At 36.9% G+C, this 115,343-nt stretch carries 93 protein-coding genes and 1 tRNA gene (2 of these 94 only partly in view); 46 read left to right on the top strand and 48 right to left on the bottom strand.

The annotated features are described in order from the left end of the window. The 8 genes from rsmA to ACN5J7_RS09645 all read right to left on the bottom strand — a co-directional run. Positions 1-643 carry the 5' portion of a 16S rRNA (adenine(1518)-N(6)/adenine(1519)-N(6))-dimethyltransferase RsmA gene (gene rsmA, locus ACN5J7_RS09680; RefSeq protein WP_418603752.1) on the bottom strand. Its footprint begins 155 nt before the window's first position, so only the first 643 of its 798 coding nucleotides appear in the window; the start codon lies at positions 641-643; its stop codon lies off the left edge, out of view. A gap of 131 nt (positions 644-774) precedes the next feature. Continuing rightward, positions 775-1,098 carry a DUF4286 family protein gene (locus ACN5J7_RS09675; protein WP_418603751.1) on the bottom strand — a complete coding sequence of 108 codons (324 nt, stop codon included), beginning with the start codon at positions 1,096-1,098 and terminating at the stop codon, positions 775-777. 49 nt (positions 1,099-1,147) lie between these two features. Continuing rightward, positions 1,148-1,732, bottom strand: coding sequence for a GNAT family N-acetyltransferase (locus ACN5J7_RS09670; protein WP_418603750.1), 585 nt, complete (start codon positions 1,730-1,732; stop codon positions 1,148-1,150). Further along, entirely contained in the window at positions 1,729-3,498 is a 1,770-nt protein-coding gene (locus ACN5J7_RS09665; RefSeq protein WP_418603749.1) for a tetratricopeptide repeat protein, read from the bottom strand. Before ACN5J7_RS09665 ends, ACN5J7_RS09670 begins: the two co-directional genes overlap by 4 nt. Positions 3,499-3,836: 338 nt before the next feature. Continuing rightward, entirely contained in the window at positions 3,837-3,962 is a 126-nt protein-coding gene (locus ACN5J7_RS09660) for a hypothetical protein (RefSeq protein WP_311935847.1), read from the bottom strand. 254 nt (positions 3,963-4,216) lie between these two features. Continuing rightward, positions 4,217-5,488, bottom strand: coding sequence for a serine--tRNA ligase (serS, locus tag ACN5J7_RS09655; protein WP_418603748.1), 1,272 nt, complete (start codon positions 5,486-5,488; stop codon positions 4,217-4,219). 413 nt (positions 5,489-5,901) lie between these two features. After that, positions 5,902-7,212: an HTTM domain-containing protein gene (locus tag ACN5J7_RS09650; RefSeq protein ID WP_418603747.1), complete on the bottom strand. Its 1,311-nt coding sequence runs from the start codon at positions 7,210-7,212 to the stop codon at positions 5,902-5,904. Further along, entirely contained in the window at positions 7,202-8,140 is a 939-nt protein-coding gene (locus ACN5J7_RS09645; protein WP_418603746.1) for a bifunctional riboflavin kinase/FAD synthetase, read from the bottom strand. The genes ACN5J7_RS09650 and ACN5J7_RS09645 overlap by 11 nt, the downstream gene beginning before the upstream one ends. A gap of 83 nt (positions 8,141-8,223) precedes the next feature. Between ACN5J7_RS09645 and ACN5J7_RS09640 the strand changes: the two genes are divergently transcribed. Further along, positions 8,224-11,289 carry a reprolysin-like metallopeptidase gene (locus tag ACN5J7_RS09640; RefSeq protein WP_418603745.1) on the top strand — a complete coding sequence of 1,022 codons (3,066 nt, stop codon included), beginning with the start codon at positions 8,224-8,226 and terminating at the stop codon, positions 11,287-11,289. Between the two features lie 180 nt (positions 11,290-11,469). Here ACN5J7_RS09640 and pth read toward each other — a convergent pair whose 3' ends face one another. From pth to ACN5J7_RS09625, 3 genes are all read right to left on the bottom strand, one after another. Next, positions 11,470-12,036, bottom strand: coding sequence for an aminoacyl-tRNA hydrolase (gene pth, locus ACN5J7_RS09635; RefSeq protein WP_418603744.1), 567 nt, complete (start codon positions 12,034-12,036; stop codon positions 11,470-11,472). A 365-nt stretch (positions 12,037-12,401) separates the two neighbouring features. Next, positions 12,402-13,049 (bottom strand): 50S ribosomal protein L25/general stress protein Ctc, encoded by a 648-nt coding sequence (locus tag ACN5J7_RS09630; RefSeq protein ID WP_418603743.1) that lies wholly within the window; start codon positions 13,047-13,049, stop codon positions 12,402-12,404. Positions 13,050-13,076: 27 nt separating this feature from the next. Continuing rightward, the gene (locus ACN5J7_RS09625; RefSeq protein WP_418603742.1) at positions 13,077-14,018 is read right to left on the bottom strand and encodes a ribose-phosphate pyrophosphokinase; all 942 of its coding nucleotides are present in this window, start codon (positions 14,016-14,018) and stop codon (positions 13,077-13,079) included. A 144-nt stretch (positions 14,019-14,162) separates the two neighbouring features. Between ACN5J7_RS09625 and ACN5J7_RS09620 the strand changes: the two genes are divergently transcribed. Further along, positions 14,163-14,247: transfer RNA gene (locus ACN5J7_RS09620), tRNA-Leu, on the top strand. A 169-nt stretch (positions 14,248-14,416) separates the two neighbouring features. Here ACN5J7_RS09620 and ACN5J7_RS09615 read toward each other — a convergent pair. Both ACN5J7_RS09615 and ACN5J7_RS09610 read right to left on the bottom strand, forming a co-directional pair. After that, positions 14,417-15,328 (bottom strand): ABC transporter ATP-binding protein, encoded by a 912-nt coding sequence (locus ACN5J7_RS09615; RefSeq protein ID WP_311935777.1) that lies wholly within the window; start codon positions 15,326-15,328, stop codon positions 14,417-14,419. Positions 15,329-15,427: 99 nt separating this feature from the next. After that, the gene (locus tag ACN5J7_RS09610; protein ID WP_418603741.1) at positions 15,428-17,584 is read right to left on the bottom strand and encodes a prolyl oligopeptidase family serine peptidase; all 2,157 of its coding nucleotides are present in this window, start codon (positions 17,582-17,584) and stop codon (positions 15,428-15,430) included. Between the two features lie 93 nt (positions 17,585-17,677). Here ACN5J7_RS09610 and ACN5J7_RS09605 point away from each other — a divergent pair, with 93 nt between their 5' ends. Further along, the gene (locus tag ACN5J7_RS09605; RefSeq protein WP_311935769.1) at positions 17,678-18,634 is read left to right on the top strand and encodes a M28 family metallopeptidase; all 957 of its coding nucleotides are present in this window, start codon (positions 17,678-17,680) and stop codon (positions 18,632-18,634) included. Positions 18,635-18,645: 11 nt separating this feature from the next. On the opposite strand, the gene ACN5J7_RS09600 is transcribed toward ACN5J7_RS09605, so the two are convergent. The 5 genes from ACN5J7_RS09600 to ACN5J7_RS09580 all read right to left on the bottom strand — a co-directional run bounded on the left by ACN5J7_RS09600 (position 18,646) and on the right by ACN5J7_RS09580 (position 24,624). Then, on the bottom strand, positions 18,646-21,099 hold the full coding sequence (locus tag ACN5J7_RS09600) for an MG2 domain-containing protein (protein ID WP_418603740.1): 2,454 nt from the start codon (positions 21,097-21,099) through the stop codon (positions 18,646-18,648). Between the two features lie 181 nt (positions 21,100-21,280). Further along, positions 21,281-22,270, bottom strand: coding sequence for an aspartate-semialdehyde dehydrogenase (locus ACN5J7_RS09595; protein WP_418603739.1), 990 nt, complete (start codon positions 22,268-22,270; stop codon positions 21,281-21,283). A gap of 135 nt (positions 22,271-22,405) precedes the next feature. Continuing rightward, the gene (gene mscL / locus ACN5J7_RS09590; protein WP_418603738.1) at positions 22,406-22,807 is read right to left on the bottom strand and encodes a large-conductance mechanosensitive channel protein MscL; all 402 of its coding nucleotides are present in this window, start codon (positions 22,805-22,807) and stop codon (positions 22,406-22,408) included. Between the two features lie 70 nt (positions 22,808-22,877). Next, complete coding sequence (gene alr / locus ACN5J7_RS09585) at positions 22,878-23,984, bottom strand: alanine racemase (RefSeq protein WP_418603737.1); 1,107 nt, start codon at positions 23,982-23,984, stop codon at positions 22,878-22,880. Then, on the bottom strand, positions 23,977-24,624 hold the full coding sequence (locus ACN5J7_RS09580; RefSeq protein ID WP_418603736.1) for a thymidine kinase: 648 nt from the start codon (positions 24,622-24,624) through the stop codon (positions 23,977-23,979). The genes alr and ACN5J7_RS09580 overlap by 8 nt, the downstream gene beginning before the upstream one ends. Before the next feature lie 105 nt (positions 24,625-24,729). On the opposite strand from ACN5J7_RS09580, the gene ACN5J7_RS09575 reads away from it, so the two are divergent. The 4 genes from ACN5J7_RS09575 (at position 24,730) to ACN5J7_RS09560 (ending at position 28,042) form a co-directional block, all read left to right on the top strand. Then, the gene (locus tag ACN5J7_RS09575) at positions 24,730-25,488 is read left to right on the top strand and encodes a hypothetical protein (protein WP_418603735.1); all 759 of its coding nucleotides are present in this window, start codon (positions 24,730-24,732) and stop codon (positions 25,486-25,488) included. 134 nt (positions 25,489-25,622) lie between these two features. After that, the gene (rsmI, locus tag ACN5J7_RS09570; RefSeq protein WP_418603734.1) at positions 25,623-26,294 is read left to right on the top strand and encodes a 16S rRNA (cytidine(1402)-2'-O)-methyltransferase; all 672 of its coding nucleotides are present in this window, start codon (positions 25,623-25,625) and stop codon (positions 26,292-26,294) included. Between the two features lie 45 nt (positions 26,295-26,339). Then, the gene (locus tag ACN5J7_RS09565) at positions 26,340-27,440 is read left to right on the top strand and encodes an alkaline phosphatase (RefSeq protein WP_418603733.1); all 1,101 of its coding nucleotides are present in this window, start codon (positions 26,340-26,342) and stop codon (positions 27,438-27,440) included. A 26-nt stretch (positions 27,441-27,466) separates the two neighbouring features. After that, positions 27,467-28,042 carry a uracil-DNA glycosylase family protein gene (locus ACN5J7_RS09560; RefSeq protein WP_311937471.1) on the top strand — a complete coding sequence of 192 codons (576 nt, stop codon included), beginning with the start codon at positions 27,467-27,469 and terminating at the stop codon, positions 28,040-28,042. A gap of 96 nt (positions 28,043-28,138) precedes the next feature. Here the strand turns inward: ACN5J7_RS09560 and kbl are convergent, their stop codons facing one another. Both kbl and ACN5J7_RS09550 read right to left on the bottom strand, forming a co-directional pair. Further along, positions 28,139-29,335 (bottom strand): glycine C-acetyltransferase, encoded by a 1,197-nt coding sequence (gene kbl / locus ACN5J7_RS09555; RefSeq protein WP_311935743.1) that lies wholly within the window; start codon positions 29,333-29,335, stop codon positions 28,139-28,141. A gap of 6 nt (positions 29,336-29,341) precedes the next feature. Beyond that, complete coding sequence (locus tag ACN5J7_RS09550; protein WP_311935740.1) at positions 29,342-30,301, bottom strand: NAD-dependent epimerase/dehydratase family protein; 960 nt, start codon at positions 30,299-30,301, stop codon at positions 29,342-29,344. 167 nt (positions 30,302-30,468) lie between these two features. Here ACN5J7_RS09550 and ACN5J7_RS09545 point away from each other — a divergent pair, with 167 nt between their 5' ends. The 6 genes from ACN5J7_RS09545 (at position 30,469) to ACN5J7_RS09520 (ending at position 38,007) form a co-directional block, all read left to right on the top strand. After that, the gene (locus tag ACN5J7_RS09545) at positions 30,469-30,930 is read left to right on the top strand and encodes an Lrp/AsnC family transcriptional regulator (protein ID WP_311935736.1); all 462 of its coding nucleotides are present in this window, start codon (positions 30,469-30,471) and stop codon (positions 30,928-30,930) included. 203 nt (positions 30,931-31,133) lie between these two features. Continuing rightward, complete coding sequence (locus ACN5J7_RS09540; RefSeq protein WP_418603732.1) at positions 31,134-32,837, top strand: GMC oxidoreductase; 1,704 nt, start codon at positions 31,134-31,136, stop codon at positions 32,835-32,837. A gap of 4 nt (positions 32,838-32,841) precedes the next feature. Continuing rightward, the gene (locus tag ACN5J7_RS09535; RefSeq protein ID WP_311935731.1) at positions 32,842-33,399 is read left to right on the top strand and encodes a gluconate 2-dehydrogenase subunit 3 family protein; all 558 of its coding nucleotides are present in this window, start codon (positions 32,842-32,844) and stop codon (positions 33,397-33,399) included. Positions 33,400-33,409: 10 nt separating this feature from the next. Further along, on the top strand, positions 33,410-34,984 hold the full coding sequence (locus tag ACN5J7_RS09530) for a discoidin domain-containing protein (RefSeq protein WP_311935728.1): 1,575 nt from the start codon (positions 33,410-33,412) through the stop codon (positions 34,982-34,984). A 314-nt stretch (positions 34,985-35,298) separates the two neighbouring features. After that, positions 35,299-37,248: a sensor histidine kinase gene (locus ACN5J7_RS09525; protein ID WP_418603731.1), complete on the top strand. Its 1,950-nt coding sequence runs from the start codon at positions 35,299-35,301 to the stop codon at positions 37,246-37,248. 3 nt (positions 37,249-37,251) lie between these two features. Then, a complete protein-coding gene (locus tag ACN5J7_RS09520) occupies positions 37,252-38,007 on the top strand; it encodes a LytTR family DNA-binding domain-containing protein (RefSeq protein WP_311935722.1) in 756 nt (251 codons plus the stop codon). Between the two features lie 288 nt (positions 38,008-38,295). Here ACN5J7_RS09520 and ACN5J7_RS09515 read toward each other — a convergent pair whose 3' ends face one another. Further along, positions 38,296-39,186, bottom strand: a complete 891-nt coding sequence (locus ACN5J7_RS09515) for a DUF6607 family protein (protein ID WP_311935720.1) — start codon at positions 39,184-39,186, stop codon at positions 38,296-38,298. Between the two features lie 104 nt (positions 39,187-39,290). Here ACN5J7_RS09515 and ACN5J7_RS09510 point away from each other — a divergent pair, with 104 nt between their 5' ends. Genes ACN5J7_RS09510 through ACN5J7_RS09500 form a run of 3 tightly spaced genes read left to right on the top strand, consistent with a single transcriptional unit; the run spans position 39,291 to position 42,473 of the window. Then, on the top strand, positions 39,291-41,375 hold the full coding sequence (locus ACN5J7_RS09510; RefSeq protein ID WP_418603730.1) for a TonB-dependent receptor plug domain-containing protein: 2,085 nt from the start codon (positions 39,291-39,293) through the stop codon (positions 41,373-41,375). Positions 41,376-41,388: 13 nt separating this feature from the next. Beyond that, positions 41,389-42,021 carry an HmuY family protein gene (locus ACN5J7_RS09505; protein WP_418603729.1) on the top strand — a complete coding sequence of 211 codons (633 nt, stop codon included), beginning with the start codon at positions 41,389-41,391 and terminating at the stop codon, positions 42,019-42,021. A gap of 2 nt (positions 42,022-42,023) precedes the next feature. Beyond that, on the top strand, positions 42,024-42,473 hold the full coding sequence (locus ACN5J7_RS09500; protein WP_418603728.1) for a DoxX family membrane protein: 450 nt from the start codon (positions 42,024-42,026) through the stop codon (positions 42,471-42,473). Positions 42,474-42,623: 150 nt separating this feature from the next. Here ACN5J7_RS09500 and ACN5J7_RS09495 read toward each other — a convergent pair whose 3' ends face one another. The 11 genes from ACN5J7_RS09495 to ACN5J7_RS09445 form a co-directional block, all read right to left on the bottom strand. Further along, positions 42,624-43,250, bottom strand: a complete 627-nt coding sequence (locus ACN5J7_RS09495; protein WP_311935708.1) for a carbonic anhydrase — start codon at positions 43,248-43,250, stop codon at positions 42,624-42,626. A 2-nt stretch (positions 43,251-43,252) separates the two neighbouring features. Next, positions 43,253-45,118, bottom strand: coding sequence for a SulP family inorganic anion transporter (locus tag ACN5J7_RS09490; RefSeq protein ID WP_418603727.1), 1,866 nt, complete (start codon positions 45,116-45,118; stop codon positions 43,253-43,255). A gap of 123 nt (positions 45,119-45,241) precedes the next feature. Next, a complete protein-coding gene (locus ACN5J7_RS09485; protein WP_311935703.1) occupies positions 45,242-45,523 on the bottom strand; it encodes a hypothetical protein in 282 nt (93 codons plus the stop codon). Positions 45,524-45,585: 62 nt separating this feature from the next. Beyond that, the gene (locus ACN5J7_RS09480) at positions 45,586-46,344 is read right to left on the bottom strand and encodes a tetratricopeptide repeat protein (protein WP_418603726.1); all 759 of its coding nucleotides are present in this window, start codon (positions 46,342-46,344) and stop codon (positions 45,586-45,588) included. Positions 46,345-46,396: 52 nt separating this feature from the next. Continuing rightward, the gene (locus ACN5J7_RS09475) at positions 46,397-48,169 is read right to left on the bottom strand and encodes a BatD family protein (RefSeq protein WP_418603725.1); all 1,773 of its coding nucleotides are present in this window, start codon (positions 48,167-48,169) and stop codon (positions 46,397-46,399) included. A 183-nt stretch (positions 48,170-48,352) separates the two neighbouring features. Next, positions 48,353-49,186 (bottom strand): tetratricopeptide repeat protein, encoded by an 834-nt coding sequence (locus ACN5J7_RS09470; protein WP_418603724.1) that lies wholly within the window; start codon positions 49,184-49,186, stop codon positions 48,353-48,355. A 180-nt stretch (positions 49,187-49,366) separates the two neighbouring features. Beyond that, the gene (locus tag ACN5J7_RS09465; RefSeq protein WP_418603723.1) at positions 49,367-50,401 is read right to left on the bottom strand and encodes a vWA domain-containing protein; all 1,035 of its coding nucleotides are present in this window, start codon (positions 50,399-50,401) and stop codon (positions 49,367-49,369) included. A gap of 73 nt (positions 50,402-50,474) precedes the next feature. After that, positions 50,475-51,479 carry a vWA domain-containing protein gene (locus ACN5J7_RS09460; RefSeq protein ID WP_418603722.1) on the bottom strand — a complete coding sequence of 335 codons (1,005 nt, stop codon included), beginning with the start codon at positions 51,477-51,479 and terminating at the stop codon, positions 50,475-50,477. After that, on the bottom strand, positions 51,479-53,113 hold the full coding sequence (locus ACN5J7_RS09455) for a BatD family protein (protein WP_418603785.1): 1,635 nt from the start codon (positions 53,111-53,113) through the stop codon (positions 51,479-51,481). Before ACN5J7_RS09455 ends, ACN5J7_RS09460 begins: the two co-directional genes overlap by 1 nt. 74 nt (positions 53,114-53,187) lie before the next feature. Continuing rightward, a complete protein-coding gene (locus ACN5J7_RS09450; protein WP_311935681.1) occupies positions 53,188-54,054 on the bottom strand; it encodes a DUF58 domain-containing protein in 867 nt (288 codons plus the stop codon). A gap of 78 nt (positions 54,055-54,132) precedes the next feature. Then, positions 54,133-55,134: a MoxR family ATPase gene (locus tag ACN5J7_RS09445; protein WP_311935677.1), complete on the bottom strand. Its 1,002-nt coding sequence runs from the start codon at positions 55,132-55,134 to the stop codon at positions 54,133-54,135. Between the two features lie 233 nt (positions 55,135-55,367). Here ACN5J7_RS09445 and ACN5J7_RS09440 point away from each other — a divergent pair, with 233 nt between their 5' ends. Genes ACN5J7_RS09440 through ACN5J7_RS09430 form a run of 3 tightly spaced genes read left to right on the top strand, consistent with a single transcriptional unit; the run spans position 55,368 to position 57,725 of the window. Beyond that, complete coding sequence (locus ACN5J7_RS09440) at positions 55,368-56,120, top strand: SDR family NAD(P)-dependent oxidoreductase (protein WP_418603721.1); 753 nt, start codon at positions 55,368-55,370, stop codon at positions 56,118-56,120. Between the two features lie 38 nt (positions 56,121-56,158). Continuing rightward, positions 56,159-56,548, top strand: a complete 390-nt coding sequence (locus ACN5J7_RS09435; RefSeq protein WP_418603720.1) for a four helix bundle protein — start codon at positions 56,159-56,161, stop codon at positions 56,546-56,548. Between the two features lie 43 nt (positions 56,549-56,591). Then, positions 56,592-57,725 carry an ATP-binding protein gene (locus ACN5J7_RS09430; RefSeq protein ID WP_418603719.1) on the top strand — a complete coding sequence of 378 codons (1,134 nt, stop codon included), beginning with the start codon at positions 56,592-56,594 and terminating at the stop codon, positions 57,723-57,725. Positions 57,726-57,931: 206 nt separating this feature from the next. On the opposite strand, the gene ACN5J7_RS09425 is transcribed toward ACN5J7_RS09430, so the two are convergent. Further along, positions 57,932-59,485 (bottom strand): aldehyde dehydrogenase family protein, encoded by a 1,554-nt coding sequence (locus tag ACN5J7_RS09425; RefSeq protein ID WP_311935667.1) that lies wholly within the window; start codon positions 59,483-59,485, stop codon positions 57,932-57,934. Between the two features lie 121 nt (positions 59,486-59,606). Between ACN5J7_RS09425 and ACN5J7_RS09420 the strand changes: the two genes are divergently transcribed. The 3 genes from ACN5J7_RS09420 (at position 59,607) to ACN5J7_RS09410 (ending at position 67,702) form a co-directional block, all read left to right on the top strand. After that, the gene (locus ACN5J7_RS09420) at positions 59,607-60,662 is read left to right on the top strand and encodes an isoaspartyl peptidase/L-asparaginase family protein (protein WP_418603718.1); all 1,056 of its coding nucleotides are present in this window, start codon (positions 59,607-59,609) and stop codon (positions 60,660-60,662) included. A 275-nt stretch (positions 60,663-60,937) separates the two neighbouring features. Beyond that, on the top strand, positions 60,938-66,508 hold the full coding sequence (locus ACN5J7_RS09415) for an alpha-2-macroglobulin family protein (protein ID WP_418603717.1): 5,571 nt from the start codon (positions 60,938-60,940) through the stop codon (positions 66,506-66,508). 138 nt (positions 66,509-66,646) lie between these two features. After that, complete coding sequence (locus ACN5J7_RS09410; protein ID WP_418603716.1) at positions 66,647-67,702, top strand: glycosyltransferase; 1,056 nt, start codon at positions 66,647-66,649, stop codon at positions 67,700-67,702. Here the strand turns inward: ACN5J7_RS09410 and ACN5J7_RS09405 are convergent. Both ACN5J7_RS09405 and ACN5J7_RS09400 read right to left on the bottom strand, forming a co-directional pair. Further along, positions 67,676-68,713, bottom strand: a complete 1,038-nt coding sequence (locus ACN5J7_RS09405) for a sensor histidine kinase (protein WP_418603715.1) — start codon at positions 68,711-68,713, stop codon at positions 67,676-67,678. The genes ACN5J7_RS09410 and ACN5J7_RS09405 overlap by 27 nt on opposite strands. A 12-nt stretch (positions 68,714-68,725) precedes the next feature. Further along, positions 68,726-69,406 (bottom strand): response regulator transcription factor, encoded by a 681-nt coding sequence (locus ACN5J7_RS09400; protein ID WP_311935644.1) that lies wholly within the window; start codon positions 69,404-69,406, stop codon positions 68,726-68,728. A 205-nt stretch (positions 69,407-69,611) separates the two neighbouring features. Between ACN5J7_RS09400 and ACN5J7_RS09395 the strand changes: the two genes are divergently transcribed. The 4 genes from ACN5J7_RS09395 (at position 69,612) to ACN5J7_RS09380 (ending at position 72,754) form a co-directional block, all read left to right on the top strand. Next, a complete protein-coding gene (locus ACN5J7_RS09395) occupies positions 69,612-69,953 on the top strand; it encodes a T9SS type A sorting domain-containing protein (RefSeq protein ID WP_311935641.1) in 342 nt (113 codons plus the stop codon). Positions 69,954-70,059: 106 nt separating this feature from the next. Next, complete coding sequence (locus tag ACN5J7_RS09390; protein WP_418603714.1) at positions 70,060-70,974, top strand: T9SS type A sorting domain-containing protein; 915 nt, start codon at positions 70,060-70,062, stop codon at positions 70,972-70,974. 121 nt (positions 70,975-71,095) lie between these two features. Beyond that, positions 71,096-72,076: an acyl transferase gene (locus ACN5J7_RS09385; protein ID WP_418603713.1), complete on the top strand. Its 981-nt coding sequence runs from the start codon at positions 71,096-71,098 to the stop codon at positions 72,074-72,076. A 39-nt stretch (positions 72,077-72,115) separates the two neighbouring features. Further along, the gene (locus tag ACN5J7_RS09380) at positions 72,116-72,754 is read left to right on the top strand and encodes a hypothetical protein (RefSeq protein ID WP_418603712.1); all 639 of its coding nucleotides are present in this window, start codon (positions 72,116-72,118) and stop codon (positions 72,752-72,754) included. Positions 72,755-72,873: 119 nt separating this feature from the next. On the opposite strand, the gene tyrS is transcribed toward ACN5J7_RS09380, so the two are convergent. Continuing rightward, a complete protein-coding gene (gene tyrS, locus ACN5J7_RS09375; protein WP_418603711.1) occupies positions 72,874-74,169 on the bottom strand; it encodes a tyrosine--tRNA ligase in 1,296 nt (431 codons plus the stop codon). Positions 74,170-74,324: 155 nt separating this feature from the next. On the opposite strand from tyrS, the gene ACN5J7_RS09370 reads away from it, so the two are divergent. Then, complete coding sequence (locus tag ACN5J7_RS09370; protein WP_418603710.1) at positions 74,325-75,332, top strand: NAD-dependent epimerase/dehydratase family protein; 1,008 nt, start codon at positions 74,325-74,327, stop codon at positions 75,330-75,332. Here the strand turns inward: ACN5J7_RS09370 and ACN5J7_RS09365 are convergent. The 3 genes from ACN5J7_RS09365 to ACN5J7_RS09355 are packed head-to-tail and all read right to left on the bottom strand — an operon-like array spanning position 75,301 to position 77,998. Continuing rightward, complete coding sequence (locus ACN5J7_RS09365) at positions 75,301-75,921, bottom strand: DUF4296 domain-containing protein (protein ID WP_418603709.1); 621 nt, start codon at positions 75,919-75,921, stop codon at positions 75,301-75,303. The two genes, ACN5J7_RS09370 and ACN5J7_RS09365, sit on opposite strands and share 32 nt — an antisense overlap. Further along, positions 75,918-77,264 carry a dihydroorotase gene (locus ACN5J7_RS09360; protein ID WP_418603708.1) on the bottom strand — a complete coding sequence of 449 codons (1,347 nt, stop codon included), beginning with the start codon at positions 77,262-77,264 and terminating at the stop codon, positions 75,918-75,920. The genes ACN5J7_RS09365 and ACN5J7_RS09360 overlap by 4 nt, the downstream gene beginning before the upstream one ends. Positions 77,265-77,275: 11 nt before the next feature. Continuing rightward, positions 77,276-77,998 carry a polyprenol monophosphomannose synthase gene (locus ACN5J7_RS09355; protein ID WP_418603707.1) on the bottom strand — a complete coding sequence of 241 codons (723 nt, stop codon included), beginning with the start codon at positions 77,996-77,998 and terminating at the stop codon, positions 77,276-77,278. Positions 77,999-78,117: 119 nt separating this feature from the next. On the opposite strand from ACN5J7_RS09355, the gene ACN5J7_RS09350 reads away from it, so the two are divergent. The 3 genes from ACN5J7_RS09350 (at position 78,118) to ACN5J7_RS09340 (ending at position 79,948) form a co-directional block, all read left to right on the top strand. Continuing rightward, positions 78,118-78,762 (top strand): DUF4271 domain-containing protein, encoded by a 645-nt coding sequence (locus tag ACN5J7_RS09350; RefSeq protein WP_418603706.1) that lies wholly within the window; start codon positions 78,118-78,120, stop codon positions 78,760-78,762. A 26-nt stretch (positions 78,763-78,788) separates the two neighbouring features. Further along, a complete protein-coding gene (locus ACN5J7_RS09345) occupies positions 78,789-79,538 on the top strand; it encodes a uroporphyrinogen-III synthase (RefSeq protein ID WP_311935614.1) in 750 nt (249 codons plus the stop codon). 95 nt (positions 79,539-79,633) lie between these two features. After that, positions 79,634-79,948 (top strand): hypothetical protein, encoded by a 315-nt coding sequence (locus ACN5J7_RS09340; RefSeq protein WP_418603705.1) that lies wholly within the window; start codon positions 79,634-79,636, stop codon positions 79,946-79,948. A gap of 71 nt (positions 79,949-80,019) precedes the next feature. Here ACN5J7_RS09340 and pckA read toward each other — a convergent pair whose 3' ends face one another. Continuing rightward, the gene (gene pckA / locus ACN5J7_RS09335; protein ID WP_311935611.1) at positions 80,020-81,636 is read right to left on the bottom strand and encodes a phosphoenolpyruvate carboxykinase (ATP); all 1,617 of its coding nucleotides are present in this window, start codon (positions 81,634-81,636) and stop codon (positions 80,020-80,022) included. 60 nt (positions 81,637-81,696) lie between these two features. Continuing rightward, positions 81,697-82,095, bottom strand: coding sequence for a DUF423 domain-containing protein (locus ACN5J7_RS09330; RefSeq protein ID WP_418603704.1), 399 nt, complete (start codon positions 82,093-82,095; stop codon positions 81,697-81,699). Between the two features lie 180 nt (positions 82,096-82,275). Here ACN5J7_RS09330 and ACN5J7_RS09325 point away from each other — a divergent pair, with 180 nt between their 5' ends. Beyond that, positions 82,276-83,640 (top strand): saccharopine dehydrogenase family protein, encoded by a 1,365-nt coding sequence (locus tag ACN5J7_RS09325; protein ID WP_418603703.1) that lies wholly within the window; start codon positions 82,276-82,278, stop codon positions 83,638-83,640. A 13-nt stretch (positions 83,641-83,653) separates the two neighbouring features. Here ACN5J7_RS09325 and dinB read toward each other — a convergent pair whose 3' ends face one another. Next, positions 83,654-84,751 carry a DNA polymerase IV gene (gene dinB, locus ACN5J7_RS09320; protein ID WP_418603702.1) on the bottom strand — a complete coding sequence of 366 codons (1,098 nt, stop codon included), beginning with the start codon at positions 84,749-84,751 and terminating at the stop codon, positions 83,654-83,656. Positions 84,752-84,826: 75 nt separating this feature from the next. Here dinB and ACN5J7_RS09315 point away from each other — a divergent pair, with 75 nt between their 5' ends. The 3 genes from ACN5J7_RS09315 to ACN5J7_RS09305 are packed head-to-tail and all read left to right on the top strand — an operon-like array spanning position 84,827 to position 86,746. Next, positions 84,827-85,297, top strand: a complete 471-nt coding sequence (locus tag ACN5J7_RS09315) for a CYTH domain-containing protein (RefSeq protein ID WP_418603701.1) — start codon at positions 84,827-84,829, stop codon at positions 85,295-85,297. 19 nt (positions 85,298-85,316) lie between these two features. Further along, complete coding sequence (locus ACN5J7_RS09310; protein WP_418603700.1) at positions 85,317-85,871, top strand: YciI family protein; 555 nt, start codon at positions 85,317-85,319, stop codon at positions 85,869-85,871. Further along, on the top strand, positions 85,871-86,746 hold the full coding sequence (locus ACN5J7_RS09305; RefSeq protein ID WP_418603699.1) for an endonuclease/exonuclease/phosphatase family protein: 876 nt from the start codon (positions 85,871-85,873) through the stop codon (positions 86,744-86,746). Before ACN5J7_RS09310 ends, ACN5J7_RS09305 begins: the two co-directional genes overlap by 1 nt. Before the next feature lie 58 nt (positions 86,747-86,804). Here the strand turns inward: ACN5J7_RS09305 and pbpC are convergent, their stop codons facing one another. The 3 genes from pbpC to ACN5J7_RS09290 form a co-directional block, all read right to left on the bottom strand. Beyond that, positions 86,805-89,156 (bottom strand): penicillin-binding protein 1C, encoded by a 2,352-nt coding sequence (pbpC, locus tag ACN5J7_RS09300; protein WP_418603698.1) that lies wholly within the window; start codon positions 89,154-89,156, stop codon positions 86,805-86,807. A 70-nt stretch (positions 89,157-89,226) separates the two neighbouring features. Further along, positions 89,227-89,541, bottom strand: coding sequence for an antibiotic biosynthesis monooxygenase family protein (locus ACN5J7_RS09295; protein WP_418603697.1), 315 nt, complete (start codon positions 89,539-89,541; stop codon positions 89,227-89,229). A gap of 15 nt (positions 89,542-89,556) precedes the next feature. After that, positions 89,557-90,282: a YqjF family protein gene (locus tag ACN5J7_RS09290; RefSeq protein WP_418603696.1), complete on the bottom strand. Its 726-nt coding sequence runs from the start codon at positions 90,280-90,282 to the stop codon at positions 89,557-89,559. A gap of 268 nt (positions 90,283-90,550) precedes the next feature. Between ACN5J7_RS09290 and ACN5J7_RS09285 the strand changes: the two genes are divergently transcribed. Both ACN5J7_RS09285 and ACN5J7_RS09280 read left to right on the top strand, forming a co-directional pair. Further along, the gene (locus ACN5J7_RS09285) at positions 90,551-92,353 is read left to right on the top strand and encodes a T9SS type B sorting domain-containing protein (RefSeq protein ID WP_418603695.1); all 1,803 of its coding nucleotides are present in this window, start codon (positions 90,551-90,553) and stop codon (positions 92,351-92,353) included. Between the two features lie 277 nt (positions 92,354-92,630). After that, positions 92,631-93,992 carry a carboxypeptidase-like regulatory domain-containing protein gene (locus tag ACN5J7_RS09280; RefSeq protein ID WP_418603694.1) on the top strand — a complete coding sequence of 454 codons (1,362 nt, stop codon included), beginning with the start codon at positions 92,631-92,633 and terminating at the stop codon, positions 93,990-93,992. Here the strand turns inward: ACN5J7_RS09280 and ACN5J7_RS09275 are convergent. The 3 genes from ACN5J7_RS09275 to ACN5J7_RS09265 form a co-directional block, all read right to left on the bottom strand. Then, a complete protein-coding gene (locus tag ACN5J7_RS09275) occupies positions 93,981-94,376 on the bottom strand; it encodes a hypothetical protein (RefSeq protein WP_311935580.1) in 396 nt (131 codons plus the stop codon). The genes ACN5J7_RS09280 and ACN5J7_RS09275 overlap by 12 nt on opposite strands. A gap of 52 nt (positions 94,377-94,428) precedes the next feature. Beyond that, positions 94,429-95,448, bottom strand: coding sequence for a phenylalanine--tRNA ligase subunit alpha (gene pheS, locus ACN5J7_RS09270; RefSeq protein WP_311935578.1), 1,020 nt, complete (start codon positions 95,446-95,448; stop codon positions 94,429-94,431). Positions 95,449-95,589: 141 nt separating this feature from the next. Beyond that, positions 95,590-95,946, bottom strand: a complete 357-nt coding sequence (locus ACN5J7_RS09265) for a hypothetical protein (RefSeq protein WP_311935576.1) — start codon at positions 95,944-95,946, stop codon at positions 95,590-95,592. 65 nt (positions 95,947-96,011) lie between these two features. Here ACN5J7_RS09265 and ACN5J7_RS09260 point away from each other — a divergent pair, with 65 nt between their 5' ends. The 10 genes from ACN5J7_RS09260 to bglX all read left to right on the top strand — a co-directional run. Further along, complete coding sequence (locus tag ACN5J7_RS09260) at positions 96,012-96,527, top strand: CvpA family protein (RefSeq protein WP_311935574.1); 516 nt, start codon at positions 96,012-96,014, stop codon at positions 96,525-96,527. 313 nt (positions 96,528-96,840) lie between these two features. After that, a complete protein-coding gene (locus ACN5J7_RS09255) occupies positions 96,841-99,672 on the top strand; it encodes a GEVED domain-containing protein (RefSeq protein ID WP_418603693.1) in 2,832 nt (943 codons plus the stop codon). A 341-nt stretch (positions 99,673-100,013) separates the two neighbouring features. Continuing rightward, entirely contained in the window at positions 100,014-102,803 is a 2,790-nt protein-coding gene (locus ACN5J7_RS09250) for a LuxR C-terminal-related transcriptional regulator (RefSeq protein ID WP_418603692.1), read from the top strand. 215 nt (positions 102,804-103,018) lie between these two features. Beyond that, entirely contained in the window at positions 103,019-106,036 is a 3,018-nt protein-coding gene (locus tag ACN5J7_RS09245; protein WP_418603691.1) for a SusC/RagA family TonB-linked outer membrane protein, read from the top strand. A 5-nt stretch (positions 106,037-106,041) separates the two neighbouring features. Next, a complete protein-coding gene (locus ACN5J7_RS09240) occupies positions 106,042-107,598 on the top strand; it encodes a RagB/SusD family nutrient uptake outer membrane protein (protein WP_418603690.1) in 1,557 nt (518 codons plus the stop codon). 23 nt (positions 107,599-107,621) lie between these two features. After that, positions 107,622-109,406: a LamG domain-containing protein gene (locus tag ACN5J7_RS09235; RefSeq protein WP_418603689.1), complete on the top strand. Its 1,785-nt coding sequence runs from the start codon at positions 107,622-107,624 to the stop codon at positions 109,404-109,406. A gap of 159 nt (positions 109,407-109,565) precedes the next feature. Next, positions 109,566-110,942: a glucoamylase family protein gene (locus ACN5J7_RS09230; protein ID WP_418603688.1), complete on the top strand. Its 1,377-nt coding sequence runs from the start codon at positions 109,566-109,568 to the stop codon at positions 110,940-110,942. Then, positions 110,939-112,306, top strand: coding sequence for a glucoamylase family protein (locus tag ACN5J7_RS09225; RefSeq protein WP_418603687.1), 1,368 nt, complete (start codon positions 110,939-110,941; stop codon positions 112,304-112,306). The genes ACN5J7_RS09230 and ACN5J7_RS09225 overlap by 4 nt, the downstream gene beginning before the upstream one ends. Before the next feature lie 54 nt (positions 112,307-112,360). Further along, complete coding sequence (locus tag ACN5J7_RS09220; protein ID WP_418603686.1) at positions 112,361-113,113, top strand: alpha/beta hydrolase-fold protein; 753 nt, start codon at positions 112,361-112,363, stop codon at positions 113,111-113,113. 6 nt (positions 113,114-113,119) lie between these two features. Further along, positions 113,120-115,343: the 5' portion of a beta-glucosidase BglX gene (bglX, locus tag ACN5J7_RS09215; RefSeq protein WP_418603685.1), read on the top strand. The gene runs 35 nt beyond the window's last position; only the first 2,224 of its 2,259 coding nucleotides appear in the window; the start codon lies at positions 113,120-113,122; the stop codon falls past the right edge of the window.

Genomic DNA, 115,343 nt, shown 5'->3' with positions numbered 1-115,343 from the left:
AGGCTGTTTTTACTGTTTTAAACAGCAATTGTTCGTTACAGGGCAGTGCGTAGTTTTCTTTTCTTGTGAGCCTTAAAACCCCGGATTCTACTTTTGGTGGCGGATTAAAAACCGATGGCGGCACGGTAAACAAATACTCGGCATTATAAAAGGCTTGCGTTAAAACCGAAAGAATGCCATAAACTTTACTGCCTTCTTTTGAGCAGATGCGTTGCGCGACTTCTTTTTGAAACATGCCTGAAAACTCTGGAATTTGGTCGCGCATTTCCAACGTTTTAAAAACGATTTGCGTTGAAATATTATAGGGAAAGTTACCAATAATAGCAAAGGGCTGGTTTTTAAAAACGGCGTTTAAATCGAATTTTAAAAAATCTTCTTCTATGATTCTTGGCGCTAGATTCAGGTAATTGGCTTGTAAATATTCAACCGATTCGGTATCGATTTCTATCACATAGGTTTCAATCTCTTTTTTAAGCAAATACTTGGTTAAGACGCCCATTCCCGGACCAATTTCAAGAACTTTTTTATAGTCTTTCAACGATAAAGTATCCGCAATTTTTTGTGCCACAGATTCGTCTTTTAGAAAATGTTGCCCTAAATGTTTTTTTGCTTTTACTTGATGTTGGTTTGGTTTGTATGCCACGAATTTGCGAATGTTTTTATGTTGTTTACGAAGATAGAAAACTATGTCTCGAAAAGTTTAATGTGCATGAGTTTTTTTCTCGCAAAGGTGCAAGGTGGGTTTCCAATAGCTTTATGCCTTGTTTGAGATTTCTATTTGAAATCCACCGTATATTCATCTACAATTTGAAGCTCGGTTCTAAAAGCCAGCATTTTATCTCCGAATTTCTTTAGGCCCTCAATCCTAAGTTTTTCAGCATCGTCTCTATAATAGGCATCTAAAGCTTCGCGCGAATACGAGCGGTATTGAATGGAATAGGTTTGTCCGCCCATCTCTTCTTCAACCAAAACCTTGGTTAAGGTAGCTTTTTCAAATTTCCCAGTGCCCAATACTTGCGGAATGTGTGCTTTAATCCACAGCAACCATTCGTCGTGAATGCTTTCGTCTATATTTACGGTTACGTTGTATATATACATTTTTATTCGATTTTGGATTCCTCCGTCTGCAGGAATGACAGTGTTCTGTTTATATTGTTTTTGCAAATAACAGGAGTTCTTCGTCATCATCAAAAGGATTTACCCTTTTTTCGAAAAGCAGCCCTAGTTTTTCTAATAATTTAATGGAATTCCGGTTATCGGGATTTGTTATGGCTACAATTTTTTTAAGATTGAATTTAAACTTGGCAAGTTTTATAATTTCAACCGATGCCTCAAAACCCAAACCTTGGCCTTCGTAGTCTTCCAAAAATGCAAATCCAATATCAACATCATCTAATTTTTCACGTTTCGCCAAGCCACAAGTGCCAATGGGCTTGTTGTTTTTCTTCAGGGTTAGTTTATAAAAACCAAAGCCGAAATCTGCATAACTTTTTATGGTTTTATCTTGTAAATACAATTCGGTATCGGCAATATTTTTAAGGTTTTTATCCCCAATATATTTTAGGCAGTTGGGTGAATTTGCCAATTGCAAAAAGAAAGGCGCGTCAAAAAGTGTGAATTTTGAAATCAATAAGCGTTCTGTTTCGGCTATAATCATCATTAATTTAAAATTCCAAAGTTGGCTGTTTTTTAGTTTTTTGGATTTGGAATTTGATTGTTGGGTTTTATTCAATTTATGGCATCGCCCCGTAATGCGCGGTATTTTTTTCGAGCTTCAACAAAATAAATACTATCGGCATGATTAAAAATAATTTGCTCGTATAAGGCTTTTGCTTTTTCCGGTTCGTTCAAATACCGCTCATAAATATGTGCTAGTTTATAATAGGCATCGTCCACCAAAATACCGCCTCTGTAATTGGCAATTATTAATTCGTAATTGGCCTTTGCATTTTCAAATTCTGCCTTTTTTTCAAATAATTGAGCTTGTTTGAAAAGCGCCTGAGCGATGATAGGCTCGGTTTTATGGTTTTCCAAAATGGTATTTAAAGTAGAAATGGCTGTATCGTTTTTGTTTTGAAATTCCAGTAAATCGGCTTTCGCATATAGTCTTAATGCCGTTTGTAGGGAGTCTTCGTATTTATTATCTGTAATCAATAATTTTAAATCGAGCGCATCGTTGGCAATAAGTTGCGAGGTTGAGGCTTTTAAAATTTTAAGCTGTGATTCGGCCCATTTAAAATCACCTTTATAATAACTGGTTTTGGCAACTTTATAGCGGGCTTCCTGCGAAAGCGTGCTGTTTTTTAGGTTGCGCTGTATTTGGGTGTAATAAATCAATGCTTTGTTAAATTTTTCCTGAAGCACTAAAACATCGCCCAGTTCCAGTTTTACTTCGCCCTTTTCAAATTCGGTAAGTGGAAGTTCTAGCGTGTTTTCTAAAAACTCGATGGCCGTTTGGGCTTCGTCTTTATAAAAGGCTAAAAAATGCGCATAGGAAATCTGTAGTTTTAAGGTTTGCGGAAACATGCCAAATTCCTTAAACAATGCTAAATATGTATGGTTTATAGCCTCGTAATCATCAGGGGTACTTGCTTTGGTTTCAAGCTGCAACAGGCTGTAATGGGCATGTAGTTGGGTTTCTAAATCTTGGGCGGTTTCAATTAAAAACGTATAGATTTCTTTAGCAATTTCGTCGGCGTTTTCATTGGCGGCAATACTTGCCAATTCTTCAATTCTGCTTAAGCTTTCCGGTTGTCGGTTAAAAATGGCTTTCTCTTGGATAAATGCTTTTTTAAAATCTTTTTGCTGAATAAATAACCAACTCAACATTTCGTTCCAAAGTAAATTGGGCTGTTGTTGGGATTTTTTAAGTAGAATTTTTTTGAATAAAATATTGTTTTCATTCGCACTGTTTTCACTTATAAAATCGTTGATAAAGCGTTTGATGTTATTTAAAGCCACAGGATTTTTTTCGGCAAATTCAATATAGCTGACAAACATTTTTTCAACATTTCCTTGTTCGCCGTATATTTTGGCAAGCTGAAATTTAAAATTTAATTCCGGCTTTAAAACCATGGCCTTTTCGTACACGGTAATGGTTTCGTTTAACAACGTATGGTTTTGAAAACTGCGCGCCACCGAAAATGCATTATTTACGTTGTTATCTAAACTATTGATGGCCTTTTGATAGAATAAATTTGCGTTTTCCAAATCGTTTTTAAGTTGGTAATTATAACCCAACTCGACAAAAAAAGCAGGGTAATTTATGCGATTTATTACGCTTAAAAGAAACTCTTCGGCTTCGTTGTATTGCTCTAATTGCTGATGCGTACTTACAAGTTGATTGATGTAATTTATGTTTAAGGGCGATTGTGCATATAATCGTTTATACTCGTAAAGCGCTTTTTCAAAATCCCCTTTATTAAAATAGTCTTTTGCCAAAACATCTTCTTGCGAAAACAGACTGGTGCAAAAAAGTAAACATAAAATAAAAAGCATCCTCATGACGTAAATATAGCGAATGTGATGGTTAGTAATTGTTGAAGTTTTCTTAAATTTTATATTTGGTTAAAAAGAGTAAGAACTTTTAAGAGATCCCGATTCTCATCGGGATTAATTCAACTAACTGATTTTTGGTCGTTAAATAACCTCTATAAACTAGAATTTCATTAAAAAAATGCCCGAATAAAAATTCGGGCATAAACCAATCAACAATACCTTTGCTATTAACAACCGTTAATTTGAAAGTAATATTACTCAAGATTGGGGACTGTCTTTAATTCTCGAAAAAACGAGAACGACTACTAAAAAGAAAATTTAGTTTTTTAAGCAAATATTTACTTGCTTACCACTGCCGCAGTAGCCTTATTTTCAGTTTTAATTATTTCGAAATCTGAAAATAATACTTTACCGGCAACCAAAACTAATGCAATTAAAAGCAATAAGCGTTTAATATTTTTCATGGTAGGTTAAGTTTAATTTTTTGGTTGAAGCTAACTTCTATAATATATTTCGATTTACAAAGGAAATCCATGTAAATTCGTTAAACAACATGAAATATTTGCATTTCGTCGAGTTATTTTAAAAAACAAGCTTCAATTTGTAGGTTTTTATTTATATTTTTAGATTAACGTTTATAATATAGTTCTCGATACAATTCCAATTAAAAAATTGGAATCACTCGAACTAACAACTGACTATAAAATCAAAACTGGTTTTAATCAATAATCGAAAATCCGGTGTACGATTGCAACACTTCAGGAATTACAATACCGTCTTTGGTTTGGTAGTTTTCTAAAATGCCGGCAAGTACTCTTGGTAACGCTAAAGCACTTCCGTTTAGTGTGTGCGCCAATTCGTTTTTTCCATCACTGTTTTTAAAACGCAATTTTAAACGGTTGGCTTGAAAGGTCTCAAAGTTAGAAATAGAAGAAATTTCCAACCATCGGTCTTGCGCTGTTGAGAATACTTCAAAATCGTAAGTCAATGCCGCTGTAAACCCTAAATCGCCACCGCAAAGCCTTAAAATCCGGTACGGTAATTTTAACTCTTGCAAAATACTCTTTACGTGGTTTACCATACCATCTAAAGCTTCGTAAGATTTTGTTGGATGCTCAACCCGTAAAATTTCAACTTTATCAAACTGGTGCAATCTGTTTAAACCTCTAACATGTGCGCCATAACTTCCTGCTTCACGACGAAAACACGGCGTGTAACCCGTAATGCCTATTGGCAATTCGCTTTCGTTTAAAACCACATCTCTAAATATATTGGTCCCCGGTACTTCGGCCGTTGGTATCAAATACAAATTATCCTCGGTAACGTGGTACATCTGCCCTTCTTTATCGGGGAGTTGCCCCGTACCAAAACCAGAAGCTTCGTTAACCAAATGTGGCAATTGATATTCCGTGTATCCAGCCTCGGTATTTTTATCTAAAAAATAGGCGATTAAAGCGCGTTGTAATCGGGCACCTTTTCCTTTATAAACCGGAAAACCTGCGCCCGTAATTTTATTTCCAAGTTCAAAATCTATAATGTCGTATTTTTTGGCTAACTCCCAATGCGGCAAGGCACCATCGTGTAAAACCGGTATATCGCCTGCTTTAAAAACCTCTTCGTTATCTTCATCTGTATTTCCAGATGGGACAATCTCATTTGGTACATTCGGGATTTTATATAACAACTCATTTAATGCTTCAACTTTGTTGTTAAGTGAATCATTAAGTGTTTTGGATTTATCTTTTAACGCACTCGTTTTTTCTTTTAGGGCATTTGCCTTTTGCGCTTCGCCAGATTTGTATAAGTTCCCAATTTCTTTTGATAGCGCGTTCGATTCCGCCAAAGTATTGTCCAATTCGGTTTGAATACGTTTTCTGTCTTCATCAAAAGCAATAACCTCATCAATCATTTTTGAAGCATCAATGTTTCGTTTTGCTAATCGTGCAATTACCAAATCTTTGTTTTCTCTAATAAAAGGGACTTGTAACATGGGTGAAAAATTTAAGGGACAAAAGTACATGATTTTTTTCATTTTTTAGTTTCTTAAAACCAAATGAAATAAAATTATGTACTAATAAAATGGTTACTAAAGTAAAGCTGAATTTTGTACTTTTTTAAGACAAAAATTTAGCATTTTACTGAAGAAATTTAATGAATTACAAATAGAGTAAAGCGATGTTTTTCAGATGATTTTTTTGGGCGTTACCCCGAAAAAGGGGTCGGGCTTTCGGCAGTCGCTTCCTCCTGCGTCGGCGAGCTCCAACAAATGCCTCAATCCCTAACGCGAGACAGTCTACATTGGGCAATTATCAGTAAGCAGTCAGGCATAAAATCTCAAATGTTATAGCTTTTTTCTTTTTCCATGAGTAGCTATCCCTCCCCTCTGGGAGGCTAGGAGAGACTTTACTTATAAGGTAAAATCCAATCGTTGTGTTTAAAATAATTCCAAGGCACATGGGCCAAATCAACATTTGGGTTTATGAGTTGTTTATATGGTTTTCCGTTAACGCTCACTTTGCAATTTACGTAAACAGCAACCTCTTGTCCGTCTTTTTTAAACAGGGCCTTTAGTTTTTGCGAAAACTGCCAAATAGCATCTGGTTTTGTGCTTGCCAACCGTTTTTGTTTTGGGCTTAAATAATCGTCTAAATTAACGGTGTAGCTTTTGCCGGTATTCTTGTTTTCAACCCGGTATGTTGTGCTTCCGCTTTTGGCCCTAAGCATCATGCGCCACGACAGGCGGTGTCCTTCTTCGGTCCAAAGTACATCGTCTTTTATAAAATGATGCCGCAGCGGCAATCCTATTTGAATCAAAAAATATATGGCAAACAACGTGATAAGTTGGGTTTTGTATTTAGGAATGATAACCTCGTTCAATTCATAAAATACCTTCTTTTTAAAAAATAACTTTTGAATGGTTTTAGGGTCGAAAAAAAACACGGTAAAAGCCAATGCCAAATACGGAAAAATGCCAATTTGAAACACAAACGAGTTAAACAGGTGAAAAAATATAGCTGTTATAAAAGCCCATTTTCTGGTGTCTTTAAATAATAGCAACGGAATAATTAAACCATCGAACACAATACCGCCGTAAGCCAACACAAAATGCATCCATTTTTGTTGGAGCAGTTCGCCCACTAAAACATAATTCTGTTTGCTTTTCATGAGCAATTCCATAACCGAAGCATCCAGCCAATCGGGGTATAATTTGGCTGTCGACGCATAGGTATAAACAATAATAAGTTGAACCACAAACACCCATTTGCACCATTGGGGCATGGCATAACTTTTAAGTTTTGGGTTTTGTTTGACATCGATTGAAGCATACCTATTTGCGGGCATAAAAACCATAATGCTACTTATAAGCATCAATAAATAATAATGGTTATTGTAAGACGATTTTTGCATGAAATACGTTGCAGACCACATAATTGTAAAACCTAAAATGCTTAGGCGGTATTTGTAACCCAGCATGATGCCTAAAGCAAATATGCCCATTATGGCATAATACCAATACATGCCGCTACCCGGTAGGGGTTGCAACCACTCGAAACCGATAAACGAAAACGTGAATTTGGGGTCGATAAAAACCCGTTTTACCCAACCTGTATAAATGGCGCCAATAGATTCTATAAAGCAAAGCAGCCCAAAAAAGATTCTAAAAATGATTAAAGCCGAATTATCAATATGTTTAAATAGCCATTTATCTAGCATTATGTTTAGCAATATACACCAAGGCGGTTTCCCTATCTTTTGCCAGTTGGTTTTTTAAGGCCTCAACCGATTCGAATTTTTGTTCGTCGCGAATGCGTTCGTACAGATCTATTTGGATGGTTTTGTTATAAATATCTTTATTGAAATTGAAAAAATGCACTTCAATGCTTTCGGTATTTCCAGCCACAGTTGGATTCATGCCTATATTCAGCATACCGAATACTTTTTTGTTGTTGATGATTGAACTCACAATATAAGACCCGTATTTTGGTATGAGTTTATAATTTTCTTCAACTTTAATATTTGCGGTGGGGAAACCTAATTGCCTGCCTAAACCTTTGCCTTTAACAACGGTACCGGTAATCATAAAATTATAGCCTAAAAACATATTGGCTTTTGCCATTTGGCCTTCGTTTAAAGCTTTTCTGATTTTGGTTGAACTTACGGCCACATCGTTAATGTCTTGTGCTGAAATTTCCTCAACTTCAAAATCATATACTTTTCCAAAGCGTTTTAAATCGTCGATATTGGCATTTCTGTTTCGGCCGAATCTGTGGTCGTAACCAATTATTACTTTTTTGGCGTGCAGCTTATCGACCAGAATTTGCTTAACAAAATCCTCGGCGGAGAGTCTTGAAAACTCTTTGGTAAACTTTTTAATAAGCAAGTAATCCAATCCTAAGGCGTCTAATATGGCATGCCGCTCATCAATGGTGTTAATTAATTTAATAGAAGAATCTTTTTGCAAGACCATACGCGGATGCGGAAAAAAAGTAAGGATTACAGATTTTAAGCCTTCTAATTTTGCAGCATTAATTAAGCGCTTAACAATTTTTTGATGCCCAATATGTACGCCATCAAAAGTACCAATGGTAACAACTGTAGGTGCCTGTACCTTATATGATTCAATATTATTTACACTGTTCATTTAACAAATAAAATTGCAAATCCCATCTTAAAAAATTAGATTTGTTAGCAATCCGATAAAAAAATTGCTCGAAAAAAATGTTTATGAAAACAAAACTACATTATGTTTTATCAATAGCAATACTTTTGTTTATATTTTCGGCTACGGCCCAAAATACGACATGGAAAAAAATTGAGCATATTGAAAACTCAGAAAAGTTAACAATACTTAATCTAAATAATGATACCGTTCATTTATTCGAACTGAATGCCTCGCTATTGCACCAAGAGGTATTATCTACGCCGTTACGAAACGCCCAAAAAAAGGCATCGGCTAAAACAATTAGTATTCCTGGTTTAAACGGGGAACTTGAAAGTTTTAGCCTTTTTGAAGCTCCTGTTTTTTCACCAGAGCTTACCGCAAAATACCCTAACATTAAATCGTATTTAGGGGTGAGCACTAAAGACCCTAAAACGCGATTGCGTATGAGCGTTTCCCCTCAGGGTGTTCAAACCATGATATCTTATGTTGATAAACCAACGGTGTTTATGCAACCCGTTAAAAAGGGAAGTAATGAATATGTTTTGTATGAAAAACATTCTAAAAACAAATCGACCGACCGTTTTGAATGTAATACCATTGATGAGTTAAATGAGACATTTAATAAATCGAGTAAATCCAAAGTCAACGAAGGTGGAGCGAATAACCAAACGCTGCAAAAATTTAGAATAGCCGTGTCAACCACTGCTGAATATACAAACTACCATGATGATGGAATCCCAGGAAATGGAAATGCCGTTGCCGATGCGCTTGCTGCCATTAACGCTACTTTAACACGGGTAAATCAGGTTTTTGAAACTGATATGGCGGTAACTTTTGAGCTTATTCCAAATAACAACTTAGTTGTTTATACAGATACCGCTACAGACCCCTATTCTGAAGCGAGTGTAGGTGCAGACTCAGATAATTCAAACAACTTAAACGGATGGAGCCTTCAAGTTCAAAACACATTAACCACGGTACTTGGAAATTCAGCTTACGATATTGGCCACTTATTTGGCGCTTCTGGTGGCGGTGGTAATGCGGGTTGTATTGGTTGTGTTTGTAGAGACGATACGGCCAGCACAACAGACAAAAACAAAGGCAGTGCTTTTACTTCTCCATCTAACGGCATACCGGAAGGCGATACTTTTGATATTGACTATGTAGCCCACGAAATAGGCCATCAAATGGGGGCCAACCACACATGGGCTTTTTCTACAGAGAGAACTGGAGTAAATTCAGAACCCGGCAGCGGCACAACTATAATGGGTTATGCCGGAATTACAGGTGCTGATGATGTTGCCTTAAACAGCGACGATTATTTCCACTACCATAGCATTAAGCAAATACTGGATAATTTAGCCACAAAAAGCTGCCAAACTACCGAACCTATTACTAACAACCCACCAATTGCAGATGCTGGGAACGATTACAATATTCCCAAAGGTACAGCCTATGTTTTAAAAGGCGCTGCAACCGATGCTGATGGGAGTGATAACCTTACCTATTGCTGGGAACAAATTGATAGCGGGGTAACAAATTATCAGAATTTTGGCCCAACATTACCTGGTGGTTCTATGAATAGGTCCTTACCGCCAACTGGATTTGCCGACAGATATATTCCTAAATTTTCGAGTGTAGTTAGCGGTAACACAACCCAAACAGACCCTGTTTTAGGGAGCGATTGGGAAACCGTTTCAACAGTAGCAAGAACTTTAAACTGGGCACTAACAGTAAGAGATAGATCGCCCTCATCTGCTGTTGGCGGACAATCGAGCTTCGATACAATGCAAATAAATGTTGAAGATGTGACCCCTTTTACGGTAAACAACCCCGTTGCATGGACACAAGGAACCAGCCAGACGGTAGAATGGGAAGAAGGGCAAACAACAAACGGCACTATAAATTGCCAAATGGTGAATATTAAATTATCCACTGATGGTGGCCAAAAATTTTTAACAACTATAGCTACAAATGTGCCCAATAACGGATCGTACACTTTTACGGTTCCGGCAGTTGCCAATACCGATGAAGCAAGAGTATTAGTAGAGGCTGCCGATAATATTTTCTATGATGTTTCTGATTTTGATTTTTTAATTTCAACAGATCCTGATTTTTTAATGGTAAATGAAACGCTAAGCCCTATTGCTTGTGGCGATAACACAGCTACTTTTACTTTTGATTTTGTTGCTACCAATGGTTTTTCGGAAAACACGGTGTTTAGCGCTTCAGGAAACCCCGGGGCTTCAACCGTTTCCTTTTCGCCAACGACCAGGAGTTCTTCTGGGCTTGTAACCATGACCGTTTCCAATTTAGATGTACCGCAGAATGATTATACCATAGCCATAACGGGAACACCTAGTGTATCTTCTCCTAAAAACAAAAATGTTGCGCTTCCGTTTTATAATGGCAATTGTACATCTGTAGCGAATACAGATTTTGATACGAGTACTACTTTAGTAGAGTTTAATGCCATTAATAACGCTTCTACAAAACCTTCGGGTTATTCTGATTACACTTCTATATCCACAAATGTAAATAGAAATAGTAGTTACAATTTAACCGTAAACGTTAACACTGCAGGAAGTTATACGACGAATACTACGGTTTGGGTGGATTGGAATCGCGATTGTGAATTTGATGATATTACTGAAGGCTATGACTTAGGAACGGCCAATAACGTAACTGATGGAGTCACATCAAATTCAGCATTAAGCATAACAATCCCCAATGATGCTGTTTTGGGTAATACCCTAATGCGCATATCTACAAAATGGGATGGCGAAGGGATTCCTGTGGCATGCGAAAATGGTTTTGATGGCGAAGTGGAGGATTATATACTTAACGTGCAAGCATCGTTAGCTGTTGAAGAATTTGGGTTTGAAAATTTCATGGTTTTCCCCAACCCAAACATAGGCGAGTTTACCATAAAACTGAACAGCTCGCTATCTCGTAATGTTGATATTGAGGTTTATGATTTAAGAGGACGAACAATTTATAAAAGCACCTACAAAGATGCTGGCGATTTTAATAAAAAAGTGAATTTGAACAAGGTTCAATCTGGAATGTATATTTTGAATGTAAGCGATGGGTTACGAACATCTACTAAAAAGATAATTGTTGAGTAAATAAAAGTCAATTCATAAAAAAGGACAGACACTGAAAAGTCTATTTCTTGGTTATACTGAGTACTTCGACTGCACTCAGCACAAACTTTGTCCAAATATTTTAACTTATTGACAATCAAGATCGGTTTCGACAAGCTCAACCTGACCAATTAAATTAAAAAGACATTTTAGACAGCTTTTTTATTTTCCATTAAATGAATTCATGGTATGGTTAACACCTGCCAACACAAAAGATTTTATAAGCTCAACGGATTTCTCTAAACGCTCATTGAGGTTTTTGTTTTCATCGTCGGTCCATTCGCCCAAAACATAATCTACTTGCCGGCCTTTGCTAAAAACATCGCTTATGCCAAACCTAAACCGGTTGTATTTTACGGTGTTTAATTTGTCTTGAATATCTTTTAGTCCATTATGTCCGCCATCGCTTCCCTTGGTTTTTAAACGGATGCTTCCGAAGGGTAAATTTAAATCGTCGGTTATAACCAATAGGTTTTCAATAGGGATTTTCTCATTTGTTAACCAATACAAAACGGCTTTTCCACTTAAATTCATATAGGTATTGGGTTTTAAGAAAATAAATGTTCTGCCTTTTAATTTGTATGTCGCCATGTCTCCCAGTTTATTGGTTTCGAAAACCAAGTTTTCTTTATCGGCAAAATAATCCAAAACCTTAAAACCAATGTTGTGCCTGGTATTTTGATATTTTTCGCCAATATTTCCTAAACCTACTATTAAGAATTTTTTCATGGGATCTTGTTGTGCTGTTTTGCTTTTCTTTTTAAATATGTTTGATAAAAACTGCCACATGCTATTTTTATTTTTTAGCTAAAATACATAAACATGCTAAAATATGGGTGGTTACTTTGTTTTGGGCTGATTTGCCCGCGTTAGGGACTGATGCGGCATCCTTTTTTGTGCTCAACCAACCATAAAGTTTGTTTTAAAACGTTTTTTACAATGTGGGAAACAAACTTGATGAGATACTGAAACAAGTTCAGCACAAGAAAGATATAGCGGAAAGCCCGACCCGATAGGGTAACGCCCAAGTTTTAAATATAAAAAAAGCATCCTGAACGAAACAGGATGCTTGTAAAGATTATGTTTAAAGGAATTTATTCTTTTGCTGCAGCAGCATCGTCGGTTTCAGTTGCCGGAACATCTCCTGCTTCTTCGCCTTCTGCTAATTCTTCATCATCTTCTTCGTCTTCGATAGCTACTCTGGATGTGCTTACTCGACAAACAACCGTGTTGTCGTTATGTAAAAAAGTGTACCCGTCGCTTGGTAAATCGCCAACTGCAATTTTATCGCCAATTTTTAGAGGTGTGATATCTATTTCTATAAAATCGGGCAAGTTTGCTGGAAGTGCTTTAATACGTAGCTTTCTGTTGGTTCTTCTTAAAACACCACCGTTTTTAACACCTTTTGAGTTACCCACAAGTTGTACGGGGATATTAAGGGCAATTTCTTTATCTTCGAATAACTGATAGAAATCTACGTGTAAGATTCTGTCTGTTACCGGGTGAAATTGAATGTCTTGGAGTACTGCGTTTAAAGTTTCTCCGTTGTCCAACTCAATCACAACTGTATGCGCATTTGGCGTGTATACAAGTTTAGAGAAGGCTAATTCTTGTGCAGAGAAATGCACTGGTTTGTCTCCTCCGTATAATACGCAAGGAACCTGACCAGCATTACGTAAGGCTTTTGTTGCTTTTTTGCCCACGCTTTCTCTTTGAGATCCGTTGATTGTAATTGATTTCATTTTTCTATTTATATATTAATTATTAATTTACATTACAAATTGAGAACTAATGGATTTATTATGATGCACTTTATGCATAACGTTTGCAAATAAATCGGCACAGGTTAATACCCTTACTTTATCACTTTTTTGTGTTAAGGGAATTGAATCTGTTACTATTAATTCTTCTAATTTTGAATTTTCTATTTTATTATAAGCGTCACCAGATAAAATAGGATGTGTACAAATGGCTCTTACACTTAAGGCACCACGCTCCATCATTAAATCTGCTGCCTTGGTTAGCGTTCCTGCTGTATCTACCATATCGTCAACCAGAACCACGTTTTTGCCTTCCACGTTACCAATGAGTTCCATATGGGAAATTACATTAGCCTTTGCGCGTTGTTTGTAACAAATAACCACATCGCTTTCTAAAGCCTTGGAATAGGCATACGCTCTTTTTGAGCCACCCATATCTGGCGAAGCGATGGTTAAATTAGGCAGATTTAAGCTCTTTAAATAAGGTAGGAAAATGGTAGATGCAAATAAATGATCTACGGGTTTTTCAAAAAAGCCTTGAATTTGATCGGCGTGCAAATCCATTGTTATAATTCTGGTAGCGCCTGCAGCTTCAAGCATTTTAGCTATTAATTTTGCTGCAATTGGCACTCTGGGTTTATCTTTTCTATCTTGTCTTGCCCAGCCAAAATATGGCATTACTGCTGTAATGTGTCTCGCCGATGCGCGTTTTGCAGCGTCGATCATTAACAGTAATTCCATTAAATTTTCAGAACTCGGATTGGTAGATCCTATAATGAAAATTCGTGTCCCTCTAATCGATTCTTCATAAGAGGGTTGAAATTCGCCATCGCTGTAAGTTGAGGTAATTACATTTCCTAAACTTGTGCCATAGGCTGCAGCAATATTTTTAGCTAGTCCTATACTTTGTGAACAGGTAAAAATTTTAGCTTCGGTAATAGCGTCGGGCATGGTTAACTTATTGTTTTATAGCGCAAAAACGGCACTTTATTTTTAACGAGGTGCAAATTTATGCATTTATTTTAACCTAAAAAGTATATTGTCGAGTATTTTTATGAATTATATGGAAAATATATATATTTTTGCGGTCTAAATGCTCAAGTGGCGGAATTGGTAGACGCGCTGGATTCAAAATCCAGTTTCTTCGGAAGTGTGGGTTCGATTCCCACCTTGAGTACCAAAAAACCCTGTTAACATTTTGTTTTACAGGGTTTTTGCTTTTTATAAAGTTGCAATGTAGTAACATTTCCGCATAATATTTTGTTTTGGAGGGTATGCCTAAATCAAAAAAAATCAATATTTTCTTGCTATAACAGAGGGTTGGCATAAACTAGAACATGTTTTAAAGACTATGAGGATGTTAACAGGTAGACAACTTGATTTGCGTTTAGCTGTATTTCACTTTCAAAAAACACAGTGTCACCGTTAAAATCGGCTTCAATCAAATAGCAATAGCCTTTAAAATAGCTTTGTTTTACGGTGGCTTTTAAATCGGATTTATCCACCACTTTAAGCTGATGCGCGTAAACAAAGGCATCGTCTATAACATTAAATTCATCGAAAAAAGAAGCGATTAATTTATTTTGAGGCGTTTTGTACAACTGTTGTGGTGTATCGTTTGCCATAATGCTAGTGGCATGCAAAACAATCATACGGTTCGAAAAAGGCAATACATCATCTTTATCGTGGGTAGCCACAATGCAAGCGATGTTTTTTTCTTTTAAATATTTAAATAAACTTCGGCGTAAAGACTGTTTTTTAAAATTATCAATGTGGCTAAATGGTTCATCCAACAAAATAATTTCGGGCTGTTTCGCAATGGCCCTTGCCAAAGCGACGCGTTGTTTTTGCCCGCCACTTAATTCTTTAACCAAAATGTTTTTAAAGGCTGTTAATTCAACAACCTCTAAAAGCTCATCAATCCGGTTCTTTTTTTCTTCGGGATAAAAGTTTGAAAGATAAGCGCCAATGTTTTCGGCTACGGTAATAAACGGCATTAAATCGAATTCTTGGGCGACGTATTTCATGTATTCCGGACCAATAACAAGATTGTGTTTCGGCCCCAGAATCTCTTCATCTTTCCAAAATATTTGTCCATCGTTTAAATCGTAGGTACCGTACAACAACTTTAACAGCGTACTTTTGCCCGAGCCGCTTTCACCAATAATAGAAACGTGTTCACCGGGGTTTACTTTAAAAGAAATGCCTTTTAAAATGGGTGCTTTTTTATATGAAAATGTTATGTTTTTAACTTGAAGCATAGCGCAAAAATAACATAAAAACCGTTCCTCTTTTTAGAAAAACGGTTTTTGATTAACTTTATAATGAGACACTTTGGTTACGCTTAGCGTGACACCTAATTAGCCTTTTATTTTTTCTTTGGTTTTACTTGGCAACACATCAAAGCCCATGTTGTAAAGCGTGAAGCCGAAAATGTCGGCATACTGCTCAATGGTTTTGCTAACCGGTGTTCCCGCACCATGGCCGGCATCGGTTTCAATACGAATTAACGTTGGGTTTGTTCCCGCTTGTTTGTTTTGTAATTCGGCAGCAAATTTAAAACTGTGCGCCGGCACCACCCTGTCGTCATGATCGCCAGTGGTTATTAAAGTTGCTGGGTATTTTACGCCTTCTTTTACGTTATGTAATGGGGAGTAACCTTTAAGATATTCAAACATGTCTTTACTTTGTTCGGCCGTTCCGTAATCGTAGGCCCAACCTGCTCCAGCTGTAAATGTATGGTAACGCAGCATATCTAAAACACCAACGGCAGGTAATGCCACTTTGGCTAAATCCGGGCGCTGTGTCATAACCGCACCAACCAATAAACCACCGTTTGAACCACCACGAATGGCCAAATAATCAGATGAGGTATAGTTGTTTTCAATTAAATATTCACCTGCAGCTATAAAATCGTCAAATACATTTTGCTTTTTCATTTGCGTGCCTGCATCGTGCCAAATTTTACCGTATTCGCCACCTCCACGTAAATTAGGAACAGCAAGTATGCCGCCTTGTTCCATCCAAACGGCATTGGCAATACTAAACGACGGTGTTAAACTGATATTAAATCCGCCATAGCCATATAAAATGGTTGGGTTTTTACCATCGATAATCAGGTTTTTATGATGTGTGATCATCATGGGTATTTTAGTGCCGTCCTTTGAGGTGTAAAACACTTGATTGGACACATAATCGTTACTATCAAACGCAATGGACGGTTTCCAATACGATTGGGTTTCACCGGTTTCCGGATTGAATTTATAAAGGCTTGAAGGTGTATTGTAATTGGTAAACGAATAATATAATTCCTTGTCCTTCTTTTTGCCTCCAAAACCATTTACAGTACCCAAACCTGGCAGTTCAACATCTCTTATTAACTCGCCTTTATAGTTGTATTGTTTTACTTTAGAAAGCGCATCAACCATATATTTGGCAAAGAAATACCCGCTTCCGGTTGAAGGGTTTAAAACGTTTTCAGTTTCAGCGATAAAATCCACCCAGTGCTCTGGTGTTGGATTAGAGGCATCAACCGTTACTATCTTTTTGTTTGGTGCATTTAGGTTTGTTACCAAAAATAGCTTGCTATCTTCGTTTTCAATAATAAAAGTATCGCTATCGGTATGATCTAAAATGGTAACAAGTTCACTTTTAGGATTAGATAAATCCTTTATAAACAACTTGTTTCCAGAAGTAGATACTTTAGCCGAAATAATTAAATAGCGGTTGTCCTCGGTTACGCTGCCCGAAACATATCGGTGTTTTTCTTCTGCTGTTCCACCAAAAATTAAAGCATCTTCTTTTTGAGGAGTTCCTAATTTATGGTAATATAATTTGTGCTGATCGGTTTTGGCAGAAAGTTCGCTGCCTTTGGGTTTATCGTAACTTGAATAGTAAAACCCTTCATTTTTATACCACGAAATACCGCTGAATTTTACATCTTTAAGCGTGTCTTCAACCACTTCTCGTGTTTCAGGATTCATAACAATAATTTTCCGCCAATCGCTACCACCTTCAGAGATGGAATAGGCCAGCATATCACTGTCTTTTGAAAAGCTTAGGCCACCTCCCAATGAAATGGTGCCATCTTTAGAAAATGTATTCGGGTCTAAAAACACCTCGGCTTCTTCAACGCCTTTTTTTCTGTAATAAACATTTTGATTCTGTAAACCATTATTTTTTGAAAAATACGTGTATTCGCCTTCAATAAACGGGGCGCCTATTTTTTCGTAGTTCCATAGTTCAGATAAACGCTCTTTTAATTCGTCCCTAAACGGAATGTTATCTAAATACGCATAAGTACTTTGGTTTTGCGTTTTTACCCATGCTTCGGTTTCTTCACTTCTATCGTCTTCCAACCAACGGTACGGGTCTCTAACTTCTACGCCAAAGTATGTGTCAACGGTATCTACCGTTTTTGTTTCAGGATAATTCACAACTACATTTTTTTCTTCTTTTCCATTTTTACAACCTACAGTAAGTGTAAGTGTGCAAATAATAACTAATATTTTTTTCATGATTGATAAATAATTAATCTCCAAAAATAAGCAAAACAAACCAAAGTTTATGGCTACTTGTTATATATTTGAAGCTATTAAAAATGAGAGATTATGAATAAGGTTTTACTGTGTTTATTGATTGGCGTTTTAAGCGTAAGCGTGTTTTCACAGGCTGAAATCACAGAAAAGGAATTAAAAGACCACATGTTGTTTTTAACATCTGAAAAAAATGCAGGTCGATATCCCGGAGGAAAAGCCAATAGACGCGTTGTTAATTACTTAAAAAAGGAGTTTAAAAACATAGGTGTTACACCTTTTGATATGGGTTATAAGCAACCTTTTAATGCGACGTTAAGAGTTGAAAAAGGTGTGGATAAAAAGCCAGTTGTGAAAACGTGGAATGTGGTTGGTTTTATTGAAGGTAACGATGCTACGCTTAAAAATGAATATATTGTTTTGGGCGCACACTACGATCATTTGGGTTTGGGTGGTCCATCGTCAAAATCCGATAAAAAGAATACCATTCATTACGGTGCCGATGATAATGCAAGCGGAACAGCAGCCTTATTGGAAATTGCCGAAAAAATTGCAAGTCAAAAACAGCTTTTAAAACGCAGTATTATTTTTATTGCTTTTGGTGCCGAAGAACAAGGGTTGTTAGGGAGCAAGTATTTTGTTGATAATCCTCTAGTGCCATTATCTCAAATTAAATTAATGATTAACATGGATATGGTTGGCAGAATGAATAAAGAAAAGCACGTTTATATGGGCGGTGCGGGTACATTTCCCGGTGGTGTTAATTTTATGCAAACCTTGGGCGAATCCTTAAACTTAACACCCATTGTGCATGCCGGTTCTGTTGGCGGATCCGACCATGTGTCGTTTTACAAAAAAGGCATTTCGGTTTTAGGGATGCATACGGGCGGACATCCGCAATACCATAAACCAGAAGACACGATTGATCTAATAAACTTCGAAGGCCAAAAACAGGTGTCCGAATATATTTTTAAAACGATTATGAAGCTTGCTACTACCGATTATAAAATGGAGTTTTTCAAGCAAGATTAAATATCAACAATTCATTTAACATCAAAATAGGCTTCAGCTTTAAAAGGCGTTCCCTTGGATGTAATGCCTTCTAACAAAATCTTATAAGTTGCCGATTTATGGCCGGTTTTAAATGCTATTTTAAACGAATGGGATGGTTCCAGTTTTAAATCAGGATTCCAATAGAGTGTAGATGAGTCATTTTCATCTTGATTAAACTTTCTAGCTTGGTAATAGCCTGGGTGATAAAAACTAATCGATACATTTCTATTATTTGGGATATCATTTTCTTCTGAGCCGTCAAAGGTATAAAAAGCTATAACACCAACACCGCCTCTCACACCATAAATAGCAGCTTGAGAGGGTTGTATAATATCAACGAAATCTATATCCTGAATTGACATTGAAGTAACAAAATCATAATCTGTAGGAAACCCATCGACTAAAAACAACGGTCTTGGGTCATTATATTCTTCTTTTTCTTCTCCAGGAGTACCGATTTTGAATGGGTCTACTGTATCAACCATATTTATGCGCCTCCCTCTAATTATTATAAAATTACCAATTACATCAAACCCTGGGATTCTACCTTGTAAAGCATGAAGTGGATTTGTAGCTGTTGGTGAAATGCGCAAATTTTTAAAATCTAAAGTGCGCGATGGGCTTACATATAAAGCTGCCTTTCTTTTTTCAGCATATCTATCCAACCGTTTTTTTTCGGCAATTAGCTTTATTTCGTTTAATTTAATTTCGCCTTTTCGTGGCGCAAATTCAGTATTTCTATGTTGTTTTATTTTAGGCTCTAAAAGCGCATTGCCCTTGGTTGTTGTTTTTTCGGGAATAGGCTTTATGTGCACCGGGGGCGGGATAAATGAGTCCAACTCAACAATAAAGTCCCTGCTATAATTTCTGGCATTTAATCTTTTGGCTTTTACTGCAACAAAAGTCCGTTGGTCAAAATTAAGGTCATTGAAGCTAAAACGACCTAAACTGTCCGTTATCGTTTTATCGTGTCCAATCTCATTGCCGTTTTTATAGGTAACCGTTACATGGGCTTTTACCGGTTTGTTTTTGTGCACTTCTTTAACCGTTCCTTTTAGGCTAAAACCGGATTCGGGCAAAAATTTCAAGTCATTGCCCCCAATATTGTCTTTGGAAAAAAGTTGGTTGCTCTTTTGAGCTATTAATATTTGGTGTACGGTTTTTTTGCTTACTGAATCGTTGGCGAAATAAGAACCAAACCGCTCAAAATCGTCTCTTATTTCGGGATTGAAAAGCAATTGGGATTTTATGTCCGGGCCCGAACCCTTGTTTGTTTCGGGATTGACTTCGGTAACGGAAACGGACATGTCCGCCTTTAGGCTTTCGTCCAATAATTGATCGAAACTTATTTCAATTTCGGCCAGCTCATGGGCTTCATAGGTTTTTTTTGAGGGCGTAACAATTGCTTTTTGTTCTAGATTTTCAGAATCGATAAAGGCGAGTTCTTCGCTTAAAACCGTTCCGTTTTTATCTACAAGCTGGAACCGGATTAAGCCGTATTCTACATCGGATTTTGGCAAATCAACGGCGGCCACGGCGTTATTCCCATTTAATCTGGCTTGACAAATAATTTCCCCTTTCTGAAAGCCCGACAGTTCGAGGCCGTCCATACCATTGGGCAATGACGAATACACATTTGCCCTGTAGCTATTATGTGTTTCATCGATTCTAATGGTGGCGCCGTGGTCCTTAACGGGCGGCAAAGGGTAGCCGTGTTTTACGCCATTATGGGAAACGATTGCGGTATAGCTCCTGCCCTTTTGGGGGATAAACTGGAAGCTTCCCAACCCGAATTTAGTGGTTTCAAAATGTAGGGTTTTAGTATTGGTGTCATCAAAAACATCGCCTTTTACATGCACACCTTTTTTCAAAGAGTTGGTTGCTTTTACAACGATTCTATTTAAAAAACCGCCAATCATATTGCCGCCTTCCGGGGAAAAAGCAATAAAGGGTGTTGCCGTTGCCATATGGGTGTTAAAACCATTATTTGGCCCTGTGACGTTCACGTAAATGTTTTTCCTAAAGAAATGGGAGCCATCAAAATTCCTCATAAAATTGGTATAGGCCCTTATGGTATAAGCGCCGTCCATGGCATCTTCGGGCAATTTAAAATCGCCCTTTCCGGCACCTTCGTTCATCTTAATTGTTTTAGAGTCAATTATGGTGTTGTTTGGGTCTATCAAATCTACGTAGGTTACTTTGCTTGCAGTTCGGGGCGCATGGTTTTTGGTGCCGACCAAATATACTTTGTACCAAATGTTTTCACCTTGATTGTAATGGGTTTTGTCAAAATGGATGTATATGTTTTCTTTTGAAACCGAAGCAGCTTTGTACTTGATATCGGCAACCAAAAATCCGGTGTTATTTGGAAAAACGGTTAGTGATAACAGAATGACAAACAGGTTGATACTTATCGGGCCTAGAGAAGCGAAGTGTGGTTTCATTGAACGTGTTTTTTGGCTTGGATATGGTTATTGTACTACAAAAATAGTTCCGAAAAAAAGTACGGTAAAAGGTTGATTTTTAATACAATTATGTCTAAATATATCGAATTTATTTTTATAAAAAAAGTCCTTGTAATTTTTACAAGGACTTTTTTAATAATATAATTTTAAAGTTAAAAACCTAAACCAGCTTGTTTTCAACTAAATATTCAGCAATTTGAATGGTATTGGTCGCAGCGCCTTTGCGTAAGTTATCGGCAACAATCCACATGTTTAAAGTGTTTGGTTGCGTTTCGTCCCTTCTCAGTCTGCCCACAAAAACATCATCTTTGTCGTGTGCATAAATTGGCATAGGGTATGTGTTCGTATCTGTGTTATCTTGTAAAATGATTCCAGGAGTTTCGTGTAGCATTTTACGAACATCGGCCAAATCAAAATCTTTTTCAAACTCCACATTAACCGCTTCCGAGTGTCCACCGGACGTTGGAATTCTCACCGCCGTAGCTGTTACGGAAAAGGTTTTGTCGTTAAATATTTTTTGAGGCTCGCGGGCTAGTTTCATTTCTTCTTTGGTGTAACCGTTGGCTTCAAAAACATCGCAATGTGGCAAGGCATTTCTTCCGATAGGATACGGATAAGCCATTTCGCCATCAACACCGGCAATTTCGTTTTCCAATTGTTTTACGGCTTTTACGCCCGTGCCAGAAACCGATTGATACGTAGAAACCACAACACGTTTCATTTTATATGCGTTATGTAGCGGTGCCAAGGCCATCACCATTTGAATGGTTGAGCAATTGGGGTTGGCAATAATCTTATCGGCTTTGGTTAACTCTTTGGCATTGATTTCAGGTACCACTAATTTTTTGGTCGGGTCCATTCTCCAAGCCGAAGAATTATCGATAACCGTAGTGCCGGCTTCTGCAAATTTTGGAGCCCACTCTAAAGAGGTTTCGCCTCCGGCAGAAAAAATAGCGATATCTGGTTTGGCTGCCACGGCATCGGCTAAGCCAATAACGGTGTGCTCTTTATCTTGATATCTTAGTTTTTTGCCCACAGAACGTTCTGAAGCAACCAACAACAATTCACTAATTGGAAAATTACGTTCTGCCAATACTTTTAGCATCACTTCGCCAACCATTCCAGTGGCGCCTACAACAGCTACTTTCATTTTTATTTTTTTAAAATAATTACTGCGACAAAATTAAGTATTAATTCTATTTTAAAACATATAAAAAGCCTTTGTTTAGGTAAAACAAAGGCTTTTTGACAACAAATAACAAAATGTTATTTATTTAACACGTTATTATTTTTTTAGCAAATCTCTAATTTCAGCTAATAAATCTTCTTGCGATGGTCCTGCAGGAGCTTCTGGAGCAGGTTCTTCTTTCTTCTTCATTTTATTAACGCCTTTTACCACCATAAACATAACGAAGGCTACAATTAGGAAATCGATAACATTGGTTAAAAAAGTACCGTATTCTAAAAACACTTCGCCAACGGTTTCGCCAGCATCGTTAACCGTGCCGTCTTGTAATTTATAGCGTAAATCTTTGAAGTCGGAATTGAAAATCAATCCAATTAAAGGCGAAACTATGCCTCCCGTAAAGGCGGTAACCACTTCTTTAAACGCAGCACCCATTACAAAACCTACGGCAATGTCTATAAGGTTGCCCTTCATTGCAAATTCTTTAAACTCTTTTAACATAATTTTAAATTTTTAGTTTGTAGGTTACTAATTTAGTTAAAAAAATTAAATGTTAACAAATGTTAAAAATCTATTGAATAATAACGCGTTTAATACGTTGCGAAATCGCCGTTAAAAGCTCATAGGAAATAGAGTTGGTGGTTTCGGCTAAATTTTCGGCGGTGTGTTTTCCATCAAAAACAATCACTTCGTCGCCTTCTTTACAATCAATATTGGTAATGTTCACCATAATCATATCCATACAAACATTGCCAATAATTTCGGCTTTTTGCCCGTTTATGGTTACAAAACCTTTGCCGTTACCGTATTGTCTGCCAATGCCATCGGCATGACCAATAGGTAGCGTTGCCGTTTTTAAAAAGGCATCACTTTTAAAGGCCCGATTATAACCTACCGATTCTCCTTTTTCAATCGAATGAATTTGAGAAATAACCGTTTTTAAAGTCGCAATGGGTTTTAAATACTTGTTTTCTTTGTCCGAATTTCCAAAACCATACAATCCAATGCCGCTTCGTACCATATCAAAATGGGCTTCGGGATAATTTAATAGACCCGAGGTATTGCAGACATGGAGCATCGGTTTGTAACCCATAGTATTTATGAAGTTTTCAGAAATCGATTTGAAGCTTTCAATTTGATTTAAGGTGAATGCTTTTTCATTAAAATCCTCACTGGCGGCTAAATGCGAAAAAATGGATGTTACTTTTACCGAAGGCGATTCTTTTAATTTTGATGCGATATAATCAACATCATTTTCCCAAAAGCCCAATCGGTTTAAACCTGTATTAAACTTAATATGAATGGGATAGTTGGTTTGTTTTTCCGCGGAAGCGATAGCTATAAATTCGTTTAAAACCTTGGCATTGTACAAGCTAGGTTCTAAGCCATGTTCAATTAAGGTTTTAAAATTCACAGCCTGCGGATGCAATATCAAAATGGGTTTTGTAATGCCCGCATGCCGCAATGCCACGCCTTCGTTTACGTAAGCCACGGCAAAATAATCCACATGGAGTTCTTGCAGGCAATTGGCTATTTCGCAGGCATCGCTACCATATCCAAAAGCTTTAACAACAGCTAAAAATTGAGTGTGCTTATTAAGTTTCGATTTTAAATGCTTAAAGTTGTGTTTAAGGGCTTTTAAATCGATTTCAAGTAGGGTTTCTTGCGCTTTAGGCATTGGAGTTTTTGGGTTTAGAAGTAATTTCCTCAGCGTCGTTAACCTTCATGTTTCGTACTTTATCGCGCATCATGGCTTTGTAATATGCGGCTCTACTTAAGGGCTCATATTCATCAACTTCGCCCAAAAGCACCAGGTTATCGCTTTTGGCTTTCCGGTAACTGTATTGTGCCAAATTCCCCGTTCGGGTGCAAACAGCGTGCACTTTGGTAACATATTCGGCCGTTGCCATAAGATTTGGCATGGGCCCAAAAGGGTTGCCCTTAAAGTCCATATCCAATCCGGCAACAATAACGCGAATGCCTTTATTGGCCAAATCGTTACAAACACGTACAATTTCATCATCAAAAAACTGGGCTTCATCAATGCCAACTACATCGCAACCATCGGCCAAAATTGGGATGTTGGCTGCGGCAGGAACCGGTGTGGAGCGGATTTCGTTCGCATCGTGAGACACCACCATAGCATCGTCGTAACGCACATCGATAGCGGGTTTAAAAATTTCCACTTTTTGTCGAGCAAATTGCGCGCGCTTGAGCCTTCGGATGAGTTCTTCGGTTTTTCCAGAAAACATGGAGCCACAAATAACTTCAATCCAACCAAATTGTTCTTTATGATTTACTGTATTTTCAAGAAACATTTCGTAATTTTAACACTAAAACAAAGGAATTTTTCGTTTGTATAAAGGTGGCGCAAATTTATTAAAAATCAAAAGGCTAAATAGCAATAATTTTAAAAAATATAAATGATGAAGAAGAAGTTAGAGTCGGAACTCATTAGTATAGCACATAGAATTCTTAAATTAAAAGGAAAGGAAGACGTTTTAAAAATGCACGCAGAAGCCGTTGCACTTTGCGAAAAACTGGCGGTTTTAAAGTTTGCACACGAAAACTTTGAGGACGATATCCCGTCCATTGGCAACGATTCCTCTTTTTTCGATATGTTAGATACGGCGTTTAACAATAAGGTAAGCGACAATATTGAGGTAGAAGACAAGGTGTACATTAATCTCGATGATTATGAAAACGAGGCCATTACAGAGCCCTTAATGGAGACCATTAAAGATATGGTGGCGCATATGCCACTGGAGAGTTTGGAAGTCGATCCGGTTTTTGAAGAAGCCATTCCGCCCAAGCCATCTGTAAAATCGGCAACCCAACGCGAAAACGATTTTGAAACCATAACCTCTGGTTTTGAAGAAACACCGGTTTTCGAGCCCATTTCAAAATCGCAAAATGGCGGCGAAAAAAAATCGTTAAACGATAAGCTAAAAAATGGCGGGCTCAACATTGGGCTAAACGACAAAATAGCTTTTATCAAGCATTTGTTTAACGGCAAAAGCGAAGATTACGATCGCGTATTGTCGCAATTAAACACAACCGCATCCCTTAGCGATGCCAAACGATTTATTGAAGATATTGTAAAACCAGATTATAACTTTTGGGCAGATAAAGAAGAGTTCGAATCACGATTTATGGAAATTATAGAAAGTAAGTTTCTTTAAAATTTGGGTGTTCCCACGCCAAAAAAAGCGTGGTCGCGCTTTCGGTAGTCGCTTTTTTGTGTTGCATAGGTGCAACAACACAAAAAGAGCTCCAACAATACCTTAATCCCTAACACAGCAGCAACGATTATTACATGAGTAAACTATACATCGTACCAACACCCATAGGTAATTTAAAAGACATTACATTTCGAGCTATCGATGTTTTAAAAGCAGCCGATTTAATTCTCGCCGAAGACACGCGTACTTCAGGGAAACTGTTAAAACATTACGAGATTGCAACCCACATGCAATCGCACCACATGCACAACGAGCATAAAACGGTAGAAAGCATCATTCAAAAAATAAAAAGCGGCACCACGGTAGCACTAATTAGCGACGCCGGAACACCGGCCATTTCAGACCCCGGGTTTTTGTTAACCCGTGCTTGTATCGAGCATAATATTGAAGTGGATTGTTTGCCCGGAGCCACCGCCTTTGTACCGGCTTTGGTAAATTCAGGATTACCAAACGACAAGTTTGTTTTCGAGGGGTTTTTACCCGTTAAAAAAGGCCGGCAAACCCGATTACTGCTTTTAGCCGAAGAAACCAGAACTATTATTTTTTACGAAAGTCCGCATAAATTGGTTAAAACACTGGGTCATTTTTGCGCGTATTTTGGCGAAGACAGGCAAGTATCGGTGTCACGAGAATTAACGAAACTGTACGAAGAAACCATTCGCGGAACCGCTAAAGAAGTTTTAGAATATTATACCAATAAGCCTCCAAAAGGCGAGATTGTTATTGTAGTTGGCGGAAAGAAATAAAAACAAAAATTTAATATTTATTATAAAATTCAAAACATAAAACCCATGAAATATTATAAAATATCGTCTGTATTGTTAATTGTTTTTGTGTTTACAATTGGTTTTAAGCCCGTAGAAGTGGAGCATAAGAAAACAATTAAAACACCTAAAAATGTTATATTGTTAATTGGGGACGGGATGGGGCTAACCCAGGTTTCAAGTAGCTTTTATTTTGGGAATGAAAGTTCAAGTTTTGAGCGCTTTAAACAAATAGGGTTTATAAAAACGTCTTCCCAAAGTCACTTGATTACCGATTCGGCAGCTGGAGCTACGGCTTTTTCAGCAGGTATAAAAACCTACAATGGCGCTATAGGAGTAGACCAAGACGCTTTGGCAGTACCGTTAATAACCCATAAAGCTGCGCAAGCAAAAGTAGTAACCGGGGTAATAAGCACTTCTTCAATTACGCACGCAACACCTGCTTCTTTTTTCGCTCATGTTAAAAGTAGAAATATGCAAGAGGAAATTGCGGCTCAACTACCGGGGTCTGAAATAGATTTTTTTGCGGGAGCTGGTAATGATTTCTTTTTCAAAAGAAAGGACAAATTAGATTTGGGAGCACTTTTTTCTGAAAACGGATTTATTGTCGATACGGTTTCTTTGCAAAAACCTCAAAATTTTAATTTAGATAAAAAATACGGCTATTTATTGGCACCAAAACATATGCCCAAAATGAGCGAAGGCCGAGGCGATTTTTTAAGTCAAGCCACCCGATTAGGTGTCGAGTATTTATCTCAAAACAATCAAGGTTTTTTCCTTATGGTAGAGGGCTCCCAAATAGATTGGGGCGGACATGCCAACGACTCCGAGTATATTGTTGAAGAAGTAAAGGATTTTAGCAAAGTTATTGGTGAAGTCCTTGATTTTGCAGAGAAGGATGGCAACACGCTCGTTATTGTAACTGCAGACCATGAAACGGGAGGTTATACACTTGCTTCCGAAAATGGAGATTATAATAAAATTAAAGGAAGCTTCTCAACAGGAGGGCATTCGGCTACTTTAATTCCAGTGTTTGCGTATGGCCCCGGTTCAGAGAGCTTTCAAGGTATTTATGAAAACCATGCTATATATCATAAAATTATTCAATTAACCAATTGGGGTAAATAAGCGAACAATTAATCAATTTAATCATGATGGATGTTTTATTGAACAATATAAAACAATGCACCATTTGTAAAGCCCATTTGCCATTGGGACCACGCCCTGTGGTATCGGCACATCCAGATTCTAAAATCGTGATTATCGGTCAAGCTCCGGGAATCAAAGTGCACAGTACTGGAATTCCGTGGGACGACCCAAGCGGCAAACAATTACGGAAATGGCTCGATGTTACCGATGAAGATTTTTATGATGAAAAAAAATTTGCCATTATCCCCATGGGATTTTGTTATCCGGGAAAAGGAAAATCGGGCGATCTGCCACCACGACCAGAGTGCGCACCACAATGGCACAAGCTCTTGTTTGACGAACTTAAAAATGTAGAGCTTATTATTTTAATTGGCATGTATGCCCAAAAGTATTATTTGCAAAAAGACGCAAAGAAAACATTAACCGAAACGGTTAGAAATTATAGAGAGTATTTACCCAAATATTTGCCCTTGCCACATCCGTCGCCGCGAAATCGGTTTTGGCTAGCGAAGAACCCGTGGTTTGAAGTTGAGGTATTGCCGGAGTTGAAAGAACGGGTAAAACACATATTGACAACTTGATAAATATTCAAAAAACATTATCAATACGTGTTTGTTTTTCTGCTTTTAAATAAATTACAGTTTCCTGTTTAGCCAACTTAATTAAACTGTTTGTATTTAATTTATTACCCCTAGTTTTTTGCCCACTTTTGTAAATGCTTGTATGGCTTTATCTAAATGTTCTTTGGTGTGTGCTGCCGATAATTGCACTCGTATTCTCGCCTTGTTTTGTGGCACAACGGGATAGAAAAATCCAATAACATAAATACCTTCTTCCAATAATTGATTGGCCATAACTTGAGAAAGCTTTGCATCATACAACATTACAGGAACGATGGCGGCGCCGGCACCTACCAAATCGAAACCGGCAGCTTCCATTTGGCTTCTAAAATAATTTGTGTTTTCTTCTAGCTTATCGCGCAACGAGGTGTCTCTTTCCAAAATTTCAAAAACCTTCAATGAAGCGCCAACTATAGCGGGCGCCAATGAATTTGAAAACAAATAAGGCCTTGAACGTTGACGCAGCATTTCTATAATTTCCTTTTTACCTGTTGTAAATCCGCCCATGGCACCTCCCAAAGCCTTTCCAAGAGTTCCGGTAATAATATCCACTCGTCCGAGTACATTTTTTAACTCTATGGTACCACGCCCTGTTTTACCAATAAAACCAGAAGCATGGCATTCATCAACCATTACCAAAGCATCATATTTATCGGCTAAGTCACAAATTTTATCTAATTCCGCCACAATCCCATCCATGGAGAACACACCATCTGTAACAATTATTTTAAAACGATGGTTTTGCTTATTGGCTTCAATTAATTTGGCCTCCAAATCTTCCATATCATTATTGGCATATCTGTATCGAGCTGCCTTACACAAACGAACGCCATCTATTATTGAAGCGTGGTTTAAAGCATCTGAAATAATGGCATCTTCATGCGTTAACAACGGCTCAAAAGCACCGCCATTGGCATCAAAAGCTGCAGCGTAAAGAATGGTGTCTTCACAATGGAAAAACTCAGCTATTTTGGTTTCCAACTGTTTGTGTATATCTTGGGTTCCGCAAATAAAACGTACGGACGACATCCCAAAACCGTGCGTATCCAAAGTGTCTTTGGCGGCCTGAATCACTTCTTTGTTATTGGATAAGCCCAAGTAATTGTTAGCACAAAAGTTAATAACCTCCTGTCCTGTTGAAATCTTTATAACGGCATCTTGTGGTGTTGTTATAATGCGCTCTTCTTTAAATAAACCCGAGTCTTTTATATTTTGTAATTCTTTTATTAAATGATCCTTAATGCTTCCGTACATACTTGGTTATATTTTAGTTGTTAATTGGTAATAGGTTTTTATGTTTTTAATCATTTCTTTGGTTATTAAAGATAAGTCATATTTTGGTTTCCATCCCCAATCTTTTCTAGCTGCAGAATCATCGACACTATCTGGCCATGATTTTGCTATGTCCTGTCTGAAATCCGGTTTGTAGTTTATTTCAAAATTCGGATAAATCTCTTTAATCGAATAGTATACTTGTTCCGCTGTAAAACTCATTCCCGCAAGGTTATACGAAGTTCTTATTTTAATATCTTCGGCAGGAGCGTCCATGAGTTCAATAGTAGCTCTAATGGCATCGTCCATAAAAATCATGGGTAACATGGTTGTGGCTTCTAAGAAGCAGTCAAAACACTCTTCTTTAACGGCTTTGTGGTAAATGTCTACGGCATAATCCGTTGTGCCGCCTCCCGGTAGCGACTGGTAGCCGATAACCCCCGGATATCTTAAAGAACGTATGTCCATACCATACTTTTTATGGTAATAATTCACCCAGTTTTCTCCGGCGGCTTTACTCATTCCATATACTGTTAAAGGTGTTAAATTTGATGCTTGTGGCGTATTGACACATTCAATCTCATCACCAAAAACAGCAATTGAACTTGGGTAAAATATCTTGTTAACACCGTGTAATCTAGAAACCTCTAAAACGTTGAACAAAGTACTCATATTGATGTCCCACGTTTTTAGTGGAAACTGCTCTCCTTTGGCCGATAAAATAGCCGCTAAATGATATACTTGGGTTATGCCGTATTTTGATACGCAGCCTTGAAGCGCATCAAAATCTGTGACATCCAAAACCTCGAAACATCCTTCAAAATTCGGACTTTTTCTTAAATCTGAAGCAATTACATGATCAAAACCGTATTTTTCTTGTAAAGCTTTTGTTAGCACCGTACCTAATTGGCCACTAGCACCTGTTATTAAAATTCGCTCTGTTTTCATTTTGACAATTTTAAGCAGGGTAAAATTAATAAAAACAGCAATAATAAGATTGAAACACCTGTGTTTTGGGTTGAAATAAGTAATTTTAACTTCAATTATAAATTATCGCCTTTCTTTTATCTTTATTTTATATTTTTAAACCTTTAAAAAGTAATTTTATCTGCCTTATGGAAAAACTTGACGATATAGACCTTAAAATTTTAAGAATCCTTCAAAAGAATTCCAAAAAAACAACCAAGGAAGTTGCCCAAATGCTAAACCTCACTGCATCCCCGGTTTATGAGCGCATAAGGCGATTGGAAAACAAGGGTTATATAAAAAAATATGTGGCGCTGCTTGATAAAATTCAATTAAACCGACCTATTACGGCCGTGTGCATGGTGTCATTACGGTATCATAATGAGGGATTTATTGATAAATTTGAAAGCCAAATTAAAGAACTCAAAGAAGTTCAGGAATGTTATCACATGGCAGGAAAAGTAGATTTTTTTCTAAAAATAAACCTTCAAAGCTTAGATGCCTATCATGAGTTTGTAAGGCTTAAACTATCCAAGATTGAAAACATTGGTGTACTTGAAAGTTATTTTGTTTTAAAGGAAATCCATTCCACCACCGAATTTTTCATATAATCACAAATAGTATTCATTTTATAACTTTTTTGGTGCTTTCTAATTTCATTTAATCTTTTCATTATTATAAATATTTTCAAGCTAGGGTTGTTAATGTAAAAGGTTCGGTTTTGGTGATTTTAAGTAGTATAAAATTCCTATTTTTAGACCTTCATAATAATATTTGGAAATAGAGTTGACATTACCATTTAATTACAAACAGAATGCCCTATAGTAATACTAATAATACTTTTGACGCCATAGTGATAGGCACAGGGATTTCTGGTGGATGGGCAGCAAAAGAGCTTTGCGAAGGCGGATTAAAAACCCTTGTTTTAGAGAAAGGCAGACCTGTTGAGCATATTGTTGATTACCCTACCGCCAACAAAGAAACATGGGAATTAGAGTTTAGAGGAACCCCCAGTTTAGAAGACCAAAAAAACCAACCCAAACAAGCAAGAGCGGGATATGTTACAAATCAAGGCACTAAGCATTGGTTTGTTAACGACTTAAAACATCCTTATAACGAAACCAAAAGGTTTGATTGGATTAGAGGCTATCATGTGGGTGGCCGCTCCTTAACTTGGGGACGACAAGCTCTAAGATTGAGCGATCTCGATTTTAATGCCAACAAGCTAGACGGTTTTGGTGTCGATTGGCCCATACGCTATAAAGACATTGAGTCTTGGTACACCTATGTTGAAAAATATATTGGCGTATGCGGCGAAAAATTAGGCTTACCGCAATTACCGGACGGTTACTTTTCCCCACCCATGGCACTTAATGTGGTTGAAGAAGAATTCAAATCGCAAATTCACAAGCATTATACCGATAGGACTTTAACGATAGGGCGGTTTGCGAATATTACTGGAAATGAAACCTACGAAGGCAGATACAATTGCGCCTATAGAAACAAATGCATGAGAGGTTGCCCTTTAGGGGGTTATTTTAGTAGCAACGCTTCAACCTTACCGGCAGCCGAAAGAACCGGAAACATGACTTTGAGACCATATTCCAATGCCTATGAAATTATATACGATGAGCGCTCTAAAAAAGCCATTGGAGTTAAAATTATAGATACCCAAACCAAAGAAAAATTAACGTTTTATGCGAAGGTTGTTTTTTGTTGTGCCTCTACGGTGGCGTCAACGAGTATTCTGCTTCAATCGAAATCCAAAAGATTTCCAAATGGGTTAGGCAACGATAGCGGCGAACTGGGGCACAATTTAATGGATCATCATTTTAGAGTGGGCGCTACCGCAGATTACGATGGTTTTAAAGATGTAACTTTTGTTGATAATAGACCGGCAAGTTTCCATATTCCTCGATTTCAAAATCTGGGAGATAAAGCGACTAAAAAGGATTATTTGCGAGGTTATTTTTTTCAAGGAACAGCAACTAGAGGCGATTGGCGTCGCGCTATAATGGAACTCAGTTATGGGCTCGATTTAAAAGAAACCCTTAAAAAACAAGGCCCATGGCAAGTTGGTATGACGGGGTTTGGCGAATGTTTGCCGTATCATGAGAACAAATTAACGCTCGACTATAACAAAACAGACGCATGGGGATTGCCCACTGTAACCTTTGACTGCGAGTTTAAGGAAAACGAAAAATTAATGCGGGCACACATGCAGTCCGAAGCCGTAGAAATGCTAACCAAAGCTGGGTTTAAAAATGTAAAAGGATACGATGGAGCTTTTGCGCCCGGGCATGCCATTCACGAAATGGGAACCGCCAGAATGGGTAAAGATGCAAAAACATCGGTATTAAATAAATACAATCAAATTCATGCCGTACCTAATGTTTATGTAACCGATGGTTCTTGCATGACCTCTTCCGCAAGTCAAAACCCGTCATTAACCTATATGGCATTAACCGCTAGGGCAGCGCATCACGCCATCGCCGAATTTAAAAACGGTAAATTTTAAGGATATGGATAGAAGAAAAGCAATAAAAAATATAGCACTGGCTTTTGGCTGTACCGTCGCAACGCCAACTTTACTGAATGTTGTAACTGCCTGTACCGATAACTCGGTCACCACAAATTATTTGTTTTTATCTAAAAGTGAAGCGGAATTGGTTAAGCGTTTAACGGAAACCATTATGCCTAAAATGCATTTTCCATTAGTTGAAACAATGAATCTCACGGTATTTTTAGACCAGATGTTTTACCACACCGAAAACGATAAGAGCAAAGAAAACTTCCGAAAAGGCAGTAAAGCATTCGAAAATGAACTATCGCTTAATCACAACAAAAAAGTAAATAAAATAAGTGACGAAGACTTTATAGCATCGTTTAAAACATATTTTAATCCTGAAAAAGAAGATGCTGTTTTCAATTTATTAAACGATGATATTAATGAGCTAAGTCCCGGTAAAAAAACAGAATATACTATGTACACCTTTCTAACAAAAGTGCGTAATTATTGCCTGTTTGGATATGCTACTTCTGAAGCTTTTTCAAGTGAAACTAATTTTTACACCACATAGATCATTTAAAATGAAAAAACCTATTATTCTATTAATAATCCTTGCTACATTAACGTTTTATGGATGTCCAAAAAACATCCAAAACGCAAAGGATACCACTTCAGGAGTCAATTTAAAAAACACTACAAGAACGGATAACGAATGGAGGAATCAAGCCAACAAATTAAATGTTATTTATTGGGTACCAAAAGGCGTAGATACCGTTCCTGGGTATTCTAAAAGAATAAGCGACATTCTACTTGATTTCCAAGAATATTGCGCCAATTATATGGAAAAGGAAGGCTTTGGGAGGAAGTCTTTTGGATTGGATTTAAAAGAGAATAACCAAGTTAATATCATAACCATATATTCTAAAAATGGTAAAGAAACCTATCCATATAGAGGCGGAGGTTCTGTTATAAACAAAGAGCTACAGGCGTATTTTATAGAAAACCCAGATAAAAAACACAGCGATCACTCTTTAGTCATTTTACCTTCAATATCCGGAGACCCATTAAACCCCGGCGGCGTTCCTTTTTATGGATTGGGCACCTTTTGCTATGCGCTTGATTATCCAGAAATGAAATTGGAGCACTTGGGAACATCCGGTAAATATGGCGCATTGGCAACCAAATGGATTGGTGGCTTGTACCACGAATTGGGCCATGGTTTAAATGCGCCGCATAATAGTGAAAAAAAGAGTGAAAGAGACTCTAAAGGTACGGCATTAATGGGTGCCGGTAATTACACTTATGGTAAATCGCCCACATTTATTACAGGAGCTACTGCGGCAACATTTTCTAATAGTCAAGCCTTTAGCAACGAGGTTCGCACAGATTGGTATGGTCCAACCAAAAATAAACTCACACAACTAAAAGGTAAAGTAGAAGATGGAAAAATTATTATTTCCGGTAATTTTAAAAGTGATGTGCCCGTTACAGACATTGTGGTTTGGCACGACCCTTACCCAGCAGGAGGCAATAAAGATTATGATGCAATTGCGTGGAACACAAAACCCGTTGGTACGGACAGTCTGTATGTAGAAAATTCATTATCAGAATTTTTTAAATTGGAAGGCGAATACCAGCTCAGAATCCGTTTTTATCACGAAAATGGAACGCAGAACACCTACAGTTATGAGTATGAATTTAAAAATGGTGTTTCTAATATAGAAGTCATCGATAGCAAAAAAACAATCCATCCAACAAACTGGAAAATTATTGAAGTCAACAGTCAAGAAGAAGATGGACCAGCAAGTAATATATTAGACGGTTACCAAGATACCTTTTGGCATACCGAATATAGAAATAGCCTACCTAATTATCCGCATTATTTTGTTTTAGACAGAAATGAAACCACTGCCATAAATGGTTTTGCTTTTGGCAATCGGGACAATTTAAACGGCGTTATAAAAGACTTCGAAATTTGGGGTAGTAACACCAATGGTAACTGGCAAAAAATAGGCGATTATAGCTTGAAAAGACAACAAAACCACCAATTTATAGACTTGCCAGATAACACTACTTATAGGTATTTTAAAATAAAAATTATAAACGGCCATGGCGATTTTAAATACACGCATTTGGCAGTTTTAGCTACTTATTAATCAAGTCATGTAATACTTAAACACATTTAATAAGCTGATTGAAAAAATTTTTGAATTTAATTTGTCAGGTTGAGTCTGTCGAAACCGAACTGGATTATCAATACGTTAAAATATTTCGACAAAGCCTGTGTTGAGTGCCGTTGAAGTACTCAATACGATATAGAATTAGACTTTTCAGACAGCTTCTTTTATATGCCTATTAACATTAAGAATCTATGCAACTTACCACACTTGTTTTGCAGTTTGCCCGAAACTGGTTTTTTAAAACCAACCGTTACCGTTCTTTTGTGGTGTAAACAAGTGAATATGTCATTATGAAAAGAATAATAGCACTTATTTTAATTTTTGTTGTAACCCAACTAATTATTCAGTCAAACAATCGATTATCATTGTCTAATAGAGTGGCAATTGAAAATTATAAAAACCCCAAAGATGATAATTGGGAATATATAAAATATCGGCTATTTGATGGAAAAACAGAGTCTGTTTATAAAATTAATCCTCTTATGGATGATGGGCCAATATTATTAGAACTTAACAGAGCTACAAAACTAGATAGTATTGCTGTACAAGAAATAATGGAAGACTTAAGGGCTCTACTTCCGCTCAAAACTATTGAATATTTAGATGATTATGCAGGCGAAAAAATTTCCAATACAAGTAAATATAAAAATGATTGGGAGAAAAAAATTAAGGATATTCCGTACCATAGATTACGATATTCTGTTGTACCATTAAGTTTTGAAATAGCAGATAGGTCAACATTTGGTGCCAAAATAAAAACAGTATTATCCGATGGAAGTAGCATTGAAAGGTCTAATAAGATTAAAGAAGAAGGTTTTAAAAGAGAACCTAATAGTGTTTGGTTCTTTTTTAAAGATTCTATTTCATACGAAAAAAGAAAACAATACATACAATATGAGTTTTTGAGAACGCTTTGTTTTATTCATCCTAATGATTTAAATTCATATGCTGATATTGCTAATAAGGGGGTGTATTTTTCTCAAGATTATGTGCCTCAATACGCTAAATTTAATGAGCAAGATAAATTTTTACTTCAAAAGCTATATTCAGAAAATTTTAATGAACAATTCAAGGAGTATATGTACGCAAATTATCCTTGGAGGTATGCGAGTAATTTTTTAAACAAAAAATTAACGAAAGCAAAAGCGTTAATAATCATTGTAGGAGTAGGAATTTTGGTTTTCATCTTACTCTTTGGGTATTTTCAAAATAAGAAATTCAAGTATTCGTTTTTAAATTATTTTTATCCGATATTATTTATAATGTTGAATCTTGCGTATTTCATACAAATTTATGGTTATATAATAGATATAAACTCTACAATCACCTGGATAGAATCTCTATATATGATTGTTGGTGCAACTGTCTTTACTGTTATAATTTCTTTATCATTATGGTTATTTGACAACCTCATAAAAAAGCAAAATCTGAATTTCACTTTACAATTGGTTTTAAAAGTTATATTTACTTTTGTTGCTTTTAATATTCCAATGTTAGCAGTTGGAAAAGGTATTATACAAAACTTTCAATTTCAAGAATCTTATGCTCCAATACTATTTTTATGGATTGCACTAGCTTTTGGAAGAGGTTTACTCATCTACCTAAATCACATGGCCCAATCTCTAGTAAACGAAAAAGACGTAGAATTAAGCCGATTAAAAGAAGCAAACACCCAATCGGAATTAAAATTATTACAATCGCACATCAATCCGCATTTTTTGTATAATGCTTTAAATTCCATTGCAGGTTTGGCGTATAAAAGCCCGGAGAAAACAGAAAAAATGGCCTTGTCCTTATCTAATTTATTTCGCTATTCCATTAATAAAAAAGGGCAACAAATGAGCACCGTAAAAGAAGAAGTGCTTATGGTGCAAAACTATTTAGAGATTGAAAAAATCCGTTTTGGCGAGCGATTAACATTTATTTTAGAGGTTGAGAAAACGCTGGAAAATGAAGCAATACCCATGTATATTTTACAACCTTTGGTTGAAAATGCCATAAAACACGGTGTGTCCCAAATTAGAGGCGAAGGCCTTATTGTATTGGAGATTAAACAGGAAGACGACAATTTATTAATTCGAGTTATCGATAATGGTCCTGATTTTGAAAATGGATTGGTAAGTGGCCACGGCTTGCAAACGGTTTACGATTTATTGCGTTTAAGTTATGGCGACAAAGCATCTTTACATTGGGAGAATGCACCTGCAAAACATATCTCGATTATAATTCCAAAAAATTAAATAATGCAAAAAATATATAAAACCATTATTATTGACGATGAGCCACCAGCACGGGAACGCTTGCTGAAATTATTGAAAAGTTTCCCAGACACCTTTCAAGTCATCGCCCTTGCAGAAGATGCTATTGACGCTCAAGAAAAAATTGAAGTGCTAAAGCCAGACCTTATTTTCTTGGATATTGAAATGCCAGAAGTATCGGGTTTTGATTTATTGAAGCGTTTAAAAACCATTCCAATCGTTATCTTTTGTACGGCTTACGACCAGTATTCCTTAAAAGCGTTCGACACCAATAGTATCGATTATTTATTAAAACCCGTAAGTTTGGAGCGATTGCAACAATCGGTCAACAAATTAAAACTGTTTAGTGACCATACAACCTCGCAAAATGTTTTGGCTTTATTAGAAGAATTAACGTCTAAAAAAGAAGCCAAAAAAATGACTTCCATTACCGTAAAAAAAGGCGATACGCTCATTATTATAAAACTGGAACATATCAGCTATTTTAAAGCAGACGACCGCTATGTGGCGCTGCATACCAAAGATGGGCGTTATTTAATTGAAGATTCTTTATCGGGTTTAGAACAAAAACTACCGGACTATTTTTTAAGAGTGCACAAGGGCTTCATTATTAATACGGAGTTTGTAAAAAACGTTCAAAAATATTTTAATAGCAGATTCATTATCACCTTAAGTGATTCAACAGCCATAACCACGGGCAGAAGTTATAATGATGCTGTAAAACGTTGGATGAATTTGTAATATGACCTCAAAATCATCCCAAATAAATAATCAGAATGATTGTCCGTAATGTAACATAATTAGTTCGTCACCCTGAACTTGTTTCAGGGTCGCATGCCACAAATAGCATGGTTTTTTGCCACAAATACACGAATAAAACCAAAAATAATTATTCGTGTATTGGTGGCATTTTTAAAACCTTTTACAGCATACCTTTCCATGTTATAATAATTCCAAAATAATATATTATAAAAGATGGTATTTACATCTTCCCAATGGTGAAAATATGCTGCTTCAAGATCAACTAAACTAATTCAAAAACGTATTGATTATGGCTCTAATATCTTTTCTGCTAGCCTTATTATCTAAAGCGAATAAATGCTGATGCAACATTTTGCCATCAACTTTACTTTTTAATTTCACTTCCTTGTTTTCCGCAAAAACCTTATCCCATTCTTGCTTTACTTTTTTCCAAACTTTATTGTTTTCTTTCCACCAATCTCTGGCAACTTTACATTTTTCATCAGCTACTTTGGTGTATATATTATAGCCTTTTTCTTGGGCTAAAAGGATGTCGTCTTTACCGGTTTCCCTTATAATTTTGTCGTTATCTTGTTCGTGCAACCAACCATAGTCTGTAAGTTTTACGGCATTGCCTCTGGCCAAAATGTTGTAATCGCTTCTTTTTGAGTATTCACGTCTGGGAAGCGGTGCATCGGTTCTGTTTTCCCAAAAACGCTTTCCATCAACATGAACCCAAGTAGCCGATCCGGAATACCTCGGGCTATCATCTACTTGATACACTTTTTGTGCCCATTGCCCCTTTACCTGTTCTTCTGAAAGTTCTTTAACGCGCCATGTGTTTTTGGCGGTATAATCAAATACGTTTTGGTTTTGAAACTGCCAATCTTGTCGCCAATGTTTTATAATCATGGTATCGTTTACAACCAACAAGTGCTGTATGCTTATTTCATCATCTTTATCGGTTATCAATTCTGCCCATTCTAATGCGTGGGCTCTGTAATCATAAGCTTTTTCGTAGGCGATATCCGGTGAAAACGTTTCGGCGTATTTAAACTTAATTTCATAGCAACCGCACATATCTTTTATCGCTTTCTGGTCTTTTTCTTTTTTGGTTTGCCCATATGTTACTAGAGAAAATGTTAAAAGTAATAATGGTAAAAGTGTTAATCGTTTCATTTTAAATGGTTTGTTTTTTATGATTAAAAAAAATTGAAAATTTATTTATTCTTATTTAGACTGAATAAAAATAACCTATATATTTGCGACAAATTTAATCAAGAATGATTCTAAATAAAAAATATTTTTGCATTTATTTTTCGCTTTTTTTTCTCAGTTATTCGGTTTCCCAAGAATCCATAAACGTTTTAACCGATTCAACTAAAACTGAAAATTTAGATGAGGTTATTATCACGGCTACAAGAACCATTAGGCAATTATCGTCGTTACCAATGCCTGCACAAATCATTTCGAAAAAAGACATAAAGCGCTCAAATTCAATACGATTAAACGATATTTTAAACGAGCAAACCGGACTGATTACCGTACCGGATTTTGGTGGTGGAGAAGGGATTCAACTCCAAGGTTTAGACTCGCAATACACCTTAATAATGGTTGATGGTGTACCTCTTGTTGGGCGATCTGCCGGGACATTAGACCTTAGTAGAATTACCGTTGGCAACATCAAACAAATAGAAATCGTAAAAGGTGCATCGTCTAGTTTATACGGTAGCGATGCGCTTGGTGGCGTTATAAATATTATTACCGAAACGCCAAAAACAGGTTTTAAAGGTGATATAAATTATAGGATAGGCACGTTTAATACCAACGATTTAAGCACAACAATCAATTACAAAAACAAGAAACTTAAAGCTGGTATTTTTTTAAACAGATACAGTAGCGATGGTTATGATTTGAATAAAAATGATGATTTAAACACTGTTGATCCATTTAAAAATTACACTATAAATACCAAAGTGACTTTTGATTTTTCTGAGGCGACCAACCTGTTTATCGCTGGTAAATATTACACCCAAAATCAAGATTACAACGCATCATCAACCTTAAAGGGCGAAAGCGCTATAAACGAGTGGAATACGCATTTGAAATTAAGCCATGCCTATTCTGAAAAATGGAGCAGTTATTTTGAATTTTATACCACACAGTATAAAGCTAAAGATTTTTTGAATGACGAAAACGGTAGCAGGTTTAGCGATAGTTATTACAACCAATTATTAATTCGCCCTGAAATTCGAAGCACTTATAAGCTAAACCATGCAAATAACTTTATTGGCGGTTTGGGGTTTAATCACGAAACTTTAAATAGAACCGGTTTTATGGTGCAACCCGAGTTTAATTCGCCATATGTTTACCTGCAATATGACGGCGATTTAACCGAAAAGCTCAACCTTATTTTGGGCGCACGTTTTGATAGCCACAACAAATACAAATCGCAATTTAGTCCCAAAGCGGCGATACGCTATGAGATAAACGATAAGTTCGCTGTAAAAAGTTCGGTTGGATACGGTTTTAAGGCACCAGATTTTAGGCAACTGTATTTTAATTTTACCAATGCCACGGTGGGCTACACGATTTTAGGATACAACGCCGTGTCTACAACCATTCCAGAGTTAGAATCGCAAGGTGAAATAGCGAATATTGTTGTTCCTATTTCAGAATTTGAAGCGGAATTGCATCCAGAAAATTCAATAAGCATAAATGTTGGGCTTGATTATAAACCATCTTCTGCCATTAAATTGGAATTAAATCTGTTTAGAAATCATATTGACGATTTAATCGATACCCGGGTTATTGCAACTAAAACCAATGGCCAAAATGTGTTTAGCTATTACAATGTGAATCAGGTTTATACCCAGGGATTAGAATTTAATGCCACTTGGAAACCCGTAAATCAAATAAAAATATCGGGCGGTTATCAATTATTATTTGCCAAAGATGAAACTGCCGAAAAAGCATTTAAAAACGGACAGGTTTTTGCCCGCGAAAATCCCAGCTCGCCATCGTTTCAACTTAAAAAGCAGGATTATTTCGGTTTGTACAACCGCTCCCGACACATGGCAAATCTTAAGCTGTTTTATAACATACCCCAATGGGATTTAGACACCAACATAAGAGGAACCTACCGAAGTAAATACGGGTTGTTTGACACCAACGGAAACACCTATTTAGATGTTTATGACGATTTTGTTGATGGCTATGCCATTATCGATTTCGCTCTTAACAAAACCATTTATAAAAACTACCAATTAGGTTTTGGGGTTGATAATCTATTCAATTTTACAGACACACAAAACATCAGCAATATTGCTGGCAGAATTATATACGGAAAATTAAATATTCAATTTTAAATACATAAACACTATGAACACCATTAAAACAACTCAACTCGTAATTTTATTAACAATATTTATAGGCTTCACATCTTGTAGCGATGATGATTCCCCACCATTATTAGAGGTAGCATCCGAAAGCGTTACCAATTTACACGCCCCACAAACAGGTGGTCAAGGCCAACCCGTTTCGGGCACATTTACAAAGTTTAATTTTGCAACAGGACAAACAACAACTAGCGATACCAATTGGGATATTGCCTTTAGAGGCACTTCGATTATTGTAAATGGCGGAACAACTTTAGGAACAACCGACGAGCCAAACCGTACAGGAAACGCAGCGGTGTACATTGCCAACGGAACCATGGCTTCTGTAACAAATGTTGACACATCTTTATTTGAACAAGATTCCGATACGGGGTATGCCATTTCAACGGGAAGCGGCAATAGCTGGTACACTTACGCTGGTCCGCCAACACATTTGATTACGCCAACACCAGGGAAAATATTGGTTTTTAAAACGCACAATGGGCTTTACGCCAAAGTTGAAATTTTAAGTTATTATAAAGATGCACCGGCAAACCCTGATGCTTATGCAGATGAAACACCGTACTATACTTTCAACTATGTTTTTCAACCTAATACGGGTGTAACTACTTTTTAAACATGAAAAAATCAATTAATATTTTAGTTATTGCATGTCGTCTTTTTTTAGGAGGATTTATGATTTATGGAGGGATTCAAAAATTCAACAAACCAATGCCCGAACCCATTGAAGTTGTTGAAAAAGCTCAAAAATTTGCAGCACCTGAAAAGGTTAACACCCTGCAAAAAATCCTTTATATAAATGGCGCAAAACAAACAGGCTATTTTTGGGAAGTTTTAGGTATTTGCGAATTATTATTCGGATTGCTTTTAATTATTCAAGGCACAGGATTTATTGGCGCTTTGTTTTTGTTGCCGATATCCTTGCACATTTTCTTATTTCATTTGTTTTTAGAACCAGATGACATTGAAGAGCTTGTACAAACGGGTGCTTTGTTTGCCATTAACATTGGTTTGGTAATGCGCGAAAAAGAAAAATGGAAACATTTACTTTGGATAAAACCCATTTAAGTTAATCATAAAGAGGCTGCCTGAAAAGTCAATTTCTACTCTTAAAGTCACATTGAGCGCAGTCGAAATGCATTGGTTTTTATAACATTAAAACTTCGACTGCACTCAGTTTGACACAAAAAAAACACTCGAAAGAGTGGTTTTTTTGTTTTAGTCTAAATGATAAATTTCCATAATATCCTTTAAATATTTTTCGAAGTCAATCTTCAAATCAATGAGTTTTCCAGTGCTAATATCAAACACCCAACCATGTACTACCAAGCCTCGGTCTCTGAACGCCTTTTGTACGGCTGCTGTTTTAATTAAATTAACACATTGTTCCTGTACATTAAGCTCTACAAGTCTGTCATATTTTTTATCTTCATCTTCTATGGCATTTAATTCGTCTTTATGTATTCTATATACATCGCGAATGTTACGCAACCAGGGGTTTAAAATACCCAAATCTGCCGATTGCATTGCCGCTTTTACACCGCCGCAAGCATAATGCCCGCAAACTACAATTTGTTTAACTTTTAAATGGTTAACCGCATAATTAACAACCGACATTACGCTCAAGTCTATGCTTATAACCATATTTGCTATGTTGCGATGTACAAAAACCTCGCCCGGACCAAGTCCCATTAAATCTTCGGCAGTAACCCTACTATCGCTGCACCCTATATATAAGAGTTCTGGTGTTTGGCCTTTACCGAGTTCTTCAAAATAATTGTCCTGAACATTTAGTTTATTTTTAATCCACTTTTCGTTGTTCTCAAATACTTTTTTTAAATCCATTATTAATAGTTTTTTTCGTTAACATTTTGTTTGATCCATTTCACACAGTCTTCAAATTTAGGGAAAATATGTGCTTCTGGAATAAAGTCCGGGATAATATCAATACGTACCATCATATATCGAGGCTGTTTCAATAAGCCCACAAAAAGAACTTCAATATTTTTCTTTTTTAAATCTTGCAGCATGTCTTCCATGGCATATAACCCCGATTGATCCATGTACTGCATGCGCCCTAATCGCATAATAACATAAGTTGCCGTATCTGGAATTTGCAAGGTAAGTTGTTGAAATTCGCTTGTCGATCCAAAAAACAATGGCCCTTTTAAATGTTTGATAAACACGTGTTCTTTTAAGTGGTCTGGAAAATTAATTTCGTCTTTCCATACTTCTTCTTTAAGTGTTTTTACATCGCTTCGGCCGGCCGTTAAATCGCCTATTTTTTTCATAAACATCAATGAGGCAATTACCAACCCAATACCTACGGCGTAAACCAAGTTCCAAAAGGTTGAAAGTAACAATACGATTAACATTATTACCACTTCCGAGCTTAGTTTTAAGGTGCCTAGTTTTATGTCTTTTGGCAAACTTGGTATGGCTTTTAAGCCTTTATAATCCATCACGCCAATACCTACGGTAATTAAAATTCCTGCTAAAACCGCTGCCGGAATTTGTGATGCAATGGGGCCTAAACCGAGTAAAATAATAAACAGCAAAACACCGGCAATCATACCCGATAGTTTTGTTTTTCCGCCCGAGGTAATATTTACTACCGTTCTAATTGTTGCACCAGCTCCCGGAATCCCACCAAATATAGCGGCAACACTATTACCAATACCTTGACCGACCAATTCTTTATTCGGTTTGTGTTTGGTTTTGGTCATATTATCGGCAACCACACTTGTTAGCAACGAATCAATGGCACCTAATAATGCCAATGTAAGTGCTGTAAAAATATACGGTGAAATACTGTTGAATGTAAAGGATGTAAATATTTCTAGGTTTGGTACAGGGAGGCCACTTGGGATTTCTTCAATTGGTCTGTAATTTAAGCCAAAGCCAACGGCAATTCCAGACATTACAATTAAAGCGACCAATGTACTTGGAACAGCTTTTGTAATGCGCTTAAACCCGTAGATTATAAAAATGGTTCCTAAGGCTAAAAGCAATTCTAACAAATTTATGTTCTGTAGTGCGCGAGGCAAGGCTTTAATAGCGCCAAGTGCTCCTGATGCTTCTTTGGCCGCAAGTGTTTGCGATTCTTTTAAAATAGCCTCTTGCGAAACCTCACCAGCTCTTGCAATGGTTTCTTTAAAATCCTCGAGAACCAAAATACCCTCGCCGGCTTCTTCCTTTAAAATATTTTCGAGAATAACCTCTTCGGCCTGTGGCTTAAATTGGTTTACAAATTCTACATCTTCTTTTGGATAATAACCCATAGATGGTAAAATTTGAGTGAGTAAAATAATAACCCCGATGGCGGTCATAAATCCGGAAACTACCGGATACGGAATGTACCTAATGTACTTTCCAAGACCCAAAGCACCTAAGCCAATCTGCATTAATCCCGCAAGTAAAAATACGGTTAAAATAACGGGTAAAGCTTTGTTTACGTCGCCATCGTTAGTAGCGATAATACCTGCAATTACTACCATACTTACCGCCGTCATTGGTGCTGTTGGTCCAGATATTTGGGTGTTCGTTCCGCCAAAAAGGGCGGCAAAAAAGCTGATAAAAATGGCGCCGTACAATCCAGCTGTTGGCCCTAATCCTGAGGAAACCCCAAAAGCCAGAGCTAATGGTAAGGCTACAATTCCGGCCGTAATACCGCCAAAGGCATCACCTTTAAAATTTGAAAAAAAGTTTTTCATTGTTTTTTATAATTGATTTACTTTTTAGTAAATATTTTGAATACCGTGGCTACTATCAATAAAATATGACAGCTATTTCCATGGTTGTTTGTTTGAACAAGGTTTTGTTCTGAATTTAAAAAACTATGAAATAAACTCGGGAGGTGGAGAAATAAGGTTTAAGTGTGGTTTAGGGTAGTTTTTAAAGTAGTACCCTAAATTGTTTTCAATGGAAGTAAAAGCTAAGTCGGATTCGTTGCCTTTTTCATTTGAAAATACAATTTTGAATCCTTTTTCCTCTTCTTCAGCAGTCGAGAAAATTATGGAAACATCAATAGTGTCATCAACTATGGTTATAACCGTTGGTGCAGCTATAAACGCTATAAAGATTATTGAAAAAAATATTGATATTCCTTTTTTTGACATTCAAATGATGCTTTTATGGGCGCAAATATAGCCTTTTTTACTTTTATTTTGTTTTATATAAATTAAAAATCATTCAACAATTTAATATCGTTGGAAGAAATCCATCCAGTTTTGCCATCGGCCAGTTTAATTTTTTTCCATTCATTTACGGTATCTAAAACCTGAACTTTAGTGCCTTCGTGCAGTCTAAAAGATTCTTCGCTTCTGGAGTTCGGTTCGCTTTTTACTTTGCTCTCCTGTGCAAAAACAATAGCGGGTTTATTCTTTTTATCGATATTAAATTTATGAAAGGCAAACGTTAAAGAAACACACATTAAAAACAAACTGGTTAAACTGCCTATAAAAGCGAGACGTTTGTTTATGGTTGAATACGCAAAATAATAGATTAAAAATAGTATCACAAAACAGAGCACCAAAGCAACCGAGATTTTTGCCCAAACATCGTAAGCCATCATGTTTGTAGTGCTTTTGATAAATTTGGAAATCCCCGATTCCGGAACAACATCAATAGCATCAATGGTCATGTTTTTTGCAAAAGCCATGTTGTTTTTTATCTCATCGTCATGAGGCGACAGCAGTAAGGCTTTTTCGTAAAAGTAAATACTGGGCGCTATGTTATTTAATTTATAATGCGCATTGGCTAAGTTAAAATACAATTCGGCAGAGTGGTTTCCAGTCTCTAAAATGGCGGTGTATTTATCTATGGCTTCGGCATATTTCCCTTGGTTGTACAGGGTATTTGCTTCCTCGAAAAGTACGTTGTTTTGAGCTACTGAAACTACAGATAGTAAAAATATTAGTATGTGAATTAGTGGTCTCATTTATAATTTTATAATAAAAATGGATTCCTGCTTTCGCTGGAATGACAAATCTTTATCTAGCTTGTTTATCAATTAACGAAATGGTTTTTGCTGCCTTTTCATAATCTTGTTGCATTTCTACATTGGTAATTGGTGTGTAACGTGCCAATTCGCAGTTTTTAATAATGCTTACAAAATCTGAAATTACAATGTCATCTACTTGTTTGTCTTTTAGTAAATCAATCACTTTATCTTTACTCAAATCGCTGGTTTCTATATGCAATTTGGCTTTCAAATAATTGTGCAACGCTTTTTCCAAGGCAATATAAAAAGCCTCTTTATTGCCCAATGCTTTTTTGGCATTGCCTAAATATTTCTTGGCTAATCTATCGGCTTTTCTTATTCTGTTTCCGTAAACATCGGCATCTCGGGTTGCTTTTTTCTTTCTGATAATTATGGCCAACGGAATGGCTAAAAACGGCAACAATAAAGCACTCCAAAATAATGGGGTTTTAAAGAAATACGTCGATTTTATAGATGAAAAACTCGTGTTTGTTTTTATAAATGCAAATTGGTCGTTGTTTAAAACTACACGCTGTTTCCCTACATTAGTATGTGTGGTATTGGAGTTTGAATCGTTATTAAGCGGACCTTCTAAAACATCGATTATAATTTCATCAGAGGATAATCTTTTATAGCTTTCGGTCTTTAAATCGAAATATGAAAATGAAATACTAGGTATGGGATATTTACCTTTATATTGAGGCACAACAGTGTAACTATCGGAGATATTCCCTTGCATACCAGACAGGTTTGTTTTAACATTTTCGGTGTGTTCTGGCTCGTAAACCTCTAATGAACTTGGTAACGATACTTTAGGTAATTTAAACAGTTTTAGGTTGCCTTTTCCGCTTACACCAACCTTTACTTGAAGCGATTCTGAAGCATCCAATTCGGTTTTTGAAGCCGATACATTAAAGTTAAAATCACCAACAGCTCCAGTAAAATCTACTGGTTTTCCTTTTTCCGGTAATGGTTTAACATGGATTGTTTTACTACCGGCCGAAACGGTTCTATGTGCCCTCGTCATTAACCGACTTCCAAAAATATCGCGTCTATTTGTTGGCACTTGCACCGTAATATCCAAACTTAAAGGCTCTAAGTTTAATTTACCTGTTTTCTGTGGATAGAGTACTGTTTTACGTAGCACTAAAAAGCGATAATCTTCACCTTTGTACGTGCCATTTTGGACTTTTTGCCCTTTCATGTCTATGTTCTGACTCCAAAAGTCGTTATATCTTGGGCTATCAATTTCGCGCCAATTATCCACGCCTGTGTTTGGTGAAACATACAATTTGTAAACAACCGTAATGGCTTCGTTTAAATACGGGTTTGTTTTCGAAATTTCGGCGACCAAATGGATGTTTTCCGAAGCGACATAATTTGGGTCGTTAGGGTCTTTGGGTTTATCAACCGCGGCCGTAACCACAATGTTTACGGGCAAGGTTTTATAGGTTTCGTCATCAACAGAAATGGTAGCTTGATTAATTGTAAAATTGCCCTGTTTTTTAGGCGCTAAAAAATAGCTGTATGTTTTTTTATACGATCGAACGCCATTAATCCACGAGTTGCTTACCGATTGGTTTGGACCGCCAACAACCGTAAACCCACTAAAGCTTGGTGGATTAAAGTTGTCGCCATCTTGATTCATTTCAAAATCGACACGCAAACGCTCGTTTACGCCTAATTTCTTTTTACTAACCTTGGCTTCAAACTTTACCTGCGAAAACGTAAAGCTTGTTACAAACATTAGTATTAAAATGGATATGTATTTTTTTAATTTCATTTTTCTTTTCAAAATGGATTCCTGCCTGCGCAGGAATGACAATAATGATTTACTGTTTCTTTAATCGTTTCAACTTCGGTCATGCAACTTTTAGCTTTTTCATACCTACAAGGTTTTTAAATCCTTGCAGGAAACGACCAATAAAAGCAGGTTTCAACTTCCAGCTACCAACTTCTAGCCTCTTTACCAGTCCTTTTCGGTTTTTACTTTAACGCCTTTCTGTTTTTCGGCATTCATTTTTTCTTGCACCTTTTTTTCTTGGTTATTCATGGCCTCCAATAAACTCTTTATTTGTTGTGGCGATAATTGTCCGGGTTGCGGCTTCGGTTTTTGCTGTTCTTTTTTCTTGTCGTCTTCTCCTTTTCCTTTATCTTCTTTTTCATCTTTAGGCTTTCCTTCGTCATCTTTTTTGTCGTCGCCTTCTTTTTTATCCTCGTCGCCTTCGTCTTTTTTATTGTCTTTGTCTTCGCCCTCCTTATCCTTGTTATCTTCGTTCTCTTTCTTTTCCTGGTCTTTGTTCTCGTCTTTGTTATCCTTGTTTTCGTCGTCTTTATTCTGGTCTTTTTGCTGCTCTGCACATTCCTTTGCCAATCCTAAATTATAGCGTGTTTCATCGTCGGTAGGGTTATTTCTCAAGGCACTTTTATAGGCTTCAACCGCTTCTTTGCACTTTTTGTTCTGCATTAAAATATTGCCGATATTATGAAATGCCTTGTGCTTTTCGGCTTTGGATTCTGCATTTTCGGCCGCTTGTTGATGACGGTATAAGGCTTCCTCATAATTCCCTTTTTTGTAATATGAATTTCCTAAGTTGTATATGCCTGCAACACTTGTTGGTTGCTCCGATATGGCTTTTCTGTAGGCCATTTCAGCCGAAACAAAATCGTCTTCATTTACTAAGGTATTGCCTTCGTACACATAGTTATTGGCTTTTTTTAATGCCATTATCTGCTCTTTTTCCTGTGCAAAAGAAAAGGCTGTAAACAAGGTTAATATAAATATGGTTATGTGTTTCATTTTTATCGATTCTAAATTCTAATATAGAAAACCTTTCAGTTTAAGTTCGTTAAAAATTTTATAAATGTTTATTAATAATAGCTTAATTCATCTGGTTTTCGCTTTACTGAAACAAGTTCAGCACAGGTCGCGGAAATTACAATTTCAACGGCTGATTTGAAACATGTTTCAAGCGATACTTTACAAGTTTTCGTTAAACAGATTCAATTTTTTCAACCATGCTGTTTTGCGTTCTAAAAGAAAAATATCCAAAAGCAAAAAGAAAATACCAAAGCCCAAAAACCATTGAAATTGATCTTTATATTCGGAAAATTGTTTGGCTTCAAACTCGGTTTTATCCATTTTATTTAGTATTTCCCTAATGTTTTCAACCACATCGCTGGTGTTTTTTCCGTTAATATAAGCGCCTTTGGCTTCTGCTGCAATGTTTTTAAGCGTTTCTTCGTTTAGCCGTGTAATAACCGTTTCGCCTTGGTTATCCTTTTTATAATTTAAAATAATACCATTGCGTTTTTCGGGAATGGGACCGCCCTTTACATCGCCAACGCCAATGGTAAAAATCCGAATCCCTTCTTTATTAGCTTCTTCGGCAAGTGCAACGGCACCTTCGCCGTGGTCTTCGCCATCCGAAATAATAATGAGTACGCGGTTGGTTTGCTGCTCGTCATCAAAATAGGTTTTCGCCAATTTAATGGCCTCGTCAATGGCCGTTCCCTGCGATGATAGCATATCGGTATTCATGTTGTTTAAAAACATTTTGGCCGAAGCATAATCTGTGGTTATGGGCAATTGCGGAAATGCTTTTCCGGCGTAAGCGATAATGCCTACGCGGTCGCTTGCCAAATTATTTATGATTTGCGTAACCAATTGTTTCGATTTTTCCAGTCGGTTTGGGGCAATATCTTCGGCGAGCATACTTTTTGAGACATCGACGGCAAAAACAATATCGACACCTTCGCGCTTTACGGTTTCTAACTTGGTTCCAATTTTCGGGTTTACCATAGCTAAGGCTAAACATGCAAATGCCAAACTTAAAACCACTATTTTTAAAATGGATTTGAACAACGACCTATTAGGACTTAATCTTTTAAGCAGCTTTTTGTCGGCAAACCTATTCTGTGCTTTGTGTTTCCAGATTTGAAGCACAAAAAAGAACAGGATTATTACCGGAATAATTCCCAGTGCCCAAAACCATATTTTTTCTTCTAACTGCATGCTTTTAAAAATTCCAATAATTAAATTCCAAATAACAAAAATTTAAAGGTTTTCGCTTTCGCGGAAACAAACTCTATACAAAACTTCTAAAAAAGGTAAAGCGCAATAGCAATTCCAAAAGCAATAATGCTCCTGCTAAAAGGACTAATGAACGATACTTTTCTTCATAATTATAAAATTTGAACTCTTCAATTTCTGTTTTTTCAAGCTTGTTTATTTCACTATAAATTTCTTCTAACTTCTTGTTGTTGGTCGCCCTAAAATATTTTCCGCCCGTAACTTGGGCAATTTCTTTGAGCAGTTCTTCATCTATTTCAACTTGCGCACGCGCATATTGAAAATTACCATTTGATAATATACTCACGGGAGTTAGCGCGGTGCCATTGGTTCCTATACCAATCGTGTATGTTTTTATATCGTATTCCAAGGCTAATTCGCTCGCTATTTTTGGGTCTATAAACCCGGAATTGTTAACGCCATCGGTTAATAAAATAATAACCTTACTGGAAGCTTTGCTGTCTTTTAACCTGTTAACCGAGGTTGCCAATCCCATGCCAATGGCGGTGCCACCTTCAATAATCGTATTGTATTTTATATCTGCCAAGGACCTTAATACTATCGATTTGTCGCTTGTAATTGGTGTTTTGGTAAAGCTTTCACCGGCGTATTCAACCAAGCCAATTCTGTCATTTGGTCTGCCTTTAATAAATTCAGCTGCTACCTTTTTTAAGGCTTCCAATCGATTTGGCGATAAATCTTTGGCCAGCATACTTGCCGAAACATCAATGGCCATTACAATATCAATGCCTTTGGTTGTTTTTGTTCTTGTTGATACATCAACCGTTTGCGGTCTAGCGATGGCGGTTATTAATAAGGCCAAGGCAATCAATCTGAAAACAAATAGCAAATGCTTTACTTTTGGCAACCACGAATTTGTGGTTTTAAAGCCTTTTAAGCTCGACATTTTTAATTCGGCTGTTTGCTTTTTATGTTTTAACACATACCAAAAGAGGGCTAATGGCAACAGTAGCAATAGCCAAAATAGTTCTTTATTTAAAAATTGAATTCCCTCAAACATTATTCTTCTGCTTCTTTTAGTTCTACTGAATTTAAAATACGCTCAACCATTTGATCTCCATATGTATCATTTTCTGCGCTTGTAATTATAATTTGTTGCAAAACGCTATTCGAGGCAAACTGAAGCATGGTATAATTTCCACTTTGAAGTTTTTCAGAAGTGAGGCTTGGTATTTTTAATGTCCCCGATGTTTTCAATCCTTCGGCACCGTTTGGCGTTGTAAATTTATCTCTTAAAACCACAATGTCTTTGGCGCCTTTTGCTTCAAAGCCTTTAAGGCTGTTTTCTGAAACCTTTTCTAAATCTATGTTGTTTTCTCCAGCATTGTTCAACACGGTTGTACTTACGGTTACCGAAAAGAAATCCAAAAGCGTACCGTAGCTAAACGCCGAAACGGACACGTTGCTTTTCTCTTCCTCGGTCATAGGCACCTCAACGCGCTTTAAAACTTTAGGAGTTGAAATGTTTATTGGCGGAAACCCGTAAGCGCTGGTTACCCAATTTCCTTCTAAAAGCTCTTTGCTTTCATGCCCGATAATGGTGTCTTTAACATAGCTGAAACCGTATTTTAAGCCAAAACCAACAAAGGTTGCCATGAGTAAAAACACGCCAATAGCGATGGTAACCATAACTTTTTTACGCTTCTTTTTGCGCTCTTGTTCTTCTTTATATTTTATGTCTAGCAGCTTCTCTTCTTCGGTTGGTTCGGGCAATGCTTCCTTAACATTATCGATTTCAATATCAATGGTATTTCTATCTAATTTAGCCAATTCAACGTCTGGAGCGGATTTAGCGAATTTTACTAAATCGGCACGTTTTAAAATGCTTTCAAGTTTTTTAATATCGTCTTTACTAATATCAACCTGGTTGCCATCTTTTAGTAAATTAAGTCGGCTTATCAATTCGTCCGTGGTGCTTTCTAAAGCGCGGTCGTAAACCTTTTCATCAAGATATTTTCTGATGATAAATGTGAGCTCAGAATAGTAATCCTTAAAGTTTTCGTGTTCTAAATAATGGCTTTCGTCAAGCTTTTTTAATGCTAATTTTGCTCTGTCGTAAGGTGGCAATAAGGCAATTTGCTCTTCCTCTGAAAGTGGTTTTTTCCGCCAAATAAACCAATAGATTAAAAACCCGATAATGCTAATTATGAGAAGTGTTAGCAGTACATATTTCCACCAATTACTTCCGCTTTTATCCACCTCAATAATGGGTTTGATATCGTACAAGCCTTGTTTTGTGGTATCGACAACAATATTGTGTACCTCAACTTTTAACGAATCGGTAAAAACGGTTTTATCGCCAATAATAATTTTTTGCCTCGGAATGGTGTACGAGCCCGAATCGAATTGTGTTAAACCGTATTTTTTTATAAGATTGAATTTGTCGTTGTTTTTTAAGGTATCCACTTTATAGGATTCAATCATTTCCAAAGGCGAAAAGGTTTGGCCTTCGGGAAACACAACTAATTTTGTAGAGTCGGTCTCCACTTGAATACTGTAAGTGATTTGCTCTCCGATTTTTATAGAGGTAGAATCGATTGCCGAAGTAACTTGGGCAAAAGTGAAAAAAGAGCATAGAAAAAAGAAAAGAAAGCTAGAAACTCGAAGCCTGAGGCCTGAATTTTTCTTGCGCATATCTTTTATATTTATCTTAATTTTATTTTCCATTTTTGCTTTCTTCATGCTTGTTGCTTCGCATTTCGTGCCCATTACCCTCTTCTTTTAAAATAGCCCAACAACTTTTTTACGTAGCTTTCATCAACACGACAATCAATTATTCCTGCGCCCGATTTAGTAAAGGCATCCGTATAATAATCTACTTTTTCCTGATAAAACTTTCCGTAATTACGTCTTACTTTTTTTGATGCCGTATTAACCAGCATCAACTCGCCTGTTTCTTCATCCTGCATTTGTACCATACCTAAATTCGGCAGGTCTTCTTCACGTTTATCGTACACGCGAATGCCAGTAACATCGTGTTTTCCAGAAACAATTTTCATGGTTTGCTTATAGTCGTCTGCAATAAAATCGGACAGCACAAACACAATGGCTTTCTTTTTCATTACGTTCGATAAAAATTTTAAAGCCTCAGCAATATTAGTTTGTTTGCTTTCTGGTTTAAATTCAATCAATTCGCGAATAATGCGCAACACATGCGAACGTCCTTTTTTTGGCGGAATATAAAGCTCTACTTTATCCGAAAATAAAATGAGCCCAATTTTATCGTTATTTTGGGTTGCCGAAAACGCCAAAGTTGCTGCAATTTCGGTAACTACTTCATTTTTAAACTGCTCTTGCGTACCGAATAATTCGGAGCCCGAAACATCAACCATAAGCATCATGGTGAGTTCGCGCTCTTCTTCAAAAACTTTTATATAAGGTTCGTTGTAACGCGCGGTTACGTTCCAATCGATATTTCGAACATCGTCTCCAAATTGATACTGGCGTACTTCAGAAAACGTCATACCGCGCCCCTTAAAGGTAGAATGGTATTCGCCTCCAAAAATATGATCAGACAACCGCCGTGTCTTAATCTCAATTTTTCGTACTTTTTTTAGTAATTCTTTAGTATCCATGTTAGATATTCAAGGTTAAATATTAAAAGTTCAAGGTTAGGCTAACTTTAAACTTTGAATTTAAAACTTTGAACTTTTTTAAGGCACCTCAATCTCGTTTACAATTTTGTTGATGATGTCTTCTGAAGTTACGTTTTCGGCTTCAGCTTCGTAAGTAATGCCAATTCTATGCCTTAAAACATCATGCACAACGGCACGAACATCTTCAGGAATTACATAACCACGACGCTTAATAAAGGCGAAACATTTTGCCGCTGTTGCCAAATTGATACTGCCACGGGGCGAGGCTCCAAAAGAGATTAGTGGTTTTAAATCGGCGAGCTTATATTTTTCAGGATAACGCGTCGCGAAAATGATATCGAGGATGTATTTTTCGATTTTCTCATCCATATAAACCTCACGCACTACCTCTTGGGCTTTTAATATTTGCGCTACCGAAACCACAGGATTCACTTTATCCCAAGCGCCTTTTAAATTGGCGCGCATAATAAACTGCTCTTCGTTTAATTTGGGGTAATCTATAACGGTTTTTAGCATAAAACGGTCTACCTGAGCTTCTGGCAACGGGTAAGTTCCTTCTTGTTCAACCGGGTTTTGTGTTGCCATTACCAAGAATGGTTTATCTAAAATAAACGTTTCATCGCCAATGGTAACTTGCTTTTCTTGCATCGCTTCCAGTAAGGCCGATTGCACTTTTGCCGGTGCTCTGTTAATCTCATCGGCTAAAACAAAGTTTGCGAAAATAGGCCCTTTTTTAATCGAGAAATCGCTAACCTTCATGTTGTAAATTAAGGTTCCCGTAACATCGGCCGGCAATAAATCTGGTGTAAATTGTATTCGGCTAAAACTGCCATCAACCGCCTGTGACAACGTATTAATGGCCAATGTTTTTGCTAATCCGGGAACACCTTCAAGCAGAATATGCCCTTGGCCCAATAAGCCAATTAGCAAACGTTCAACCATGTGCTTTTGGCCCACGATAACCTTGTTCATTTCCAGCATCAGCAAATCAACAAAAGCACTTTCTTTTTCAATTTTCTCGTTAATTGTTTTAATATCAATTGTACCTGTCTCTTCCATTATTTTGTTTTTTAAAAACTCGAATATACCATTCTTATTTTGAGCATTGCAAATTGTTAAAATTTTTATTGTAATGCTGTTAAAAATTGGTTAAAAGTTCAGCCAAATGTAATGATTACGGCGTTTAACATATAATTATGATAAGTTTATTGTAAATGTTGCTTTTCAACTAAAGTCTATTCAAACTGTTTAAGTATTTTTATAGATGAAAAACGCAAAATATCTTACTTAAAATGACAAAAACAGCCCTAATTACCGGAGCAACAAGTGGTATTGGTGAGGCCACGGCTTACGAATTTGCAAAACACGGCATTCGTTTAGTGCTTTGCGGAAGACGATTAGAACGCTTAAACACCATAAAAAAAGCATTGGAACGTTTAACCCATGTGCATATTTTAAATTTTGATGTTCGCGATAGAACCGAAACGTTGAAGGCCATCGAATCGCTTCCAAAAGAATTTAAAACCATTGATATTCTTATTAATAACGCTGGAAATGCCCACGGATTGGACCCTATTCAATCTGGGAATATAGACGATTGGGATGCCATGATGGACATTAACGTAAAAGGTTTGCTTTATGTGAGCAAAGCCGTAATTCCGCAAATGACCGAAAGACAATCGGGACATATTATTAATATTGGCTCATCGGCAGGTAAAGAAGTGTATCCTAAAGGGAATGTGTATTGTGCCAGCAAACATGCGGTTTTGGCTATTACCGAAGGCATGCGTATTGATTTGAATCCGTTTGGAATAAAAGTAGGCGCTATAAATCCGGGTTTGGTTGAAACCGAATTTTCGCAAGTGCGATTTAAAGGCGATGCCGTTGCCGATACCGTTTACAAGGGCTACAAAGCCTTACAAGCCGAAGATGTTGCTGAGATTATTTATTTTGCCATTTCGCGTCCGCCACATGTAAATATTGCCGATTTGTTGGTGTTTTGTACGGCGCAGGCGAGTTCAACTCTGGTAAAGAAATCCGAATAATTTCTTTACCAGAGTTGAATATTATTTATTTAGGTTATATGGCACATCATAGGTCGTTTGAAAGTTTAGAGGTTTACAAGGAAGCTATTGTTTTTTGTGATGAAATTTGGAATATCATTATAAATACATCACTTAAAAACGATTATAAATTACGAGAACAAATTAACGGTTCTTCAGGTTCTATTATGGATAACATTGCTGAAGGCTTTGGGAGAGGTGGGAATAAGGAGTTTATTATGTTTTTGGGTTTTTCAAGAGGTTCTGCAAGCGAATGCAAATCACAATTATTACGATGTTTTAGAAGAAATCATATTGATGAAGCTATTTATAAAGAATTGGATGCGCTAGCAGGAAGCCTCATTAATCAGCTTTCAAAATTCATCAATTATTTAAAAAATTCAAATCGCAAGGGCTCGAAATTTGATTGAATGGGAATAAAAAATAGTAATTAAGAATAATTAATGTTTTAAAATGATTAACAAACGCCTCCTTATAAAACACCTTTTGGCTCATAACGATGAGAACAGTTTTTACGATAAAAAACGTAAAATTGATATTAGCCAAAAAGAAGGAAAAGCGAAATTTTTAAAACACATTTGTGCGCTCTCAAACAGTAACCCAAAAAACAACTCGTACATTGTAATTGGTGTTGAAGATGAGGACAATAATATTGTTGGAGTCGATTTTTTTGACGATAGCAAAATACAAAACCTTATTAATGCCTATTTAAGTCACCCGCCCATTGTTCAGTACGAAAACATTCCGTTTCCGCATTTGCCAGACGATAAAGTTGTGGGTTTGGTAACCATTCGTCCCACCGGAAAAATCACCTCTTTGCGCAAAAACATTTGGAAATATTATGGCGGTTCGGTGTTTTTTAGAGATGGCAGCATGAGCATGCCTAAGGTTTTTGATATTGAAATAAAAGACATCAATTCTAAAATTGTCGAGGCTATCGAGAACCATGCGCAAAACAATATTGAACACACGCTCGATGCTGTTTTTCATTTTATGAACACGCGAAAAGACTACAATGCGCAATATAAAGTGTTTAAAGAGTATTTTGTGGTGTGTTGGTCTGCCCAAAAAAAGCTAGTAAAAGGCGAAGCTTTTTTTTCACGGGTTGATATTGAATTGATTAACGAGCAAGTGCGTTTGTTTTTTTCGGTGTTGGATGAGGTTTCAATTTCTATTGATTCGAATAGTTTTAAAATTATTGAATATGTAAACCTTGGGCTTCAAAACACCAACAAATATTATCCGTTGGAAGAAACCATCATAAGTTTTGAAGATAATGCCAATTATAACATTGAAACCAAATTATTGTTCGAGCCACCACAATTTGACAAAAAAGTATTGCATCATATTTACAATGCCAATAATGCCATTTTGGAAAAGCTTAAAAAAGGACTTCCGTTTACAAAAAATGAAGAACAGGATTTAAAAAATTTACCGGTTACTTATTTAATTTGTTACCTCAATCTTTTCCATGACGCTATTGATAAACTAAACGAAGCAAAACCCTACTTAAAAGCCTATAGCGAAGAATTGTACAGCCTTTATAAAGAGTCGTTACGGATTTTAAGAAAGGTGAAATACAGTTAATTATCTGTTGATAAAATTAATGTTAATTTAACTTTCAACTCTTGTATAACAGATTAATTATAAGCATTTTTACGGTGCTATTAATCTTTAATTAGATATAAACCTTGTTTCTGTCAGAAAATTTCTGGAATTGAGACAAGGTTTTTTTTAAACAAAAAAAGCTGCATTTAAATGATGCAGCTTTTACTTTATTGGTTGTTTATTGTTTAAAGGTCGAACTTAATTCCTTGAGCTAAAGGCAATTCATCAGAATAGTTTATGGTGTTTGTTTGGCGTCTCATGTACACTTTCCAAGCATCGGAACCCGATTCGCGTCCGCCACCGGTTTCCTTTTCGCCTCCAAAAGCACCACCGATTTCGGCACCCGAAGTCCCTATATTTACATTGGCAATACCACAATCTGAACCAGCATACGACAAGAATTTCTCTGCTTCTTTCAGTTCGTTTGTCATAATGGATGAAGATAAACCTTGAGCAACACCGTTTTGTTTTTCAATGGCATTTTCAACATCCCCAGAATATTTCATTAAATATAAAACGGGCGCAAAGGTTTCGTGCTGCACAATTTCAAAATGGTTTTCGGCTTCAATAATGGCAGGTTTTACATAGCATCCGCTTTCGTAACCTTCGCCACTTAAAACGCCACCTTCAACCAAAACGTTTCCGCCTTCAGCTTTTGCTTTTTCAATAGCAGCTAAATAGGTAGTAACGGCATCTTTATCAATTAAAGGGCCAATATGATTTTTTTCGTCTAACGGATTTCCAATGGTTAATTGTTTGTAAGCACCAACAATGGCGTCTCTAACTTTATTGTAAACCGAATCGTGAATAATTAAACGACGCGTTGATGTACAACGCTGTCCGCATGTCCCAACAGCACCAAATACAGCACCGGGAACTACCACTTTTAAATCGGCCGTTGGTGTGATGATAATGGCATTGTTACCTCCCAATTCCAATAACGATTTACCAAAACGTTCGGCAACTGTTTTTCCAACAATGCGTCCCATTCTGGTTGAACCCGTTGCAGAAACCAACGCGATTTTTTTATCGGTTGTCATAAACTCGCCCACTTTGTAATCGCCATTTATAATACACGAAATACCTTCGGGCAAGTTATTGTCTTTTAAGATTTCTGCAATAATATTTTGACAAGCCACAGCGCATAACGGCGTTTTTTCGGAAGCTTTCCAAACACAAACATCGCCACAAATCCATGCTAAAGCGGTGTTCCACGCCCAAACAGCAACGGGGAAATTAAATGCCGAAATAATACCAACCACACCGATGGGGTGCCATTGCTCGCGCATAACGTGCCCTGGGCGTTCCGATGGGATGGTTTGCCCGTTTAACTGTCGAGATAATCCAACCGCAAAATCACAGATGTCTATCATTTCTTGTACCTCACCGTAACCTTCTTGCAAAGATTTACCCATTTCGTAAGACACCAATTTTCCTAAAGGCTCTTTTAAATCCCGCAATTTGTTTCCAAATTGACGCACAATTTCTCCACGTTGTGGTGCAGGTACGTCTCTCCAAATTTTAAAAGCCTTGGTTGCGGCATCCATGACTTTGTCGTAATCTGCTCGCGATGTCGTTTTTACTTTTCCAATTAATTTTCCATCAACTGGCGAATAAGATTCTATTATTTCACCGTTGGAAAAATGATTTGAACCTGTTGATGTGCCATCATTTACAGCATGTACACCCAATGTTTTTAGCGTTTCTTCAATTCCGAAATCAGTTATCACCGCTCCCATATATTTTTGTTTTAATATTATTATTCAAATTATTTGCGAATATACTAATTTCTAGTGTTTGTTTTCCTCAATTTTATATTAAAATACTATCTTTAAAACCACTCAATACATCTATATCGTTATGAAAAAAATCATCTTTTTATGGTCTGTTTTATTCATTTTTAGTGCTTGCAAAAACGCCGAAAATAACACGGAAAAAACCACTGAAACTCCCAAACAAGAATTCGCTATAATCATTCACGGTGGTGCGGGCACAATTTTAAAAAAGAACATGTCTGCCGAAATGGAAAGCGCTTACAAACAGAAATTAGAAGAAGCCATTCGCGTGGGTTATAATATTTTGAAAAACGGCGGAAGCAGTTTGGATGCCGTAACCAAAACCATAAATATTATGGAAGATTCGCCGCTTTTTAACGCGGGGAAAGGTGCTGTTTTTACACATGAAGGAACCAACGAACACGATGCCTCGATAATGGATGGAAAAACCTTAAATGCTGGTGCTTCCGCTGGAACAACAACGGTTAAAAACCCCATTGATTTGGCAAGGGCGGTTATGGATAAATCGCCTCATGTGATGCTGTCTGGAAAAGGGGCGGATGCCTTTGCGGAAGAACAAAATTTGAATATTGTTGACCCAGATTATTTTTATACTGAAAGACGATTTAAATCCCTTCAAAACATAAAAGATAAAGAAAAAACAGAATTGGATCACGATACTAAAGTGTCATTTTATGATGCTGATATTAAAGATTCAAAATTTGGAACCGTAGGTTGTGCGGCACTCGATAAAAAGGGGAATTTAGCTGCTGGAACGTCAACGGGTGGCATGACTAACAAACGCTGGGGGCGAATTGGCGATTCGCCCATAATTGGCGCTGGCACTTATGCCAATAATAATACCTGCGCCGTATCGAGCACGGGTTGGGGCGAGTATTTTATTCGTGGCATGGTGGCTTACGATATTTCTGCGCTTATGGCCTATAAAGGCTTGTCGCTTGAAGCCGCTTCAAAAGAAGTCATTCAAAATAAACTAACCCATCTTGGTGGCACTGGCGGTATTGTTGCCATCGATAAAAACGGAAATATGGTTGCCGAATTTAATACGGCTGGCATGTACAGAGCGACGATGAATGATAAAGGGGAGTTAACTATTGGGATTTATGAAAATGTTAATTAGTAGTTTTAGAGTATAATTTTTATGAAGCTGATTTAAGAGGTATTGATCTAATAAGTCAAATTAAATTAAGAACTATTTAACATTCTTAAAAAACTAAACACCAAATTTTGAACGTAACTTTATTAACGAGAAACATCGTATGTAAAAAATATCTTTATCCTACAAGAGCTATTTCGATGTTCCATTTGACAGATATAATCAATTAGAAATCTTCAAATGAAACCACTTACGCTTTCTTTTTTTAGTTATTTTGTTCATTTAAAATCCATCAATCTATGTCATTAAAAAAGCTTTTTGCTTTCGTATTGATTCTTGCGTTAGCGGCATCCTGTAAAAAGAAAGTAGTTGAAACCGATAATCTTTTCAAATTTCGAGATTACATAAGTTACACCACGTCGGGCATTGCTTCGGTTGCAAATCCCATTCAAATTAATTTAGCTAACGAGGTTGATGGTTGGGAAATGGGTGCGGAAATCACAGTTAAAATCGTGAGCATAAAACCGCATGTTGAAGGCAAATTAACGGTTGCCAGTAAACACACTTTGCTTTTTACACCGGACGAGCATTTAGAGCCCGCAACAGAATACACCGTAACGGTAAAACTTGGGGATATTTATAAAAATATGCCCGATGGTTTTAAGGATTACACATTTCAGTTTAAAACCATTACGCCCAATTTTAATGTGGTTACCAACTATTTGCAATCGTACAGCAAAAATTGGCAATACCTTGAGGGCGTTATAAAATCTGCCGATGTTATATCGATTAACGATGCAAAAACCATAGTTGAAGCTTCTCAAAATGGCAAAAAGCTAAATCTTGTTTTTAATGAAGTGAATGTAAATTCTAAGTTTTTCGAGTTTAAAATTGATAGCATTAATCGGCAAATTGAAGACAGTAAAATTGATATAACATGGAACGGAAAATCTATAAACGCTTCAAATAAAGGCGAAAACACGATTGCGATTCCGGGAATAAATAATTTTACGATTATAGACGTCAATGTGATTCAATCCCCAGAACAACATCTATCCATCAACTTTTCCGATCCGCTTAAAAAACAACAAAATTTTGATGGTTTGGTTTCTATTGAAAAGATAAAAAACCCTAAATACATCGTTGATGGCAATGTGCTAAAAGTGTATCCGGACAGCAAATTGGTGGGCAATATTCAAGTGGATGTATTCCAAGGCATCAAAAATACCGACGAGTATAAATTAAAGAACCCCTTTTCAGAAATTATTGCTTTTGAAGATTTAAAACCGCAAGTGCGATTGATTAGCAACGGCACCATTTTACCAAATTCCGAAGCCTTAAAATTCAATTTTGAAGCCGTTAATTTAAGTGCTGTTGATGTTAGGGTAATTAAAATTTTTGAAGACAATGTGCTTCAATTTCTACAGGATAATAATTTAGACAGCAACAATACATACGATATAAAAAAGGTTGGTCGCCGCATTGCAAAACAAACTATTCAATTGCAAACATCGGCTGAAAACACAGGGAAATGGAAAGCGTACAGCATCGATTTATCAAAGTTTTTTAAGGCCGATGCCGGCGCTATTTATCGTGTGGAATTGAGTTTTAACAGAAGCTATTCGTTATACGACTGCGAGGCTAATTCAAACATAACAAATACCGAAGATGATGAATACGACGATTATTACGAAGACGATTACTATGAAGCTGATTTTAACGAAATATCGCCTGAAGAAGAAGATTTAAAAGAGGAAGCCTATTGGGACAATCTCGCGTACCGCTACAAAAACTACTCCTATAATTGGCGTGAGGAAAACAACCCATGTCACGATGCCTATTACAATGAGCGCAAAATAGTGTCTCAAAATTTATTGGCTTCAAACCTTGGAGTCATTGCAAAACGGGGTTCGAACAACTCGTATTATTTTGCGGTGACCAATATTTTAAATACCAACCCCGAGGCCCATGCGAAAATTACGTTATACAATTTTCAGCAACAGGAAATCGCCAGCAGAAACACCGACGAACAAGGTTTAATTACCATCGACTCTGAAAAACATGCAAATTTCGCCATTGTTTCCAAAGGACAAAACACCACCTACGTAAAACTACAAGATGGCAATTCGTTGTCGTTAAGCAAATTCGATGTTTCCGGAAATCGTTTGCAACGTGGACTCAAAGGCTACATTTATGGTGAGCGCGGGGTTTGGCGACCGGGAGACAGCTTGCATTTAACCTTTATGCTAAATGATACCGATAACAAACTTCCCAAAGGTCATCCGGTTAAAATGGAAATTACAAATCCCAACGGGAAATTGGTTTATAAAAACGTAACCAACGATAATCTCAATAACTTTTACAAATTCACTGTTCCCACTTCAACCGAGGATAAAACAGGCAATTACAACGCCAAAGTTTCGGTTGGTGGTGCCACATTTTACAAAGGATTAAAGGTTGAAACCGTTAAACCAAACCGATTAAAAATCAAGGTAGATTTCGATAATGAAGTTCTAACCAGTGATGCTCCATTAAAAGGAACTTTAGATGTAAAATGGCTTCACGGTGCACCCGGAAAAAATCTTAAAGCTGAAATTAAGGCGAAGTTTACGCCGTCGTACACCAGTTTTAAAAACTATAAAAATTACGTTTTCAACGACCCTACGCGTCAATTCAGTACCGAGGAAATCAATGTTTTTGAAGGTAGCGTTGATGCCGATGGTTTAGCAAAAATAAACAGCAAATTAAATGTTGGAAAAAATGCCCCGGGGATGTTAAACGCCCAATTTTTAGTGCGTGCTTTCGAAAACGGAGGCGATTTCTCGATGGATGCCTTTACCAAACCATACGCGCCTTATAAGTCGTTTGTCGGTTTGCGTTCGCCCAAAGGAAATGCCTATGGTTCGTTTTTTACAGATGAAAACCAAACCTTCGATGTGGTGGTGGTCGATGCTTTTGGCAAGCCCATAAAACGCGACAACCTCGAAGTAAAAGTGTATAAAATTGAATGGCGTTGGTGGTGGAATTCCTCTTACGATAACCTGTCAAGTTATGTATCCAGTAGTTATCACAAACCGTATTTAAGTTCTAAAATAAATACAGATGCCAACGGAAAAAGCACCTTAAATATCAACATTCCGGATAGCGATCGTGGGCGTTACCTCATCAGAATTATCGACCCCGAAAGCGGTCATGCCACAGGAAGAACGGCGTATTTCTACAAAAACTGGTGGAGCAATTCCAGTTCCGCCGATAAAGAAGCAGCGAAAATGCTTGTGTTTTCCGCCGATAAAGAAACATATAATGTTGGGGAAACGGCAAAAATCACCTTTCAATCGGGTAGTGAAGGTCGTGCTTTGGTAAGCATTGAAAATGGTACCGAAGTGTTGGATTACAAATGGGTAAAAACACAGCAAGGCGAAACTACGGTTAATGTGCCCGTAACTCCAGAAATGGCACCCAATGTATTTGTAAATATCTCACTTTTGCAACCGCATGCTATTTCGGCAAACGATTTGCCCATTCGCTTATTTGGTGTAATTCCAATTATGGTTGAAGACCCAAACACCAAATTGGAACCGCAGCTAAAAATGCCCGATGTGCTGCGCCCAAAAGAAACATTTCAAGTAAATATTTCAGAAAAAAACAACAAATCCATGACTTATACGATTGCCATGGTTGAAGAAGGTTTGCTCGATTTAACTCGTTTTAAAACCCCAAATGCTTGGGACGAATTTTACAAACGTGAAGCCTTGGGTGTAAAAACCTGGGATGTTTTTGATGATGTTATCGGCGCCTATTCCGGCAGTATCGATCAGGTATTTGCCATTGGTGGCGACGGCAATGCGGCTGGCGGAAAAAACAAAAAAGCGAATCGGTTTAAGCCCGTGGTTACCTATTTAGGCCCTTTTCATTTAAAAGCGGGCGAGCAAAAATCGCATACCCTAACACTTCCAAATTACATTGGCGCAGTGCGTACCATGGTTGTTGCTGGCGATAATAAAAACGAGGCTTACGGAAGCACAGATAAATCCGTTGAGGTTAAAAAGCCTTTAATGGTTTTGGCAACGCTTCCGCGGAAATTAAGCCCGGGAGAAAAAGTAACGCTTCCGGTTACCGTTTTTGCTATGGAACCCAAAGTAAAAAACGTTGCTATTAGTTTGAAATTGAGTGATGGCATTTCAGTTGTTGGTGAGAATTCAAAAACTTTAAGCTTTGCAAAACCCGATGAGCAAATGGCCTACTTTCAACTCGACGTTAGCAAAGCAAAAGGCATCAATACCGTTGAAGTTATTGCCACGGGAAATGGCGAAAAATCAACTTATAAAGTAGAATTGGATGTCGTAAACCCAAACCCGATCACATCAAAACCCATTGATAAAACTTTAGCTGCGAATGCAACTGAAACCTTAACATTTTCAACCTTTGGTGTTGATGGGACAAACTCCGCTACTTTAGAGTTTTCAACCTTACCGCCAATGGATTTTTCACGCAGGTTGCAATTCCTCATTCAATATCCGCATGGGTGTTTAGAGCAAACCACATCGAGTGTGTTTCCGCAGTTATTTTTAACCGATATTTTCGATTTAACACATCAGAAAAAGCAAGAGATTCAAACCAATATTGAAAACGGTATTAAACGATTGGCACATTTTCAAAAACCAAATGGCGGCATGAGTTATTGGATGGGTGAAAACACTGTAAACGATTGGAGCACCAGTTACGCGGGTCATTTTATGATTGAGGCTGAAAAGAAAGGATTTGCTTTACCGCTAACCTTTAAAAGCAACTGGATTGCTTATCAAAAACAAGCGGCGAGCCAATGGCGACCAACTTACCGAACTTATAATTCGGATTTGGCGCAAGCTTACCGATTATATACCTTGGCTTTGGCAGGAAATCCGGATTTGGCAAGTATGAACAGACTTCGCGAATTCACCGAAATATCGAACGAAGCCAAATGGCGACTCGCGGCGGCCTATGTTTTAGCGGGACAAAAAGAAGCAAGCGATAATATTTCGCAATCCGCTAATATCGAGTTTAAACCCGTTAAATATAATTATTATACCTATGGTTCGAGAGACAGAAATCGGGCCATGGCCTTAGAAACCATGGTGCTTACCAAAAATCCAAAACAACGTGAATTAGCAGAGTACATCGCCAAGGACTTATCGAGCAACCGTTGGATGAGCACGCAAACCACAGCCTATAGTTTATTGGCGATGGCAAAAATGGTAAACGCCAATGGCGGAAAAGCCTTAAATATAAATTACACCATTAACGGTAAAATAGAAAATATCGACACCAAAAGTGCCATTGCACAACGCGAATTGCAAGCAAACGATGGTTCGAATAACCTGTCTTTTACAAATCAAAAGGACAATGTGGTTTATGTGCGTGTTTTAAATTCAGGGAAATTACCGCTTGGGCACGAGCTTGCCGAACAACGTGGTTTAAGCGTATCGTACGCCTACAAAGATTTAAAAGGCAACAACATTGATGTTTCCAAACTGCAACAAGGGCAGGATTTTGTGGCCACCGTGAGCGTAAGTAATTTGAAAAATGAACCGGTTAACGATGTGGCTTTAACGCAAATTTTTCCATCGGGATGGGAAATTGTGAATACCAGATTTACCGCTTTTGGCAGCAGCACGACAAGTCAAGCGCGTTTTACCGATATTCGAGACGACCGCGTCAACTTTTATTTCGATTTACCGGAAAAAGGAAAACACAGCACAAAAACCTTTAATGTGATGCTGAATGCAGCCTATTTAGGCACCTATTATTTACCAGGGATTCAAGCGGAAGCCATGTACGATAATGAGTATTTGGTTAGGACTAAAGGACAATGGGTAATTGTTGAGAAATAAAACACTCACAATCGTTACGGACGAGAACAAGAATCTGTAATTGTTATAACAACCAAAAATAACTTGATCAAAATTAATATGGCTAATATGTGGGTTCGGAATTGCAGTCGAAGGATTTAAGTAAAGCCAAAATAAAAAATGAAAAACCGAATATTGGTTGCACCGTTAAATTGGGGTCTTGGGCATGCCGCCAGATGCATACCCATAATTAAGGCGTTAATAGCTTCTGGTTTTGAGCCTGTTTTGGCGAGCGATGGTAACGCGTTATTGCTTTTACAAAAGGAATTCCCAGATTTAATTGCCACAGAATTGCCAGCATACCATATTACTTATGCTAAAAAAAGGCAGCATTTTAAATTGAAATTATTGAAAGATGCGCCAAACCTTGTTAAAACGATTAAAGCCGAAAAAAAAGCAATGGCAGAAATTGTTGAAAGCCATCGAATTTCGGGGATTATTTCCGATAATCGATGGGGAGCTTATTGCGAAAAAATAACATCGGTTTTTGTAACGCATCAACTGAATGTTTTAAGCGGAAACACAACTTGGTTGAGCACTAAAATGCATCACAAATTGATGCGGAAGTTTGATGTATGTTGGGTTCCCGATATCGCAGAAACTGTTAATTTAAGCGGAAAGTTAGGGCATGCAGACGCGTTTAATTTTCCAATTAAATATATGGGGCCGTTGAGCCGATTTGAAAAACGGAATGTGCCCATTACAAACGCTGTTTTGCTGCTGCTTTCTGGTCCTGAACCTCAGCGTAGCTTACTTGAGGAGAAGCTTTTGCAAGAATTTAAAAACTTTGATAAAACCATTGTTTTTGTAAAAGGCGTTGTTGAAAAAGAGCAAACCATTCAAGTTATTGGAAATATGACGGTTTATAATTTTATGACTTCCGAATTGCTCGAAAAAACCATAAACCAAAGTGCTTTGGTTATTGCCAGATCGGGTTATACCACCATTATGGATTTGGCTAAGCTCGATAAAAAAGCATTTTTTATACCAACGCCCGGGCAATTTGAACAAGAGTATTTAGCGAAACGATTAACCAATTTAAACTTAGTACCAAGTTGTAATCAAGAGGATTTTAAAATAGATAAACTTAAAAGTGTTGAAAATTTTAAAGGCTTAAAAGCCTTAAATTATAAAACAGATTTTAAGGATTTATTTAGCCTTTTCGAGCGTGAATGAAAACTCGCTGCCCACACCAAATTCGCTTTCAACATATATTTTTTCGTTGTGCGCTTCAATAATATGCTTTACAATGGATAAGCCCAAACCAGAGCCGCCAACTTTTCGGTTTCCGGTTTTGTCCACTCTAAAAAATCGTTCGAACAAACGGGAAACATGCTTTTTTTCGATGCCTTCGCCATTATCGGTTACTCGCACAATAACCTTGTTTTTTATTAAATTTTCTATGCTAACTTCAGTGGTGCCTTTTTCTTTGCCATATTTTATGGAGTTTACAATAAGGTTTGCCAACACTTGCTGTATGCGTTCTTTATCGGCCTTTACTAAAACAGGTTTTATATAATCGGTATCAAAAGTTAGGGTGATGTTTTTTTTGTGCGCGCGCATTTCAAACATGTCGAACACATTGTTTACCAATTCTACAATATCGAACACTTCAAGATTCAGACTTAAATCGCCAATTTCCAATTTGGTAATCATGTCTAGATCCTTCACAATATAACTGAGTCGTTCCACACCTTTATTGGCCCGTTCCAAATATTTTTTTCGTATGTTTTTATCATCAATAGCACCATCTAAAAGCGTTAAAATATAACCCTGAACTGTAAATAAGGGCGTTTTTAACTCGTGCGAAATATTGCCCAAAAACTCTTTGCGGTATTTTTCTCGAACTTTTAGCGTTTCTATTTCCAGTTTTTTATCGCGTGCAAATTTGTCGATTTCTTTGGTAAGCGTCCCCATATCGGTAGTGATAGAGCCTCTGGTTAAACTGGCCGATTCCAAAAGGGTTAAGTCGTCGTATATTTTTTTTACGCGCCTATAGATAAAGCGTTCAACGCGTAATTGAATCACAATAAACGAAAACACATAACTGGCCGAAGCAAATGCCAAAATAAGCACCCAATTAATGGTGTAAAAGGCAAATAAAAAAACACTCAATAAGAGCGTTATAAAAAATGTAATAAATAGCGATGTTTTAATCGCAAAACGATATGTTCTTTTTAATTTCAAGTACTAAAAGTATTAATCTACAAACTTATAACCAACACCTTTAACGGTTTTAAAGCTATCGTCACCTATTTTTTCGCGTAGTTTACGAATGTGCACATCTATGGTTCTTCCGCCAACCACAACCTCATTGCCCCAAACTTTGTCAAGAATCTCGTCCCGCTTAAAAACTTTTCCTGGTTTTGAGGTTAATAAAGATAGCAATTCAAATTCCTTTCGGGGTAAAATAATTTCCTTTCCTTTTAAAATAATTTTGTAGGCATCTCTATCAATTACCAAATTACCAATTTTAACCTTAGCAGTTTTGGTTTCTTGTTTAAACCTGCGCAAAAGAGCTTTTACCTTGCTTATTAAAACTTTTGGTTTTATGGGTTTTGTAATATAATCGTCGGCACCAGCATCAAAACCTGCAACTTGCGAATAGTCTTCGCCCCTTGCCGTTAAAAAGGTAATAATGGTGTCTTTTAAATCTGGGTTTTTTCTGATGATTTCACAAGCCTCAATGCCGTCCATTTCGGGCATCATCACATCTAAAATAATTAAATGGGGAAGCTCTTTCTTAGCTTTTTTTACGGCTTTTGCCCCATTTTCGGCGGTTATAACTTGATAGCCTTCATTTGATAAATTATAGCCAACAATTTCTAAAATGTCGGGCTCGTCATCAACTAAAAGTATTTTTAAATCCTTTTTATTCATTGTAAAAACAATAGATTATATGATTAAATCGGAGTAAAGATAAAACTAATAACGTAACATTATTGGTTAAGCAAAAATTAATAACATTTAGATAATCTATAGTTTACACGGATTTAACCTTTCGATAAAAGGGTGAAATCTTTAACACTTTTTTGGTATGGATTTTGACGTAAATTGTTTAATTTTATAAGATTGAAAGTTAACTATGGAAAAAAACTACTTTTTTACTACACTTTTTGTTTTAATGTTTTTTGTAACCCAACCAGGGTTTGCACAAGCGGGCAACACTAATTTACCTGCGCAACAAAACATTGAAGGACTTTCTATTTACCCTAATCCTGTTAATAACGGTAAGCAGTTTATATATATTACATCAAAAAACAGTTTAACTAAGAAAATTGAAATTTTTAATGCCTTAGGCAAGCGAATTTTATCGGCTGTATTAATTGGCAAGGAATTAAATATCTCGAAATTGAGTACAGGCGTTTATATTTTAAAAATCACCGAGGGCAACATAAGCGAAACCCGAAAATTAGTGATAAAATAATTATAATGTTATTTCATCGAAAAAAATCAACCTATTAGGTTGATTTTTTGGTTTATACGCAAAAGTCTTTTTATTTTAATAAGCTAATTAATTAATCCCTTTTATTATGAAAAAACTTTACTTTTTATTTTTATTATTTTGCTCTTTCGGTTTTGCGCAAGTAACTTTACCACATAACGATGGTTTTGCCTATGCAGATGGCAGTCTTATTGGAAATGGTGGATGGCTTAATCATAGCGGTACATCTGGTGACCTTGTGGTTTCTGCTGGTAAGGCTATAGTTCAACATGGAGCACCCAGTGAAGACGCAAAAATTGATTTTACAGCTGTTTCTGGATGTGTTTATTTCGGGCTGGATTTTTCGGTTGACGATTTAGGAGCGCCATACAGCGGTGCAGACAATGAGTACTTTGCACATTTTATGGTTGGAACAGGTAGCTTTAGAGGTCGTCTCGATATTGTGCCACCTTCAGCTAGTGGAGATTATTCTGTGGGTATTGCAACGTCAAGTGGTACAGCAGATGCAGTTTGGGCTACAGATCTCACTTTTGGCGTAACATACCGCGCCATTGTTAAATATGACCAAGATTCTAATCAAGCACAACTTTGGATTAACGCCACATCTGAAGGCGATACGTCTATATTGGGAGCAGATGAAACTGATCCTGGTGATGCCATAAACGCATTTGGGCTTCGTCAATCTGATTCTTCTGAAAACGAAACTGTTCGTGTTGATAATCTTTATTTAGGAGCAACATTTGGGGCCGTTTTATCAGCTAAAAACAACCAAATAGAAGGTTTCAGTATGTATCCCAACCCAACAAATAAAGGTTATGTAAACATGTCTAGCAGAAGCAACTCAATTATGGAAGTATCGGTTTACGATATTCTAGGGAAACAAGTGGTTAATACAACTGTAACCAATAAAAGATTAGACGTTTCCAGTTTAAATGCTGGCGTTTATATTATGAGGGTGGCTCAAGACGAGGCCTCCATCACAAAAAAAATAGTAATACAATAAACGTTTAAACTTATATTTTAAAAGCGTTGCAAGTAGCAACGCTTTTTTATTTTATATACTTTTGCCTAGGTTTTCGATATAAAAATTATAAAACCATTTTACTCGAACTTACTATAATTAAATGATTGACCATAACGCCATTTTTAATATTAAAAATCAAACAGAGTTTGAAGATTTAGCATTGCAAATTTTTAGGCATCAGTTTAAAAACAATCGTGTTTATCGCTCATTTTGCGATTTACTTTACAAGCATCCTAGTGACGTTAAAACCATTCGAGATATTCCTTTTTTACCCATTCAGTTTTTTAAATCGCACAGCATATTAAGCAGTAAAGCCCATATTGAAACCAGCTTTACCAGTTCGGGCACTACAGGAAGTTTAGCAAGTAAACACCATGTAACCAACTTAAAAGTTTACGAGCAAAGTTTCACAAAAGGCTTCCATCAGTTTTATGGCAATATTGAAGATTATGTGGTTTTAGCTTTACTGCCTTCGTATTTAGAGCGCGAAGGCTCCTCATTAATCTACATGGTTAATGCTATGATTTCCCAATCCAACCACGCTGAAAGTGGTTTTTATCTCAATAACTTATCCGAAATAAAAGACACCTTAATTAAGTTAAATGCTGAAGGGAAAAAAGCACTGTTAATTGGAGTTTCTTTTGCTTTATTGGATTTAATCGAAACCTATCAATTCCAGCTTAAAAACACCATTATTATGGAAACAGGTGGGATGAAGGGCAGACGAAAGGAATTGATTCGGGCCGAATTACACAAAAAATTAAAAGCTGGTTTTGGCGTTAAAACCATACATAGCGAATACGGCATGACCGAGCTTTTAAGTCAGGCTTATTCTAAAGGTGAGGGTGTTTTTAATTGCCCCAATTGGATGCGGATATTAACACGAGATACCGAAGATGCTTTGACCACTCAAGAATCGGGAAAAACGGGTGGCATAAATGTTATAGACCTAGCCAATGTAAATTCCTGCGCCTTTATTGCGACCCAAGATTTGGGAAAAACTTTTAGCGATGGGGCTTTTGAAGTGATTGGACGTTTTGACAACTCCGATATTAGAGGTTGTAATTTGATGGTGTTATAACTTTATTTTGTATATTAAACCTTACTTTTTTTAGTTCAAATGAAAATAGTATTATTCATATCTCTTTTTTTGTTTTCAATAATTGGTTATTCACAAAAGAAGCTTGTGAAATATTATAATGAAAAGGGTGTCGAGGTTTCAAAAAGTAAATTTAAAAAAAGCATAAATTACAAGGTAAACTTAGATGCTTATTTTGAAAATGACACTACTAAAAACTATATTTTAATACCAAGATCTGTTGTTGGTAAATTAAACCCTAAAGAATTTATTGCTCTTAAAAATCATTTAAATAAAATAAGTCGTTTTGAATTAGACACAACTAAGTTTATTGTAATCAATTACTTGTCTTCAATACCAAAAAAATCTAAAAACACTAAGCCAAACCCTTATTGGAATGCATTTGGTAAGGAGTATTTAAGAAAAATAGATAGGATTGATAACATTCAACAATACTCAATTTACAATCCAGAAAATGACCATTTAAAGTACTCCCATAAAAATAGATTTAATTGGTTAGCAGATGAGCATGATTTTATAAAAAACATGTTTTTTCCTTATGATGTAATGTATGGGAACTTCCTAATTATAAGACCTAGTGGTGTTTTTGTTTACTATTTAGGCGAGCATAGTGAGTATCAGATTTTAGAAACCACAAAGAAATTTTTAAATAAAGACTAGTTTTCTGTAAGATTACCGCAGTTATTACGACCAAACAAACAGCTAAGAAAAAGAAAAATTTAGTTTTTTAGTTGGTTGGTTAAAGAAAGCCTAGGTTTTATCCTAGGCTTTCTGTTGTTTTATACAATTCGCAAAACAAAATAATTCTTCTTGCCACGTTGCAGCAATACAAATTTGTTGTTAATCAAATCTTTTGCGGTGATTTTGTAATCGTCTTTCACCTTTTCTTTATTTACCGAAATCGAGTTTTCCTTTAAAGCCCGACGCGCTTCCCCATTAGACTTTAAAAACCCACCTTGTTCTGCCAATGCCGCAATAATATCCAAGCCGTTTTCAATTTCAGATTGTGCGATTTCTGTTTGTGGCACACCATCAAAAACATCTAAAAAAGTTTGCTCATTCAATTGCTTTAAATCTTCGCTTGTAGATTTTCCGAACAATATGGCGCTGGCTTTTATGGCATTGTCTAAATCGTCTTTAGAGTGTACCATCGTTGTTACTTCTTCGGCCAAACGTTTCTGTAAAACCCGTAAATGTGGCGCTTCTTGATGGGCTTCAATTAAAGCCTCAATTTCTGCTCGGGTTAAAAAAGTAAAGATTTTAATATATTTTTCGGCATCAACATCGCTTGTGTTCAACCAGTATTGATAGAATTTGTATGGCGAAGTTCTTTCGGCGTCAAGCCAAATATTTCCGCCTTCGGTTTTTCCAAACTTGGTGCCATCGGCTTTAGTAATTAATGGCCATGTTAAGGCGTATCCTTTTCCAGAATCAACACGACGGATTAACTCTGTACCCGTAGTGATATTGCCCCACTGGTCGCTGCCACCCATTTGAAGGGTACAGTTTTTATCTCGGTAAAGGTGTAAAAAATCGTAGCCTTGTACTAGCTGATAAGTAAATTCAGTAAAACTCATACCAACCGATGATTCAGATGACAAACGCTTTTTCACCGAATCTTTGGCCATCATATAATTTACGGTAATATGCTTACCGACATCGCGAATAAATTCTAAAAACGAGAACTCTTTCATCCAGTCGTAATTGTTAACAATAATAGCGGCGTTTTTAGCATCGCTATCAAAATCCAAAAATCGCGACAATTGCTCTTTAATAGCGTTTTGGTTATGCAAAAGAGTTTCTTCGTTAAGTAAGTTACGCTCTGCCGATTTTCCCGAAGGATCACCAATCATGCCGGTAGCTCCGCCAACTAGCGCAACGGGTTTGTGTCCCGCCAATTGAAAATGTTTAAGCCCCATAACACCCACCATGTGTCCAATGTGTAAAGAATCTGCGGTTGGATCAATGCCCACATAAGCCATACGCATGGCCTCTAACAAATGCTCTTCTGTCCCAGGCATACTGTCTTGTATCATGCCTCTCCACGTTAATTCTTCAACAAAATTCTTTCTCATTACTCTATATATTTTATAAACTTTGGCAAAGATAAAAATACGTGCATAATTACGCTTGTATATTGAATAATTCTTTGGATTAAAAGACGGAAGGCCAATGACTGAAAACTAATTTATTCTCTCTATCTATTTGAATTATTCATTACTTTAGTGGCATGATATTAGTTACGGGTGGCACAGGTTTGGTGGGCGCACATTTACTTTATAAACTGGTTAGTAGCAACGAAAGCGTTCGTGCGATTTACAGAACCGAGCGTAAGCTTAACAATGTAAAACAGGTGTTTTCGGGTTATACTGAAAATTACGAAGCGCTGTTTAAATCCATTGAATGGGTTGAAGCCGATATTTTAGATATTCCGTTATTATCCGATGCTTTTAGTGGTGTAACTCATGTGTACCACTGCGCCGCTTTTGTGTCTTTTGAGCCCAATAAATACCATCTGTTACGTCGTACAAATATTGAAGGCACTGCAAATATTGTTAATCTTTGCATTTCTAATAATATAGAAAAACTATGCTATGTCAGCTCGATTGCAACTATAGGAAAGGCTGCAAATAACGAGCCCATTACCGAAAAGACCGAATGGAATCCCGAAGGCGATAACAGTGTATATGCCATTACAAAATACGGTGCCGAAATGGAAGTTTGGCGCGCCACTCAAGAAGGCGTGAATGTGGTTATTGTAAATCCGGGTGTTATTTTAGGTGCGGGTATTTGGCGTTATGGCAGTGGCAGTTTATTTAAAAAAGCTCATAAAGGATTAAAATACTACGCTGCCGGAACTATTGGATTGGTTGATGTGAAAGATGTTGTTTCCATAATGATAGCACTTTTAAAAAGCGATATTAATAACGAACGATTTGTTTTGGTTGCCGAAAATTGGACTTACAAACAGTTTTTACAAACTATGGCAAAGGCCGTAAACGCAAAACCGCCCAAAAAAGAAGCTAAACTTTGGTTGTTGCAACTAGCTTGGAGAATGGATTGGTTGACCCATAAATTAACCGGAAAAAGAAGGCAATTAACAAAGCAGATTGTAACCTCGTTGCATTCTGAAACCAATTACAGCAGCGCTAAAATTAAAAAGGCCATGGCTATTGAGTTTACACCAATTGATAAAAGTATTGCTACTATTGGAAATCAGTATCTGAAACAGGTGTAATTAGCAGTTCATCAGATTTTGAGTTGAGTTTAAATCTGGTAACAGAATCTTTTTTAATCAGTATATTTAAAGAATCCTTCAGCTTTATCAATCGCAAAGAATCCTTTTTAATTAAAGGACTTACCGAATCCTTTTTTACCAAAACACTAAGGTGTTCTTTTAGTTTTAAAATGTGCGTTGAGTCTTTTTTAATAATGTTTTGGATAGAATCCCTATACTTTTTTTCCTCTTCTTCTTTTAGCTGTAAATCGGCGTACTTGGTTTTCAAAACATCAAAACTATCTTGTACCTTTTCATAAATAGCTTTATAATCTTCAACATAGTACGCGTAATAATCGTTGCTTAAAGCAAACTGTAAACTATCAATCCCATACTTTTTGTACACGTAGGTTTCAGCTTGTAAATTGTTATTATCCAAGATTGTTTTGTTCGTTCCATTTGCAGAAGATAGCAGCCTAACATCCATGATAATTTGCACCATTTTTTCCTTCGGAATTAAATTCTTCGGTTTTTTGGGCTTATCATATTTATAGCAGGCCGTTGCTATGAATAAAATTGTAAAGTATGTAAATAACCGTTTTAAAATCATCTGTTAAAAGTTAATCGTTTTGCAGCATTAACATCATGAAACTTAAAGTTTTTATAGGCCAAACTTCCGTTTACAAAGGTATGTGTTACTCTCGATTTAAAGGTCGTGCCCTCAAACGGAGACCACCCGCATTTGTATAGGATATTCTCTTTTTTAACCGTCCACGGATGGTGCAAGTCTACCAAAACCAAATCGGCAAAATACCCTTCTCTTATAAATCCGCGTTTTTCAACCTGAAACAAAATAGCCGGATTATGGCACATTTTTTCTACTATTTTTTCAATTGAAATTTTATTTTTATGATGCATCTCCAACATAGCGGGTAAGGCGTGTTGCACCAATGGGCCGCCCGAAGGTGCTTTGGTATAAACGTTATCTTTCTCTTCAATAGTATGTGGTGCGTGGTCGGTAGCGATAACGTCAATTCTATCATCAAGCAAAGCCGCCCACAATTGGTCTTTATCTTTTTTAGATTTTACCGCTGGGTTCCATTTGATAAGCGTGCCTTTTTCATCGTAATCTTTATCGGTAAACCACAGGTGATGAATGCAAACCTCGGCAGTAATTTTTTTATCTTTTAGGGGTATTTTGTTATCAAATAAAGCGGTTTCCTTTCCTGTTGAAAGATGAAACACATGCAATCGAGCACCTGTTTTTTTTGCTAGTTCGATGGCTTTTGAAGAGGATAAATAACAGGCTTCCTCACTTCGAATTTCTGGGTGATATTTAATGGGAATTGCATCGCCGTATTTTTCAAAATACGTTTCAAAATTGGCTTTTATTGTGCTTTCATCTTCACAATGCACAGCGATTAATAAGTTAGTTTTTGAGAAAATATTCTCTAAAACCTCAGGATTATCAACCAACATATTCCCTGTTGAAGACCCTAAAAACAGTTTTAATGCCGCCACTTTTTTAGCATCAACTTTTAAAATTTCATCTAAATTATCATTGGTGCCACCAAACATGAACGAGTAATTTGCCGATGATGTTTGGGCAGCTATCTCAAATTTTTCCTCCAGCTTTTTAATGGTGGTTGTTTGCGGGTTGGTGTTTGGCATTTCAATAAACGAAGTAATACCACCAGCAATGGCAGCTTTAGATTCGGTTTCAATATTCGCTTTGTGCGTTAAACCAGGTTCTCTAAAATGCACCTGATCGTCAATAACACCGGGAAGCAGATATTTTCCTTCGGCATCAAATATGTGTACATCGGCAGTTTTTGCACTTATCGATGCGCTGATTTCTTTTATATATTCACCTTCAATTAAAATATCGCCCATAAAAATTTTACCTTCATTTACTATGTTGGCATTTTTAATAAGTGTTGTTTTCAAGGTCATTTTTCTGCTTTTTATTTTTTAAACAAACTTTTTAGCTTCATCGAAATTACGCCAAAAACAGCTTCAGAAATAATTCCTGAGCTCAATTTGGATTCGCCTTTTGTTCTATCGGTAAATATTACAGGCACTTCAATTATTTTAAATTGCTTTAAATAGGTTTTAAATTTCATTTCTATTTGAAACGCATACCCAATAAATTTAATTTTACTTAAATCGATGGTTTCCAACACCTGCCTTTTGTAACACACAAAACCCGCGGTGGTATCGTGAATGCGCATACCGGTAATAATACGCACGTATTTTGATGCCAAATAAGACATGAGCACGCGTGCCATAGGCCAATTTACAACATTTACGCCCTTAACGTAGCGCGACCCAATGGCTAAATCGGCGCCATCATTTTTACAGGCATTATAAAGCTTGATGAGGTCTTTTGGGTTGTGTGAAAAATCGGCATCCATTTCAAAAATATATTGATACGATTTTTCTAAGCACCAATAAAACCCATGGATATAGGCCGTACCCAAACCTGCTTTTTCTTTACGGATTTCCAAAAATAAGCGATTCGGAAATTCTTCTTGAAGTTCCTTTACTTTTAAAGCGGTTAAATCTGGGGAATTATCATCAACTACGAGAACGTGAATATTATCCGATTGCGAAAAAACGGCTCTAATAATAGCTTCAATATTCTCTATTTCGTTGTATGTTGGAATTATAACAACCGTATCTTGCATTTGAAATATATTGTAATCGTAATATTTTTAGCAAATGTACATTATTTAAAAGTTTATTTTTTTTAAATATTCCTTAATATTTATGGACAAAGTGTGAATAATTATAATAATTTTAGGGCATGTATCGCGACATCATCTCAAACGAACTTTTTACCGTTTTAATGGTTATCGGGCTCGCCATTATTGCAACAGCAAAATTGGTGGCGCCACAGCGGTTCAATGATTTTTTTTATGTTTTGGTCAATTCAAAATACCTTAAAATATACGTTAAAGACCAAAAATTCTTAGATAAGTTTGATGCTTTGCTTTTTTCTAATTTGGTTATTTCGGTTTCTGTTTTTTGCCATTTGCTTTACCAATATGCCCATGATTCTAAAATAGTTTCGGTTAATCTGCTTTTTAAATTGGTTTTCGGTATCGGCACGTTTATACTCATTAAGGTGCTTATTGAACGCTTAATTGCCAGCCTTTTTGAAATGGATAAATTAATGGACCAATACCTTTTTCAAAAAATAACTTATAAAAATTATTTAGGCTTGTTATTGCTGCCCATTAACGCCTTATTGGTTTTTTCAATAGAGCCCACATTGCCTGTTTTTTACACTATAATAGCGCTTTTGTTGATCGTTAATATTTCTGGCGTAATCACTTCATTTAAAACACATCAAAACACGATAAAAGGCAACTTATTTTATTTTATTTTGTATCTTTGCGCTCTCGAAATCGCACCTTATGTTGTTTTATATAAGGTATTTGTTTCGTAACGTAACTAAACAAACTACTTGTGTACATGAAAGTGAAAACAATTTTAGTATCTCAGCCAGAACCTAAAATAGAGAACTCCCCTTATTTTGATTTACAGGAAAAGCAAAAGGTAAAAATAGATTTTAGACCTTTTATACATGTTGAAGGTGTTCCTGCGAAAGAAATTAGGCAGCAAAAAGTAGATTTAAACAACTACACTGCCATAATTTTAACAAGTAGAAATGCCGTTGACCATTTTTTTAGAGTTGCTGAAGAAATGCGTTTTAAAGTTCCAGACTCTATGAAATATTTTTGCCAGTCTGAAGCAGTAGCCTATTATCTTCAAAAATATGTGGTTTACAGAAAACGAAAAATTTATGTGGGTAAACGTACTTTTTCTGAACTTTCGCCTTTAATCAAAAAGTATAAAGATGAAAAGTTCTTACTCCCAAACACCGATAAAGTGAAGCCAGAAGTGCCCAGTACGTTAGATGCTCTTGGTGTAGATTGGAAACAAGCTACTTTTTACAAAACGGTAGTTAGCGATTTATCCGATTTGGAAAACGTAACATACGATGTATTGGTGTTTTTCAGTCCGTCAGGAATCGAATCATTGTTTAAAAACTTCCCGGATTTTAAACAAAACAATACACGTATTGCTGTTTTTGGAAACACCACAATTAAAGCGGTTGAAGAAAAAGGCCTACGCGTAGATATTGCTGCTCCAACACCCGAAACACCATCTATGACGATGGCTCTACAAAAATATATCGATAAAGCTAATAAAGGGAAATAAACACTATTACTTATAAAACAAAAAAGGGATGATATATATCATCCCTTTTTTGTTTTTAAATCGTATATTTAAAAACACATTCTAAATTTTTGAAGATGAAAAACAATATTCTATGTTTAATACTAATAACATTATTGTTTGTTTTGTCTCCCAACTCGGTAATGGCTACCGAAAAAACTCCAACATATACCGCTGTTGAGGCTAATGAGATTCCTCCAGAAATTAAATCAATGATTGATAGAATAAATGAAATAAAGAGCATGAATAAATCTTCTTTGACTCGTGCTGAAAGAAAAGAATTACGAAAAGAAGTTCGTGCTATGAAGAAAAGCGTTAGAGCATCTGGAAATGGTATTTACATATCAAGTGGAGCAATAATTATAATTTTACTTTTAATTATTATTCTTTAATATTTAAATCATTAAAAAAAGGGCAATTTTTAAATAAATTGCCCTTTTTTATTTTGAATTAGTCTTTGTTTTTAAAACGCATAACGCTGCGGTCCGCCACGTCTAATTTCTTCATTACAATGTGCTTCAAACTTTTTAAAGTTTTCCCTAAACGCATTGGTTAATTTGAATGCTGTTGTGTAATAGGCCTTATCGTCGTTCCAAGTGGCACGCGGACTTAAAACTTCCGTTGGAACACCGGGACACGATCTTGGTTGTGCTACGCCAAAAACCGAATGAATGTGGTAATCGTCGTAATTATACAATCCTAAATCGCCATTTAATACCGCAGTAATCATGGCGCGTGTGTATTTTAGTTTCATTCTTGTACCAACACCGTAAGGGCCACCGGTCCAACCCGTATTAACCAGCCAAACGTTTACTCCAGATTCCTTCATCTTTTTGCTTAACATTTCGGCATATTTTGCTGGATGCAGCGGCATAAAAGGGGCGCCAAAACAGGCTGAAAAAGAGGGCTGCGGCTCAACAACGCCGGCCTCGGTTCCTGCCACTTTTGCGGTATAACCCGAAATAAAATGATAGGCGGCCTGACTGGGTGTTAACTTGGAAATTGGAGGCATTACCCCAAAAGCATCGGCCGTTAAAAAGAAGATGTTTTTTGGGTTTTTACCAATAGACGGTTGTTTTATGTTTTCAATATGATAAATGGGATAACTCACCCTTGTATTTTGGGTGATTGAAATGTCTCCAAAATCGACATCACCATTTTTACCTAAAATTACATTTTCAAGAATGGCGCCTTTTTTAATGGCATCATAAATCTCTGGCTCTTGCTCCCTCGACAAATTAATCACTTTCGCATAACAGCCACCTTCAAAATTAAACACGGTGTTTTCGTTGGTCCAACCATGTTCGTCATCGCCAATTAAACTTCTGTTGGGGTCTGTGGACAATGTGGTTTTTCCCGTTCCAGATAAACCAAAGAAAATAGCAGTATCCCCTCCTTCGCCAACATTGGCACTGCAATGCATGGGCAAGGTATTTTTAAATACGGGCAGAATAAAGTTTAAGGCCGAAAAAATACCTTTTTTAATTTCGCCGGTATAACCAGTTCCGCCAATTAAGGCTATTTTTTTGGTGAAATTTAAAATGGCAAAGTTGTGTTGGCGTGTGCCGTCTTCTTCGGGAACGGCCATAAAACCCGGAGCGTTTACTACTGTCCATTCTGGATTAAAATCTTTTAATTCTTCGTCCGTTGGGCGCAAAAACATATTGTATGCAAACTGGTTGCTCCAAGCATATTCGTTGATAACTCGAATATTTAATTTATAGTTTTCGTCCGCGCAAGCGTAACTATCCCTTACAAAAACTTCTTTGTTGGATAAATAATCTACAACCTTATTATATAAGGCATCAAACTTATCGGTTTCAAATGGAATATTTATATCGCCCCACCAAACACGATCTTTGGTAACATCGTCCTTTACAATAAATCGATCTTTAGGTGAACGTCCTGTAAACTCGCCGGTATTAACCGCCAAAGCACCAGACGAAGCCTCTTTACCTTGGCCTTTCTCAATAGCAATATTATGAAGTTGTTCGGGCGAAAGTTGATAATTTACTTTGGCATTTTTTATACCGTAAGATTCTAACGAAATCGTTTTCGTAAATTGGTTATTATTTCCCATTTTTTGTTATAAAATTATTTATCTGGCAAAAATAAACATTATTTTAACCTCGCAAATTATTTAATTATCATTTTTTGACTTTAATTTTAAGAAATCTTTAAATAAAAAGCCCCAAGCTAAGATTAAAAGTAATCCGCCAATTGGGGTTATTAGCGCCACCGTTCTAAAATCGAAGGCTGTTAATGGGTTAGTTGCCAAACCATAGATAGATCCAGAAAAGAATATTACGCCTACCAATACGAAGTAAAAAACCAGTCGTTTTGTGTTTTGGGCAATTAACGAAGTGCTTCCAACAAATAGCAATAATATGGCATGATACATTTGATAACGAACACCTGTTTCAAAGGTTTGTAAAGATTCCTCCGAGATTAATGCTTTTAATCCGTGAGCGGCAAAAGCTCCTAAAATAACACTGGTTAAACCTAAAAGTGATGCTGTAATTAAAATTTTCCTGTTCATATTTATATAAATTATTCGTAAAAAATCCTTTTTATATTTACTAAATTCGCAAAATTAATCTGCTTAAAAACGGACTTAATAATAAAATGATTTTCAAGATAAAGTCTTGAAAGCACATAAAAACTGTTATTCTCGCAAATGCGGGAATCTAAAAAACAAAATTACTCAACAAATCCCACTATGCGAAAAATTTTAGTTATTGGTTCTGGAAAATCAACATCATACCTTATAAAATATTTATTAGACAAGTCGACTTCTGAAAATTTACACATAACTATTGGCGACATCAATTTAGATAATGCCAAAAAGCTCATTGGGAATCATGAAAATGCCACAGCAATTACATTAGATATTTTTAACGAAAACTCTCGTGTTGAAGCTGTTAGAAATGCTGATATCGTGGTGTCCATGCTGCCTGCACGATTTCATATTGAAGTTGCGAAAGACTGTGTTACCTACAAAAAACATATGGTAACGGCATCTTATACAAGTCCGGAAATGCATGCTTTAGATGAAGAGGCTAAAGCAAATGGGGTTGTTTTAATGAAAGAAATTGGGGTCGATCCCGGGATAGATCACATGAGTGCGATGCAGGTTTTAGATCGCATTAGAGATAAAGGCGGCAAAATTATTTTGTTTGAATCGTTTACGGGCGGGCTTGTAGCACCGGAAAGCGACAACAATCTATGGAACTATAAATTTACTTGGAACCCAAGAAATGTGGTGGTTGCCGGACAAGGTGGCGCTGCCAAGTTTTTACAAGAAGGCACGTATAAATATATACCGTACAACCTGTTGTTTAGGCGCACCGAGTTTTTAGATGTTGATGGTTTTGGACGTTTTGAAGCTTATGCAAATCGCGATTCTTTAAAGTACCAAAGCGTTTACGGGTTGGATAATATTAAAACCTTATACCGAGGCACGATACGTCGCGTTGGCTTTAGCAGGGCGTGGAATATTTTTGTAGCCTTAGGAATGACCGATGATAGCTACACCATTGAGGATAGCGAAAACATGAGTTACCGCGATTTTGTAAATGCCTTTTTGCCATACAGCCCTTCAGATTCTGTAGAGTTAAAATTAAGGCATGCCCTTAAAATCGATCAAGACGATATTGTTTGGGATAAATTGGTTGAACTCGATATTTTTAATGCTGAAAAGAGGGTAGAACTTAAAAAAGCAACACCGGCCCAAATTCTTCAAAAAATATTAATGGATAGTTGGACGCTTGAAGCAAACGATAAAGACATGATTGTGATGTACCATAAATTTGGGTACGAGCTAAACGGTAAAAAGCATCAAATAGATGCCACTATGGTTGCGCTTGGAGACGACCAAACTTATACCGCTATGGCAAAAACCGTGGGTTTACCGGTTGCCATGGCAACTTTGGCTATTTTAAACGGTAAAATTAAAACCCCAGGTGTGCAGATACCAATCACTAAAGAAGTTTACGAGCCTATTTTAAAAGAATTAAAGGATTTTGGGATTCAATTTAACGAAAAAGAAGTGCCTTATTTGGGTTACAATCCTTTAAATAATTAGTGTTCTGTAGCAGCTAAAACTCAAATTTTAACTGCACGCTTACACTTTGGCGTTCTGGTTTTTTCTTGGTTTCGGTATTTAAATTCGATAAAGAAATACCCAATAATCTAACCGAGTTTTTTAGTTTTTCTTGATACAATAAATCTTTTGTAGTTTCTAAAATTAAACCACTATCACTAATAAAATAAGGCAAGGTTTTGCTTCGGGTCTGCAAAGTGAAATCGCTGTATTTTATCTTTAAGGTTATTGTTTTGCCAGCAACTTTACCTTTGTTTAAACGCCGCGACACTTCATCTGCAATATGATGTAACTTTTCGAGCATAAAAATTTCTGATGATAAGTTTTCGCTAAATGTACGTTCGGCAGCCAAACTTTTTCTAATCCTGTCGGGCTTTACTTTACTGTTGTGGATGCCTCGTACAATATAAAAATAGGATTTTCCGGACTTGCCAAAATTTGCTTCTAAATATTCGGCAGATTTCGATTTTAAATCTTTGCCCGTAAAAATGCCTTTTTGGTACATTTTTTCAGCGGTTACTTTCCCAATACCATAAAATTTACGGATGTCCAATTGCTCTAAAAAATCTAAAACTTCCTCAGGATTTACGGTTTTTTGTCCGTTGGGTTTATTGTAATCGCTCGCTATTTTAGCTATAAATTTATTGATGGAAATCCCCGCCGATGCCGTTATGCCAACCTCATTAAAAATACGCGATCTAATTTCTTCAGCGATTAACGACGCACTCGGGTTTCCCTTTTTGTTTTCGGTAACATCTAAATAAGCCTCATCTAGCGAAAGCGGTTCAACCAAATCGGTATAATCATAAAAAATGGCTCTTATCTTTTTAGAAATTTCAGAATAGCGTTCAAAACGAGGTCTCACAAAAATTAAATCGGGACACAGTTTAGCGGCTAAATTTCCAGCCATCGCACTTTTTACACCAAATTTTCTGGCTTCGTAACTCGCTGCACTTACCACACCACGCTTACCACCACCCCCAACAGCAAGGGGTTTGCCCTTTAAATCGGGGTTATCCATTTGTTCAACAGAGGCATAAAACGCATCCATATCCACATGAATAATTTTTCGAATTGGTAAATCGATAGACATGCTGTAAATTTAGGCATTAAATGCCTTTTAATTATATTTACTCTTGCGGTTATTAAATTTATATTAGGACAAATAATGATAGAAATAGAACGCAAATTTTTAGTAACCTCAAATGCTTTTAAAGACCAAGCCTTTAAGAGTACGCGCATTGTTCAAGGGTTTTTAAATCGAGATCCCGAGCGCACCGTTAGGGTTCGATTAAAAGGGAATAAAGGTATTTTAACCGTAAAAGGCCAATCGTCAAACAATGGTTTGTCGCGGTTTGAATGGGAAAAAGACATTGAAAAACACGAAGCCGAATCGCTTTTAAAACTTTGCGAAAAAGGCATTATTGAAAAAATTCGACATGAAATTAAAGTAGGAAATCATATTTTTGAAGTGGACGAATTTTTTGGAGACAACCAAGGTTTGGTCATCGCTGAAATAGAGTTACAACACGAAAACGAAACCTTTGAAAAACCGATTTGGTTAGGTAAAGAAGTTACTGGGCATATAAAATATTATAATTCGCAATTAAGCAAACAACCTTATATTAGCTGGAAATAGCTAATAAAAATTTAAGATTATGAAAAAAACAATAACTTTTATTCTGTTTATTTTTGTTATTATTTCTTGTAAAGATGAAGCAAAAACGCCCGTTAAAGAAGTTGACGAAAGAGCTGTTGAAATTGTAGAGCAACCCATAGATTCATTAATAGAAGTTGAGGTTTTAGATGAAATTCCTGTTAAAAAAACCACAATGCAGATTAAACAAGAATTAACCGCCAAAGGCTATAAAACTTTTGACTATGTTGACGAAAAAACACAAGACACCATTTTAATGCAGCAATATTTTATGGCTTTTTTAAAACGTGGACCAATTCGTGGTCAAAATGAAGAGGAAGCTGCAGATTTACAAAAAGAACATTTAGCGCATTTAAGTAAAATGTACGAGTTGGGCTATGCCGATATTTCTGGACCCTTTGGAGACGATGGCGATATTCGTGGTATTACCATTTACAATGTGCCCACGCTAAAGATGGCAGATAGTTTGGCCAAATCGGACCCGATGGTACAAGCTGGACGATTGGAAATTGAAATACATCCTTGGTGGGCTGCAAAGGGCTTTCCGTTACGATAATGCTAAAAATAATTCGAGTCCTATATCTGTTTTTAAACATTGTAATTATTGGTGCGTTATTGGCTATTCACTTTGTTTTTAAAGAACATAGTTACCAAAGTTCGTTGCTGTATTACACGTTTCCCCTACCGGTTATTATTCTTGCCGTTTTATTGCTTTCCATTTTTTTAAATAGAAAATTTAAGAAGTTAAACCTTATTTTAGCGGGATTATTATTGTTGGTTTGGTTGGGAAGGAGCTTTAAAATTAGTTTTCCTGAAACCATTAATGAGACCGATTTAGAGGTTGTTTTTTGGAATGCGGCTAGAGAAAATAATTTTCAAGCGGCCTTAAATAAAAATGGTGATATACCAGATGTTTTGGTTTTAGTAGAAACTGGAGAATATAGCATTGAGGAGTTTCAGCAAAAGTACCCTAATTATTATTTTTTTACATCTGATAGAGAGATGTTTATTTTCTCGAAAACCCCTTTGGAAATTAAAAGTGAAAACACTTCAAAATTTAAAACAACGGTGATAGAATTTAAAACTGCTGGAATTAATTTTTATGCCGTTGATGTTACTGGAAGCCCTGATGTTCCTAGAGAGTGGGAATTAAGACATGTAAATGAATTTGTTAAGAGAACACATAACACCATCGTTTTGGGAGATTTTAATGCGCCTTATGAATCTAAATATTTAAAGCAGATTAAGAAAAATTTTAATCAAGCATTTAATGAAAAAGGGAATGGTTTTAGAGAAACATGGTTTTGGAACATCCCGCTACTTTCTTTAGATCATATTTGGGTTTCTAAAGATTTAAAGGTTTTAAAAACAAAGAAGTTTTACTCCAAAGTATCAGATCATTGTATGCTTAAAACTTACGTTAGAAAGTGAAAATGATTGTGTTTTTCTGCAAGGTTTTCCCAACCTTGTAGGTATAATTGTGCTACTATTATTCCGAAATCTCAATCCAACGTTTGGCTTCATTTCCAAATTCATCAACCACGGTAATGATATGTTTTCCTGTTTTGGGTTTCATGGCAAACTCGTGGATGTCTTTAGTGCTTCCTAAAAAACGACTGTTCAAATACCAAAATAATATAGATTCGGGTTTAGAATGCGCCATTTTTAAAACGAGGTCGTTGGTGTTGCCATCAAAATCTTTTGGTAAAAAAATACTGTTGCTTTCTTTCGGATAAATAAACTGCATAGACATGGTATTATCACCCAAACAATCACTTCTAAATTTGGGCAACGGGTTGTAAAACGGATTTTTGGTTTTGTAGTAATAGGCCATTAAAGGCGGTAAAACAAACCAAGATTTATGGGTGATATTATCAATGGTTTCACAGGATGAATTGACTTGAAAGCTTTCGTTTTTATCCAAATGAATTAAAACATGATAGGGACAAGGTTGCGTTTTTAAACCACTTATTTGAATGAATTGCGTTGCTGTATTTTTACAATTTTGAGAAGCGCGATGGCCGCTTTGTTTACAAATTTCAACAGCTTGCATTTCGTCAAAAGGTTCAGCAAACCAATCGCTATTTGGCAACACATCAAACACATCAAATAAAATAGGAGCAGCGGTTTCTACGCCAACTAAACCGGGGCGTCCTTCGCCATCGGCATTGCCTACCCAGACCCCAACCACATAATTTTTGGTCGTACCAATGGCCCAGGCATCGCGAAAACCAAAACTGGTACCGGTTTTCCAAGCAATTTGTTTCGAGCCATCAAAAAAGACCCAACTTTCATCGCTTTCGGGTCGGTTTACTTCTTTTAAACTGTTGTAAGTTAAATAAATTGAAGCGGCATCAAATAAGGTTTTATCGGATGTTTTCTTTCCAAAATCAACAACCTCGGAAGCTATAAAAGTAGGTTCGCAAAATTCATTTGAAAAATATTCGCTCGACGTTTCAGAAAAATGATTTAAGGTTGACGACAAGGCCGCATAACTTTTACATAAATCCCACAAATTACTTTCGGCACCGCCAAGAATTAAAGACAACCCGTAATGATTGGCATTATATTTTAAATCTTTTAATTTCAATTCTTTTAAATAATGATGGAATCTATCCAAACCAAACTCCTGCAACATTCTAACCGAAGGTACATTCAAAGACCGCGATAACGCACGACTTGCTGGCACAACGCCATCATAAGATTTATTGTAATTTTCGGGGTTATAGCTTCCAAATTGGGTGGGCACATCTGCCACCAAAGTGTGGGGTAAAATATCGCCAGCGTCCAACATAGCGGTGTACAAAAAGGGCTTTAAAATACTGCCCGTGCTTCGGGGTTTATCAATAATATCAACACGATTTTGATGTGTTTTATCTGTTGGTGTATTGCCCACGTAAGCTAAAACCTGTCTGGTATTTACATCTAAAACCAAAACGGCAGCGTTGTAAATTTCATTTTGGCTTAGTTGGTTGTAATGATTTTTCACAATTCCATTTACTTGCTTTTGAAGTTGTGCATTTATAGTTGTTTGGATGTGTTTCCCATAAAAAGACTTTACCGTTTTTTGTAACAAATGCGGTGCCGTTTGTGGTAGCGGATAAGGTTTTTGTGGCAAGCCTTCTACAATTGATAAATTATAAGTAAGCGAATCTATTATGTTTTTATCCAAAAGTTTTTTTAAAAGCCGATTGCGTTTTTTTAGTAATCGCTCCTGATTTTTCCCCGGATAAATTAAACTTGGTGCGTTGGGTAAAACCGCTAAAGTGGCGCTTTCTGCCCACGACAAATGGTTGGCATTCCTATTAAAATAACGCCAAGATGCAGCATCGAGCCCCACAACATTGCCCCCAAAAGGTGCATGACTTGCATAATAAGACAAGATTTTGTTTTTAGAATCTCGAAACTCCAATCTGGTGGCCAGAATAATTTCTTTAAATTTTTCAAAATAGGTGCGCTTTGTGCCTTTTCTTGACAATCGAATGACTTGTTGTGTAATGGTACTTCCGCCACGGGTTACTTTGCCGGATTTTATGTTATCGCGCAGCGCTTTAAAGATTGAAATTGGATTAAATCCGAGATGCTTATAAAAATATTCGTCTTCAAACTGAATGATGCAGGTTTTAAATTTTTCTGGAATGGAATCATTTTCCGGAAAGCGCCATTGTCCATCTTTAGCGATTTGTGCCCCTAACAATTCATGGTTGGAGCTTGTAATTACAGTTGAAGTGGGATCTTTAAAAAGTTGGTTTGGTAAACAAAAATAATAGATAACCAAAAGTACAGCAATGATTACTGATTTAATTTTATGGCGTTTTATGTAGTTTGTTAATCGTGTCACTTAAAAATATATACTCTAAGCTATTGTGTTTAGATGTGTTTTAAGAAAAATTTATGAGGTTTTTTTTGAATCAATCTTTAAGGAATTCATACTCGCGTTCTACTTTGCAAATTTTAACGTTATACCAACTGTACCAATCTTGGCGTCCTTTTAGTTGGGCTTGTAAATGGTCACTTTGTTGTTTCCAGTTTTTTATAGCTTCTAAATTGTCCCAATAACTCACGGTAATCCCAACGGTATTTCGTGCGCTATCCATTCCTAAAAAACCGTTTTGTTGTTTGGCCAAGGTTTCCATTTTTTCTGACATTTCAGAATAGCCATCTATGTTTTTATTTTGTGTTGAAGTGAAAATTACGGCGTAATAGGGTTTAAATTCTGTTTTCATTTTTTTTCTAACTTTTTAATGTATTGGCAATTTTTTCTTATTCCAAGTCAACACTTGAACCCCTTTTGAATAATGAATTCTATCGGGTTTGTTATTAATAAGATGATTAAATCTCGGGTAGTCAATTTTTAGGTTTTCAATCATTATATTTTGCATGGACCATTCCACATGATGCACATCGTATTCGATAATATGCTTTTTATATTCTTGAAAAACAGCGTAGCGTTCGGTAAGCCATACATCGGTTTTGTCCTTTTTAACAGGACCACTTTCTAATCGGTATTTAAGGTAAAAAGCATCATTAAAGACGGCGTTTTTCGATATAAAATCACCTTCATTTCTTTTCATTTTTGAATAGCGATACGGGAATTTTGACAATGTTTTTAAAACCTTACAAGACGATCGTTTACTGCCTTCCATACTTAAAAAATAAACGCTCGGTTTATTATTGCAAACCACGTAAACACGAATGTTTATTTCATAAAAATCAGAAATATGAGGCACTTTCGGTAAACTTTTTACACCAATATTATTCATGTTAAAAGCGACCAAGCTTATCCATGTTTTACCGTTAAGGCTATCCAATTGAATGTTTTTTGGAAGCAAGGGCTTTATCAATGTTTCCTCAACTTCCCAATGTAAAAAAACAGCTTTATTCCATTCTTGGTAGAATTTCCATGGGCGCTTGGGGTATTCAAACGGTCGGTGCAGTCTCTGATTTAATATGTCAGTCGATTTCATCTAATTAAAATTTGAACCCTTTTTTTACGAATATAGTTTGCTTTATTCATTTTTTAGGATTTAATACGTCGAGGTTTGTTTCGTTTTTTATTCATTTCCGAATTTAGATATTGCCTTTTTGGAATATTAATACCTCGTGGGCTTGCACCAATGTAGTTTATTGTTATTTTTAGCATCTTAATAATTAAATATAAAAATTATCAATAGGAAAACCCAAATACTCTTTTTAGCTTTTTTTACCCTAGCGGCTTTAAAGTTACAAGCTCAATTGGGGTTTTGTAGCGGAAATTCCGGCGATCCTATTTTTACCGAAACTTTTGGCACCGGAACAACAAGTTCGCCATTACCCGCAGGAACAACATCGTATACTTTTGCAGGAGGATCGCCCAGTGATGGATTTTATACCGTATCGAGCAACACTAATTTTTTTGACTGGCATGATATTGACGACCATACGCCAAACGATACAGACGGAAGAATGCTTGTTGTTAATGCAGATTTTACCGCTGGCGAATTTTACAGAACCACGATAACCGGATTATGCGAAAACACCACTTACGAGTTCTCCTCGTGGATGATTAATTTATTGCCCAGTACCACGCAATGTGCCAATGGTGGCATTCCCATTAACGTGAAATTTGAAATTTGGGACAATACGGACACCAATCTTTTAGCAAGCGGGGATACAGGAAATATAAACGGAACATCGAGCCCCAATTGGGTGCAATACGCTTTAGTGTTTCAAACCTTCCCAGCCCAAACATCGGTTATTTTAAAGATGCTGAACAATGGTGTTGGCGGTTGCGGGAACGATTTGGCTATTGATGATATTGTGTTTAAATCCTGTGGCGATGCCGTGTTGATTGAGGACACAGCAAATAACATGAATACCTATGTGTGCGAAGACCAATTGCCATATTCCACACAATTAACGGCTGTTCCTGATTTTACTATTTTTTCCACTCATTTTTATCAATGGCAAGAAAGTACAGATGGAATAAACTGGACTGATATTGCCGGAGAAAACAACCAAAGTTACACCACATCACCTATAAATAATACCACCTTTTATAGAGTTAAAATTGCCGAAGATGCTATTAATTTAACTAACGATTCGTGTAATTCTACTTCCGAAATATTTGAAATTCAAGTTATTCCGCTTCCCAGTGCACCAATTAGTAATGGCGATTTAATGATTTGTGAAAATGACGACACGCCACTCTCGGTAACCGTTCCAACTGGTGTATTGGTTAATTGGTATGATGCTTCCGTTGGAGGAAACCTGCTTCAATCCAATAACAGAAATTTTAATCCTAATGGCTCGGGAATTTATTATGCCGAAGCCGAAACCGTTAACGGCAATTGTATTTCATCATCAAGAACCGCTGTACAAATCAACTATTATCCAATTCCGCAAGTACAAGACGAAACTGTCGAGTTTTGCGAGAACACGAGCGTCGATTTACACGCCAATGCCAGTAATGCCACAGCATATTTGTGGAGCACAGGCGATGCTACCGAAACCATAACCGTTGCTGCTCCCGGAACATATACGGTACAAGTAACCAACATTAACTGCTCGGTTACAAAAACCATAACCGTTACACAAATAAACAATCCGGTAATAGAAAATGTGACATCAGATGGCAACGATATTGTTGTCACTGCCACCTCAAACACCGGAAATCTGTTGTATTCATTAAACGGAAACATCTTCCAACCCAACAACACTTTTTTCAACGTTGAGGGCGGTTTATATACCGTTTATGTAAAAGACCGCGATTGCTCATTCATCGCTTCGCAAACCTATTTGCATTTTTATATCCCCAAGTTTTTTACGCCAAATAACGATGGCGAGAACGACGCGTTTAACTTAAAAGGCATCGAATATTACGCAAGCTCGCAAGTCTACGTTTTTGATAGATACGGAAAACTTTTAAAAAGTTCCAGAAACACTGCGTTTTCATGGAACGGCACGTTTAACAACCAACAATTGCCAACCGACGATTATTGGTATGTTGTTGTAATCGAAGGGCAAAAATTTACGGGACACGTTACTTTAAAGCGCTAAATTATTTTGGGCGTTACCCTATCGGGTCGGGCTTTCCGCTATATCTTTTTTTACGGCATAGCGAGGAGGAACGACGTGGCTATCTTTTAAATTTTAGCTCTAAATAGAATGTATTTTCCTTCTTTCAAAAAAAGGATGAGTTTATCCTGAGCTTGTCGAAGGGCATCAATCCCTAACGCAACCGGAATTAATTAAAAAGACGGCTTAATTTTTGATGTAAATTACAAACAAGAAAGTCTCACCTCAAAACAATGATAGAACCTATACATTTACACATATGAAATTATTTATACTTCTATTCTTTTCAACATTTATTTTAATCGGACAAAACGTTAAGGGCGTTGTTTTAGATGAGCAAACAAAACACCCTTTAGAACATGTTCATGTTTTTATAAATCACTCAAAAACAGGAGCTGTTTCTAATAAAAATGGCGAGTTCATTTTAAAAATAGAGGTTAATCGAAACGACACCATTAGTTTTTCTGCTATTGGTTATGCGTCAAAAAAAATACTATTTTCCGAACTAAAAAACAGTGATAACATAGTTTATCTTCAGAAAAAAATCGAGAATCTAAAAGAAGTAATTGTAGCTTCAAATAAAGAATTAAATTCCAAAATTCGTTTTAAAAAATTATCTTCTTTAAAATTAGGCATACACTCGTTCGCCTCAGTATTAATAGGCTCTAAAATTTACGTAATTGGTGGTGATGCGTCAAATATAGTAGATGCTCCCAGAAAAGTCTTAAACGATTTAAGACACAAAACTGATGCCTCAATAAATGATATAGTTAATGGCTTAATCGAGAATCCTTCTTTGGATAATTATAAAGGTGATTTAAAGGTTTATGATGTAGCCCAGGATACTTGGTTGAAATCAGATTTAAAATTTAGAAAACGCGCTTATAATGCGTTAAATTATTACAACAATACAATATATGTTTTAGGAGGTAAAAGATTATCTAGAAGCAGAAAATATGAGTATTTAGACGATAAAATTGAAGTTTTTGATTTAAAAAATAACACGATTACAATCGATGATACAAACCCTCATCAAGCAGCAAATTTTGGGTCTTTCACTTATAATAATAACATTATCGTTATGGGTGGTTCTATCAAGTTAAATAAAGATGGCAGTAAGGTTTACACTAATAAATCACATATTTACAATCTAGAAACGGGTTATTGGTACGAATTAAAAGATATGTTGAAAGCAAAAGAAACAAAAGGTGTTTTAGTTGAAAACAAAATATATCTTATTGGTGGATTTAATGATAAGCCTTTGTCTGAAATAGAATCTTATAATATTACAAGTGGAGAATGGAAAAAAGAAGGCGAATTGTTCTATGGGATGGAAAAGCCTGCTTTGGCGTATAATGATCGTATAATTTACATATTTGAAGATGGCAAAATGTTGACTTACAATATTGATACAAAAGTGTTAAATGAATATGACATAAATTTGAATTTAAAAGCTTCTGAGTTTTACTATTACAACAAAAAAATTTATTTACTTGGTGGTTATTTTGAAGACGAATTCTCTAAATCTCCAACATCTCGTTTGTATAGTATAGATTTGAATGAGTTTGCTAAAACTAAAGTTAAAAACACTAAAAAAGTTGACGAAAAATTACTTCACTAAAACACCTTTTGCTTCCATTAAAGGAATAGGCTGCAACGCTTTTAAATTAATCGTGTTTTTTCTGAATAAATAGGTTTTATCGAACATGGTATGGCCTTCAAAAAAAGAGACTTTAAAAGTATTGTTCAGCGCAAATAGTTCTTCTTGCATCAACTCGATTTTAGCATAGCTTTTTTTAGGCAGTTTATCTAGTTTTTTTCTGAAAACAGAAGTTGTTTTATCTTTTGAATAGCCGCTTGTAACAATAAGTACCATCTCTAAATCAACCTCTTTATCGTTGATGATGTAAGCGTTCCAATCTTGGGTGTTGTAAATGTCGTTGTATTCGTTTACAATGGCGATATAAACGTTTTTTACTTCGGGGATAATAATATCGTCTTTCATAACAAACTTAGAAATTCAATTGGAAAGATTCCTGCCTTCGCAGGAATGACAATTATAAAGCCGATTTAAACTGCTCTAAAAACCTAACGTCGTTTTCGCTCAATAGACGAATATCGCCAATTTGGTGCAATAACATAGCGATACGGTCGATGCCAACACCAAAGGCAAATCCGGAATACTGAGTGGAATCTATTTTACAGTTTTCCAATACATTGGGGTCTACCATTCCGCAACCACCAATTTCAAGCCAACCGGTGCCTTTTGTAATTTTATAATCGGTTTCGGTTTCCAGTCCCCAATACACATCAATCTCGGCGCTTGGTTCTGTAAACGGGAAATACGACGGGCGCAAACGTATTTTGCTTTTGCCAAACATTTCGGTTGTAAAATATTGAAGGGTTTGTTTCAGGTCGGCAAAACTTACGTCTTTATCAATATACAAACCTTCCACTTGATGGAAAAAACAGTGCGAACGTGCCGAAATAGCTTCGTTTCTGTAAACGCGCCCCGGAGAAATGGTTCGAATGGGCGGTTTGTTGTTTTCCATGTAGCGTACTTGTACCGAACTGGTGTGCGTGCGCAGTAAAATATCGGGATTGGTTTGAATAAAAAACGTATCCTGCATATCGCGTGCCGGATGGTATTCCGGCAGGTTTAGCGCCGTAAAGTTGTGCCAATCGTCCTCGATTTCGGGGCCTTCGCTAACATTGAATCCAATGCCCGAAAATATATCGATAATTTGATTTTTTACGATAGAAATAGGGTGGCGGGCACCAATTTGAATAGGTTCGCCGGGGCGCGATAAATCGCCAAAAACACCTTTTACTTCCTCTTTGCTTTCCAACTCTTCTTTTAAAGCATTTACTTTATCTTCGGCCGTTTTTTTTAGGGTGTTAATGGTTTGGCCAAATTCTTTTTTCTGGTCGTTTGCCACGTTTTTAAGTTCGCTATAAAACCCTTTTAACAGCCCTTTTGAGCCTAAATATTTTATACGGAACGCTTCCACCTCTTCCTTTGATTGGGCTTTAAAGGCTTCGGCTTCGGCTATAAGTGCTTTTATCTTATCTATCATAACGTCATTTAAAAAATGAATGCAAATTTACTATTTTTTACGTGAACTGCGTTAGGGATTGCAGAGGAAATCCTTTTTGTGAGGCACGAGCAAAAAGATTGAAACGAAAAGCCCGACCACTTGTGGTAACGCCCAAATAATTTACACGATATAATGGGTTTCCAGAAAATAGTTTACAATGGCTTCTTTCATTAAAATGCTTTGTTCGCCTGCTTTTAAGTGCGGCAGGGCTTCTAAGGTTTTGTAATGTGGCCAGCCCTCTTCATCTACAAAATCGAGTTCGTAATAGCCATAGGGCGTTAGTAACTTGCAAATGGCAATGTGCATTAAATCGAGTTTTTGGTCTTTTTTAAAGGTTCTGTCTAACTGCCCCAGCTCTTGCACGCCAATTAAATAAATAATGGCGTCGAGGTCTAGAAGGTCTCCATCGGCAAACTGGTCGGATAGTTTTTTAACCACCAAACTCCAGCGTTCTTTTAATTGTTCGTCTCTTGACATAATATTTTTAAAGTTGCAAAGTTAATAAACCTAAGTGTTACTATATTTGTTAAAATTCTTTATTTATGGGCGTTATCGATATTGTTTTGGGTGCTTTAATACTATTTGGGCTGGTTCGTGGTTTTTTGAAAGGCTTTTTTGTTGAGGTGGCATCGCTTATTGCCTTGGTTGCCGGAGTTTATGGTGCCATACATTTTAGCAATTTCGCTGCCGAATTTTTACAGACCAAAGTAGATTGGAGCGAAAAAACGATAAACATTACTGCTTTTGCCATCACTTTTGTTGTTATAGTTCTGGCTATTGCCTTGGCAGGTAAGGCACTTACCAAATTAGCCGATTTTGCTGCGCTAGGAATCATCAACAAATTTTTAGGTGGCGTTTTTGGAGCTTTGAAAATAGCGCTTATTTTGAGTGTGGTATTGAATATTTTTGATAAAATGAATAGCACCGTTACGTTTGTTGACGAAGAACAAATAAATGACACCGTACTTTATGAGCCCGTAAAGGGTTTGGTGCCAATGATTTTCCCGAGCATATTAACGCTTAAGGAAGAGGCCACGACTTCTGAAAGTGAAGCTTAAGAATTTTTAGGTTTTTAGTGTTTTTTCATTTAATATATTTTGGGTTATGTGAAGTTTGATTGCACTAATCCTTTCCATTGAATGGTTTTATATAAAACCTTCACAACATGCCTCCTATAATTTAGAAACAGCAATTCATCGAAATATTTGCGCACAATATCGATGAGTGATGAATTCCTGCTGTAAACAACTCCCTTTTTTGACTAAAATTTACACCTAAAAACGAGGTTTAATATCTAATTTTGAGAAGATTGTATATTATGTTATACATAATACATGATATAATTATAAACTCACTTTTAAAAAACACAAAATGATGAAAAACTACATTAAAACATTTGGCATAATGATCGCCTTGCTCTGTGCAAGTGTATCTTATGCGCAGTATTGCACTCCTACGGTTCCTCAAACCGCTTCAAGCTTTATTAATAATTTGCAGCTTAATAGCGGTGCTGTACTAAATCGTGCATCTACAAATATGGGCTACGAATATATTACGGATACCGAGATTAATTTAATTTCCGATACTTCATATCGATTTGATATTGGGGTTGGCGACCCTGGCTTAACCACCCATAAAAGAGTTCATGTATGGATTGATATGAACAGAGATGGTGATTTTGATGATGCTGGCGAATTAACGTTTAGTTGGAGCGGAGCCAATACCGGTGCTAATCTCGGATTTTCAAATAAAAACATAGGTCCGGTTATTTCGGAAGGAGAAACCAGGATGCGAGTGGCTATGGTTGCTGCAAATGGTACCATTGGGCCTATAGCACCATGTGATGGTTTTACAGGTGGTGAAGTTCAAGATTATAAAATCAGTATTTTTTTAACGCCGCCACCAACGTATTGTGAGCCTACAATACCGGTATCGTCAACAAGCTATATCAATAATTTTAAAATTTCTACTGCAGGTACTGGCGATGGTGCTTTTATAAATCATGCCTCTACAAATGTAGGTTATCAAAATATTACAAGTACTGATGCAGCTTTAATGACCGATACCTCTTTTGCCTTTAATGTAGGTGTAGGAAATCCAACTGCCACGACACATAAAAGACTGCACGTGTGGATTGATATGAATAGAGATGGCGATTTTGATGATGCAGGTGAATTAATTTTTAGCTGGGCGGGTGCTAATACAGGCGCAGACCTTGGTTTTTCGAGTAAAAATATAGGGTCAGTAATAGACGCAGGACTCACTAGAATGCGGGTAGCTTTGGTAGCTGCAGACGGTGCTATATCGGCCATAGGACCTTGTGATAATTTTACCGGTGGCGAAGTTAAAGACTATAGGGTAATTCTTGAGCTCCCTCCTGCCGGCCCATGTTACCCAACAACAATGACAGCATCTACAACTAGTTTTTTAGATTATTTTAAAATTACCGATGTAACTGATGGTGACCTGCTAAACCATGTTTCTGCAAATGTGGGTTACGAAGATGTCACAGATAGCAATGTAGCTTTAAATGCCGAAAAATCATATCGATTTAATTTTGGTGTTGGTAACTCAAGTGCCGGATCTAATAAACGCGTACATATTTGGATAGACAAAAATCAAGATGGTGACTTTACTGATGCAGGAGAAAGTGTGTATACCTGGACAGGTGCAAATACAACCGATGACCTTCAATTTTCAGGCGTATCAATTGGTGAATTTACCCTATTAGGAAATACTACCATGCGAATTGCTATGCGTTCTTCCAATAGCACTATTCCAGCAATGGGACCGTGCGATACATTTACAGATGGAGAAATTGAAGATTATTCTGTGATTATAGGAGAAGCCATTCCTCCATTAGAGGAGTTGACTCCTGAAGTCGATATTGATTTGTACGTAGGTGACCAAGTACCATTTTCAAGTAATGGTACGCCGCATACATATAGAATTCCTTCATTGGTAACTTCAAAAGCTGGAACATTACTGGCTATTACAGATGTTCGTTATGAAAATTCCTCTGATGTTCCTGGTGTAATAGATATGGCTGTTAGAAGAAGTACAGATAATGGTGATACTTGGGGTAGTGCTATAACCATTGAAACAGACCATGGAGGTGATGCCTGTACTGTTGTTGATAGAGATACAGGTAGAATTTTTATTTTTTATGCCTATTCTACAAATAGTACTATATGGAATTCAGATGGAGACCATACTAGCCCTAATTGTTTAAGATCTCGATACGTGTATAGTGATGATGACGGTTTAACTTGGTCTGCGCCTGTAGATTTAACGGAAGCGCTTTATCAAACAGGCGATAGGTCATACTGGGCATCGGCAGGTACAGGTATTCAGTTAAGAAATGGCACTTTGGTAATCCCAATAGGCGTGGTAAGAGGCAGTAATGCGAATTTTATATATGGCGCATTGCTTTACAGTACAGACCATGGTGCAACATGGAATAGATCGGCTACCAATAGTTTTGATAAGTTTGATGAAAATACTTTGGTGGAGCTAAATGATGGACGCATCATGGTAAATTCAAGAAACCACTATGGAACAGGTACTCGTCTTGTTACTTACACCTCCGATTTAGGAACTACCTGGGAACCATATACGTTTGATTCCACACTAATAGACCCTATTTGTCAAGGAAATATTTTACGATACACATCAACATTGGATGGGTATAATCAAAACAGAATATTATTTAGCAATTCTGCAAGTGCATCTGGAAGAAAAGATGGTGCATTGAGAATAAGTTATGATGAAGGCCAAACATGGGCATATTCAAAATTGTATCAACCGGGTTTTTCGGCCTATTCATCTCTTGCTATTACTGCTGATGGAAAAATAGGAGTGCTATATGAATCCGACGGATATACTAAAATTAAATTTAAAAGATTTAATTTGGAAGATTTAACTGATAGTGCTGATTCTTTTGTTGCTTTGGATGTTGAGGAAATATCAGCTTCTAACAATGGAACAAAGCTGTTCCCTAATCCTGTAAAATCGATATTAAACATATCTGCTTCACTAAAATCGGAAGTTAAAATTTACAACGTTGTTGGCAAGCTAGTTTTTGATGCTGAGGTAAGTGTTGAGCGAAAAGAAATAGATGTATCTCATTTTAATAATGGGCTTTACTTTGTAAAAGTTAAAAATGACTTAGGGACTAGTAACTTTAAAATCATTAAAAAATAGAGCTAATTTCTTTGTTAATAACCCTTAACAGAGACATAATTTAAACTGAAAATAGCAATTTTAAAACGCCCTCAAAACAACAGTTTTGAGGGCGTTTTTGTTATGGGAATATAGCCCAATTTATTAACTCTTAAAGGTTTTACAGATTCATCTTTATTTCTCGAATAGTATCACTTAAAAACAGGTAGTGGCATCATATTGTAAACCCCGTAGATTGACTGCAATTACCATTAATATCTTTGCAAATTACCAGTGCTTTTTTTATTAAAATAAATTGTTTTAAAATTGATTAGATTTGTTTGAATCAAATTTTTCTTCATTTAAGTTATTAATTAGTGGTTTTGGTAAAATTTAAAAGCGCATTCTTTTTAATCTTAATAGTATTATTTTTTAATAATTCTTACGCACAATATGCGCCGTTTTTTCAAAATTATACCCTAACGGAGTTTAATGCAGGAAACCAAAACTGGGGCATATCATTTGCCGATAACGGAAAGCTTTATGTTGCCAACGACAAAGGCTTGCTTGAGTTTGATGGCCTAAAATGGAATTTCTATCAGCTTCCAAACAAAACCATTATCCGGTCTGTAATGGCATACAACGGTGTTATTTATACGGGATCTTACGAGGAGTTTGGATATTGGACAAAAAATAAAAAAGGTGTATTGGTTTACACGTCGTTGAGCAATTTTCAAGAACAGGAAAAATCTTTAGATGAAGAGTTTTGGCAAATATTACACCACAACGGTGCCATTTTGTTTAGGTCATTTGCAAATCTATACATTTATAAAGACGGAAAAATATCAAAAGTAAGGCCAGATTCCACCATAATTTCATGTAGCGTTGTAAATAACAAGGTATATGTTTCAACTTTAAAAGGTGGCATATATATGTTACAAGATGATGCTCTGGCGCCGTTTGTTAATTCAGATATATTATACGACACAAAGGTTGTTTCCATTTCAGCGTTTAAAAATAAATTGCTTATTACCACGGCATTAAAAGGATGCTATTTGTACAGTAACAATACATTGGAGGCATGGGAACCCCAAATAAATGCCATAATTAAAGAGCAACAACTCAATAGTTTTTTAGAATTGGATAATGGCAATATGGTTTTCGGAACCATTAAAAACGGTGTTTACATAACAAATAGTTTAGGCAATGTATTGTTTCATATTAGTAAAGAAAATGGGTTGTTAAACAATACGGTTTTAAATCTTGGACTGGGAAAAAACAATAAATTATGGGTAGGTTTGGATAACGGTATTGCACTTGTTGATTTAAATTATAACCATGTGCTGTATAATGACAATTCTGGCGAATTAGGCGCAGTTTACGATGTTATAAATTATAAAAACGTTCTGTATATAGGCAGCAATACAGGGTTGTTTTATTTAGATGAAGGTGATGATAAACTAAAATTTGTTGAGAACTCACAAGGGCAAGTATGGAATTTAAAGGAAATAAATGGTGAACTGTTTTGTGGGCATAACGACGGTACTTTTCTTGTGCAGGATAAAAAGCTGAAAAAAATATCAAACTCAACAGGCGGATGGGTCATTAAAAAAGTTCCAGAAGCCATTAATACATATATACAGGGCACCTATGCGGGTTTGGTGAGATATAAATATGATAATGCTGATTGGCAAGCAGTGCATTTAGGCGGAACCACCATACCAATTAAATATTTGGTTTTCGAGGATGCTTATACAGCTTGGGCAGCTCATGCGTACAAGGGTTTGTATAGAATAAAATTTGATGAAACTTATGAAAAAGTAGAGGTTGAAGATTATAAAAGCAAAGGACTTTGGTCCGATTATAATGTACGAGTTTACAATATAAAAAACGATATATGTTTTAAAACCAATCAAGGATGGCAAAAATACGAAGCCTTAGTAGATAGCATTGTGCCCAACACTTTATTAAACGATACTTTTGGGCAAGACACCGATATTATTTCAGAGCCTTATTTAGACTTGTTGGTAACAAAAAATAAAACGGACAGAATTAGTTTTGTTTCCATGGAAAATGGCAATACTAATTTGGAGTTGCCCAATAAAATATTTAAGGACCGACTGGTAGTTGGTGGAGAAAGCATTTCGCAAATAAACGATTCCATTTACGCTTTAAACCTTTATGATGGATTCATGCTTATCAATAAAGCCCAAAATGTGCGCCAAACCACATTGCCACAAAAACCGATTTTAGAACGGATTGAAGTAGATAAACAGTTAGTTGATATAAATACGGCCGATACTTACGAGCTCCCGTTCAATCAAAAAATTAGTATATCGGTATCGTCACCAAATTCAAGCAATCATTTTTTCGAGTATGCAATTTCCAATTCAGACTCCTTAAGTTGGTATCAAATGGATAGCGAAAGGCTAGAATTGTCTAATTTAAGTAATGGTGATTATAGTGTGCATTTTCGGGCAACTAACCTTTCTGGCGATGTTTCTTTGATTAGAACACTAAAATTAAAAGTGCTGCCGCCGTGGTACAAAAACAGCTTGTTTTTTCTTTTTACGGCACTATTGATTAGCATATTGGTTTACGGGCTTCATAAACGCAAAATCAACAAAGAGCAAAATGCGCTTCATGAAAAACTAAAAATTGAACAAGAAACCTTGCTAAAAGAAAAGGCTATTGAAAACGACAAAAAAATAGTTCAGTTAAAAAATGAATCGTTAAAAAATGAAGTAAAACTTAAAAGCAAACAACTGGCAAATACGGCAATGTCCTTAGTTAAAAAGAATGAGTCTTTGCTTGAAATTAAAAATGAAATTGCTAAAAATAAAACAGGTTTTGAAAACAGTTTGGCCTACAAAAGACTATTGAGAAAAATTGATAATTCCATTGGACATGAAGATGAATGGCAACTTTTCGAATACAACTTTAATCAAGTACACGAAGAATTTTTTAATGAATTAAAAAGCAAATACCCCCAGCTTACTCATAAAGATTTAAAGATATGTGCCTACATTAAAATGAATTTGCTAACCAAAGAAATTGCGCCATTGATGAATGTGTCAATAAGAGGGTTGGAAACTCATAGATATCGATTAAAACGCAAGTTAAATTTAGAAAACGATAAATCTTTAGCAGATTATTTGCGAAATTTCCAATAAGGCACGGTTTAATACCTCTCTATTCGCTACGTCAATACTACGTCATTTAGCATTTAAACCCTTTATAATTAGTTAAAGTCATTCATCATATCATACGTCAATAAGCGTTTTTTGTTATTTTGTGGATTTATGACGTATTTTTTGTGTAAGCCATTTTTTGACTTGCGCTCATATAGTTTATAATTTAGTAGAAACTAACATTCAAAACAAACTATATGAAAACAAGATTTACTTTATTACTAATTTTTCTATTTTCAGTTCATGCTTTTGCACAAGAAATATTAGTTAACGGTACCGTAGTAAGTGCCGAAGACAATATACCCGTGCCAGGTGTAAGCGTAATAGTAAAAGGTACAAGTAGAGGTGTAAGTACAGATTTTGATGGTAATTATTCTATTAAGGTACAAAGCGGCGAAGTTTTAGAGTTCAGCTTCCTTGGTTTTAAACCACAATCTGTAACTATCCTAACCCAAACAACGGTAAATATTTCGCTAGAACCAGATATTGCTTCGCTTGACGAAGTCGTTGTTATTGGTTACGGGCAGATGAAATCAAAAGATCTTACTTCTGCAATTACTACAATTAAAGCAGAAGAACTAGCAACAGTACCAACAGGATCTGCGATGCAGGCCATGCAAGGTAAGGTTCCTGGATTACAAATTGTAAGCAACGGTTCGCCCGGGCAAGGACCAACTATTAGGGTGCGCGGTATTGGCTCTTATTTAGGAGGTGCATCAAATCCTTTATTTGTGGTTGATGGTATGTTTTTTAATAACATCGATTTTTTAAACACTTCGGATATTGCATCCATTTCGGTTTTAAAAGATGCATCGGCTTCAGCAATTTACGGTGTTCGTGCCGCTAATGGTGTGGTTTTAATTGAAACTAAATCCGGAGGATTTAATAAAAAGGCTGAAATCACTTACGATGGGTATTCGGGTTATCAAGTGGCCCAAAACGTCCTAAAGGTTGCCAATGCAGAACAGTTTACAACTTTGGCTTTAGAGTCCGGTTCTGCTCCCGATGCGCAATTCATTTTAAATGCCATGCAACGCTATGGGCGTAGTAGAGTCAACCCAAATATTCCCGATGTAAATACCGATTGGTATGATAAAATAATCAGATTAGGCCTTATTCAAAGCCATAGCATTGGTGTTACCGGTGGTGCTGATAATGTAAAATATTCTGTTGGAGCAAATTATTTCGGACAGGAAGGTATTCTAAAAATGAAAAACGAATACGACCGTTTTAATTTAAGAAGCAAAATTGAGTTTAAAGCTAACGATTGGCTAAAAATTGGAGCCAATACCGTATTGAGTAATGCCACTCGATACGATGGCGAAAATTCGGCGTGGAGAACCGCTTATTTTGCCGTTCCCATAATGCCCGTTCTCGATCCTAATTTACTTAACGATCCTAATGTGTTTCCAAAGAATTATGCAAATGCACAAGATTTAGGTTACCGAGGTGGTCAAAACCCATTCCCATTGATGGATCTTAGCGAAAACAGAACTAAAATTAGAAACGTACTCGCTAATTTTTATGCTGAAATTAGTTTAATTCCAGAAAAATTAACGTTTAAAACAGCATACAATCATAATTTCGAATCCTTAGAATCCAGGAATGTTGATTTACCATATTTTATTGGTAATAATTTTAAAAGAGACGATGCCACTTTAAGGAAATCAAATACTACCATCTCAAATCAAATATGGGATAATACTTTAACTTACAATCAAATTTTTGATAAACATGATGTAACTGTTTTAGCCGGTGCTTCATTTAGAGACGAATCTTTTCAATCTATAGGCGCTACAGGGCTTAATTTCCCTTTAACCGGTGATGAAGCGTATTACTTGGATCAGGCACAAACCATAGTAGAATCAAGTGTTGGTGATGGTGGTTCGAGAGAATATGGGCTGTCTTACTTCGGAAGAGTGTCTTATAGTTATGACGATAAATATATACTTTACGGTACTTTTAGAGCGGATGGTGTTAGAAAATACATCGAAAAATGGGGCTACTTTCCAACTGTAGGATTAGGTTGGGTAGTTTCCCAAGAAGGTTTCATGAAAGAGAATGGCGTACTGAGTTTCTTAAAACTACGTGGTAGCTGGGGGAAATTGGGTAACGACAAAGTACCTTCTCAATCTGGGGCTATTACCAGTTCTGTGGTGACCACCGCTCTTGGCGATACCTTGTTTAGCGGACTATTAACGAGCAGTGATTTTTCCGCATTAAAATGGGAAGTTACCGAAGAAATCAATGTGGGCATAACAGCGCGTTTATTGGATGATAACCTTTCCATTGAAGCCGATTATTATATCAGGGATACCGAAGATGCTGTGATACCCGTTGAACGGCCTTTAGTACCCGGAGTAACTTTGCAAAACGTAGGTGAGATAAGAAACTCAGGATTAGAGGTTTCACTCAATTGGAGCAAACGTGTTTCTGACGATTTTAGCTATAATATTGGCGGGAATTTTTCAACCTTAAAAAATGAAGTTTTAAACTTAAGCGGACAACCACATTTAGATGCTGGTTCTGCGGAATTTAGACAACGCTCTATTGTGGGCGAACCCATATTTGCATTCTTTGGTCGCGAAGTTGATGGCATTTATCAAAACAATGCCGAAATTCAAGCCGACCCTGTTGCAGTAGCTAATGGGCTCGTTCCTGGAGATTTTAGGTATAAAGAAAACGGCGGTGATCCAGACACTATAGATGACGATGATAGAGTCGTGTTGGGGTCTTATTTGCCAACATACTCGTATGGGTTTAGCTTAGGCTTTAATTACAAAAATTTCGATTTCACCTTATCAGGAACAGGTCAGGGCGGAAACAAAATTTTAAACCGCAAACGATTAGAAGTCATTTTTACAAGTGATACCAACTGGGACCGCGATTTTGCAATAAATCGTTGGCATGGTGAGGGCACTACAAACTCTTATCCATCATCGGCAGCGGTTAGAAAAGGATGGAACCAGCGCTTAAACGATTACTATGTTGAAGATGGTGATTATTTCAGATTGCAAAACATTACCTTAGGCTATACCATAAACAAAAACAGGAATAATGAAAGTATGCCTCAAGTCAGAATTTTTTTAACGGCAGAAAAACCGTTAACCATTTTCAATTACAACGGATTTAATCCGGAAGTGTCAAACGGTGTAGATAATCAAACATACCCAGTTCCTGCTATCTACACAATGGGAGTTAACATTAAAATTTAAAAGCTATGAAAAAACTATTTATAATAAAAACGACCAAGTTTGCTATAACAATGACTTTATTGGTATTGGCTACGCTTGGGTGTTCGGAAAAGTTAGATTTACCACAAGAAAACAACAATTTTGCAGGCGCAACAGATTTTACAAAAACCGAAGACATGCAACTATCTCTTGTTGGTGTCTATGCAGCATTTCAATCCCGAGGATGGGAACAACCTTTGTTAATTTCGGTAAGGGGAGACGATGTTAATGCAGGCGGTTTGGGCGATCAACAAGATTTTGCAGAAACCGATCTTTTTAATTACAACAAAGATTACTGGATGTATAACTCCTTATGGGAAAATGTTTATGTCGATGTTATTTCGGCACACACCGGTATGGAGCAAATAGCAAGATACCAAGAGTTTGCTGATGACGCAGGAATTGCTTTAGGGAACCAATACATTGCCGAAGCCAAAGTGCTTAGGGCTATTATGCTTTTCGATATTTCGCGGGTTTGGGGCGATGTGTTTATTCCGCAATCTTCTGATACGGGCGAACTTTTAGATGTTACCGAAGTGCCAACCAAGGCCCAGGTTATGCAGCATATCTCTGACCAAATGGACGAGGCGATTCCGCTTTTACCGGATATGCGTCCAAACGAGCGCACCGATTTACCCGGAGGCGTTACCAAGTACACTGCTTTGGCAATAAAAGCTTTAGCAAATCAGGAGTTAAAGAACTATCAAGCTGTGGCCGATGCTACGAGCCAAATAATAAATTCCGGCAAGTTTAGTCTGTTTTCCGATTTTTACGAACTATTTAAAACCCCGGGAAAACTAAGCAACGAAAGCATTTTGGATTTACAATATTCCGATTTCAATCAAGGTGAAGGCGACAGAGAAGGTCATTTATATGCGCCTTATGGCCCTCAAGGATGGACGCCCGCAGTGGTTGGTGCCAGCAGCGGTTGGGGTTTTTACGAACCAAGCATGAAATTTATTAAGTTTATGTTAGATCGTGGCGAAACGGTTCGTTTGGAAACCAGTGTACTGTTTACCGATAGAGGTATAGCTGAAATTCAAACCGATCCTACCTACGCCGTATTACCAGCTTGGATTTCAAACACGACAAGAGACGGCGATGTAATTAACGATTATGCCCGTGCATTATTTGCTAGCGGAAAACATTATTTACCATCAAATCAATTAATTCCTGGCAGAACGGCTTACGGTAGTAATAAAAACTACAACATTATTCGCTATGCCGAAATATTGTTAATGCACGCCGAGGCCATTGCCCAAGGTGCCAGCGGAACAGGTTTAACGGCCACTCAAGCGGTTAATCTAGTTAGGGATAGAGCTGGTTTAACAGCGTTACCAAACGTTACTTTAAATGATATTTTAGATGAAAAGTTTGCCGAACTAGGTATGGAATGGGGCAAGCGTTATTTCGATATGATTCGATTGGAAAGATATAACGAATTGAGTTACGATGGCAGAACATTTTCAGTAGATAAAGCGTATTTACCTTATCCGCAAGGACAAGTAGATCAGTTTCCAATCTTAGCGAAGGAATCTATTTAACACTAAATTAAAAGCTTAAAAAAATGAAAACATTTAAAAATAAATTTATTGTATTGTTGTCCTTACTGCTGGTTTATTCTTGTGATAATGGTATCGATCCAATAACCGAAGTAGATCCCGGTGCGGATGCCAGTGCACCACAAATTAACCTTAAATACCCAACTGACGGTACAAAAATTAAGGTAAACGAACCCATTGCGTCTATAAATATCGAATTCGAGGTAACTGATGATATTGAAGTCGCTAATATTGATGTCCTTATTGATAACAATCAAGTGGCTACGATGAACGATTTTAAGGATTACAGACGTGTTTTGGCCGATGTACCTTTTAACAATGTAACCACAGGCGTTCATGAACTTAAAATTGTAGCAACCGACCTTGGTGGGCAAACTACTACCGTAACAGCAAACTTCGAAAAAGAGCCGCCTTATGTACCCATTTTTGCAAATGAGGTACTATACATGGATTTTGAAAGCGATTATACCGAGTTTATTAGTGTAACCAAAGCTACCGCAGTTGGCAATCCAGGTTTCGCAGGAGAAGGTTTGGCAAGTAATAATGCTTATGCAGGTGCCGAAGATTCGTATTTAACATTACCTACAAGTACTTTACAATTGGGTACGGAATTGTCAGCTGTTTTTTGGCATAAAGTAAATGCCTCACCGGATAGAGCCGGAGTATTGGTAATTGGCCCACCAGATGTGGATAATGCTAATTATCCAGACGTACAGAATAACAGAAAAAACGGCTTTAGGTTTTTCAGGGAAAATGCTGGAGGTAACCAACGCTTTAAACTTAATGTTGGTCGTGGTGATGGAGATACTTGGGTAGATGGCGGTGCTGCGGCCGATGTCGATCCCGCCAAAGGTGAATGGGTTAATATGGCATTTACAATATCTGCCACCGAAGCACGTGTATACATAAACGGAGTTCTGGTTAGAGAAAGTGCTTTATCAAGTCCGGTTGATTGGACAGGCTGTGATGTTTTATCCATCATGTCTGGAGCACCACGCTTTACAGGTTGGAATCATAAATCCGATCAAAGTTTTATGGATGAACTGCGTTTGTTCAATGTTGCTTTATCGCAAAGCGAAATTCAAAACATTATTGGCGTTACCAACCCATATACTCCAGCCGATGGCGAAACCGTTTATATGCCATTTGATGGCGATAATAAAAACTGGGTAACTGGTGCAGCGGCAACAATAGTTGGCACACCCGGTTTTGCTGGTGAATCAAGAAAAGGTGCCGATGCTTACGCTGGTGCCACAGATTCTTATTTATCAGTTCCAACCACAGGCTTGTTGGGCGAAAGCTTTAGTGCAACCATGTGGTATAAAGTCAATGCAACACCAGACCGTGCAGGAGTTTTGGTTATTGGACCGGAAGACACAGAAAACGCAGATTACCCAGATACTCAAAATAACAGAAAAAGCGGATTTAGATTTTTTAGGGAAAATGCTAGTGGTATGCAACGTTTTAAATTGAATGTAGGTAATGGAACTGCTGATACATGGGTAGATGGTGGTACTGCCGCAGATGTCGATCCCGCGACTGGAGAATGGGTGCATTTGGCATTTACCATTTCACCAACCAAAGCCATCGTTTATATAAATGGCGAAGTAGCAAAAGAAAGCGATATAACGGGTGTAGATTGGACAGGTTGCGATGTTATGTCTATTATGTCCGGAGCACCTCGTTTTACAGGATGGAATCACAAGTCCGATTTAAGCTTTTTAGACGAACTGCATACTTACAATAAGGCCCTTACTCAATCAGAAATTCAAGCCATAATGGCTGATTAATAGCAATTTTTTGAGTTAGTTTTTTTTTAATTTAGTTGAATTTTTAGCTGCATTTATCAAAAGAACTTTTCTTAGCATCAACCAAGAGATTTCCGCTGAAATTGTCATTCCCGTGAAAACGGGAATCTAAATGCAGCTAAAATTAATGAGCATATTCCTATGAGATTTTTTCAGAATAAGAGTTCTTTTCCATTATTTTTATTGATTATATTTTTCGTCTTTAGTTGTAAAAACAATAACAAAAACGCTGAAATTAAGCAGGTATCTTCAAACAACAATGTTTGGTTGAATGATGACGCCTTATTGGATTCCATTCAAAAGCAAACCTTCAACTATTTTTGGGAAGGCGCAGAACCCACTTCAGGTTTGGCCCGCGAGCGTTTACATATGGACGATATTTACCCAACATCACCCAAGCACACCGTTACAACCGGAGGGAGTGGCTTTGGACTAATGGCGATATTGGTTGGCGTAAAACGAGGCTTTATCACCAAAGAAGAAGCGTTTTTAAGATTTGAAAAAATAGTGGATTTTCTAGATAAAGCAGACCGTTTCCATGGTGCGTGGTCACATTGGTTGGATGGACAGACCGGTAAAGCAATGGCATTTAGTAAAAAAGACAATGGCGGCGATTTGGTTGAAACCGCATTTTTAGTACAAGGCTTGTTAACGGTAGCCGAATATTTTAAAGATGGCAGCGAAAGAGAACAGACCCTTGTTGCCAAAATAGACAAACTTTGGCGCGAAGTAGAATGGGATTGGTACACCAAAAATGGTGAAGATGTACTGTATTGGCATTGGTCTCCAGAATTTGGTTGGGACATGAATTTCCCTGTTGGGGGCTATAACGAATGTTTAATCATGTATGTTTTGGCAGCATCGTCGCCAACACATCCTATAAAACCTTCGGTCTATCATAAAGGATGGGCACGACATGGCGATATTGTTTCAAACGAAAAATTTTACGGCGAAGATTTGGTTTTAGACTATTACGAACACGACAAATCTCCTGTTGGCCCTATGTTTTGGGCACATTATTCGTATGTGGGGTTAAACCCAAAAGGGCTTTCAGATAAATACGCCGATTATTGGAAACTGGTCCAGAACCAAGCCAAAATCCATTATAAATATGCCATCGATAATCCTAATAACTATAAAGGTTATAGCGATAGCCTTTGGGGTCTTACCTCAAGCTATTCGGTAAAAGGCTACAAAGGACACAGACCCGATAAAGACTTTGGGGTTATTGCGCCCACAGCTGCTTTGTCGTCGTTCCCCTATACCCCTAAAGAAAGTATGCAAATGCTAAAAAAAATGTATAAAGACCACGATTCCTTAATAGGAAAATATGGTCCGTACGATGCGTTTAGCTTAGAGCATAATTGGTATTTGCCGCGTTATCTGGCAATCGACCAAGGACCAATTCCTGTGATGATAGAGAATCACCGTTCGGGTATGTTATGGGATTTATTTATGAAAAACACCGATGTTCAATCAGGGCTTGATAAACTAGGATTCAAATACAATATACCATGAAGATGAGGTTTTGTTACGTAGTATTTTTTATTTTGATACTATCCTGTGGCGGGAATGACGGCCCGGGATATCAAGAACCTTATATTCCTAATGACGACGACCCTGTAGTTGAAAAACTAACAGATACCGAAATGATGGATTTAACCCAAAAAGAAACCTTTAAATATTTTTGGGATTTTGCCGAAACAAACTCTGGTGCGGCTAAAGAACGTTACCATCCAAAAGAACCCACTTTAAATCAGAATGTTGTAACCACCGGTGGTTCGGGTTTTGGTTTGATGAGCATTTTAGTGGGTATTGAAAGGGCTTATATTACCAAAGCAGAAGGCGTTGCAAGATTGAATAAAATATTGGGCTTTTTTGAAACTGCCGACCGTTTTCACGGCGCGTGGCCACACTGGATTAATGGAAGCAACGGTAGCGTTATACCTTTTAGCACCAAAGATAATGGTGGCGATTTGGTAGAAACCGCTTTTTTTGCACAAGGCTTAGTATGCGTAAAAGAGTATTTTAAAAACGGTACAACCGAAGAAAAAGCACTGGCCGATAAAGCAAATGCGCTATGGAAAGGCATCGAGTGGGATTGGTACACACAAAACCAAAACGCTTTGTTTTGGCATTGGAGCCCCAATTACGGGTTCGATATTAATTTAAAACTTCGAGGCTATAACGAGGTGCTGATTACGTATATATTGGCGGCAGCATCACCAGATTATAGTATCACCAAAACCGTGTATGAAGACGGGTGGGCAAACAACGGTAACATTGTCTCTTCGGCTTCGCAATACGGTTTTCCTTTGGTTTTAAATCACGCCGGTGGTTCCAGTTTTGGCGGCCCCTTGTTTTTTAGCCATTATTCATTTTTGGGTTTAAATCCTAAAAACTTAACCGATCAATACGCTAACTATTGGAACCTTGCCGTAAATCACACTAAAATCAACCGTCAATATTGCATCACCAATCCTAAAAACTATGTCGATTACGGTGCAGACTGTTGGGGATTAACTGCAAGTTACTCCAGAAATGCGGATGGCTCAAGAGGATATTCGGCGCACAGTCCATCAAACGATAAAGGTGTTATATCACCAACGGCAGCCATAAGTTCGATACCTTATACCCCAGCAGAATCTTTAAAAGTTATGCATTATCTTTATCAGAACAAAGATAAATTATTGGGGCCGGCAGGATTTTACGATGCCTTTAGTCCGCATTATAATTTTTGGGTAACCGATACCTATTTAGCCATAGATCAAGGGCCTCAAATTATTATGATTGAAAACCACAGAACAGGTTTGCTGTGGAATTTATTTATGCAAAACACCGATGTAAAAAACGGACTGGATAAACTAGGATTTAATTATTAAAGCACAATAGGCATTATGGGTAAATATTCAAAATACATTTTAATATTGGTTTTTATGGGTACAGCAAATTTGCTTTCTGCTCAACACGAAGCTTTGTATTCAAAAGAACTCTATATCAATCAATCCGATACGTTGCAATATCGCCTTATGATGCCTAAGGATTTTGATGATTCCAAGCAATATCCCGTAATATTATTTCTTCATGGTGCCGGTGAGCGCGGAAGCGATAATAAAGCGCAATTGGTACATGGCAGTAAATTGTTTGCTTCTGAAGAAAACAGAACACATTTTCCGGCCATTGTTATTTTTCCGCAATGTCCAAAAAACAGTTATTGGGCAAACGCCCAAATCGATAGATCCTCAAATCCATTAAAAATCGAATTTCCGCTAGATATCGAGCCGACAAAACCGCTAAACTTGGTGATGCAATTAATGGACGAGATAAGCACCAAACCCTATGTAAATAAAAATAAAATATACGTTGGAGGTTTATCCATGGGCGGTATGGGCACTTTCGAAATGGTTTACCGAAAACCACAGTTTTTCGCTGCGGCCATTAGCATTTGTGGTGCAGGAAATCCAGAAGCTACAAAAGTGTATGCTAAAACAACGCCTTTTTGGGTGTTTCATGGCGCAAACGACAATGTTGTAAACCCAATATCATCAGTTAATATGGTTGAGGGTATTCTAAAAAATGGCGGTAAGCCAAGTTTTACTTTATACGCTAATGATAATCATAATAGTTGGGATTCTGCCTTTGCTGAACCTCAATTTTTGCCCTGGCTATTTTCAAATATAAAACAGTAACTAATAATGAAAACACTAACCAAAACAACGCTTTTTATAGGAACTATTTTTTTATTCCTTTTAGGATGCAATACTTCAGAAAACAAAAAAAACAATGCAACTACAGATACGGCGTTTCACGCTAAGGTCGATTCTTTAATGGGCTTAATGACCTTGCAGGAAAAAGTCGGTCAAATGGTTATGTACAGTGGCAGTGGCGCAATTACAGGGCCAACTGTAAATACAAATTTTAGAACCTATATAAAAGAAGCCAATGTGGGTGCGATGCTTAATGTGTATTCGGCAAAAGCCACGAGGGATTTGCAAAAATTGGCAGTAGAGGAAACCCGTTTGGGCATTCCGTTGTTGTTTGGTTACGATGTTATCCACGGATTTAAAACCATATTCCCCATCAATTTAGGGTTGGCTGCCAGTTGGGATTTAGACGATATTGAAAAAGGCTCGCGCATTGCTGCCGAAGAAGCCTCGGCCGTTGGTATCCATTGGACCTTTGCGCCCATGGTAGATATAGCCAGAGACCCACGTTGGGGGCGTATCTCAGAAGGTATGGGAGAAGATGTGTACTTAGCAAGCAAGATAACCAAGGCTTACGTTAGGGGGTTTCAGGGCGACGACCTGTCCAAAACCAACACTATTTTGGCTTGTGCGAAACACTTTGTGGGCTATGGGGCTGCCCAAGCCGGAAGGGATTACCACACGGTAAATATGGGTGAGGAAGAACTTAGAAATGTTTATCTCCCGCCTTTTAAAGCTGCTGTTGACGAAGGTGTAGAAACCTTTATGACGGCTTTTAACGAAATTAACGGCGTGCCTGCCACGGCGAATACATATATTTTTAAGGACATTTTAAGAGATGAATGGGGTTTTAACGGATTTGTGGTGACCGATTATACCGCCATTAACGAATTGGTAGACCACGGTTTTGCCAAAGATGAAAAACATGCCACAAAGTTGGCCATTGAAGCGGGTATAGACCAAGATATGATGAGTAGCGCCAACAGACTTTATTTAGAGGAATTGGTTAATGAAGGCGAAGTGGATGTGGAATTGGTAAACGAGGCTTGCCGAAGAATCCTTTTGGCAAAATTCAAATTGGGCTTGTTTGACGACCCTTATAAATATTGCGATGAGCAACGCGAAAAAGAAACCATTTACAAACCAGAATTTTTGGAAGCGGCAAGACATTCCGCAGCCATTTCATCGGTGTTGCTTAAAAATGATGATAAAGCGTTACCGCTGACTTCAGAAAAAACTATAGCCTTAATCGGGCCATTGGCAAAAGACAAAGAAAATATTTTAGGAAATTGGGGAGCAGCGGGTGACCGCAGAGGAAAAGCCATTAGCGTACACCAAGGCATTCAAGAATATGTTAACGATGCTAAAATAAATTATGCGAAAGGATGCGAGATTGAAGGGGATGATGAAAGCGGATTTAACGAGGCTATCAATGTTGCCAAAAAATCAGATATTGTCGTTATGGTTATGGGTGAAGATTACGATATGAGTGGTGAAGCTGCCAGCAGAACCAATATAAAAATACCGGGCAGCCAAACCAAATTGATAAAGCGTATCCGCGAAGCCGTACCAAACAAAAAAATCGTGTTGGTTTTAATGAATGGGCGTCCACTCGATTTATCAGAGGAAGATACTTTAGCCGATGCCATTTTAGAAACTTGGTTTCCAGGCACTATGGGCGGGAACGGTGTTGCCGATGTGTTATTTGGCAAACACAATCCATCGGGAAAATTAACCGTAACCTTTCCTAGAAATCTTGGACAAGTACCCATTTATTACAACATGAAAAATACAGGCAGACCCATTCCCGCCAACAACCCAAAAGAGGATTACAAATCCAATTATTTGGATGTACCAAATACACCACTTTATCCTTTTGGACACGGATTGAGTTACACCACTTTTGAGTATTCTAATTTTAAGTTATCGGCAGAAACCACTGGCTTTTCAGACACCCTTACAGCAATGGCAACCATTACTAATACAGGTGATTACGATGGGCATGAAGTGGTACAGCTTTACGTTCACGATAAAGTAGGAAGCATCACCAGACCGGTAAAAGAGCTTAAAGGTTTCGAAAAGATATTCCTTAAAAAAGGAGAAAGCAAAACGGTAAGTTTCGATTTGTCTGTTGAAGATTTAAAATTTTACAACAGCGAAATGAAATTTACGGTTGAACCCGGTGAATTTGAAATAGCCATTAAGGGTACTTCAG

Source organism: Hwangdonia sp. (assembly GCF_048381975.1).
Taxonomy (GTDB): domain Bacteria; phylum Bacteroidota; class Bacteroidia; order Flavobacteriales; family Flavobacteriaceae; genus Hwangdonia; species Hwangdonia seohaensis.
This window is presented reverse-complemented; position numbering and strand designations above follow the sequence as displayed.

What these genes read in the sequence shown, in the direction of transcription:
- ACN5J7_RS09625 (WP_418603742.1), bottom strand. Translation starts at nt 14,018, where the DNA reads ATGCCCGACGCTATTACCGAAGCTAAAATTTTTACCTGTTCACAAAGT.
- ACN5J7_RS09495 (WP_311935708.1), bottom strand. Translation starts at nt 43,250, where the DNA reads ATGGATTTAAAAAAAGTATTTGAGAACAACGAAAAGTGGATTAAAAAT.
- ACN5J7_RS09665 (WP_418603749.1), bottom strand. Translation starts at nt 3,498, where the DNA reads ATGCTTTTTATTTTATGTTTACTTTTTTGCACCAGTCTGTTTTCGCAA.
- ACN5J7_RS09330 (WP_418603704.1), bottom strand. Translation starts at nt 82,095, where the DNA reads ATGAACAGGAAAATTTTAATTACAGCATCACTTTTAGGTTTAACCAGT.
- ACN5J7_RS09565 (WP_418603733.1), top strand. Translation starts at nt 26,340, where the DNA reads ATGAAATATTATAAAATATCGTCTGTATTGTTAATTGTTTTTGTGTTT.
- ACN5J7_RS09280 (WP_418603694.1), top strand. Translation starts at nt 92,631, where the DNA reads ATGAAATTATTTATACTTCTATTCTTTTCAACATTTATTTTAATCGGA.
- ACN5J7_RS09390 (WP_418603714.1), top strand. Translation starts at nt 70,060, where the DNA reads ATGAAAAAACTTTACTTTTTATTTTTATTATTTTGCTCTTTCGGTTTT.
- ACN5J7_RS09365 (WP_418603709.1), bottom strand. Translation starts at nt 75,921, where the DNA reads ATGATTTTAAAACGGTTATTTACATACTTTACAATTTTATTCATAGCA.
- pheS (WP_311935578.1), bottom strand. Translation starts at nt 95,448, where the DNA reads ATGATAGATAAGATAAAAGCACTTATAGCCGAAGCCGAAGCCTTTAAA.
- ACN5J7_RS09410 (WP_418603716.1), top strand. Translation starts at nt 66,647, where the DNA reads ATGAAAAACCGAATATTGGTTGCACCGTTAAATTGGGGTCTTGGGCAT.
- ACN5J7_RS09615 (WP_311935777.1), bottom strand. Translation starts at nt 15,328, where the DNA reads ATGCTTCAAGTTAAAAACATAACATTTTCATATAAAAAAGCACCCATT.
- ACN5J7_RS09660 (WP_311935847.1), bottom strand. Translation starts at nt 3,962, where the DNA reads ATGAAAAATATTAAACGCTTATTGCTTTTAATTGCATTAGTTTTGGTT.
- ACN5J7_RS09465 (WP_418603723.1), bottom strand. Translation starts at nt 50,401, where the DNA reads ATGCAGTTAGAAGAAAAAATATGGTTTTGGGCACTGGGAATTATTCCG.
- ACN5J7_RS09515 (WP_311935720.1), bottom strand. Translation starts at nt 39,186, where the DNA reads ATGAAACGATTAACACTTTTACCATTATTACTTTTAACATTTTCTCTA.
- ACN5J7_RS09460 (WP_418603722.1), bottom strand. Translation starts at nt 51,479, where the DNA reads ATGTTTGAGGGAATTCAATTTTTAAATAAAGAACTATTTTGGCTATTG.
- ACN5J7_RS09360 (WP_418603708.1), bottom strand. Translation starts at nt 77,264, where the DNA reads ATGACCTTGAAAACAACACTTATTAAAAATGCCAACATAGTAAATGAA.
- ACN5J7_RS09265 (WP_311935576.1), bottom strand. Translation starts at nt 95,946, where the DNA reads ATGTCAAGAGACGAACAATTAAAAGAACGCTGGAGTTTGGTGGTTAAA.
- ACN5J7_RS09490 (WP_418603727.1), bottom strand. Translation starts at nt 45,118, where the DNA reads ATGAAAAACTTTTTTTCAAATTTTAAAGGTGATGCCTTTGGCGGTATT.
- mscL (WP_418603738.1), bottom strand. Translation starts at nt 22,807, where the DNA reads ATGTTAAAAGAGTTTAAAGAATTTGCAATGAAGGGCAACCTTATAGAC.
- ACN5J7_RS09310 (WP_418603700.1), top strand. Translation starts at nt 85,317, where the DNA reads ATGAAAAAAACAATAACTTTTATTCTGTTTATTTTTGTTATTATTTCT.
- ACN5J7_RS09575 (WP_418603735.1), top strand. Translation starts at nt 24,730, where the DNA reads ATGATGAAGAAGAAGTTAGAGTCGGAACTCATTAGTATAGCACATAGA.
- ACN5J7_RS09435 (WP_418603720.1), top strand. Translation starts at nt 56,159, where the DNA reads ATGGCACATCATAGGTCGTTTGAAAGTTTAGAGGTTTACAAGGAAGCT.
- ACN5J7_RS09500 (WP_418603728.1), top strand. Translation starts at nt 42,024, where the DNA reads ATGAAAAAATCAATTAATATTTTAGTTATTGCATGTCGTCTTTTTTTA.
- ACN5J7_RS09485 (WP_311935703.1), bottom strand. Translation starts at nt 45,523, where the DNA reads ATGTCAAAAAAAGGAATATCAATATTTTTTTCAATAATCTTTATAGCG.
- ACN5J7_RS09425 (WP_311935667.1), bottom strand. Translation starts at nt 59,485, where the DNA reads ATGGGAGCGGTGATAACTGATTTCGGAATTGAAGAAACGCTAAAAACA.
- ACN5J7_RS09505 (WP_418603729.1), top strand. Translation starts at nt 41,389, where the DNA reads ATGAACACCATTAAAACAACTCAACTCGTAATTTTATTAACAATATTT.
- ACN5J7_RS09385 (WP_418603713.1), top strand. Translation starts at nt 71,096, where the DNA reads ATGATTGACCATAACGCCATTTTTAATATTAAAAATCAAACAGAGTTT.
- ACN5J7_RS09370 (WP_418603710.1), top strand. Translation starts at nt 74,325, where the DNA reads ATGATATTAGTTACGGGTGGCACAGGTTTGGTGGGCGCACATTTACTT.
- ACN5J7_RS09350 (WP_418603706.1), top strand. Translation starts at nt 78,118, where the DNA reads ATGTATCGCGACATCATCTCAAACGAACTTTTTACCGTTTTAATGGTT.
- ACN5J7_RS09395 (WP_311935641.1), top strand. Translation starts at nt 69,612, where the DNA reads ATGGAAAAAAACTACTTTTTTACTACACTTTTTGTTTTAATGTTTTTT.
- ACN5J7_RS09545 (WP_311935736.1), top strand. Translation starts at nt 30,469, where the DNA reads ATGGAAAAACTTGACGATATAGACCTTAAAATTTTAAGAATCCTTCAA.
- ACN5J7_RS09645 (WP_418603746.1), bottom strand. Translation starts at nt 8,140, where the DNA reads ATGAACAGTGTAAATAATATTGAATCATATAAGGTACAGGCACCTACA.
- ACN5J7_RS09630 (WP_418603743.1), bottom strand. Translation starts at nt 13,049, where the DNA reads ATGAAATCAATTACAATCAACGGATCTCAAAGAGAAAGCGTGGGCAAA.
- ACN5J7_RS09560 (WP_311937471.1), top strand. Translation starts at nt 27,467, where the DNA reads ATGGATGTTTTATTGAACAATATAAAACAATGCACCATTTGTAAAGCC.
- ACN5J7_RS09640 (WP_418603745.1), top strand. Translation starts at nt 8,224, where the DNA reads ATGAAAACAAAACTACATTATGTTTTATCAATAGCAATACTTTTGTTT.
- ACN5J7_RS09535 (WP_311935731.1), top strand. Translation starts at nt 32,842, where the DNA reads ATGGATAGAAGAAAAGCAATAAAAAATATAGCACTGGCTTTTGGCTGT.
- ACN5J7_RS09225 (WP_418603687.1), top strand. Translation starts at nt 110,939, where the DNA reads ATGAAGATGAGGTTTTGTTACGTAGTATTTTTTATTTTGATACTATCC.
- ACN5J7_RS09475 (WP_418603725.1), bottom strand. Translation starts at nt 48,169, where the DNA reads ATGAAATTAAAAAAATACATATCCATTTTAATACTAATGTTTGTAACA.
- ACN5J7_RS09420 (WP_418603718.1), top strand. Translation starts at nt 59,607, where the DNA reads ATGAAAAAAATCATCTTTTTATGGTCTGTTTTATTCATTTTTAGTGCT.
- ACN5J7_RS09445 (WP_311935677.1), bottom strand. Translation starts at nt 55,134, where the DNA reads ATGGAAGAGACAGGTACAATTGATATTAAAACAATTAACGAGAAAATT.
- ACN5J7_RS09525 (WP_418603731.1), top strand. Translation starts at nt 35,299, where the DNA reads ATGAAAAGAATAATAGCACTTATTTTAATTTTTGTTGTAACCCAACTA.
- ACN5J7_RS09240 (WP_418603690.1), top strand. Translation starts at nt 106,042, where the DNA reads ATGAAAAAACTATTTATAATAAAAACGACCAAGTTTGCTATAACAATG.
- ACN5J7_RS09530 (WP_311935728.1), top strand. Translation starts at nt 33,410, where the DNA reads ATGAAAAAACCTATTATTCTATTAATAATCCTTGCTACATTAACGTTT.
- ACN5J7_RS09450 (WP_311935681.1), bottom strand. Translation starts at nt 54,054, where the DNA reads ATGGATACTAAAGAATTACTAAAAAAAGTACGAAAAATTGAGATTAAG.
- ACN5J7_RS09600 (WP_418603740.1), bottom strand. Translation starts at nt 21,099, where the DNA reads ATGAAACCACACTTCGCTTCTCTAGGCCCGATAAGTATCAACCTGTTT.
- ACN5J7_RS09540 (WP_418603732.1), top strand. Translation starts at nt 31,134, where the DNA reads ATGCCCTATAGTAATACTAATAATACTTTTGACGCCATAGTGATAGGC.
- ACN5J7_RS09595 (WP_418603739.1), bottom strand. Translation starts at nt 22,270, where the DNA reads ATGAAAGTAGCTGTTGTAGGCGCCACTGGAATGGTTGGCGAAGTGATG.
- ACN5J7_RS09610 (WP_418603741.1), bottom strand. Translation starts at nt 17,584, where the DNA reads ATGAAAAAAATATTAGTTATTATTTGCACACTTACACTTACTGTAGGT.
- ACN5J7_RS09480 (WP_418603726.1), bottom strand. Translation starts at nt 46,344, where the DNA reads ATGAGACCACTAATTCACATACTAATATTTTTACTATCTGTAGTTTCA.
- pth (WP_418603744.1), bottom strand. Translation starts at nt 12,036, where the DNA reads ATGAAAAAATTCTTAATAGTAGGTTTAGGAAATATTGGCGAAAAATAT.
- ACN5J7_RS09520 (WP_311935722.1), top strand. Translation starts at nt 37,252, where the DNA reads ATGCAAAAAATATATAAAACCATTATTATTGACGATGAGCCACCAGCA.
- ACN5J7_RS09355 (WP_418603707.1), bottom strand. Translation starts at nt 77,998, where the DNA reads ATGCAAGATACGGTTGTTATAATTCCAACATACAACGAAATAGAGAAT.
- dinB (WP_418603702.1), bottom strand. Translation starts at nt 84,751, where the DNA reads ATGTCTATCGATTTACCAATTCGAAAAATTATTCATGTGGATATGGAT.
- ACN5J7_RS09325 (WP_418603703.1), top strand. Translation starts at nt 82,276, where the DNA reads ATGCGAAAAATTTTAGTTATTGGTTCTGGAAAATCAACATCATACCTT.
- ACN5J7_RS09400 (WP_311935644.1), bottom strand. Translation starts at nt 69,406, where the DNA reads ATGAATAAAAAGGATTTAAAAATACTTTTAGTTGATGACGAGCCCGAC.
- ACN5J7_RS09440 (WP_418603721.1), top strand. Translation starts at nt 55,368, where the DNA reads ATGACAAAAACAGCCCTAATTACCGGAGCAACAAGTGGTATTGGTGAG.
- ACN5J7_RS09675 (WP_418603751.1), bottom strand. Translation starts at nt 1,098, where the DNA reads ATGTATATATACAACGTAACCGTAAATATAGACGAAAGCATTCACGAC.
- ACN5J7_RS09510 (WP_418603730.1), top strand. Translation starts at nt 39,291, where the DNA reads ATGATTCTAAATAAAAAATATTTTTGCATTTATTTTTCGCTTTTTTTT.
- ACN5J7_RS09245 (WP_418603691.1), top strand. Translation starts at nt 103,019, where the DNA reads ATGAAAACAAGATTTACTTTATTACTAATTTTTCTATTTTCAGTTCAT.
- ACN5J7_RS09230 (WP_418603688.1), top strand. Translation starts at nt 109,566, where the DNA reads ATGAGATTTTTTCAGAATAAGAGTTCTTTTCCATTATTTTTATTGATT.
- ACN5J7_RS09235 (WP_418603689.1), top strand. Translation starts at nt 107,622, where the DNA reads ATGAAAACATTTAAAAATAAATTTATTGTATTGTTGTCCTTACTGCTG.
- alr (WP_418603737.1), bottom strand. Translation starts at nt 23,984, where the DNA reads ATGCCTAAAGCGCAAGAAACCCTACTTGAAATCGATTTAAAAGCCCTT.
- ACN5J7_RS09605 (WP_311935769.1), top strand. Translation starts at nt 17,678, where the DNA reads ATGAATAAGGTTTTACTGTGTTTATTGATTGGCGTTTTAAGCGTAAGC.
- ACN5J7_RS09315 (WP_418603701.1), top strand. Translation starts at nt 84,827, where the DNA reads ATGATAGAAATAGAACGCAAATTTTTAGTAACCTCAAATGCTTTTAAA.
- serS (WP_418603748.1), bottom strand. Translation starts at nt 5,488, where the DNA reads ATGTTACAAGTCCCTTTTATTAGAGAAAACAAAGATTTGGTAATTGCA.
- ACN5J7_RS09550 (WP_311935740.1), bottom strand. Translation starts at nt 30,301, where the DNA reads ATGAAAACAGAGCGAATTTTAATAACAGGTGCTAGTGGCCAATTAGGT.
- ACN5J7_RS09580 (WP_418603736.1), bottom strand. Translation starts at nt 24,624, where the DNA reads ATGTTTCTTGAAAATACAGTAAATCATAAAGAACAATTTGGTTGGATT.
- ACN5J7_RS09295 (WP_418603697.1), bottom strand. Translation starts at nt 89,541, where the DNA reads ATGAAAACAGAATTTAAACCCTATTACGCCGTAATTTTCACTTCAACA.
- ACN5J7_RS09275 (WP_311935580.1), bottom strand. Translation starts at nt 94,376, where the DNA reads ATGAAAGACGATATTATTATCCCCGAAGTAAAAAACGTTTATATCGCC.
- ACN5J7_RS09470 (WP_418603724.1), bottom strand. Translation starts at nt 49,186, where the DNA reads ATGAAACACATAACCATATTTATATTAACCTTGTTTACAGCCTTTTCT.
- pckA (WP_311935611.1), bottom strand. Translation starts at nt 81,636, where the DNA reads ATGGGAAATAATAACCAATTTACGAAAACGATTTCGTTAGAATCTTAC.
- ACN5J7_RS09340 (WP_418603705.1), top strand. Translation starts at nt 79,634, where the DNA reads ATGAAAAACAATATTCTATGTTTAATACTAATAACATTATTGTTTGTT.
- ACN5J7_RS09345 (WP_311935614.1), top strand. Translation starts at nt 78,789, where the DNA reads ATGAAAGTGAAAACAATTTTAGTATCTCAGCCAGAACCTAAAATAGAG.
- ACN5J7_RS09260 (WP_311935574.1), top strand. Translation starts at nt 96,012, where the DNA reads ATGGGCGTTATCGATATTGTTTTGGGTGCTTTAATACTATTTGGGCTG.
- kbl (WP_311935743.1), bottom strand. Translation starts at nt 29,335, where the DNA reads ATGTACGGAAGCATTAAGGATCATTTAATAAAAGAATTACAAAATATA.
- ACN5J7_RS09305 (WP_418603699.1), top strand. Translation starts at nt 85,871, where the DNA reads ATGCTAAAAATAATTCGAGTCCTATATCTGTTTTTAAACATTGTAATT.
- ACN5J7_RS09380 (WP_418603712.1), top strand. Translation starts at nt 72,116, where the DNA reads ATGAAAATAGTATTATTCATATCTCTTTTTTTGTTTTCAATAATTGGT.
- rsmI (WP_418603734.1), top strand. Translation starts at nt 25,623, where the DNA reads ATGAGTAAACTATACATCGTACCAACACCCATAGGTAATTTAAAAGAC.
- ACN5J7_RS09290 (WP_418603696.1), bottom strand. Translation starts at nt 90,282, where the DNA reads ATGAAATCGACTGACATATTAAATCAGAGACTGCACCGACCGTTTGAA.
- ACN5J7_RS09455 (WP_418603785.1), bottom strand. Translation starts at nt 53,113, where the DNA reads ATGCGCAAGAAAAATTCAGGCCTCAGGCTTCGAGTTTCTAGCTTTCTT.
- ACN5J7_RS09415 (WP_418603717.1), top strand. Translation starts at nt 60,938, where the DNA reads ATGTCATTAAAAAAGCTTTTTGCTTTCGTATTGATTCTTGCGTTAGCG.
- ACN5J7_RS09430 (WP_418603719.1), top strand. Translation starts at nt 56,592, where the DNA reads ATGATTAACAAACGCCTCCTTATAAAACACCTTTTGGCTCATAACGAT.
- tyrS (WP_418603711.1), bottom strand. Translation starts at nt 74,169, where the DNA reads ATGAGAAAGAATTTTGTTGAAGAATTAACGTGGAGAGGCATGATACAA.
- ACN5J7_RS09650 (WP_418603747.1), bottom strand. Translation starts at nt 7,212, where the DNA reads ATGCTAGATAAATGGCTATTTAAACATATTGATAATTCGGCTTTAATC.
- ACN5J7_RS09220 (WP_418603686.1), top strand. Translation starts at nt 112,361, where the DNA reads ATGGGTACAGCAAATTTGCTTTCTGCTCAACACGAAGCTTTGTATTCA.
- ACN5J7_RS09255 (WP_418603693.1), top strand. Translation starts at nt 96,841, where the DNA reads ATGATGAAAAACTACATTAAAACATTTGGCATAATGATCGCCTTGCTC.